Origin of the sequence: Halomonas tibetensis (assembly GCF_042643535.1) — a bacterium.
GTDB lineage: Bacteria > Pseudomonadota > Gammaproteobacteria > Pseudomonadales > Halomonadaceae > Halomonas > Halomonas tibetensis.
In genome coordinates this window covers 1-113,628 of record NZ_JBHRSQ010000008.1, presented here as the reverse complement: position 1 = coordinate 113,628, position 113,628 = coordinate 1, and the positions used below count along the sequence as shown (strand labels likewise).

Annotated in this window: 104 protein-coding genes, 1 other RNA gene and 1 pseudogene (1 of these 106 only partly in view); 60 read left to right on the top strand and 46 right to left on the bottom strand. The window is 64.2% G+C overall.

Annotated features, from left to right (window positions below):
• The 4 genes from ACFODV_RS05585 to ACFODV_RS05570 all read left to right on the top strand — a co-directional run.
• Positions 1-357: the end of a hypothetical protein gene (locus ACFODV_RS05585; RefSeq protein WP_379755910.1), read on the top strand. It extends 1,509 nt beyond the left edge of the window; the window shows 357 of its 1,866 coding nt (coding positions 1,510-1,866); the start codon falls outside the window, past its left edge; it ends in the stop codon at positions 355-357.
• An 81-nt stretch (positions 358-438) separates the two neighbouring features.
• A complete protein-coding gene (locus ACFODV_RS05580; protein WP_379755907.1) occupies positions 439-1,743 on the top strand; it encodes an ATP-grasp domain-containing protein in 1,305 nt (434 codons plus the stop codon).
• A gap of 169 nt (positions 1,744-1,912) precedes the next feature.
• Positions 1,913-2,935 carry a hypothetical protein gene (locus tag ACFODV_RS05575; RefSeq protein ID WP_379755904.1) on the top strand — a complete coding sequence of 341 codons (1,023 nt, stop codon included), beginning with the start codon at positions 1,913-1,915 and terminating at the stop codon, positions 2,933-2,935.
• Positions 2,936-3,069: 134 nt separating this feature from the next.
• Positions 3,070-3,492, top strand: coding sequence for a hypothetical protein (locus ACFODV_RS05570; RefSeq protein ID WP_379755901.1), 423 nt, complete (start codon positions 3,070-3,072; stop codon positions 3,490-3,492).
• Positions 3,493-3,514: 22 nt separating this feature from the next.
• Here the strand turns inward: ACFODV_RS05570 and ACFODV_RS05565 are convergent, their stop codons facing one another.
• The 7 genes from ACFODV_RS05565 to ACFODV_RS05535 form a co-directional block, all read right to left on the bottom strand.
• Complete coding sequence (locus ACFODV_RS05565; RefSeq protein ID WP_379755898.1) at positions 3,515-3,874, bottom strand: hypothetical protein; 360 nt, start codon at positions 3,872-3,874, stop codon at positions 3,515-3,517.
• A 110-nt stretch (positions 3,875-3,984) separates the two neighbouring features.
• On the bottom strand, positions 3,985-4,845 hold the full coding sequence (locus tag ACFODV_RS05560; RefSeq protein WP_379755894.1) for a diguanylate cyclase domain-containing protein: 861 nt from the start codon (positions 4,843-4,845) through the stop codon (positions 3,985-3,987).
• 169 nt (positions 4,846-5,014) lie between these two features.
• Positions 5,015-5,980: a zinc-binding metallopeptidase family protein gene (locus ACFODV_RS05555; RefSeq protein ID WP_379755891.1), complete on the bottom strand. Its 966-nt coding sequence runs from the start codon at positions 5,978-5,980 to the stop codon at positions 5,015-5,017.
• 217 nt (positions 5,981-6,197) lie between these two features.
• Positions 6,198-8,009 carry an acyl-CoA dehydrogenase C-terminal domain-containing protein gene (locus ACFODV_RS05550; RefSeq protein WP_379755888.1) on the bottom strand — a complete coding sequence of 604 codons (1,812 nt, stop codon included), beginning with the start codon at positions 8,007-8,009 and terminating at the stop codon, positions 6,198-6,200.
• Between the two features lie 144 nt (positions 8,010-8,153).
• Positions 8,154-8,921: an SDR family NAD(P)-dependent oxidoreductase gene (locus ACFODV_RS05545; RefSeq protein WP_379755885.1), complete on the bottom strand. Its 768-nt coding sequence runs from the start codon at positions 8,919-8,921 to the stop codon at positions 8,154-8,156.
• Positions 8,922-8,940: 19 nt separating this feature from the next.
• Positions 8,941-10,605, bottom strand: a complete 1,665-nt coding sequence (locus ACFODV_RS05540; RefSeq protein ID WP_379755882.1) for an AMP-binding protein — start codon at positions 10,603-10,605, stop codon at positions 8,941-8,943.
• Positions 10,606-10,859: 254 nt separating this feature from the next.
• Entirely contained in the window at positions 10,860-11,429 is a 570-nt protein-coding gene (locus ACFODV_RS05535; protein WP_379755879.1) for a TetR/AcrR family transcriptional regulator, read from the bottom strand.
• A gap of 144 nt (positions 11,430-11,573) precedes the next feature.
• Between ACFODV_RS05535 and ACFODV_RS05530 the strand changes: the two genes are divergently transcribed.
• The 13 genes from ACFODV_RS05530 to ACFODV_RS05470 all read left to right on the top strand — a co-directional run bounded on the left by ACFODV_RS05530 (position 11,574) and on the right by ACFODV_RS05470 (position 22,465).
• On the top strand, positions 11,574-12,761 hold the full coding sequence (locus ACFODV_RS05530) for an acetyl-CoA C-acyltransferase (protein WP_379755876.1): 1,188 nt from the start codon (positions 11,574-11,576) through the stop codon (positions 12,759-12,761).
• Entirely contained in the window at positions 12,761-13,537 is a 777-nt protein-coding gene (locus ACFODV_RS05525; protein WP_379755873.1) for an alpha/beta fold hydrolase, read from the top strand. The genes ACFODV_RS05530 and ACFODV_RS05525 overlap by 1 nt, the downstream gene beginning before the upstream one ends.
• Positions 13,538-13,675: 138 nt before the next feature.
• Complete coding sequence (locus ACFODV_RS05520) at positions 13,676-14,326, top strand: NADPH-dependent FMN reductase (RefSeq protein ID WP_379755870.1); 651 nt, start codon at positions 13,676-13,678, stop codon at positions 14,324-14,326.
• 167 nt (positions 14,327-14,493) lie between these two features.
• Entirely contained in the window at positions 14,494-14,988 is a 495-nt protein-coding gene (locus ACFODV_RS05515) for an arsenate reductase ArsC (RefSeq protein WP_379755867.1), read from the top strand.
• Positions 14,989-14,999: 11 nt separating this feature from the next.
• Positions 15,000-15,710 carry an arsenical resistance protein ArsH gene (gene arsH, locus ACFODV_RS05510; protein WP_379756284.1) on the top strand — a complete coding sequence of 237 codons (711 nt, stop codon included), beginning with the start codon at positions 15,000-15,002 and terminating at the stop codon, positions 15,708-15,710.
• 13 nt (positions 15,711-15,723) lie between these two features.
• Positions 15,724-16,824: an ACR3 family arsenite efflux transporter gene (gene arsB / locus ACFODV_RS05505; protein WP_379755864.1), complete on the top strand. Its 1,101-nt coding sequence runs from the start codon at positions 15,724-15,726 to the stop codon at positions 16,822-16,824.
• Between the two features lie 3 nt (positions 16,825-16,827).
• The gene (locus ACFODV_RS05500) at positions 16,828-17,121 is read left to right on the top strand and encodes a CC/Se motif family (seleno)protein (protein ID WP_379755861.1); all 294 of its coding nucleotides are present in this window, start codon (positions 16,828-16,830) and stop codon (positions 17,119-17,121) included.
• A 4-nt stretch (positions 17,122-17,125) separates the two neighbouring features.
• Complete coding sequence (locus ACFODV_RS05495) at positions 17,126-17,932, top strand: universal stress protein (RefSeq protein ID WP_379755858.1); 807 nt, start codon at positions 17,126-17,128, stop codon at positions 17,930-17,932.
• 42 nt (positions 17,933-17,974) lie between these two features.
• Positions 17,975-19,174, top strand: coding sequence for an MFS transporter (locus tag ACFODV_RS05490; RefSeq protein ID WP_379756281.1), 1,200 nt, complete (start codon positions 17,975-17,977; stop codon positions 19,172-19,174).
• A gap of 111 nt (positions 19,175-19,285) precedes the next feature.
• Complete coding sequence (locus ACFODV_RS05485; RefSeq protein WP_379755855.1) at positions 19,286-20,470, top strand: thiolase family protein; 1,185 nt, start codon at positions 19,286-19,288, stop codon at positions 20,468-20,470.
• Positions 20,471-20,564: 94 nt separating this feature from the next.
• Complete coding sequence (locus tag ACFODV_RS05480) at positions 20,565-21,116, top strand: RNA polymerase sigma factor (RefSeq protein ID WP_379755852.1); 552 nt, start codon at positions 20,565-20,567, stop codon at positions 21,114-21,116.
• An 89-nt stretch (positions 21,117-21,205) separates the two neighbouring features.
• A complete protein-coding gene (locus tag ACFODV_RS05475; RefSeq protein ID WP_379755849.1) occupies positions 21,206-22,216 on the top strand; it encodes a permease in 1,011 nt (336 codons plus the stop codon).
• Between the two features lie 12 nt (positions 22,217-22,228).
• Complete coding sequence (locus tag ACFODV_RS05470) at positions 22,229-22,465, top strand: thioredoxin family protein (protein WP_379755846.1); 237 nt, start codon at positions 22,229-22,231, stop codon at positions 22,463-22,465.
• Positions 22,466-22,522: 57 nt separating this feature from the next.
• Here the strand turns inward: ACFODV_RS05470 and ACFODV_RS05465 are convergent, their stop codons facing one another.
• Positions 22,523-22,963, bottom strand: a complete 441-nt coding sequence (locus ACFODV_RS05465; protein ID WP_379755843.1) for a hypothetical protein — start codon at positions 22,961-22,963, stop codon at positions 22,523-22,525.
• Positions 22,964-23,166: 203 nt separating this feature from the next.
• Here ACFODV_RS05465 and ACFODV_RS05460 point away from each other — a divergent pair, with 203 nt between their 5' ends.
• From ACFODV_RS05460 to ACFODV_RS05420, 9 genes are all read left to right on the top strand, one after another.
• Complete coding sequence (locus ACFODV_RS05460) at positions 23,167-24,216, top strand: 4Fe-4S dicluster domain-containing protein (protein ID WP_379755840.1); 1,050 nt, start codon at positions 23,167-23,169, stop codon at positions 24,214-24,216.
• A gap of 102 nt (positions 24,217-24,318) precedes the next feature.
• Complete coding sequence (locus ACFODV_RS05455; RefSeq protein WP_379755837.1) at positions 24,319-26,802, top strand: molybdopterin-dependent oxidoreductase; 2,484 nt, start codon at positions 24,319-24,321, stop codon at positions 26,800-26,802.
• A 41-nt stretch (positions 26,803-26,843) separates the two neighbouring features.
• Complete coding sequence (locus ACFODV_RS05450) at positions 26,844-27,605, top strand: 4Fe-4S dicluster domain-containing protein (RefSeq protein WP_379755833.1); 762 nt, start codon at positions 26,844-26,846, stop codon at positions 27,603-27,605.
• Positions 27,602-28,846: an NrfD/PsrC family molybdoenzyme membrane anchor subunit gene (gene nrfD, locus ACFODV_RS05445; RefSeq protein WP_379755830.1), complete on the top strand. Its 1,245-nt coding sequence runs from the start codon at positions 27,602-27,604 to the stop codon at positions 28,844-28,846. The genes ACFODV_RS05450 and nrfD overlap by 4 nt, the downstream gene beginning before the upstream one ends.
• Positions 28,847-28,892: 46 nt before the next feature.
• Positions 28,893-29,816: a molecular chaperone TorD family protein gene (locus tag ACFODV_RS05440; RefSeq protein WP_379755827.1), complete on the top strand. Its 924-nt coding sequence runs from the start codon at positions 28,893-28,895 to the stop codon at positions 29,814-29,816.
• Between the two features lie 68 nt (positions 29,817-29,884).
• Positions 29,885-30,343, top strand: coding sequence for a hypothetical protein (locus ACFODV_RS05435; protein ID WP_379755824.1), 459 nt, complete (start codon positions 29,885-29,887; stop codon positions 30,341-30,343).
• Between the two features lie 14 nt (positions 30,344-30,357).
• Complete coding sequence (locus ACFODV_RS05430; protein ID WP_379755821.1) at positions 30,358-30,849, top strand: FKBP-type peptidyl-prolyl cis-trans isomerase; 492 nt, start codon at positions 30,358-30,360, stop codon at positions 30,847-30,849.
• 83 nt (positions 30,850-30,932) lie between these two features.
• A complete protein-coding gene (locus ACFODV_RS05425; RefSeq protein WP_379755818.1) occupies positions 30,933-31,745 on the top strand; it encodes a class II glutamine amidotransferase in 813 nt (270 codons plus the stop codon).
• The gene (locus ACFODV_RS05420; RefSeq protein ID WP_379755815.1) at positions 31,742-32,653 is read left to right on the top strand and encodes a cation diffusion facilitator family transporter; all 912 of its coding nucleotides are present in this window, start codon (positions 31,742-31,744) and stop codon (positions 32,651-32,653) included. The genes ACFODV_RS05425 and ACFODV_RS05420 overlap by 4 nt, the downstream gene beginning before the upstream one ends.
• A gap of 6 nt (positions 32,654-32,659) precedes the next feature.
• Here ACFODV_RS05420 and ACFODV_RS05415 read toward each other — a convergent pair whose 3' ends face one another.
• From ACFODV_RS05415 to ACFODV_RS05375, 9 genes are all read right to left on the bottom strand, one after another.
• Positions 32,660-32,974: a chaperone modulator CbpM gene (locus ACFODV_RS05415; RefSeq protein ID WP_379755812.1), complete on the bottom strand. Its 315-nt coding sequence runs from the start codon at positions 32,972-32,974 to the stop codon at positions 32,660-32,662.
• Positions 32,975-32,977: 3 nt separating this feature from the next.
• A complete protein-coding gene (locus ACFODV_RS05410) occupies positions 32,978-33,919 on the bottom strand; it encodes a DnaJ C-terminal domain-containing protein (RefSeq protein WP_379755809.1) in 942 nt (313 codons plus the stop codon).
• A 187-nt stretch (positions 33,920-34,106) separates the two neighbouring features.
• Positions 34,107-34,460 carry a metalloregulator ArsR/SmtB family transcription factor gene (locus ACFODV_RS05405; RefSeq protein ID WP_379755806.1) on the bottom strand — a complete coding sequence of 118 codons (354 nt, stop codon included), beginning with the start codon at positions 34,458-34,460 and terminating at the stop codon, positions 34,107-34,109.
• 87 nt (positions 34,461-34,547) lie between these two features.
• Complete coding sequence (locus ACFODV_RS05400; protein WP_379755802.1) at positions 34,548-35,702, bottom strand: MFS transporter; 1,155 nt, start codon at positions 35,700-35,702, stop codon at positions 34,548-34,550.
• A 95-nt stretch (positions 35,703-35,797) separates the two neighbouring features.
• A complete protein-coding gene (gene pstB / locus ACFODV_RS05395; RefSeq protein ID WP_379756278.1) occupies positions 35,798-36,607 on the bottom strand; it encodes a phosphate ABC transporter ATP-binding protein PstB in 810 nt (269 codons plus the stop codon).
• 86 nt (positions 36,608-36,693) lie between these two features.
• Entirely contained in the window at positions 36,694-38,370 is a 1,677-nt protein-coding gene (pstA, locus tag ACFODV_RS05390; RefSeq protein ID WP_379755799.1) for a phosphate ABC transporter permease PstA, read from the bottom strand.
• A 15-nt stretch (positions 38,371-38,385) separates the two neighbouring features.
• On the bottom strand, positions 38,386-40,677 hold the full coding sequence (locus tag ACFODV_RS05385; protein ID WP_379755796.1) for an ABC transporter permease subunit: 2,292 nt from the start codon (positions 40,675-40,677) through the stop codon (positions 38,386-38,388).
• A 132-nt stretch (positions 40,678-40,809) separates the two neighbouring features.
• Positions 40,810-41,766 (bottom strand): PstS family phosphate ABC transporter substrate-binding protein, encoded by a 957-nt coding sequence (locus ACFODV_RS05380; protein ID WP_379755793.1) that lies wholly within the window; start codon positions 41,764-41,766, stop codon positions 40,810-40,812.
• 176 nt (positions 41,767-41,942) lie between these two features.
• The gene (locus ACFODV_RS05375; RefSeq protein ID WP_379755790.1) at positions 41,943-43,127 is read right to left on the bottom strand and encodes a Bcr/CflA family multidrug efflux MFS transporter; all 1,185 of its coding nucleotides are present in this window, start codon (positions 43,125-43,127) and stop codon (positions 41,943-41,945) included.
• A 140-nt stretch (positions 43,128-43,267) separates the two neighbouring features.
• On the opposite strand from ACFODV_RS05375, the gene tal reads away from it, so the two are divergent.
• Positions 43,268-44,206, top strand: a complete 939-nt coding sequence (tal, locus tag ACFODV_RS05370; protein ID WP_379755787.1) for a transaldolase — start codon at positions 43,268-43,270, stop codon at positions 44,204-44,206.
• A gap of 72 nt (positions 44,207-44,278) precedes the next feature.
• Here tal and ACFODV_RS05365 read toward each other — a convergent pair whose 3' ends face one another.
• The 9 genes from ACFODV_RS05365 to ACFODV_RS05325 form a co-directional block, all read right to left on the bottom strand.
• Entirely contained in the window at positions 44,279-44,794 is a 516-nt protein-coding gene (locus ACFODV_RS05365; protein ID WP_379755784.1) for an STAS domain-containing protein, read from the bottom strand.
• Positions 44,781-45,968 carry a PP2C family protein-serine/threonine phosphatase gene (locus ACFODV_RS05360; RefSeq protein ID WP_379755781.1) on the bottom strand — a complete coding sequence of 396 codons (1,188 nt, stop codon included), beginning with the start codon at positions 45,966-45,968 and terminating at the stop codon, positions 44,781-44,783. Before ACFODV_RS05360 ends, ACFODV_RS05365 begins: the two co-directional genes overlap by 14 nt.
• Positions 45,969-45,979: 11 nt before the next feature.
• Positions 45,980-46,765, bottom strand: a complete 786-nt coding sequence (locus ACFODV_RS05355; RefSeq protein ID WP_379755778.1) for an MlaA family lipoprotein — start codon at positions 46,763-46,765, stop codon at positions 45,980-45,982.
• Positions 46,766-46,808: 43 nt separating this feature from the next.
• Positions 46,809-47,921: a beta-ketoacyl-ACP synthase III gene (locus tag ACFODV_RS05350; protein WP_379755775.1), complete on the bottom strand. Its 1,113-nt coding sequence runs from the start codon at positions 47,919-47,921 to the stop codon at positions 46,809-46,811.
• Between the two features lie 66 nt (positions 47,922-47,987).
• On the bottom strand, positions 47,988-52,028 hold the full coding sequence (hrpA, locus tag ACFODV_RS05345; RefSeq protein ID WP_379756275.1) for an ATP-dependent RNA helicase HrpA: 4,041 nt from the start codon (positions 52,026-52,028) through the stop codon (positions 47,988-47,990).
• A gap of 150 nt (positions 52,029-52,178) precedes the next feature.
• A complete protein-coding gene (locus ACFODV_RS05340) occupies positions 52,179-53,867 on the bottom strand; it encodes an AMP-binding protein (protein ID WP_379755771.1) in 1,689 nt (562 codons plus the stop codon).
• A 221-nt stretch (positions 53,868-54,088) separates the two neighbouring features.
• Positions 54,089-54,886, bottom strand: coding sequence for a class II glutamine amidotransferase (locus tag ACFODV_RS05335; protein ID WP_379755768.1), 798 nt, complete (start codon positions 54,884-54,886; stop codon positions 54,089-54,091).
• Positions 54,879-56,483: a vWA domain-containing protein gene (locus tag ACFODV_RS05330; protein ID WP_379755765.1), complete on the bottom strand. Its 1,605-nt coding sequence runs from the start codon at positions 56,481-56,483 to the stop codon at positions 54,879-54,881. The genes ACFODV_RS05335 and ACFODV_RS05330 overlap by 8 nt, the downstream gene beginning before the upstream one ends.
• 10 nt (positions 56,484-56,493) lie before the next feature.
• The gene (locus ACFODV_RS05325; protein ID WP_379755762.1) at positions 56,494-56,925 is read right to left on the bottom strand and encodes a hypothetical protein; all 432 of its coding nucleotides are present in this window, start codon (positions 56,923-56,925) and stop codon (positions 56,494-56,496) included.
• A gap of 45 nt (positions 56,926-56,970) precedes the next feature.
• Between ACFODV_RS05325 and ACFODV_RS05320 the strand changes: the two genes are divergently transcribed.
• Complete coding sequence (locus tag ACFODV_RS05320) at positions 56,971-59,061, top strand: S9 family peptidase (RefSeq protein WP_379755759.1); 2,091 nt, start codon at positions 56,971-56,973, stop codon at positions 59,059-59,061.
• Between the two features lie 19 nt (positions 59,062-59,080).
• Here ACFODV_RS05320 and ACFODV_RS05315 read toward each other — a convergent pair whose 3' ends face one another.
• The 6 genes from ACFODV_RS05315 to dnaX form a co-directional block, all read right to left on the bottom strand.
• The gene (locus ACFODV_RS05315; RefSeq protein WP_379755756.1) at positions 59,081-59,527 is read right to left on the bottom strand and encodes a YcgN family cysteine cluster protein; all 447 of its coding nucleotides are present in this window, start codon (positions 59,525-59,527) and stop codon (positions 59,081-59,083) included.
• A complete protein-coding gene (locus tag ACFODV_RS05310) occupies positions 59,527-59,838 on the bottom strand; it encodes a YcgL domain-containing protein (protein ID WP_379755753.1) in 312 nt (103 codons plus the stop codon). The genes ACFODV_RS05315 and ACFODV_RS05310 overlap by 1 nt, the downstream gene beginning before the upstream one ends.
• A complete protein-coding gene (rnd, locus tag ACFODV_RS05305; RefSeq protein WP_379755750.1) occupies positions 59,835-60,962 on the bottom strand; it encodes a ribonuclease D in 1,128 nt (375 codons plus the stop codon). The genes ACFODV_RS05310 and rnd overlap by 4 nt, the downstream gene beginning before the upstream one ends.
• A 54-nt stretch (positions 60,963-61,016) precedes the next feature.
• Positions 61,017-61,622: a recombination mediator RecR gene (recR, locus tag ACFODV_RS05300; RefSeq protein ID WP_379755747.1), complete on the bottom strand. Its 606-nt coding sequence runs from the start codon at positions 61,620-61,622 to the stop codon at positions 61,017-61,019.
• Entirely contained in the window at positions 61,622-61,948 is a 327-nt protein-coding gene (locus tag ACFODV_RS05295; protein WP_379755744.1) for a YbaB/EbfC family nucleoid-associated protein, read from the bottom strand. The genes recR and ACFODV_RS05295 overlap by 1 nt, the downstream gene beginning before the upstream one ends.
• Positions 61,949-62,090: 142 nt before the next feature.
• A complete protein-coding gene (dnaX, locus tag ACFODV_RS05290; RefSeq protein WP_379755741.1) occupies positions 62,091-64,028 on the bottom strand; it encodes a DNA polymerase III subunit gamma/tau in 1,938 nt (645 codons plus the stop codon).
• Positions 64,029-64,256: 228 nt separating this feature from the next.
• On the opposite strand from dnaX, the gene ACFODV_RS05285 reads away from it, so the two are divergent.
• On the top strand, positions 64,257-65,234 hold the full coding sequence (locus ACFODV_RS05285) for a DNA-binding protein (protein ID WP_379755738.1): 978 nt from the start codon (positions 64,257-64,259) through the stop codon (positions 65,232-65,234).
• Positions 65,235-65,289: 55 nt separating this feature from the next.
• Here the strand turns inward: ACFODV_RS05285 and ACFODV_RS05280 are convergent, their stop codons facing one another.
• The gene (locus tag ACFODV_RS05280) at positions 65,290-66,201 is read right to left on the bottom strand and encodes a LysR family transcriptional regulator (RefSeq protein ID WP_379755735.1); all 912 of its coding nucleotides are present in this window, start codon (positions 66,199-66,201) and stop codon (positions 65,290-65,292) included.
• A 112-nt stretch (positions 66,202-66,313) separates the two neighbouring features.
• Between ACFODV_RS05280 and ACFODV_RS05275 the strand changes: the two genes are divergently transcribed.
• From ACFODV_RS05275 to ACFODV_RS05225, 11 genes are all read left to right on the top strand, one after another.
• Positions 66,314-67,690 carry an aminotransferase family protein gene (locus tag ACFODV_RS05275; protein WP_379755732.1) on the top strand — a complete coding sequence of 459 codons (1,377 nt, stop codon included), beginning with the start codon at positions 66,314-66,316 and terminating at the stop codon, positions 67,688-67,690.
• A complete protein-coding gene (locus ACFODV_RS05270; RefSeq protein ID WP_379755729.1) occupies positions 67,687-68,388 on the top strand; it encodes a CoA transferase subunit A in 702 nt (233 codons plus the stop codon). The genes ACFODV_RS05275 and ACFODV_RS05270 overlap by 4 nt, the downstream gene beginning before the upstream one ends.
• Positions 68,378-69,031, top strand: a complete 654-nt coding sequence (locus ACFODV_RS05265) for a 3-oxoacid CoA-transferase subunit B (protein ID WP_379755726.1) — start codon at positions 68,378-68,380, stop codon at positions 69,029-69,031. Before ACFODV_RS05270 ends, ACFODV_RS05265 begins: the two co-directional genes overlap by 11 nt.
• The gene (locus ACFODV_RS05260) at positions 69,031-70,314 is read left to right on the top strand and encodes an ArgE/DapE family deacylase (protein WP_379755723.1); all 1,284 of its coding nucleotides are present in this window, start codon (positions 69,031-69,033) and stop codon (positions 70,312-70,314) included. Before ACFODV_RS05265 ends, ACFODV_RS05260 begins: the two co-directional genes overlap by 1 nt.
• Positions 70,311-71,501 (top strand): acetyl-CoA C-acyltransferase, encoded by a 1,191-nt coding sequence (locus tag ACFODV_RS05255; protein ID WP_379755720.1) that lies wholly within the window; start codon positions 70,311-70,313, stop codon positions 71,499-71,501. The genes ACFODV_RS05260 and ACFODV_RS05255 overlap by 4 nt, the downstream gene beginning before the upstream one ends.
• A 140-nt stretch (positions 71,502-71,641) precedes the next feature.
• The gene (locus ACFODV_RS05250; RefSeq protein WP_379755717.1) at positions 71,642-72,445 is read left to right on the top strand and encodes a transporter substrate-binding domain-containing protein; all 804 of its coding nucleotides are present in this window, start codon (positions 71,642-71,644) and stop codon (positions 72,443-72,445) included.
• 78 nt (positions 72,446-72,523) lie between these two features.
• Positions 72,524-73,180 carry an amino acid ABC transporter permease gene (locus tag ACFODV_RS05245; RefSeq protein WP_379755714.1) on the top strand — a complete coding sequence of 219 codons (657 nt, stop codon included), beginning with the start codon at positions 72,524-72,526 and terminating at the stop codon, positions 73,178-73,180.
• A gap of 45 nt (positions 73,181-73,225) precedes the next feature.
• Entirely contained in the window at positions 73,226-73,879 is a 654-nt protein-coding gene (locus ACFODV_RS05240) for an amino acid ABC transporter permease (protein WP_379755711.1), read from the top strand.
• A 12-nt stretch (positions 73,880-73,891) separates the two neighbouring features.
• Positions 73,892-74,671, top strand: a complete 780-nt coding sequence (locus ACFODV_RS05235; RefSeq protein ID WP_449271883.1) for an amino acid ABC transporter ATP-binding protein — start codon at positions 73,892-73,894, stop codon at positions 74,669-74,671.
• Positions 74,672-74,802: 131 nt separating this feature from the next.
• Positions 74,803-75,555: a DUF1538 family protein gene (locus tag ACFODV_RS05230; RefSeq protein ID WP_379755708.1), complete on the top strand. Its 753-nt coding sequence runs from the start codon at positions 74,803-74,805 to the stop codon at positions 75,553-75,555.
• On the top strand, positions 75,552-76,310 hold the full coding sequence (locus ACFODV_RS05225; protein WP_379755705.1) for a DUF1538 family protein: 759 nt from the start codon (positions 75,552-75,554) through the stop codon (positions 76,308-76,310). Before ACFODV_RS05230 ends, ACFODV_RS05225 begins: the two co-directional genes overlap by 4 nt.
• Before the next feature lie 82 nt (positions 76,311-76,392).
• Here ACFODV_RS05225 and ffs read toward each other — a convergent pair.
• An RNA gene (gene ffs, locus ACFODV_RS05220) (signal recognition particle sRNA small type) lies at positions 76,393-76,489 on the bottom strand.
• Between the two features lie 246 nt (positions 76,490-76,735).
• Here ffs and ACFODV_RS05215 point away from each other — a divergent pair.
• The 4 genes from ACFODV_RS05215 to ACFODV_RS05200 all read left to right on the top strand — a co-directional run bounded on the left by ACFODV_RS05215 (position 76,736) and on the right by ACFODV_RS05200 (position 81,280).
• On the top strand, positions 76,736-77,959 hold the full coding sequence (locus tag ACFODV_RS05215; RefSeq protein ID WP_379755702.1) for an ATP-grasp domain-containing protein: 1,224 nt from the start codon (positions 76,736-76,738) through the stop codon (positions 77,957-77,959).
• A gap of 72 nt (positions 77,960-78,031) precedes the next feature.
• The gene (locus ACFODV_RS05210) at positions 78,032-80,053 is read left to right on the top strand and encodes a hypothetical protein (RefSeq protein ID WP_379755699.1); all 2,022 of its coding nucleotides are present in this window, start codon (positions 78,032-78,034) and stop codon (positions 80,051-80,053) included.
• An 88-nt stretch (positions 80,054-80,141) separates the two neighbouring features.
• Positions 80,142-80,489, top strand: a complete 348-nt coding sequence (locus ACFODV_RS05205; protein ID WP_379755696.1) for a P-II family nitrogen regulator — start codon at positions 80,142-80,144, stop codon at positions 80,487-80,489.
• A 14-nt stretch (positions 80,490-80,503) separates the two neighbouring features.
• A complete protein-coding gene (locus ACFODV_RS05200) occupies positions 80,504-81,280 on the top strand; it encodes a TlyA family RNA methyltransferase (protein ID WP_379755693.1) in 777 nt (258 codons plus the stop codon).
• Positions 81,281-81,292: 12 nt separating this feature from the next.
• Here the strand turns inward: ACFODV_RS05200 and mscK are convergent, their stop codons facing one another.
• Complete coding sequence (gene mscK / locus ACFODV_RS05195) at positions 81,293-84,703, bottom strand: mechanosensitive channel MscK (RefSeq protein ID WP_379755690.1); 3,411 nt, start codon at positions 84,701-84,703, stop codon at positions 81,293-81,295.
• Between the two features lie 185 nt (positions 84,704-84,888).
• Here mscK and ACFODV_RS05190 point away from each other — a divergent pair, with 185 nt between their 5' ends.
• The 4 genes from ACFODV_RS05190 (at position 84,889) to ACFODV_RS05175 (ending at position 87,129) form a co-directional block, all read left to right on the top strand.
• Positions 84,889-85,974, top strand: a complete 1,086-nt coding sequence (locus ACFODV_RS05190) for a phospholipase A (protein ID WP_379755687.1) — start codon at positions 84,889-84,891, stop codon at positions 85,972-85,974.
• Between the two features lie 105 nt (positions 85,975-86,079).
• Positions 86,080-86,412, top strand: a complete 333-nt coding sequence (locus ACFODV_RS05185; protein WP_379755684.1) for a DUF883 family protein — start codon at positions 86,080-86,082, stop codon at positions 86,410-86,412.
• Entirely contained in the window at positions 86,412-86,819 is a 408-nt protein-coding gene (locus ACFODV_RS05180) for a phage holin family protein (protein WP_379755681.1), read from the top strand. The genes ACFODV_RS05185 and ACFODV_RS05180 overlap by 1 nt, the downstream gene beginning before the upstream one ends.
• Positions 86,809-87,129, top strand: a complete 321-nt coding sequence (locus ACFODV_RS05175) for a YqjK family protein (RefSeq protein ID WP_379755678.1) — start codon at positions 86,809-86,811, stop codon at positions 87,127-87,129. The genes ACFODV_RS05180 and ACFODV_RS05175 overlap by 11 nt, the downstream gene beginning before the upstream one ends.
• Positions 87,130-87,133: 4 nt before the next feature.
• Here ACFODV_RS05175 and ACFODV_RS05170 read toward each other — a convergent pair whose 3' ends face one another.
• Together ACFODV_RS05170 and ACFODV_RS05165 are read right to left on the bottom strand one after the other, a co-directional pair.
• Complete coding sequence (locus ACFODV_RS05170) at positions 87,134-87,631, bottom strand: barstar family protein (RefSeq protein ID WP_379755675.1); 498 nt, start codon at positions 87,629-87,631, stop codon at positions 87,134-87,136.
• A complete protein-coding gene (locus ACFODV_RS05165; RefSeq protein WP_379755672.1) occupies positions 87,628-88,011 on the bottom strand; it encodes a ribonuclease domain-containing protein in 384 nt (127 codons plus the stop codon). Before ACFODV_RS05165 ends, ACFODV_RS05170 begins: the two co-directional genes overlap by 4 nt.
• A gap of 153 nt (positions 88,012-88,164) precedes the next feature.
• Here ACFODV_RS05165 and ACFODV_RS05160 point away from each other — a divergent pair, with 153 nt between their 5' ends.
• A complete protein-coding gene (locus tag ACFODV_RS05160; RefSeq protein ID WP_379755669.1) occupies positions 88,165-88,620 on the top strand; it encodes a CopD family protein in 456 nt (151 codons plus the stop codon).
• Between the two features lie 148 nt (positions 88,621-88,768).
• Positions 88,769-89,503, top strand: coding sequence for a ParA family protein (locus ACFODV_RS05155; RefSeq protein ID WP_379755666.1), 735 nt, complete (start codon positions 88,769-88,771; stop codon positions 89,501-89,503).
• A 29-nt stretch (positions 89,504-89,532) separates the two neighbouring features.
• Here ACFODV_RS05155 and ACFODV_RS05150 read toward each other — a convergent pair whose 3' ends face one another.
• A complete protein-coding gene (locus tag ACFODV_RS05150) occupies positions 89,533-90,723 on the bottom strand; it encodes a BaiN/RdsA family NAD(P)/FAD-dependent oxidoreductase (protein ID WP_379755663.1) in 1,191 nt (396 codons plus the stop codon).
• A 300-nt stretch (positions 90,724-91,023) separates the two neighbouring features.
• Between ACFODV_RS05150 and ACFODV_RS05145 the strand changes: the two genes are divergently transcribed.
• The 3 genes from ACFODV_RS05145 to ACFODV_RS05135 all read left to right on the top strand — a co-directional run bounded on the left by ACFODV_RS05145 (position 91,024) and on the right by ACFODV_RS05135 (position 95,965).
• Positions 91,024-92,145, top strand: coding sequence for an efflux RND transporter periplasmic adaptor subunit (locus ACFODV_RS05145; RefSeq protein ID WP_379755660.1), 1,122 nt, complete (start codon positions 91,024-91,026; stop codon positions 92,143-92,145).
• Positions 92,145-95,258: an efflux RND transporter permease subunit gene (locus tag ACFODV_RS05140; RefSeq protein ID WP_379755658.1), complete on the top strand. Its 3,114-nt coding sequence runs from the start codon at positions 92,145-92,147 to the stop codon at positions 95,256-95,258. The genes ACFODV_RS05145 and ACFODV_RS05140 overlap by 1 nt, the downstream gene beginning before the upstream one ends.
• Before the next feature lie 413 nt (positions 95,259-95,671).
• A complete protein-coding gene (locus tag ACFODV_RS05135; RefSeq protein WP_379755655.1) occupies positions 95,672-95,965 on the top strand; it encodes a hypothetical protein in 294 nt (97 codons plus the stop codon).
• A 64-nt stretch (positions 95,966-96,029) separates the two neighbouring features.
• Here ACFODV_RS05135 and ACFODV_RS05130 read toward each other — a convergent pair whose 3' ends face one another.
• The 5 genes and pseudogenes from ACFODV_RS05130 to ACFODV_RS05110 all read right to left on the bottom strand — a co-directional run bounded on the left by ACFODV_RS05130 (position 96,030) and on the right by ACFODV_RS05110 (position 100,684).
• The gene (locus ACFODV_RS05130) at positions 96,030-97,262 is read right to left on the bottom strand and encodes an ABC transporter permease (RefSeq protein ID WP_379755653.1); all 1,233 of its coding nucleotides are present in this window, start codon (positions 97,260-97,262) and stop codon (positions 96,030-96,032) included.
• On the bottom strand, positions 97,259-97,969 hold the full coding sequence (locus ACFODV_RS05125; RefSeq protein WP_379755650.1) for an ABC transporter ATP-binding protein: 711 nt from the start codon (positions 97,967-97,969) through the stop codon (positions 97,259-97,261). The genes ACFODV_RS05130 and ACFODV_RS05125 overlap by 4 nt, the downstream gene beginning before the upstream one ends.
• A gap of 3 nt (positions 97,970-97,972) precedes the next feature.
• On the bottom strand, positions 97,973-99,238 hold the full coding sequence (locus tag ACFODV_RS05120) for an efflux RND transporter periplasmic adaptor subunit (protein WP_379755647.1): 1,266 nt from the start codon (positions 99,236-99,238) through the stop codon (positions 97,973-97,975).
• Positions 99,239-99,549: 311 nt separating this feature from the next.
• Positions 99,550-99,975: a DUF3617 domain-containing protein gene (locus tag ACFODV_RS05115; protein WP_379755644.1), complete on the bottom strand. Its 426-nt coding sequence runs from the start codon at positions 99,973-99,975 to the stop codon at positions 99,550-99,552.
• A 148-nt stretch (positions 99,976-100,123) separates the two neighbouring features.
• Positions 100,124-100,684: pseudogene (locus ACFODV_RS05110) on the bottom strand (flavin reductase family protein).
• A 356-nt stretch (positions 100,685-101,040) separates the two neighbouring features.
• Here ACFODV_RS05110 and ACFODV_RS05105 point away from each other — a divergent pair.
• Positions 101,041-101,988: an N-acetylmuramidase domain-containing protein gene (locus ACFODV_RS05105; protein ID WP_379755641.1), complete on the top strand. Its 948-nt coding sequence runs from the start codon at positions 101,041-101,043 to the stop codon at positions 101,986-101,988.
• Between the two features lie 24 nt (positions 101,989-102,012).
• Here the strand turns inward: ACFODV_RS05105 and ACFODV_RS05100 are convergent, their stop codons facing one another.
• Positions 102,013-102,795 (bottom strand): EAL domain-containing protein, encoded by a 783-nt coding sequence (locus tag ACFODV_RS05100; protein WP_379755638.1) that lies wholly within the window; start codon positions 102,793-102,795, stop codon positions 102,013-102,015.
• Between the two features lie 75 nt (positions 102,796-102,870).
• The gene (locus ACFODV_RS05095; RefSeq protein WP_379755635.1) at positions 102,871-106,476 is read right to left on the bottom strand and encodes an EAL domain-containing protein; all 3,606 of its coding nucleotides are present in this window, start codon (positions 106,474-106,476) and stop codon (positions 102,871-102,873) included.
• Positions 106,477-106,944: 468 nt separating this feature from the next.
• Between ACFODV_RS05095 and ACFODV_RS05090 the strand changes: the two genes are divergently transcribed.
• Genes ACFODV_RS05090 through darG form a run of 5 tightly spaced genes read left to right on the top strand, consistent with a single transcriptional unit; the run spans position 106,945 to position 112,725 of the window.
• Positions 106,945-109,368 carry a type I restriction-modification system subunit M gene (locus ACFODV_RS05090; protein ID WP_379755632.1) on the top strand — a complete coding sequence of 808 codons (2,424 nt, stop codon included), beginning with the start codon at positions 106,945-106,947 and terminating at the stop codon, positions 109,366-109,368.
• The gene (locus ACFODV_RS05085; protein WP_379755629.1) at positions 109,361-110,677 is read left to right on the top strand and encodes a restriction endonuclease subunit S; all 1,317 of its coding nucleotides are present in this window, start codon (positions 109,361-109,363) and stop codon (positions 110,675-110,677) included. Before ACFODV_RS05090 ends, ACFODV_RS05085 begins: the two co-directional genes overlap by 8 nt.
• A 46-nt stretch (positions 110,678-110,723) precedes the next feature.
• On the top strand, positions 110,724-111,005 hold the full coding sequence (locus ACFODV_RS05080) for a GmrSD restriction endonuclease domain-containing protein (protein WP_379755627.1): 282 nt from the start codon (positions 110,724-110,726) through the stop codon (positions 111,003-111,005).
• Positions 110,978-111,634: a type II toxin-antitoxin system toxin DNA ADP-ribosyl transferase DarT gene (gene darT / locus ACFODV_RS05075; RefSeq protein WP_379755624.1), complete on the top strand. Its 657-nt coding sequence runs from the start codon at positions 110,978-110,980 to the stop codon at positions 111,632-111,634. The genes ACFODV_RS05080 and darT overlap by 28 nt, the downstream gene beginning before the upstream one ends.
• Entirely contained in the window at positions 111,631-112,725 is a 1,095-nt protein-coding gene (darG, locus tag ACFODV_RS05070) for a type II toxin-antitoxin system antitoxin DNA ADP-ribosyl glycohydrolase DarG (RefSeq protein ID WP_379755621.1), read from the top strand. Before darT ends, darG begins: the two co-directional genes overlap by 4 nt.
• A 112-nt stretch (positions 112,726-112,837) precedes the next feature.
• Here darG and ACFODV_RS05065 read toward each other — a convergent pair whose 3' ends face one another.
• Positions 112,838-113,002 carry a hypothetical protein gene (locus ACFODV_RS05065; RefSeq protein ID WP_379755618.1) on the bottom strand — a complete coding sequence of 55 codons (165 nt, stop codon included), beginning with the start codon at positions 113,000-113,002 and terminating at the stop codon, positions 112,838-112,840.
• An 85-nt stretch (positions 113,003-113,087) separates the two neighbouring features.
• On the opposite strand from ACFODV_RS05065, the gene ACFODV_RS05060 reads away from it, so the two are divergent.
• Positions 113,088-113,628, top strand: a 541-nt coding sequence (locus tag ACFODV_RS05060) for a type I restriction endonuclease (RefSeq protein WP_379755615.1), incomplete at its 3' end; no start/stop codon positions are given.

Genomic DNA, 113,628 nt, shown 5'->3' with positions numbered 1-113,628 from the left:
CCGGTAATAAATCCGCAGCCTGCGGGGATTGCCGTGACCGATAGCGCCACACGTTTTCTAGGCTGGCATGCCATCACGATCCAGCGTCTTGCGCTCGATCCCAGCCAGGTCATGCGAGTGTATTTCTTCAACCCCAACAACGACAGCGGACAGGATTGGGGGCAGGACATCGTCACCTCGACCCAAGGTAATGGCGAACTCTATGGCGAAGCCTCGCTTCCGGTTGCCCAATTTGCATCTCGTCTGTATGTCTTTCATTATGACCCTTTAGAAAAGGGTGAGACGACCATTATTCCAAGCGATGAAGTGGATAGGGCCATGACGTTGGCCCGTAATAGCTGGGCATCGGGGCGCTAACCCAGATACCCGGTAGTCACGCTCGACAAGATCGCTCGAAACCGAGCGACAGCATCCTGCCCCAGGCAGAAGGAGAACAATATGTCCGTATCAGAAACTCCGGTAACCAATGACGTTTCAAGCTGGACCGATCCGACATTAGATTCGGTTCGAGGTACTGAAACGCCCAAGGACCCCAACAAGGGCTACATCGCCCTGCTGGGCTGGAGTGTCAATGCCATCAAGGCCGCGCAGAAATTTGATCGGCGCTACGTGGTAGTGGCGCCCGAATGGGCCGGCGATTTCTGTGAAGCCAACAACATCCCCTACATCTCCTGGGATTTTGTGCGCCTGAATGACCGTTCCATGGAAATTGCCGAACGGCTCAAGGCAGAAGGCGTCGACGTGGCCATCCCGCTGTTTGAGGAAACCGTCGAATGGTCAGGCGCGATCAACTCAGTGCTAATGGACAATCCGCGCATGTACGGGCAGTCCATCCTGTTCCGCGACAAGGCGCTGATGAAGCGACGCGCACAGCTGGGCGGCATCCGCGTGGGCATCTTCGAAGAGGCACACGAGAAAGAAGACATCATCCGCTTCATGAAACGCGTCAACCAGACGCTGCTGAAGCTTGACGGCGACCCGGATGACCCGATTCACGTCAAGGCCTTCGATAAGGCTGGCTGTCTCGGACACCGTATGATTCGCAAGATCGAAGAGATCGATGCCATCCCGGACGAAGAGTATCCTTTGCTGATGGAAAGCCACCTCGACGGCTGGGAATTTGCCGTCGAGGCCTGGATCCATGACGGCAAGATCAAGTTCCTCAATATCTCCGAGTATGTGACTCTGGGCTATTCGGTGTTCGTCCCCGCTACAAGGGAACTCGAGAGCTGGCGCAACGCCATTACCAAGCAGATCGAGAAGCTGATCAAGACGTTCGACATCCAGTTCGGTCTGATCCATCCCGAGTACTTCGTGGCGTCAGACGGTGAGATGTACTTTGGCGAGGTTGCCTATCGCCCACCCGGCTTCAAGGCTTTCGAGCTGATCGAGCGCGCCTACGGATTCAGTGCCTACCAGGCCTCTATGCTGGTCTTCGATCCCAAGAGCACCCAGGAAGAGGTCGATGCCTTCTTCCCCCGCGAAGTGGTTGATGCGAAAGGCTATGCGGGCTGTTTCGGCGTATATCCGAGGCGTCGTGTCGTCAGCAAACTGGAGATGCCCAAGGAAACCATCGAGCACCCGTACTTCGAATCCCACGAGCTGGTCGCACCGGCCGAAGAAACGGTTCCGGATCGTTCGGCCTTCGGCACGCACTGGGGTCTGTTGTTCTTCTTCGGTGACGACCCGATCGTCATGCGGGACCTGCTCAAGGCACAAGAGGACCTGGACTTCTACGTCTAGCCACTCGTTCAGCGCCGACACGTGTCCACGCTGACATGACCGGGGGCAGGGCTTATGCCCTGCCCTTTTCATGTTTACCCACTGTGACACTCAATACGACAAGACGTTGACGACGTCGACCGCTTTCGCGGATAGACTCATGGCCAAGGTACACAATAGGTAACCACGGATGAGAAAGGTCCTGATAGCTTTGGCCGCCTGCGCCGCCCTGAGCGCCAACGCCGACACCCTCCCGGATACCGCTGGCGGCGAGCTAAATGACGGCTCAGTCCCGGAAAGCGATAGCGATTTTCCCCTCTGGGCCAACGAGCAGATTGACCCCATGCATGACAGCGTGTCGCGCTGGGTCGAAACCACCTCGCGCAGACTCGACGCCTTCTTCGGCACCACCGACGCCCTGACCATCGAGAACGACTCCTACCTGCGTATCAGCCAGGGCTCGCGCTGGAAGGAAGGCGAGGACTTTAGGCAGGACGTTGGCGTCCGGTTTCGTCTTGATATGCCCACCACCGAAAAGCGCCTGCGACTGATCATCGAAAGCGAACCGGAGGAAACTCAAGGCACCCTGGCCGAGCAGGACAACCAGCTGGTGGATGATCGTATCAGCGGTGTGGAGAGCCTGCGTATCGGTCTGAATCGTCTGGGAAGCCGCGACAAGAGCGAGCGCTGGAATACCCAGGTCGGCGCCGGTGTTCGCGTTCGGTTGCCTCCGGACCCTTACGCGCGCGTGATTACTCAGCGCCTGTGGACCCTCGACGACGGCCCTTGGCAACTGGAAAGTGACAACCGCATCTCCTGGTTCAACAGGGATGGCTACTCTGCCCGCACCCGCTGGGACCTTGGCCGACCGGTGGGTGATGATCGCCATCTTCGCTTCATCACCAACGTGCAGTGGCGGGAGGAGGTCGACCGGCTGGAATTCAGCGAGACGCTAGAACTTAACCAGCGCATCGATCGACGCCAGGCAATCCGTTACAGCGCCGTCATGCTGGGCGAGAGTGGCTCCAGCCCCAGCATCGAGGACACTTACCTGCAGACACGATACCGGCGCAACCTGCACCGCGGCATTCTCTTTCTGGACGTGGCACCTACCCTGCATTTTCCCCGGGAGCACAACCGCGACCCGCGCTGGGCGCTGGACCTGCGGCTGGAGATGTACTTCCGCCGCAAGATCGATCGCGTGCGCCTATAATTCTTGCATAATGATCAGGAGACGAGATGCCTGATGCGCTCGAAAAATCGAGCCAACGTAACGCCATTGACCGTCTGATGGAAACTCGTCACAATTGATAAGAGTTATCACTTGCATCACGTCACGAGCCGATCATGAACACAGCGCACATGAGCACAGAGCGCCCCAAGGCCTACTACACCGCCGTCTTCCTGCAGGTCTCCTTTCGCGCCATCAAGCAATCGATGGCCGGCAAGGCCAGTGACGGCCTTCCCTGCTGGCTCGATACCCGTATGCTCGGCATGCTCGCGCGCGAGCTCAAGGCATGTGTCGACCAGACGCCCCACCCCACTGCTGCCCACGAGGCTCTGGAGACCGCAAGCGAAGAGTGCGATCAGCTCCTGGCCCGCTGCCCTGGGGACCTGGACAGCACCCTGTGCCATCGCCAACTGGACGCCATTCTAGAGGCCCTAAAGCGGGCCATTGAGGCGCTGACCAATGCACCAGCCCCTGCCGATGAATCTCGCTGGCAGAGCGCCTCACGCTATCTCGTTCAAGGCTGGAAACGCCTTTCTTGAGCACATGTCGGCATCGCCGCCGCTACTCCCCCGCCAACACCCGATAGCCCAGGGCCTCCAATGTGCATTGCTGCGACAGGGTCAGTCCGGAGGCAAGATCGCCCCTATCCTCCGGATGCCCCTGCAGTATCGCCATGCCAGTTCCGTCATGAGCGTACAACAACCGCTCACCGCATCGCCGGCATCCCCAGGCATCGCCGCCCTCATCATCCGCTGAAACATCGAGTTCGTCGGCACCCTGGCCAATCTGAATGGCTGCCAGCGGCCAGAAGGCCACCGGCTCGTCCCCGGTATCCAGGCCGAGGGCAAGGGGTGAACCGCCTACCAGCAGCGATAATGCGCCACAGTCGCAGGCGATTAGTCCATAGGGTCCGTTACTCATGGAGCACTCCCGGTCAAGAGGTGGTCAGTGTCGGTGCGCCATCCACCCTAGCGGTCAAGGTCAACCATGCCTAAGCGCCAGAATACCATCGTGGCGGCGAATCAGGCTCGTCAGCTCGATGCAGAACGGCGTCTCTTTATCCGGTACATATCGCTATCCGCATGGCTCAAGAGCGTATCGGCATCTTCTCCGTCTGCGGGATAGCGGGCCACGCCGATACTGCAGGAAGGGACGATCTCCACCAAATCAGGGCCCAACGGTTCGGCCAGAACCGCAAGAATCTGCTCCACCTTGGCGGATAGGGCATCCGGCGAGTGAATGTCCGTCAACAGAACGGTGAATTCATCACCTCCCATCCGAGCCACCGTGTCTGTCTCGCGAACGCAGCCTTCCAGCCGGCGTGCCACCGAGCAGATCACACGATCACCCATCGCATGGCCATGGACATCGTTGATCAACTTGAAATCATTGAGGTCCAGAAACAACAGAGCCAGACCACACTGATGTCGGTGAGCCGCATGCATGGCCGACGCCAGTCGGTCATAGAACAGCGAGCGGTTGGTCAGTCCTGTCAGGGGATCATGGTGGGCGAGGTAACGCAGCTCTTCTTCGGCCTGCCTCAGAGCCGACACGTCCCGCGCGACACCGATCCGAACCCCCTCCTCCTCGACCCAGCGGGCCGACCACAGGATGTGTACAACGCCACCATCCTTGCGGATATAGCGATTACGGAAATCGGTATGAGGCTGACCATTCATGACTCGAGTAATGGAAACCAGGGAGGCCGCAAGGTCATCAGGATGCATGTAGTCGGTAATGGTCGTCCCCGTCAGTTCATCAGCACGATAACCCAGCATTGCCTCACAGGCATCACTCACACAAACGATACGGTTGTCCCTATCGACCACGAAGACCGTGTCCAATATCAGGTTGATCAGCTTGGGATAGAGCGCTTGCAGGTCAACGGGCATAGGTCAGGAGATTCCGATTCACGTGGACTGATTGGTGTCCGCCCATGCTGGAAGACGGTAACCATCCTGCGAATTTTTCTGCAGGTCTGCCGACAATGCCATAGGCCTTGGGCATGTCGCTTGCCGCTTCGCGGCTAGCATCACCTGCGAAGTATGTTGATTGAGAGAGTTAAAGTCCCTGGGCACCCCTGCGCAACCAGTCGTGCATGAAGATAAGCTTGCGACGCACCTGGTCGGAAATCACAAAGGGATACAGGTCCGGCAATCCCATGGCGCGATTGATGTGGTTGACCGCCATGACCTGATGTGCTGCCACGTTAATCAAGTTCTCGGCATCGGCCTCCATATAGGGATCCCACCCAAGGTGCGGAAGATCGGCAGAAGACAGGCCTGCTGCAACGAAGCTGTCGGCGATATCCGTGAGATGAAGCAGGTGGGAAGCGGTTTCGGCCCAGTCCTCATGGGGGTGAGCGGACGCATAGGTGCTGACAAACCTCAAGCGCCAGTCCGGCGGCGGCCCATCATGGTAGTGACGCGTGAGCGCGGTAGGATAGTCCTGCCGCTCGTCGCCGAACATCTCTCGGAAGGCGTCGAGAAAATCCTCCCGCAGGCTGAGGCGCCACCAGAGCATGTGCGCGATCTCATGGCGCATGTGACCGATCATAGTGCGGTAGGGCTCTTCCAGCGCCTCGCGACGCGTCGTGCTAAGGACCGGGTCCGCCTCTGCCACGCTGATCGTCACAACGCCACCGACATGCCCCATGGGGACAGGGGTGTGGCCCTCGGCCAGCATGTGAAACACGGGACGAGCGCCGGGGTCCTCGGGCCGAAACCAGTTCCAGCGGCCCAGGTTATCCAGCACCCACCGCTTCGCCGCCTCGGTCTTGTTCCAATGGGGGATGGCATTCGGGATAGAGGTATCCGGGGCCAGCTCGGTCATGGCACAGGCACGGCAGAAGTCGCCCTCTTTGGGAGCGATCCAGTTACAGCCGATCACGTCGCGATTCGCACAGAACGGCGGCATGGTGATGAACGCCCTGGCCTGAGGGTCATAGGCAACCGGCGTGCCGGTGGCAGTCGCAAGGTTGTCGAACCACAGAGACCCGTAGCCGACGGGATTGGCGAAGACTCGCATGGGCATTAGCTCCTGGTAAACGGTGGAAGGCAGTGCCATCGGTAAAGATAGCGGCTGAAGGCTGCGTTCTAAGTATCAGCTTATCATTGGAGCGCCAGAAGCCCAGACACCTATTGCTCCCAGTCGCAAAACGTCAGAAACGCGATCGCCAGGGTCAGGTCGAAGCTGCCCCAGAAGACGTTGCCGGCCAGGCCGTCTCGATCGCGAAGGGAGTGGATCAAATCTCGAAGCCCAAACCGAAGTCCTCGGCGCTGATCGCCATCAGCGATTCGGCGCCGGCTTCGATGGCCTGCTTGTGGGCGCGGGTGCGCGGCACCAGGCGCTGATAATAGAAGCGCGCGGTGTCGAGCTTGGCACGGTAGAAGGCGGCTTCATCGGTCCCTTCGGTCAGGGCGGCGCGGGCCTGTTTCGCCGCACGGGCGAACAGATAGGCCAGGGTCACGTAGCCGGCGTACATCAGATAGTCGACGCTTGCCGCGCCCACCTCTTCGCGATCGCTCATGGCCTTCATGCCAATGCTCATGGTCAGCTCCCCCCACTCCTGGTTGAGCTTGGCCAGCGGGCGCACAAACTCGGCGAGTTCCGGGTTCCCTTCCTCGGCCTGACAGAACCTGTGGATCTCCCGAGTAAAGACCTTAAGGCTTTCGCCCTGGCTCATCAGCACCTTCCGGCCCAGCAGGTCGAGGGCCTGGATACCAGTAGTGCCTTCGTAAAGGCGGGTGATGCGCGCATCGCGCACCAGCTGCTCCATGCCCCACTCCTGGATAAAACCATGGCCGCCAAACACCTGAACGCCCTCGTTGGTCGCCTCGAAACCCACCTCGGTGAGGAACGCCTTGACGATGGGCGTCAGCAGACCCAGCAGAGTATCGGCCTTGTCCTTCTCGGCGGCGTCAGTCCCGTGCTCGACGATATCGATCATCTGCGCAGTGTAGAGCACCAGCATCCGGCCGCCCTCCGCGAAGGCCTTCTGGGTCAGCAGCATGCGGCGCACGTCCGGGTGCACGATGATGGGGTCGGCGACCTTCTCGGGCGCCTTGGCACCGGATAGCGCGCGCATCTGCAGACGATCGCGCGCATAGGCCAAGGCGTTCTGAAAGCTGGCCTCGATGAGGCCCAGACCCTGGATGCCAACGCCGATACGCGCGGCGTTCATCATGGTGAACATGCAGGCCAGGCCCTTGTTGGGCGCGCCTACCAGGAAGCCTTTCGACGCGTCGAAGTTCATCACGCAGGTGGCGTTGCCGTGGATCCCCATCTTGTGCTCGAGGGAGCCGCACGCCACGCCGTTGCGCTCACCGGGCTCGCCCGATTCGTTGGGCATGAACTTTGGCACCACAAACAGCGAGATGCCCTTCGAGCCCTCCGGCGCGTCTGGCAGCTTGGCCAGTACCAGGTGGACGATGTTATCGGCGAGGTCATGATCGCCGGCGGAGATAAAGATCTTGGTACCGGTGATCTCGAAGGCGCCGTCATCGGTGGGCACGGCACGGGTCTTGATCAGACCCAGATCCGTGCCACAGTGCGGCTCGGTGAGACACATGGTACCGGTCCAGGTGCCCTCGACCAGCTTGGTCAGATAGGTGGTCTTCTGCTCGTCGGTGCCATGGTGGCGCAGGGCGTCGGCGGCGCCGTGGGAGAGCCCCGGATACATGCCCCAGGCCAGGTTGGTGGAGCAGATCATCTCGTTGAGCACCATGGCCAGGGAGTGCGGCAGGCCCTGGCCGCCGTGCTCGGGGTCGGCGGCCAGGCTCGGCCATCCGCCCTCCACGAACTGAGCATAGGCGGCCTTGAAGCCCCTGGGGGCCTTCACGTCACCGCCCTCCAGCAGGCAGCCCTCACGATCACCGCTCTGGTTCAGCGGCAGCAGCACTTCGCGGGCGAAGCGCGCCCCCTCCTCCAGGATGGCGCCGACAACGTCGGGGCTGGCGTCCTCACCGCCGGGCAGGCGAGTGTAGTGGGTCGGATAGTCCAGCATCTCGTCCATGACGAAACGGATATCGCGCAGGGGGGCCTGATAGTCGGGCATCTCAACTCTCCATTTTCTTGGCTGCCGGTTCCACAGCCGGGCGCCGCCACATGAGGACGCAAAAGCGGCGGCGGCCGATTTCAAACATGCGTTTGAAATTAGCCGCCGCCGCGCGGAGAGTCAAGCGATCGTTTGATTTTCGATCTACTGCATGCGAATCCCGCCATCGAGGCGAATCACCTCGCCGTTGAGCATGGCGTTGGTGATGATCTGTTCGGCGAGTCGAGCGAATTCGTCGGGCTTGCCGAGCCGCTTGGGGAAAGGCACCGCGGCAGCCAGGGCCTGGGCGGCCTCGTCGGGGATCTCGCTCATCATCGGCGTCTCGAACACGCCGGGGGCGATGGCCATCACCCGCACACCGTGGCGAGAGAGTTCGCGTGCCGCCGGCAGGCTCATGCCCACCACGCCAGCCTTGGAAGCGCTGTAGGCGCACTGACCGACCTGGCCATCGAAGGCGGCGACGGAGGCGGTGTTGATGATCACGCCGCGCTCGCCATCCTCGCCTGGCGCGTTCTTCGCCATGGCCGCAGCGGCCAGGCGCATGACGTTGAAGGTACCCACCAGATTGATGTTGATGGTACGCAGGTAGGCGTCAAGGTCGGCAGGATTGCCCTCGCGGTCGACCAGCTTGGCCACGCTGACCACGCCGGCGCAGTGCACGACTCCCGCAAGACCCCGGCCATCGCCGAGGGCGATGGCGGCGTCCACGGCGGCCTGGATATCGTCACCCGAGGTGACGTCGCCGCGCACCGCCCGGGCGGCATCGCCCAGGCGCTCAGCGTGGGCCTCTACGGCATCGCTCAGGTCGCAGAGCACCACCCTGCCCCCCCCGGCCACCAGGCGCTCGGCGGTGGCCGCCCCCAGCCCGGAGGCAGCACCGGTAATCAGAAAGGTATTGTCCTTCACTTGCATGTTGGTTTCCTCGGGGTCGTCATTTCACCGGCGCCTTGTCGACGGCATCGGCACGCAGCTTGAAGCGCTGGATCTTGCCGCTCGGCGTCTTGGGCAGTTCCTCGACGAACTCGATCACCCGCGGGAAGGCGTGGGTGGAGAGCCGCTCGCGGACCTGCTTGCGAATCTCGTCGGCCAGCTCGTCGCTTGCTTCGAAGCCCTCGCGCAGTACCACGTAGGACTTGATGATCTCGCCGCGGATCTCGTCGGGCTGGCCCACGGCGGCGGACTCGGCCACCGCCGGGTGGGTCATCACGCTATTTTCCACGTCGGTCGGGCCCACCCGGTAGCCGGAGGTGGTAATGATATCGTCGTCGCGGCCGGCGAACTGGAAAGTGCCGTCCTCATTCTTGATGACCACATCGCCGGTCAAGTAGTAGCCTTCGGCGAAGGGGTGCTTCTCCTGCCAGGTGTAGCCTGGGAAGAAGTGCGCCGGGGAGTTCTCGATGTCCACGGCCAGCACGCCGGGCTCACCCGGGGGGAGCTCGTTGTACTCGGCGTCGAGGATCGCCAGACGGTAACCGGGCATGGGTACGCCCATGGCGCCGACGTGCTTGGGATGATCGAGGGCATGGTGGTTATTGCAGGTCATGCCGGTTTCGGTCTGGCCGTAGTGGTCCATGACCGAACAGCCCAGGGAGCGCTCCACCCAGGTCACCACCTCGGTATTGAGCGGCTCACCGGCGGAGCTGGCCGCGCGCAGTTCCAGGGTTTCGTGGGCGTTGTCGAACAGCCCCGAAGCCTTCATCAGACGGTAGGCGGTGGGCGCGGCGGCAAAGTTGGTGATGCGGTGGCGTTTCATGAACGCCAGGGCCCCCTCGGCGCTGAAGCCCGCCTCACAGAAGTGGGTGGTCACGCCCAGCAGCAGCGGTCCCGCGATAGCGTAGTAGAGGCCGTAGGCCCAGCCGGGGTCGGCCATGTTCCAGAAGAGATCGGTCTCGCGAAGGTCAACGGCCAATTCCATATAGAGAGCAAAGGCGGTCATGGCGGACAGCGGCACCGCCACCCCCTTGGGCTTGCCCACGGTGCCGGAGGTGAACATCTGCAGGAAGGGCGCATCGCGGGAGAGGCGCGGCGGGGTAGCCTGGATCGGCGAATGGGCCAGCGCATCGGCCCAGTCCTGATCGTCACCGTGCTCGGCGGTCGGACCGCCCACGGCCAACACCGGCGGGCACTGGGTCAGGCCATCGAACTTGAAGCGGTTGGCGTGATCGGTGATCACCAGCTTGGTGTCGGCGCGCCCCAGGCGATAGTCCACGGCGTCCGGGCCGAAGGCGGTGAACAGCGGCTGATAGACGGCACCGATGCGCCAGGTGGCCAGCACCGCCACCAGCAGCTGCGGTGAGCGCGGCAGCATGCAGGCGATGCGGTCACCCACGCCCAGGCCGCGCTCGGCGAACCAGCCGGCCAGCTTGGCGCTCTCGGCCTCAAGTTCGGCGTATGTCAGGGTGTTGACCTCGCCCTGGACGTCCTCCTGGACCAGCGCCAGCACCTCGCCTCGACCGGCACGCAGGTGACGGCCGCAGGTAGATTCGAAGGCGTTGGCCTTGCCGTCGCGGTGATCGTCCAGGCGGGCGATCATGTCGTCAATGGAAAAGGTCTCGAGGTAGGCACGATACTCGGGAAGGCTCGCTTGCGTGCTCATGGCAGTCCTCATCTGGCAGATTGTGGTTGTTGTCGGCTTTCTTGTGATTGTTGTCGGCTCTCTGGATAGATTCAGTTAACGTAAGCGTCAACCTATCAAGCGCTAGGTCCAAGCTAGCGATTCCTCGCGAACAGGGCAAGGCCGGGATCAGAACAAGCGACTAGACCATGGTAGAGCAAGCCACCAAAAGGCAGCTCGGTCAGGATGCAAAAAGAGCCGTTTTGACAGGCGACCAAGGATGTCGTGGAGGAAAGTCAGGCGGGACGGCGGGTAATCATGGCGACCAGTTCGTCGGCCAGGTCGTCGGGGGTACGCGGCCCTTCGGGGTCGTACCAGCGCACCGTCCAGTTAAGCGCCCCCATCACGAAGCGCGACACCAGGAAGCGATCACCGTGGATCAGTCCATCGGCCAGAGCCTCGTCGATCACCTGCTCCCACAGCGTCTCGTAGGCGTCCCGCAGGTGGCTAAGATGGGCACGGGCCTCGGGATCGAGCCGGCGCCACTCATAGAGGGCAACCACATGAGCGTTGCGGTCGGTGAGCAGGGTTTCCAGATGGGCGCGTGCCATGGCGTGCAGTCGAGCGTCCGCGCTGGTGTCGCAACGCGCCAGGGCGTCACGAGCCATCACCAGAGCATTCTGGGTTCCCTCTTCGATCACCGCCGCGAGAATTTCCTGCTTGTCGCGAAAATGATGGAACAGGCTGCCGGACTTTATGCCCATCTCCTGGGCCAGCATGCGGACGGTGGTGCGGTCGAAGCCCTCCTGAACGAACAGCTGGGCGGCTTGCCGGGTCAACTCCTTGCGGCGCGGAGATTCATTCATTACATTCATCGACGTTTACACTAGCGCTTGCTTGGTTGACCCTGAGAAAAGCACAGCCCCGCGAACGGGTCAACGCGCCGCGGGCCAACCGACAATCACAATGCGGCCCCGCGAGGGCCATAACGCCACATCGGGAGAACCGCCATGAGTCAGTCCAACGATATTTTCTTCCTCTCCGCCGCCCGCACCCCCATGGGGGGCATGCTGGGCAGCCTTGCCAGCATGACCGCTCCGCAGCTTGGCGCGGTAGCCATTCGCGCCGCCATCGAGCGCGCCGGTATCGAGGCCTCCGCCATCGATGAGGGGATTCTGGGCTGCGTGCTGCCCGGCGGCGTCAAGCAGGGCCCGGCTCGCCAGGCCATGCGCCAGGCCGGCATCCCCGACGCCATCGGCGCCACCACCATCAACAAGCTGTGCGGCTCCGGCATGAAGGCCACCATGCTGGCCCACGACCTGATCCGCGCCGGCAGCGCCGAGGTGATGCTCGCCGGCGGCATGGAATCCATGTCAAACGCCCCCCACGTGCTGACCAAGGCGCGCACCGGCTACCGGCTCGGCCACGGCGAGCTAAAGGACCATATGTTCCTGGACGGTCTGGAAGACGCCGAGACCGGCAAGCTGATGGGCGTCTTCGCACAGGACGTCGCCAGTGCCCGCGACTACAGCCGCGAACGCCTTGACGATTTCGCCATTGCCTCGCTGGAGCGCGCCATGGCGGCCACCAACGACGGCCACCTCAGCGCCGAGATGGCACCGGTCACCGTCACCACCCGCCAGGGTGAGAGCGTGGTGGATCACGACGAGCAGCCCTTCCAGGCCAAGCTGGACAAGATACGTTCGCTGCGACCCGCCTTTGCCAAGGAGGGCACCATCACCGCGGCCAACTCGAGCTCCATCTCCGACGGCGCCTCGGCGCTGATACTCGCGAGCGCGTCCGCCGCCGAACGCCTGGGTGCCAAGCCATTGGCCCGCATGCTGGGCCACAGCACGCACTCTCAGCATCCCAGCGAGTTCACCATCGCCCCGGTGGGCGCCATCGACAAGCTGATGAAGACGCTTGGCTGGAGCGTGGACGACGTGGATCTCTTCGAGATCAACGAAGCCTTCGCGGTGGTCACCCTGCTGGCCATGGACGGGCTCGACATCCCCCACGACAAGGTCAACGTCTTCGGCGGCGCCTGTGCCCAGGGCCATCCCATCGGCTCCACCGGCTCGCGGATCATCGCCACCCTGATCCATGCTCTGCGCACCCGGGGCGGCAAGCGCGGCATCGCCAGCCTGTGCATCGGTGGCGGCGAGGCCACCGCAGTGGCCGTCGAACTGGTCGATTGATGGAGGCCTTTACCCTCGACACTCCGGCGGGCGGCATCCATGTCGCCCGCTGGCGGCCGGCACGGGCAGCGGACCTGCATGAACCCATCGTGCTGCTCCACGACTCGCTGGGCTGCGTGGCGCTGTGGCGCGACTTTCCCGAGCAATTGGCCAAGGCCACCGGTCGCGAAGTCATCGCCTATGACCGCCTGGGTTTCGGCCATTCCACGCCCTACCCCGGGACGCTGCCCCCCACCTTCGTCGCCGATGAGGCCCGGAGCACCTTCGTCGCGCTGCGTGAAGGACTGGGGCTCACGCGATTCGTGCTGCTCGGACACAGCGTGGGCGGCAGCATGGCCATCGAGACGGCGGGACAGCACGCCGATGCCTGCCAGGCGCTGATCACGGTGGCGGCTCAAGCGTTCATCGAGACGCGCACTCTGGCAGGCATCCGCGAAGCGGAGCGGGCCTTCGGCGACCCCGAGCAGATGGCGCGACTGGCCCGCTATCATGGCGACAAGGCCGAGTGGGTGCTGCGCGCCTGGGTCGACACCTGGCATTCCGAGGCCTTTCGCGACTGGCACCTGAACGATGCCCTGCCCCGAGTGGGCTGTCCCACCCTGGCCATTCACGGCGAGCGGGACGAATTCGGCTCCACGGACCAGGCCCGTCGCATCGCCGAGCTCACCGCAGGCCCCGCCGAGGCGCGGATTCTTGCCTGCGGCCACGTGCCTCACCGCGAGTGCCCCGAAGAGCTCGCCGCCATTGTCGCAGGCTTCCTGGCCGAGCCGGCCTAGCGGCGGCTGCTTTCCCATCCTGTATACCCAGGGGCCCCCGAGGCCCCTGCCACTGTTCAGTTTGCTTGTGCGACGCTGCTCACGCCCTGCCCGTGTCTGCTAGGCTGATCTTCCTGTTACCCCACCAAGGAGATCCCCATGGCTCACTTCCTGGTCTTCCTGGGCACGGCCCGAGACAGCACCCCACCCGCACCCGCTCGCCTCGGCCTGCGGGTGGCCCGTGCCTGCGTGCAGCTGCTCGAGGCGGATGGCGCCACCGTGGAGCTGATCGACCCGCTGGACATCGAGCTCGGCGGCGTCTTCAAGCCACACTTCGCCTATGCAACATCCCGGGTCCCCGAGGCATTGGATAGCCTGGCCGGAAAGATCGAGGCCGCCGACGGCTACGTGATGGTCAGCCCAGAGTACAACCACTCCATGAGCCCGGCGCTCTCGCACCTGCTGAATCACTTCGGCAGCTCCCTGTTCGCCTTCAAGCCCAGCGCCATCGTCACCTACTCCGCCGGTCAGTGGGGCGGCGCCCGGGCAGCGGTGGCCATGCGCACCTTCCTCTCGGAACTCGGCTGCCTGCCGGTCTCGGCGATGATCCACGTGCCTAGGGCCCAGGAGGCCCTCGATGAGGACGGCGGTTTCCAGGACGACCCGGACCGCTGGGTCGGCTACTTCGGCCGCACCCTGGGCCAGCTCGGCTGGTGGGCCGAGGCCGCCGCGAGCCATCGCGAGAAACGTGACCCGACCGAGGTCTCACCGGCCTTCCAGCGCGCCCCGGACCAACGCAGCGCACCCTGAGGGGGCTGCTCGCTTTGTGAGGCGACGCCCCCCCGGTCCAGCGTATTCGTGGCAATCAGCAAACGGGGTATGACATTGAGCATATATGATTATCCATATATTATAGATGTCATCAGAGCGCCATCCCCGACACCCCTCTTTCGATGGAGAGGCTCGACGGAGAGACCATGAACGTTTTGTTTCTTTGCACCGGAAACTCCTGCCGCTCCATCTACGCCGAGGCCGTGTTCAACTACCTGACCGAGACCCGGCACCATGCCTGGAGCGCGGGCAGCCATGCGACCGGCGAGGTCAACCCGCTGACGCTGATCTGGCTGGAGAGTGAAGGCATTCCCACCCGGGGTCTCGCCAGCAAGTCCTGGGATGACCTCGATGTACAACCCGACGTGGTCATCACCGTCTGCGATAACGCCGCCGGCGAGGCCTGCCCGCTCTTTCTTGGCCGGGCCGTTCGCGCCCATTGGGGCGTGCCCGACCCCTCGAACGCCGAGGGCAGCGAAGCCGAAATCGAGGCCGCCTTCGCCAGCACCTTTACCGCCCTGCGACAGCGCGTCAAGGCCATGCTTACCCTGCCGCTGAATGACCTCTCATCCGACGAACTAAGCAGCGCTCTGGAGAAGATCCACCATCGCCTGTCGCAGGAAGAAGGAGAGACGCCTTGACGACCCAACCTCTGGACGACCTGCCCAATATCGACCGCGACCTGTTCTGTGTGCCCGACGCCTCGAGCCTTGGCATCCCTGCGGACGGCGAGCATGCCCCGCGTATCCTGCTGCTTTACGGCTCGCTGCGCCGCCGCTCCTTCAGCCGCCTGTCCGTGGAGGAAGCGGGGCGACTGTTGCGAGCCATGGGTGCCGAGACGCGCATCTTCGACCCGCGCGGCCTTCCTCTGCCTGACGCCGAGGAAGCGACCCACCCCAAGGTCGCCGAGCTGCGCGAGCTGGCCGAGTGGTCCGAAGGCATGGTGTGGTGTTCGCCGGAGCGTCACGGTGCCATGACCGGCATCATGAAGGCCCAGATTGACTGGATCCCCCTGGCGTTGGGCGCGGTGCGCCCCACCCAGGGCAAGACCCTGGCGGTCATGCAGGTGAGCGGTGGCTCCCAGTCGTTCAATACCGTCAACCAGCTGCGCGTGCTGGGTCGCTGGATGCGCATGGCCACCATCCCCAACCAGTCATCGGTGCCCAAGGCCTTCATGGAGTTCGACGATAACGACCGCATGAAACCATCGCCCTTCTATGACCGTATCGTCGACGTCATGGAGGAACTGATGAAATTCACGCTGCTGGTGCGCGGTCGCTGCGAGGCGCTCACCGATCGCTACTCGGAACGCAAGGAGTCGGCGCAGCAGCTTTCAGCTCGCGTCAACCAGCGCACCCTCTGACAGGAGTCTTATCATGACCAGACAGCAGGACACTCAGTCACCCAGCGTCTCCGAGGGCATGGGGTTGTTCGAACGTTTCCTTTCACTCTGGGTGGCACTGGCCATCGTCGCCGGCATCCTGCTCGGCCAGTTTGCGCCGGCGATACCCGATGCGCTGTCGCGCTTCGAATACGCCCAGGTATCGATCCCCGTGGCGATCCTGATCTGGGCGATGATCTTTCCTATGATGCTGCAGATCGACTTCACCTCGATACTCGGCGTGCGCCGCCAGCCCAAGGGGCTGATCATCACCACCTCGGTGAACTGGCTGATCAAGCCCTTCACCATGTTCGCCATCGCCTGGTTCTTCCTGATGGTGGTGTTCGCTCCGCTGATTCCCGCGGAGCGCGCCAGTGAGTACCTGGCCGGGGCCATCCTGCTGGGCGCCGCGCCCTGTACCGCCATGGTCTTCGTGTGGAGCTACCTGACCCGCGGTGACGCCGCCTATACGCTGGTACAGGTGGCGGTCAACGACCTGATCATGCTGTTCGCCTTCGCGCCCATCGTGATCTTGCTTCTTGGCGTCTCCAATATCCAGGTGCCCTATGACACGGTGGCGCTGTCGGTGGTTCTCTACATTGTCATTCCGCTGGTAGCGGGCTATCTAACCCGCCGTACCCTGATTGCCCGTCACGGCATCGAGTGGTTCGACAACGTTTTCATGAAAAAGGTGGCACCGATCACTCCCATCGGGTTGATCCTCACCCTGATACTGCTGTTCGCCTTCCAGGGCGAAGTGATCCTCGAGGCACCGCTGCACATCGTGCTGATCGCCATCCCGCTGATCATCCAGACCTTCCTGATCTTCTTCATCGCCTACGGCTGGGCAAAGGCGTGGAAGGTGCCTCATAACGTTGCCGCCCCAGGGGCGATGATCGGCGCCAGCAATTTCTTCGAACTGGCCGTCGCCGCCGCCATCGCCCTGTTCGGGCTGCAGTCCGGCGCGGCGCTGGCCACGGTGGTGGGCGTACTGGTGGAGGTGCCGCTGATGCTGGCACTGGTGCGCATCGCCAACAAGACCCGGCACCACTTCCCGACGGCCGACGCGCCGGCTGCCGCCGAGGCGAAGGGCTGAGCCATGACCATTGAGGTCACCGCCCGGGCCCGCGCGTGGCTGAAAAAGAAAGGCGGTGTGGCCACCGTGCGCCTCTCGACCCGTCACGGCTGCTGCGGCGGCAGCGCCGATATCGCTGTGGCCGAGGCGCGCAGGCCGGATGAACCCGAACGCTACACCCGCCTCGAACTCGAGGGAGTGACCCTGCATATCGACCCAACGCTTATCGACCAGGGCCTGAGGATCAACGTCGAGGGCTTCCTGGGCCTCAAGCATCTCTTCGTGGAGGGCGCTTCCCCTTCTCGTTCCAAGGAGTGACACCATGTTCAAGCACATCCTGGTCGCCGTGGATTTCTCACCCGCCTTGCCGCTGTTGCAGGAGCGGTTGAAGACTCTAACCGCCTGGGGCACCGAGCGGGTGACGCTGATCTACGTGCTCAGCTCGCGCTATCCAGCCACGCCCGAGGAAACCCACCGTCCTCACTACCTGGCGAAGCTTTCTGAGCTTGCCGGCGATCTCGCCGCCCCGGGGCTGACCATCGACACTGAGGTGCGCAGCGGCGAACCCGGTGCCGTATTGACCGAGGCCGCCGACGAACTGGGCGCCGACCTGCTGTTGATTGGCTGTCGTGGCCACAACCGCCTGCACGAGTTCTTCCTCGGCAGCACGGCACTGGATGCCGCCCGCCTGACCCGGAAACCGCTGTGGCTGGAACCGGTGGCCGAGGCGCTGACCGGCGCCGACTATCGGCTGATGATGCTGGCCACCGATGGCTCCGACGCAGTGGCAGGCGCCGAGGCGCAGGCCGTGACGCTCGCCTCGCGCTTCCAGCGCCGCCTTGCGGTGACCGCGAGCTGTGCCTCCGAGGGCTGCTGCGAGCGGGAAATCGCAGATGCCCACCGCCACCTGGACAGCATCGCTGAACGCATCGAGGACCTCGAGACCCGAGTACTGGACGGCGACCCGCGCCGCGCCATCATCGAAGAGGCCAAGCGCGAAAAAGCCGACCTGATCGTTATCGGCAAGCGCGGGCGCAATCGCATCCAGGAATTTCTGCTCGGCAGCACCGCCGAGGCCATCGCCCGCGATGCCCACTGCCCCGTGCTGGTGGTGCCTCAAGGGACCTGACGCCATCCGCTGCGCCTGGAGTCTCATATTGCCTTGCCAACGATGACCTCTCTGATCCGACGCGTACCGCTGGCTGTCATCGTACTCGCCCAGCTCTGCGGCACCTCGCTGTGGTTTTCTGTCAACGGCGTTGGGCTCTCGCTGTCGCGGGACCTCGGCTTCACCGAAGCCGACCTGGGGCGGCTGACCCTCACCGTCCAGGCGGGCTTCATCGCCGGCACCCTGTTCATTGCCACCACCGGCCTGGCCGATCGTTTCCGCGCCAGCCATATTTTCGCCGCCTCCTGCCTGGCCGGCGCCCTGGCCAATGCCGGCTTCGTGCTGGCCGCCGACCAGATGCCCCTGGCAGTGACGCTTCGCCTACTGACCGGGCTGTGCCTGGCCGGCATCTACCCGCTGGGCATGAAGCTGGTCATCGGCTGGGTACCCCGACATACCGGTGCGGCGCTGGCCTGGCTGGTGGGCATGTTGACGCTGGGCACCGCCCTGCCCCATCTGCTGCGTGGCTCTACCCTGGGGCTGCCCTGGGAATGGCCGCTGCTGGGGGCTTCACTGCTGGCACTACTGGGCGGCGCCCTGATCCTGGCTCTCGGCGATGGACCGCACCTGCCACCTTACAGCGGCAGAACGCGGCTGCTCGACGGTCTGGCCGCCCTGCGTGAACGGCGCTTCCGTGCCGTAGCCGGCGGCTACTTCGGCCACTGCTGGGAGCTTTATGCCCTCTGGACGCTAGCCCCCTTCCTGGTCGCCCGGGAAGTGACGCGGCTCGACGCCACCGAGGCCTGGATTCCCTGGCTTTCGTTTTCCGTCATCGCCCTGGGCCTGGCCGGCTGCGTGGGCGGCGGCAGCCTGAGCCGTCGGTTCGGCAGCCTGTGGGTAGCACGTCGAGCCCTGGCCGCCTCGGGCCTGATCTGCCTGGCCTACCCGCTGATGACCTGGCTGCCGCCGGGGCTGCTGCTGAGCCTACTGGCACTGTGGGGGCTGACCGTGATCGCCGACTCGCCGCAATTCTCGGCTCTGGCCGCGGCCAGCGCACCGCGCGAACGAGTGGGCGCAACCCTTGCAGTGATGAACGCCGTGGGCTTCGCCCTGACCATCCCGGCCATCTCGCTTACCACAGCGCTTTGGGAAGTGCAGGGTGTCTGGGTGCTGTGGTGGCTGCTGCCGGGGCCGATTCTCGGCCTGTGGGTGTTGCGCCCCCTCTCGATACGCGATCCCGCATCCCAGGGCAGCACACCTTGAAAAGGCCCTTCACTGTGGGTTAGGGGGCATGTCACGGTGGGAATGTCCCGGGTGTGCTATACCGAGAGTCACGTCTTGAGAATCATCCCCTTAACGATACGAGGAAACACCATGTCATCACGTGACGTCGTCATCTGCCATCCCGTTCGCACCGCCATCGGCACCTACGGCGGCAGCCTTAAGGACACCCCCGCCACAGACTTGGGAGCGCGGGTCATTCAGGAAACCCTGACGCGATCCGGCCTGGCGGCCGACAAGGTGCAGTCGCTGATCATGGGTCACGTCATCCAGGCCGGCTGTCGCATGAACTCCGCCCGTCAGGCCGGCATCGGCGGTGGCCTGCCGGTGGAGGTGCCGGCGCTCACCATCAACCGGGTCTGCGGCTCCGGTGCCCAGGCCGTGATCAACGCTGCTCTGGAGATCTGGAGCGGCATGGCCGACTGCGCCATCGCCGGCGGCATGGAAAACATGGACCGCGCACCCTATGTGCTCCCCCAGGGCCGCTGGGGCGCTCGCATGGGCGACGTCACCATGCACGACACCATGCTCTTCGACGGCCTCAACGACGCCTTCAGCGGCAAGCACGCCGGCTGGCACACCGAGGATCTTGCCACCCGCTACAGCATCTCCCGGGATGACCAGGACGCCTGGGCGCTGCGCTCCCAGCTGAATTTCTCGAAGGCCCAGGAGGCAGGCCACTTCGACGCCGAGATCGCCGGCGTGGAGCTCACCAGCCGCAAGGGCACCACGACGTTTGCCCGCGACGAGCACAACCGCGGCGACACCACCGCGGAGTCCCTGGCCAGGCTAAAGCCGGCCTTCCGCAAGGAGGGCACCATCACCGCCGGTAACGCCCCGGGGCTCAACAGCGGTGCGGCGGCGATGATCGTCGCCGAGCGGGACTGGGCCGAGAAGCAGGGTCTCACCCCCATGGCTCGCCTCGTGTCCTTTGGCGTTTGCGCCGTGGACCCCGACTATTTCGGCATCGGCCCGGTGCCGGCGGTCAAGCAGGCGCTTGAGCGCGCGGGCTGGTCGGTTGGCGACCTTGATCGGGTAGAGATCAACGAGGCCTTCGCCGCCATCGCCCTGGCCTGTCAGCGCGAACTCGGCCTGCCGGAAGAGATTGTCAACGTGGAGGGCGGCGCCATCGCCCACGGCCACCCCATCGGCGCCAGCGGCGCGGTGTTGACCACCCGCCTACTGCATGCCATGCAGCGTAACGGCGAACGCCGCGGCATCGTCACCCTGTGTATCGGTGGCGGACAGGGCATCGCCCTGGCGCTGGAAATCCTATAGAGAAACCCTCTCGATAGGCCGCTGGTGCGCTTCTCCACATCGAGGACGTGCCAACGGCCCCCACCGACAACTTGCACCCAAGCACAGAGTCAACATGACGGCCAAGCAGAACATCCATCCCTGTATCGAATCCGCCTGGCAAGCCCACCGAGATGAGCTCCGGGGTTTTCTGATCAGGCACAGCGGCGATCGCGATGCCGCTGACGACCTGCTCCAGGGGGTCTATACCCAGGCGTTGGCCCACCGCGCCCGCTTCTGCCAACTGGACTCTCCCCGTGCCTGGCTTTTCCGCGTTGCCCGACATCAATGGATCGATCAGCAACGACGCGCAAGACGCTGGACAGGTGAAGAACCACCCGATGTGGTCACAGAGCCAAAGGCGGATTCTCCGGTCGAAAGCCTTGTCGACTGCATCAACCGTGCGCTGCCCGACTGCGCTCCGGCAGATGCCGACATCATCGAGCGGTGCGACCTGGAAGGAATGCGACAGGCCGACTACGCGACACGCCACGGTCTGACGCTTCCGGCCACCAAAACGCGGCTGCGTCGGGCCAGACAGCGGTTGCGTGAGCGGCTGATCGAGCAGTGTGACATCATCTTTGATGAGCAAGGACGCGTCTGTTGCCACCGGGCTCATCAAGGATAAGCCAAGTATTCCACATCTAAGGTGCATCCTTTTGCCTGGTGCTGCGTCTTCTTGTGTGACACCACCAATCACACAGGGGGAGGATGACAATGCTGGAGGTCTTTACCTGGCTGGCCGACTGGCTGGTCTACGGGATCGCCGGACTGGATCCCGAAAGCAAGCTTGGCACCTCGCTGCACTTCTTCGTCGAGGACACCACCAAGATCTTCGCGCTGCTGGTGGTGATGATCTATATCATCGCCCTGATGCGCGCCTCGCTGAACCTGGAGCGTGTCCGACACTATATTCACCAGAAACCTCGCCTGGCGGGCTATGGTCTGGGTTCCGGCTTTGGCGCCATCACCCCCTTCTGCTCCTGCTCGAGTATTCCGCTGTTTCTGGGTTTCACCAGCGCCGGGATTCCGTTGGGCATCACCATGGCCTTCCTGTTCACCTCGCCGATCATCAACGAGGTGGCGGTTATCATGCTGTGGAGCCTGCTGGGCTGGGAATTCACTCTGGTCTACATCGCCATCGGCATGGGGGTGGGCATCGGCGGTGGCATGATCCTCGATGCCCTCAAGAGCGAGCGCTGGCTGAAGGATTTCGCCGCCAAGGCCTACCAGCAGGCCGCCGAGGCGCCCCAGGGTGACGAGCCCGCCCCCGAGGCACCCTCACTCACCCTGAAGGACCGCCACGAATTTGCCCGGGACGAACTCAAGGAGATCGTCGGGCGAATCTGGAAGTGGGTGATCATTGGTGTCGGACTGGGCGCCGGACTGCATGGCTTCGTGCCGGACGGCTGGTTCGCCGACAACCTGGGTAGCGGCCAATGGTGGAACGTACCCGTTGCCGTGCTGGCCGGTCTTCCGCTCTACTCCAACGCCACCGGCGTCATCCCGGTAATGGAAAGCCTGATTCTCAAGGGCCTGCCGGTGGGCACCACCCTGGCCTTCTGCATGAGCACCGTGGCGGCCAGCTTCCCCGAGTTCATCATGCTCAAGCAGGTCATGCAGTGGCGCCTGCTGGTCATCATCTTCGTCATCCTGCTGGTCAACTTCATGATCGTAGGCTGGCTGATCAACCTGCTGAGCCCCTGGCTGTTCAGCGGATTTCACTGAAGGAGCTTAATTATGAAGAAGATCGAAGTACTGGGTACCGGCTGCAAGAAGTGCGTTACCACCGCCGAGCAGATAGAGTCCGTAGCGAGCGAACTGGGTATCGACGTCGAAGTGGAAAAGGTGACAGACCCGGCTGCCATCATGGGTTACAAGGTCATGTCGACCCCAGCCGTGGCCATCGATGGCAAGCTCTTTCATAGCGGCAGCGTGCCGGACCGCGGCAAGATCGAGACGATGCTTAAGGGCTAGTCACTCCTCCCCATGGTGGTGAGTCGGACAACCGGCAACAGCAACACCGTGGGGTTATCACTCCCTGCCAGAGCCCTCCGCCCCAAACGCCTCGCTGAGCGAGCCCTGGTAGCGCCAACCCTCTGGTACACGCAACTCATGGCTTTGACTGCCGGTCATCCGGCAGATCGCCACGCTAGGCGGCGTCCCGCCGATGCCGATATTTACCGTTTCAAAGGTCAGCCAGTCGCAGGGGGTGATCAGCCCCCGCTTCTGATCGGCGAAGGCGATATCCTCGACATTGCCTTCCCAGTCGAAGCTCAGCCCCAGTGATACCAAGCGCTCCACCAGCCGACGCACCTCAGCCGGGTCGAACAGACTGATGCTGACCAGCTCATCATCTGAACAGACGCCCTGCTCGGGCAGGCTATCACCCAGCGCCTCCCAGCCTCCTGAAATGCGTGGCGCCACCGCCGCCGCCCGCACGATTACTGCCGTTGCTTCCACCAGTACGGCCATCCATCACACTCCCATTGTCAGCTCCGTCATTGAGGCTACTCACTGCATCGCACGGAGAAAATTGATCCAGGACAAGTTGCTGGCTTAGGCCTGCCACACTTACGACTAATCGATATGGCAAGGCGTCGAACTCTCTGCCATGCTTCCCGCTAAATATATGGCAATACGCATATAACCATAACAATGATGGCGGGCAAACCTTCATGCCGCACCGTGACACCCATTCCCACCGTACGCCAAGCCCTCTCGCTCCCTGGAGCACATCGCTTGGCTGGGTAGCTTCTCGCTGCCTGCAGGCCCCGCCCCATCCGCTGACCTGTACGCGGTGCCTCGACGCCTGCCCGGTGGATGCCCTCGCCTTCCATCAACACGGCGACGGCGTTTCATTGTTGGCCAGCGACGCCTGCCACGGCTGCGGCCAGTGCGTCCCGGCCTGCCCCAGCGAGGCCCTGGTCAGCGCCGAGGTCGACGCCCTGATAGCGAAGCAGGTGGAGGGGGAGTCACTGCGCCTGGGCTGTCATCGTGTGACGGAAGGCAGCAATCAGCACCGTCTGCACTGTCTTCGCGCTCTGGGCCCCGACCTGCTGGCCTGGCTGGCGGCACGAGCGGCCCCCGAGGGTGTAGCGCTCGACCTTCCCCACGGCTGCCGCGACTGCCCCGCCGCGCTTACGGACACCCAGGACGACTGGCGGAGTGCAGCCGAGGCGCTTGCCACGATCATCGATACCCCGGCCCGCAGCGATTTTCGCGCCGCCCGCGCCGCGGTAAGCCGCCGCGACCTCCTGCGCGGCCGCCCGGCCCCTCGGTTTCCGCCCATCGCCGCCGATGACGCCGCCCCGAAGGCACGGCGGCTGCAGCGCCAGAAAGCGGCCGCCGAGGCGCTGGGTGATACCCGAGCCGCCCCGGCACTGCCCGGGCTGAGCCTGACTACCGATGCCTGCCTGGCCCACGGCGTCTGCGCGAGGGTCTGCCCCACCGAGGCCCTGCATGAAACCCAGGGCGGTGAGTTGGGCTTTGACCCGCAGGCCTGCCTCGGCTGCGGCCACTGCCTGACCGCCTGCCCGGAGGGCGCCCTGGCCAGCGTCGAATCGATGGGCAAGGAAGCCGTGACGCTACGCAAATCCCGGCGCATCGATTGCTTCCAATGCGGTCGCCCCTTCACCCCAAACGACTTCGAAGGCGCTTCCACCTGCCCGGCCTGCCGGCGAGAGGCGGCGCTGATGCAGGAAAGCTTTGATGACCTATTCGGTTAACCCGAGCCCAGGCGCCCGGCGATCGACGACGACCGGTGGCGACCCGCAACCGCGATTCCAGAACGACTCGCAAAACAAGACGAGCATCCCGAGGGAGATCCGATGAAACTGTTCCAGACCCTGATCAACCGGCGCCGCTTCCTGCAGTCGTCGGCCGCCGTTGGCGCCGCCGGCGCCGTAACGGCGGGCTTCACCGGCCTGCCCGGCCTGTCGCTTGCACCGGAAGCGCGCGCCCAGACAGCTCGTGGCGAGACGACGATCACCAAGAACGTCTGTGCCCAGTGCCCGGCGCGCTGCGGCATCGACGTCTACACCACCGACGGCCGGGTACACGCCATCTACGGCGACACCGGCAACCCCATCGCCAACGGCAAGCTGTGTCCCAAGGGGCACCTGGGCAGCTACTTCCTCTACGATCCGGATCGTTTCAAGGGGCCCATGAAGCGCACCAACCCGAACAAGGGGCGCGACGAGGATCCCGGTTTCGTGCCGATCTCCTGGGACGAGGCGCTGGACACCGTGGCCGAGCGACTGAACGACCTGCGCCGCCGCGGCGAATCGCACCGCTTCTCGATGTTCTATGGTCGCGGCTGGGGCGCCTCCGACGCCGGCATGCAGGGAACCTTCGGCCAACTCTACGGCACGCCCAATGCCGCCATCGGCCACTCTTCGATGTGCGCCGACGGCTCAAAGAAAGCCAAGCACGCCACAGATGGAAACAACTCCTACAGCTCCTATGACTACCGCAACACCAATTATCTGTTGATCATCGGGGCGAGTTTCCTCGAGGCCTTCCGCCCCTACAACAACGTGATGCAGATGTGGGGGGAAATGCGCTCCAAGAGCCCCAAGACGCGGGTCACCACGGTGGACGTGCGCATGAACCCGACCATGGCCGCCTCGGATCGCGCTCTCTACATCAAGCCTGGCACCGACGGCGCCTTCGCCCTGGCCATCGCCCACGTCATCCTCACCGAGGGGCTGTGGGATCGCGAATTCGTCGGCGATTTCATCAACCCCAACCTGGGCTTCGTTGAGGGCCGGCGCATCTCCACCGGCAACTTCACCGAAAAATGGGTGCACGGCTTGGCCGACTGGTGGAACGAAGAGCTCAAGGACCGCACCCCGGAGTGGGCCGAAGAGGTCACCGGCATCAAGGCGGCCGATATCCGCCGTACCGCCATGGAATTCGGCAGCACCCGCCCGGCGGTGGCCCTGTTCGAGCGTGGCGCGACCGGCCACAGCAACGGCACCTACAACGGCATGGCAATCCACAGCCTCAACGCCCTGGTGGGCTCGCTGTTCGCCGAAGGCGGCCTGGGCTATCAGGTCGGCCCCTCCTACGGCGCGCTGCCCGCCAGTGCCGACGACTACCTCGACGACTACGCCCGCAACGGCGACTGGCGCAACCAGCCGCGTATCGACATGAAGGGCACCGAGCGCTGGCCCATGGTCGGCAACATGATGCAGGAGTGCGCCCCCAACCACCTGGCGGGGGACCCCTACAAGCTCGACACCGCCATGTTCTTTTACACCAACCCGATCTGGTCGGCACCCAACCCGAAAGTCTGGGAGGAGGCGCTCAAGGACGTCTTCGTAATCGATACATCGCCCTTCCCCGGCGAGACGGCCATGTACGCCGATATCGTGCTGCCCGACAGCACCTACCTGGAGCGTCTGCAGGACATTCCCACCTACCCCTTCGAGGGGTGGCCCATGGCGGCGCTGCGGGTGCCGGCGGTGGAGCCGATCCACGACACCAAGATGTACGGCGACGTGATCATCGAACTGGGCAAGCGCATCGAGGGCCCCACCGCCGACTACTACCAGGCGCTGGGCAACATCGAGAATGTGGTTCGCCATTTGGCGGCGGGCTTCGCCGATGACCCGGGCGACAACGGCGTGAACGACTTCGAAAGCTGGAAGGAGAAAGGCGTCTGGTACAAGAAGCCCTACAAGTGGCGCCAGATCCGCGGCGAGTTCTACGAGTGGGACGGCCAGCGCTACGCCCGCCAGATGAGCGAGGAGGAGGTCCAGCATAATCTGTTCAAGACGCCATCTGGCAAGTTCGAGGTGCGCTCCGGTTACCTGGAACAGCACGCCGAGTATATCGAAAGCGAGATGGGCATTCCCCGCGACCGAGTCGGCCTGGTGCAGTGGGTCGAACCGGTGCACACCGGCGGCGATGGCGACCTTTACTTCGTGACGCCCAAGACGCCACTGCACGCCGAAGGACGCGGCGCCAACGTTCCCCACCAGATGGCCGTTCACCAGCCCATCGTCGGCGGCCGCAACACCGTCTACCTGGAGGTTCACCCGCAGACCGCGAAGGACCGCGGCATCCGCAACGGTGACTGGGTCAGGATCACCTCCGATCTCGGCAGCATCGAGGCGGAGTGCCGTTTCGTGGCCTCGCACCGTCCCGACACCCTGGTGCTGCCCTTCGAGTATGGCCACTGGGCGCAAGGGCGCTGGGCCAAGGGCCGCGGTCCGGGCAACTCCAGCGAGATCACCGCCAACGCGTCGGATCCGATCTCCGGGCTCGCCAGCTACTACACCGGCAAGGTCAGGCTGGAACGCGCCTAACCCTGAACCCCTGACCAAACAAGGCTTTGAGGATAACGACTATGGCAAAGTGGGGAATGGTCATCGACCTGGACAAGTGCACCGGCTGCCAGGCCTGCACCACCGCCTGCTCGATGGAAAACAACACCCTGCCCGGAGAAAGCTGGCAGGACGTGCTCTTCTACAACGCAGGCGAGTACCCAAGCGGCCAGATGAAGTGGCTGCCGCGGCCCTGCATGCAGTGCGAAAACCCCTCCTGCGTGCATGTCTGCCCGACCCGGGCCACCTACAAGGACCCGGACGCCGGTGGCATCGTCTTCGTCGACTGGAACAAATGCATCGGCTGCAAGTACTGCATGATCGCCTGCCCCTACGGCGTACGCTTCTATGCCGACGAGAAGCCGCTGATCGAACCCGATGTGCGTGAAGTCTTCCCGAGCGACAACGGCCAGCTATGGAGCCCGCCCTACCAGAATCCAGAGGAGGACTGGCGGCGAGGCATCGGCATCCAGCCGCCTGGCGTGGTCTCCAAATGCACCTTCTGCTATCACAAGGTCAAGCATGCCCCCGAAGGGATCGCCGACCTCGACGAGGACAATCCCGCGGTCAAGGAGTACGTCCCGGCCTGCGTGCGTACCTGTGCGCCCAAGGCACGCTACTTCGGCGACCTGGACAACCCCGAGAGCCAGGTCAACCAGCTGATCGGTGACAAGCACGGAGTTCGCCTCAAGGACCATACTGGTAACAAACCGCAGGTCTACTACCTGGGTGCCGGCGCCGGCGTGCCCGCCTTCACCCCCGCCGACAGGGAGAATGACGCATGACGACCCGCACTCAAAACAACGCCATCCAGGGCCCGCTGGGCTGGGGGCTGCTGGTGATCGCCGCCGCGGTAATGCTGGTAAGCCTGGGCTACGCCTTCTCCCAACTGATGACCAGCGGCCATGCCTCTTTCAATACCAGTTCTACTCTGCCCTGGGGGCAACCCATCGCCACCTACCTCTACTTTGCCCTGGCCTCGTCGGGGCTGGGGCTGATCGCCTCGCTGCCGCTGGTCTTCGGCTTCAAGCAGTTCTATCCGGTGGCCAAGCGCTGCATCTTCCTGGCTTTCATCGTACTGATCTCGGGAATGGCCGTACTGGCCCTGGAGTTGGGCAACGTCTTTCGCATGCTGTGGGCCATCCCGCTGAACCTGCAGGTGCAGTCGGCGATGTTCTGGATGGGTGTCTTCTACGCCCTGGATCTACTCTTCCTGCTGTGGAAATTCAGCAAGCTGCAGGGCGGCGAGTGGGACAGCAAGACCGCCAAACAGGTGGGGATCGCGTCGTTCATCGGAGTGCTGCTGGCCAGCGGTAACCTGGCGCTGATCTTCGGCATGATGAGCATGCGCCCCTTCTGGTTCGATGCCCTGCTGCCGATCTACTTCTACTTCACCGGCGTAACCAGCGGCGTGGCCGCCCTGGTGTTCTTCACCTATCTGGCTCACGGCTTCCAGCGTGATCGTATGAATTCTGCCCTGCAGGCCCTGCTGACCGGCGCCATGCCCAAGCTGTTCGCCGCGCTGATCGGCGGTACCCTGCTGTTCATCACGGTACGTGCCATCACCGGGCTCTACAGCAACAACCCGGAAGTCAACCTGGTATGGACCGACTACCTGTTCGCCTCGCCGCTCTACAACGCCTCCCTGCTCTTGGGGCTGTTGCTGCCCTTCGTGGTGATGCTCAGCGCCTCTCTGCGCAACCGCGTGGGCGTCCAGTTGCTGGTGTCGTGTCTGGTGTTTCTGGGGCTGTTTGCCGAGCGTTTCTACTTCGTGGTCGGCGGTCAGGTAATACCACTGTTCAAGGGCACCTGGGAGCCAGGCCTGATCAGCTACACACCCTCCGTTACCGAGTGGTCGCTGACCCTCTTCGGCTGGTCGCTGTGCTTCGTGTTCTACCTGCTCGGCGAGAAATTCCTGAGCTTAGGGGACATGCCACGCCAGATGGCTGAAGAGCCGGTCGGCNCGCTGCGGCGGCCGGCGCCAAAGCGGGCACCGCCTGATTCAACCACCCTCGTCGCATCCTGAAGGAGAAGGGGCGGCCTGCCAATCGGCAGGCCGCCCTGTCAGCACTATGACACCACATCCGCAACTGCCCGATCTGCTGTCGGCCGCAGAGCTTAGCCTCTGCCTCTCCCGGGCCTTCCTCGCTCCCCAAGCGGGAGTGACCCTGGCGGAGGCACAGGGACCGCTGCTCGAAGACCTGCGCAGCCTGGCAGAGACGCTGCCGGCGCTCGATATCGAGAGGCTCGCGGCGCTCTCCCAGGCACTGGCGGCACTACCCGATACGCAGCGGCTACTCCTAGGCTACAGCCGGCTATTTCTGACGCCACCGGCCCCGGCGCCGCTCAACCTTGGCGCCTATCTGGACGGCGGCCTGATGGCCCGTAGCGTGCCCACCATGGAAGCGCTCTATCTCCGCCACGGCCTGGAGCGCGACCCAGCGTTCCGCGATCTGCCCGACCACCTCTCACTGCATCTGCAGTGGCTGGCCTGGGTCTACAGCGAGGCCATGGAGGCCCACGAGGCCGGGACAGACGCCACCCCCGCGCTGACCGACGCCGCGAGCATGCTGCACGATCTCACTCTACCCGCCCTGGCCGGGGTTCGCCGCAAGGTGGTACAGGCGGCAAGGGACGAGAACACCCTGCCCTGGCGCCTTTTGGTGGAATTGACCCATGACCAACTGACCCACGACCTGGCACGCCTGGAGGCTGCCCTGCCTTCCCTCGCCTCCAGGGCGGTTCCTCCCCCGGAGCGGCCCAACATCAATGCCGTGGAGACCTTCGAGGCCAGTGAGGCTCCGCGAGAGACGCTGACCTGCCGCTCCTGTGGTGAAGCTTTCGAGAGCGACCCAGTGATGGCGGAAATGCGCCAGCGACTGTCCGCCGCCGGCGTCAGCGCCGACCACCTGGCGGTCTGCCCGAGATGCCGCGACGGTCAGGACGGCCCGACCGCCCTGAGACCTCCCGGCGCAGGCCTGAAGGCGTGGCATTAAGGCGCCTTCCTGGTCTTACAGCGGCAATTGTGATGGCATTGTCGATATCATCTCCGGTCCCAGCCGGCATGAATATCGAGCAGTTGATTGAGGAGCCGCCGTCGCTAAGCGAAGAGGAGCTTGCCGCCAGACGAGATCGGATCGCCAGAGACATGCAGGCCGCCCGGGAGCGCGCCGAGGCCGCGGCCGCGGTGCAAGCCGCCCAGCGGCAGGCAAGTCTCGCGCATGAGGCCGTTCGCCCCGCGGGTGAGCGTCTGATCGAGCGGCGCTGCCATGGCTGTCACACGCCGGAGACCTTCGAGAGTGACAACCTCACACCCCTGGGATGGCGTTTGACGCTCTGGCGCATGGAGTGGTGGCATGGTGTCGCCCTCGAGCCTGGGGAATACCGCCAGCTTCACGAAGCGCTGGTCGAACGCTCCCCCGCCTCCCGGGGTCGCGCCCTGGGCGAAGTCGCGCTCATCATTAGCTTCCCTTTGCTGCTGGTCCTGCTGACTCTTTGGCGACGTCGACGCCCCCACTCTTGAACCATGAGGATCCCATGACTCGAATCTCCCCCCTGTGCGAGGTCACCGCCGAGTACGTGCTGACCGACGAGGATGACGAACGTCTGGCGGCCTCGACTCCCGAAGCACCACTGCGCTACGTACATGGCACGGGCCAGATGCTGCCGGCGCTTGAGGCAGCGCTGGAGGGCCGCCGGGCTGGCGACGCACTCAGCGTGACATTGACGCCGGAACAAGCCTATGGCCCACATCGGCCGGAACTGGTCTTCGAGGCAATACGCGACAACCTGCCCCCGGGCCAGGAGATTCGCGTCGGGATGAAGCTGACGCCGGGCGGCCAGCGGGGCAAGTTCTCGCTCAAGGTGGTCGGTCTTACCGAGCGCGGCGCCATGCTGGACGGCAACCATCCCCTGGCCGGCAGGACCGTGACCTGGGAGATCCGGATCCAGGAGGTCCAGCCGGGCAGGCGACCACCACAGGGGGATCTGGACTACCAGCCGATCCGCTGGGTCAGCCTCGATGAGTGACAGCCCTGAGCAGCTTCTCGACAGTCGTCACCCATACGACAGAGATTTCTGCCAGCACAGGTTGATAGGGGAAGAATCCCAGGGTGTGTGAGCTACTCGCCCTTTCATGCCGCCACCCGACGAGGCTAACGTCATCGCTGACGGCGTTGGCTTCCCATGCGCAGGGGACAAGCCGTAATCGAGATGGCTGGGGGCTGGCCTTCTACCAGGGTCGGGATCTTGACCTCTACCGAGGCACCGAGGCTGCAAACAGCAGTGCCATGGTCCGGTGGCTCGAGGCTCACGGCCCGTTGACTCGACTGTCCCTGGGCTACATCCGGCATGCCACCCAGGGAACAGTCGAACTCGCCAATACCGGCCCCTTCATTCGCGAACTCAACGGAAGGGTTCACTGTTTTACCCACAACGGCAATCTAGCTCGCTTGTTCCATGATGCCGAGGCACCGGCAGGACACTATCAACCGGTAGGCGCCACCGATTCCGAGGTCGCCTTCTGCCATCTGCTGTCGGGCTTGGAGAGGCTGAGCGCCCCGCTCCATGTCCTGCCCTCTCTTGACGCTCGGCTAGAAGCAGTCGCAGAGGTCGCCGGCACATTGCGCCACTTTGGACCGGCCAACTTCCTCTATGCTGACGGTGACACCCTTTTTGCTCACGCCGATCGACGCCTTCAGCCATCGACGGGGCTGGTCACCCCGCCCGGGCTCTATTGGTTAGCCTGTCCGAGTCAGTCATCCAGCGACCTGCTGGAGCCACCTCATTCGCCGCAAGCCGACCAGACCCAGCATGCCATCCTGGTGTCCAGCGTACCCCTATCGGACGAGGACTGGCGGCCACTACCCCAGGGCAGAATCCTCGCGGTGCGTGACGGCGAGCTGGTCGCGGAGATGCAGATATGACCTCCACCCACGACAACGACCACGACCACGGCCCGGTCAGTTTCGGCAAGGCGTTTGCCATAGGCATTACGCTCAATGTGGCCTTCGTGCTCGTCGAGGCCTTCTACGGTTGGAAGACCGGCTCACTGGCCCTGCTGGCCGATGCTGGTCACAACTTGAGCGACGTGGGAGGCTTGCTGCTGGCATGGGCGGCCTTCGGCGCCGCTCGCCTCAAGCCGAATGCTCGTCACACCTATGGGTGGAAGCGTGGCTCGATCCTGGCCAGCTTCACCAACGCTATCCTGCTGCTGGTGGCCATGGGCATCCTGGCCTGGGAAGCCGTACAGCGGCTGCAGACGCCGTCAAGCATCGATGCAGGCACGGTCATGGTGGTCGCGGGGATCGGTGTGGTCATCAATGCCGTGACGGCCTGGTTGTTTCTTGCCGGAAGCAAGCAAGACCTGAACATTCGCGGTGCCTTCCTCCACATGGCCGCCGATGCCCTGGTCTCGTTGGGCGTCGTGGTGGCCGGTGGCCTCTATCTCTGGAAAGGCTGGAGCTGGATCGATCCGGTGGTCAGCCTGCTGATCGCACTGGTGATCGTGGTAGGAACCTGGTCGTTGTTTAACCGATCCCTGCACCTGTTGTTCGATGGCGTCCCGGACGATATCGATATGGAAGCGGTTGATCAACGCCTGCGGGCGCTTCCCGGCGTGGTTGACGTCCACGACCTGCACGTCTGGGCGATGAGTACCTCGGAAAACGCGCTCACAGCGCACCTGGTCATCGATACAGACCATCTCGCCCGAGACGCCCTCCTCGAGCAGGCCACCCTGATGCTGCATGAGCGTTTCGAGATACGCCATAGCGTGCTGCAACAGGAATCCAGGGAGTACGCGGCCCATTGCCCAATGGGAGAGCGGTGCTAGTGAGCACTAGTCAGCAGTCAGCCCCGCGGCCCGCAACCGCTCCCACAGGCGCTGGTTCTCCTCGATCAAGTCTGTCGCCAGGGCGGCGAGCTCGGGCGCTGCCTCGAAGTCACGCTCCAGCCGATACAGCCGTCGAGCACGGGTCAGGTCACGACTGGTGAAGCGCCAGCTCGCCACATAGGGCGACCCATCGGCCAGTAAACCGCTTTCGATGCGCTCGACCACCCAATCGGTTTCCACCGAGCAGGCACGCGCCAGATCCTCGAGGGTGAGGGTCGCCTCGTCGATCAGTTCGCCGCTGACCATGTGTTGATACGCCATGGCCTAGGCCCCCTTCCGTTGGCGAGGATCGAAAGCGAGTTCCTGCGCCATGGTCTCATAGAGTTCCCGCGCCCTGTCGGTATGGGCCGGGGGCAGCACCACCTCGAGTTCCACATATAGATCACCCGGATCTGCCCCGGGGATGCCTCGCCCCTTCAGGCGCAATCGGCGACCGGTCTGTGACCCGGCGGGCACCTTGAGCTTCACCACCCCCGAGGGGGTCGCGGTTTCGATACTGGCCCCCAGGGCAGCCTCCCAGGGCGTCACCGGCACCGTTTGATACACATCCCGACCCTCGACCCGATAGCGCAAATCCGGCGAAAAATGGATCTCCAGATACAGGTCACCCGCCGGGCCGCCGCCAATGCCAGAACTGCCCTGCCCCGTCAAGCGGACATGCTGGCCCTCTTTGACGCCCTTGGGGATTCGCACGCTCAGGGTGTGTTCTCTTGAAACCACGCGGCCCTGCTCATCGACCTGAGGCACCTGCAAGGTAATCCCACGAGTCGCCCCCTGGAAGGCGTCCGCCAGGTCGATGATGACCTTGGCGTGACGATCCTCGCCACGCATCTGATAGCCGCGGCCCCCTCGCCCTGCCCGGCCGCCCTGGCCGAACAGGTTGGCGAAGAAGTCGCTGAACTCGCCGAGATCGGCCTCTTCGAAGCCGCGCCCGCTGAATTCGAAGCCCGCGTCCCAGTCCGGTGGCGGCTGGAAATCCTGACCCGATCGATACTGCTGGGCCAACTGGTCATAGGCGAGCCGCTTCTCAGGATCGGACAGCACCGCTTTGGCCTCGTTGATCTCCTGCATGCGCTGTTCGGCGTCGGACTCCTTGCTGACATCGGGATGAAACTTGCGCGCCAGCTTGCGGTAGGCCTTCTTGATGTCCTCGGCCGTCGCGGACTTCGTCACGCCGAGCACCTGGTAGTAATCCTTGAATTCCACGTGTGAACGCTCCGGCAGAAGGCATGGCCATCCAGGCGCGCGGAGAAACGAGAGCCGCTCCTGAAACGCCCCAGCAGTTTGCTTATAGGCTAGTCGAAAATAGCCGTGGGAGGTGGCGAGGGAAGTGGCGGTTTTGGGGGGGGCAGAGCGAGCGATGAGACTGGAGACACGTAAGGCCAACCGGGCCTCAGCACATGGCCAGCCGCCGCTCGGGGCGGTTGCCCATGTCGGCCAGGCGCAACTGCAGCCCGGCCAGGCGCTCGGCCTGACCCTTCTCGGCTGCCATCAGCATCTCGATGACCCAGTCCGGCGCCGTATCGGCAATGCGGTAGTAGACCCACTGGCCCTCGCGGCGATCGCTGAGCAGGCCGCAGGTGCGCAGCTGCGCCAGATGACGCGACACCTTGGGCTGTGACTCCTGCAGCGCGTGGGTCATCTCGCAGACGCAAAGCTCTCCCTCGCGAAGAATCAGCAAGGTCAGGGTCAGGCGGGTCTCATCGCCCAGGCATTTGAGCAGTCGGGCGGGTTCGAGCAGGGTCAAGGGGTCCCCCTTCGAGGGCAGGAAAAAGAGTCCTATCCTACGCCAAAGCCCGTCGAGTCGACAGCGACCAGCGTTCGCCGCAATGCCTCAGGCCGGCCGGCGGATCACCAACAACGCTAGACAGGCCCCCAGCATCAGCCCCGACGTCAGCCATAGCGCAACTGCCCCGTTCGCCTCCAGCAGCAGGCCGAAGAGCAGTGGGGCTGCCGCCTGGGCGAGCCGGGCCGGGGCAATGATCCACCCCTGGCGACGACCGAACCCCTGGGGCCCGAACAGCGTCAGAGGCAAGGTGCCCGAGGCGATGGTCATCATGCCGTTGCCGGCCCCGTGCAGCAGGGCGAAGCCCGCCGCCGGCATGCCGAACATGGCCAGCAGGGCGGCCCCCAGCGGATGCAGGACCGTGGCCAGGCGCGCCGAATGCAGCGGGTGGAAGTGGCGCAGCAGGGCGAATTCTCCTAGACGAGCCGCCACCTGCGCGGGCCCCACCAGGGCGGCTGCGGCCACCGCCACCGACAGCGTGACGCCGGTCTCCTGGAGCAACCGCGGCAGGTGGGCCGCCATGGCCGTTGAGACGAACCAGCCGGCCGCAAATACATAGGCCAGCAGCCCCATGGCCAGTCGCGGCCGCCGCGGGGGTGGCGGATCATCGCTATGGGCCACCAGCGCTTCGATGGGGCCTGCTTTGGGCAGCCGCCAGTTGAGCGGAAGTCCGAGAAACAGGTGCAGCCCGACCCACACGAGGCAGGCGGCGCGCCAGCCCAGTTCGGCATCCAACCAGGTCGTGAGTGGCCAGCCAATGGTGCTGGCGAAACCGGCCAGCAGGGTGACGCCGGTGATCGACGCCCGGGCCTGACGCCCCAGCAGCCGCCCCAGGGTCGCAAAGGCGGCATCATAGAGCCCCATGGCCATCCCAATACCGGTGACCACCCAGGCGAGCAGCAGGCTCGCAGTGCCCTGGGCCAGGCTCATCAGCACGAGGCCCGTGGCCAGCACCAGGTTGGAAGACACCAGCATGTCGCGCCCGCCGCGCCGGTCGATGCAGCGCCCCACGAAGGGCCCGAGGACCGCCGAGACCACCAGGGCCAACGAGAAGGCGGCGAAGACTCTCACGCTCGGGATGCCCAGTTCGGCCGCCATGGGCACGGCCAGAATCGCCGGCAGGTAGTAGCTGGAGGCCCAGGCCACGGTCTGGGTGACCCCCAGCCTGAGCGTCAATGTGAGGTGGGGATGGCGGCCGAACACGCAACGACGTCCTCTGTCATGTCTACCGGACCAGTATCAGTAAAGGCAGACCGGGACAGTTCCCGTCCCGGCCGCTCAACGGTCTCTCGAGGGCCTTACCCGTAGCGGCCGGTGATGTAATCCTCGGTCTGCTTCTTTGCGGGTTCGGTGAAGATCTTGTCGGTCTCATCGTACTCCACCAGGTCACCCAGATACATGAAGGCGGTGTAATCGGAGACCCGGGCCGCCTGCTGCATGTTGTGGGTCACGATCAGAATGGTGTACTTGTCCTTGAGCTCATTGATCAGCTCCTCGATCTTCAGCGTGGAGATGGGATCCAGCGCCGAGGCCGGCTCATCGAGCAGGATTACCTCGGGCTCGATGGCAATGGCCCTTGCGATCACCAGACGCTGCTGCTGGCCGCCGGACAAGCCGAAGGCGTTGTCGCCCAGGCGGTCCTTGACCTCGTCCCACAGCGCGGCGCCGCGCAGCGAGCGTTCCACCACCTCATCGAGGACGGCCTTGTTGTTGACGCCCTGCAGGCGCAGCCCATAGGCCACGTTCTCATAGATCGACTTGGGAAAGGGGTTGGGCTTCTGGAACACCATGCCTACCTTGCGACGCAGCTCGGCTACGTCGACACCGCGGGCGTAGATGTCGTCGCCGTCGAGCAGGATCTTGCCCTCGACCCGGCATATGTCCACCAAGTCGTTCATGCGATTGAAACAGCGCAGCAGGGTCGACTTGCCACAGCCGGACGGCCCGATGAAGGCGGTGACCTTGTTACGCGGGATGTCCAAGTTGATGCCTTTGAGCGCCTGCTCCTTGCCGTAGTAGAGGTTGAGGTCGCGCACCTGGAAGGTGACGCCCTTCATTCCCGAGGGAGTCTTGGCAGGGCTGGCGACGGGACGGGGAGCGGTAGTCATTGAGGTCATGGTCTAGTGTCTCGTGTCTCGTGTTCTGGTGATCGGCGGCCTTGACCGCCGATCGTTATCCGGAGAATCGCCGTCCATCAGTCCGAGGCGGCGCGGTAGCGCTCGCGCAGCCGATTACGAATGCTAATGGCGGTCAGGTTGAGGACGATGATCAGGATCACCAGCACCAGTGCCGTGGCATAGACCAGCGGGCGGGCAGCCTCGACGTTGGGGCTCTGGAAGCCAACGTCATAGATATGGAAGCCCAGGTGCATGATCTGCCGCTCCAGATGAATGAACGGAAAGGTAGAATCCACCGGCAGGGTCGGCGCCAGCTTGACCACCCCCACCAGCATCAGCGGCGCCACCTCGCCCGCGGCCCGAGCAATGGCCAGGATCATGCCGGTCATCATCGCCGGCGTGGCCAGCGGCACCACCACCTTCCAGAGCGTCTCGGACTTGGTCGCCCCCAGCGCCAGGGAGCCATGGCGCACCGATGAGGGAATCCGCGACAGGCCTTCCTCGGTGGAGACGATCACCACCGGCAGGGTCAGCAGCGCCAGCGTCAGCGAGGCCCAGATCAACGCCGGCGACCCGAAGGTGGGAGATGGCAGCCGCTCCGAGTAGAACAGCTGGTCGATGGACCCCCCCATGGTGTAGATGAAGAAGCCCAGGCCAAAGACCCCGTAGACGATGGAGGGCACCCCGGCGAGGTTGTAGACCGAGATACGGATCAGGCGCAACAGTGGCCCCTGCTTGGCATACTCGCGCAGGTAAATAGCAGCCAGTACGCCGAAGGGGCTGACGATCATCGACATCAGCAGCACCATGGTCACGGTGCCGAAGATCGCCGGAAAGATGCCGCCGGCCGTATTGGCCTCGCGGGGCTCGCCGCTGACGAAGGCCCAGAACTGCTGTAGATACTCCACCACCTTGTCGGTCAGGGTCAGGCTGTTGGGCTTCACGGCCCGCACGATGTCGCCGACGCGAATCTGCACCTCCTGGCCGCCAGTGACCGTGGCCACCAGGGTGTCGCGATAGAGCTCCCGGCGCAGGATGTCGATCTCACTGCTCAGGACCTGAAACTCCTGATCCAGAATGGCCTGCCGATCCTGGATCTGACTCAACTGCGCCTGAAGCGCTGCGGGCTCGATATCGGGATCACGCTGCAGAGCCCGCTCACGCAGGCGCAGCTCCTCCATTTCCGAACTGATCACCCCAACGTCGTTACGCTCGACTCGGTTAAGCTCCCCATAGAGGATGTTGGCGCGAGCGACCCGTGACTGCACCGTGTCCCACAGCCCCTCTCCTTCGGCGACCACCTCGCCGTCCTCCAGCACCCGCAGCGGATAACCGTAGAAGTCGCCCCATTCGCGGCGCTCCAGACGCATGGCGTCGGGTGGAGCCTGCCACTCCGTCATCTGCAGATCGGCGTACCAGGCAAAATCATTGCCGGTCACGTCGCGGTTTCCCTGCTTGATCAGGTGCCGGGTCACCAGTTCACCGTCGCCTAGCTCGGGGGGCACCGCGATTCCCGCATCTCGGGCCACCGGGACCGGGATGGTCTCGGCACGTACGTGCTCCCCCATCACCATCTGGCCAAGGCCCAGTTCGGGGTCGCCGACCTGGAACTCGACAATCTCTGTGGGGTAGAAGTGGCTGAGGCCGCGCACCGCGATCAGACCGATCAGCCCAACTACCATGATGACCGAAATCGCCACCGCGCCGGCATTCAACCACACCCAGGGGGCACCGCTTTTCCACCAAAGTTTCATCAGAGTCTCCCGGTATCAGAGGTTGCCGTAGCGATTACGCAGTCGCTGACGAATGATCTCGGCCAGCGTATTGACCAGGAAGGTCATGCCCAGCAGAACCAGGGCGGCCAGGAACAGGACCCGGAAGTGGCTGGAACCCACCGCGGCTTCCGTCATTTCCACCGCGATATTGGCCGACAGGGTGCGCATGCCCTCGAAGATATTGAAGTTCATGATCGGGCTGTTGCCGGTGGCCATCAGCACGATCATGGTCTCACCCACCGCGCGGCCGAAGCCCATCATCACCGCGGAGAACATGCCAACGCTGGCGGTAGGCAGTACTACACCAACCACGGTCTGCCAACGGGTGGCGCCCAGCGCCAGGGAGCCCTGGGTGAGGTGATTGGGCACGGTGAAAACCGCATCCTCGGCGATGGAGAAGATGGTCGGGATCACCGCGAAGCCCATAGCGATACCTACCACCAAGGCGTTGCGCTGGTCGTAGGTGAAGCCGTTGTCGGTCAGCCACTGGCGCATGCTGCCATCGAAGAACATGATCTCCACGTAGGGGCTCGCCGTGACGCAGGCCCAGCCGACGAAAATGATGATCGGCATCAGCAGCACCGCCTCCCAGCCGTCAGGCACCCGGGTGCGCAGCCGCTCGGGCAGGCGACTCCAGAGGTAGGCGAAGACCAGCATGGCAATGGGCATCAGGATCAGGATGCTGAACACCGCCGGCAGTCGATTCTCGACGAAGGGGGCGAGCCACAACCCGGCCAGGAAGCCGAGGATGACCGTGGGCAGCGCCTCCATCACCTCGATGGTGGGCTTCACCTTGCCGCGCAGCTTCGGCGACATGAAGTAGGCGGTATAGATGGCCCCCATCAGCGCCAGCGGCGTGGCAAACAGCATCGCGTAGAAGGCCGCCTTCAGGGTGCCCAGGGTCAGGGGCATCAGGCTCATCTTGGGTTCATACTCGTCGCCGCCGGCCGTGGACTGCCACACATAGCGTGGCTGGCTGCTGCCCTCGTACCAGACCTTCTGCCACAGGGAGGAAAAGGAGATACCGGGATGCGCATTATTGACGCTGGCCACCTGGAGCTGATGGTTCTCGTCGGCAAACAGCGCCAACGAGTTGACCGGCGAGATGGCGATACGCGTCAGGGGACCTTCGGTCATCGGCGCATCGAAGACGTCAGCCCCCGCCGTGGAGTGATGAATGCCCAGGTTGCCCAGCTCGTCACCCACCAGGAAGCCTCGTCGCATGTGCTCCACTGCAATATGGGTGATCGGGGCGTCATAGCGGGCGAAATCACGAATATGAGTCAGGTCGTACTGGTTCTGGGCATCTCGCACCGGGAAGTATTGGCGCACCTGGCCATCGGAGGTGCCGGCAATGACCGATACCGTCCCATTGAGATAGGTCATCTCCGACACGTAGCCGCTGTCCGTGACCTGAACGGCCCCGAGGTAGCGGGGATTGCTGAGGTTGCCAATGTTGTAGTGATGGATGTAACCGGCGTCGTCAGAGACGTAGAGGTGACGGTAGCGATTGTCGATCAGGATCTGCCGGGCGCGGCCCTCGAAGCCGGGCAGCTCGGCCGTGGTCTGCTCCACGGTCACCGCACCGGTCATGATGTTCTCCTGGCGATCGAAAGAGGTCACCATCAGGGTGCCGTCCTCGAGTTCAGCAGCGGCATAGGTACCGCGGTCGCTGACCTGCAGACCCAGCACATTAATGGCACGTCCCTCATCGTCCAGTATCAGGGGCTCCTCGCCGAAGGGAAACTTAAGCTCAGGCTCGATATGTCGAAGGCTGCCGGTGGGATAGGTGATCGCGTAGTCAACCTGGCCGAGGCTTATGGCGCCGTTGTCGTAGCCGTAGGCGAAGGCTCCCGTGGTGGCGAAGGCGGTCGCGAAAACTGAGCGCGTTGCGCCATCGGGCCGAGGCATCTCGAACGACGAACGCAAGGCCCCTCCATCCAGGTCGAAGAAGGTGATGCGCCCCGTGTCGGTGAAGCTCGCCCCCAGGGTGTCGTAGCGGTCGATGGTCAGGTGCTCGAGTGACTCGCCGTCTTCCAGCCCGGGAATGGCATAGGTCTGCTCAGTCGAAACCTGTGCCGACTTGAAGAGCGGCATGACCTCGGAGAACAGGTAGACGAAGATCATCCCGAGAGCGATCACGACCCCGATGCCGGCGGCGCCGATGCCATAGCGCGAGAAGTTGTCCTTCAGCGTGCGCTTGCGCCGCAGACGCTCGCGCTGCTCAGGGGTGGGCAGTAGCGACCTGCCTTGACCCGACGTGGGGAGTTGGGACATTTCATTCATGGCGGATAAGCAATCCCGTCAGGTGGAAAGATATGGAGAGGGTAAGCAGGGTCCGTGACAGCTATGTGACAGCTCCAGAAATAAGAAAGGGGCGCCTGAGCGCCCCCGGGTAACGCCTTTACTATTTGCTGATCAGTCGATACCCAGCTCGCCGCGCACGCGGCTGGCCACGGTCTCGGGCAGCGGGATATAGCCGTCGCGGGCGGTCACTTCCTGGCCCTGCTTGGAGAGCACCATGCGCAGGAACTCGACCTGCTGCGGAGCCAGATCCTCGTTGGGGTGCTTGTTCACGTAGACGAACAGGAAGCGGGCCAGCGGGTAGTTCTCGTTATCCACCTCGAAGGCCTCCTCGCCCTCGTCACGGGCCACCGGTACGGCGCGGACCTGAGAGGTGATATAGCCAATGCCGGAGTAGCCGATGCCGTTGATCGACTCGCTGACGCCCTGTACCACCGAGGCGGAACCCGGCTGCTCGTTGATGGAGTCCTTGAAGTCGCCGCCGCAAAGGGCATTCTCGGCGAAGAAGCCATAGGTGCCGGAGACGGCGTTACGGCTGTAGAGGGTCATGTCACGGTTTGCCCAGCTGCCTTCCAGGCCCAGCTGGCCCCAGCGGGTAATGTCTTCCGGGTAACCGCAGCGGCGGGTGCCGGAGAAGATAGCATCGACCTGAGGCACGGTGATGCTTTCCAGGGGGTTGTCCTGGTTGACGTAGATGGCCAGGGCGTCGATGGCCACCGGCACCATGGTCGGCGGGTAGCCGTGACGGTCCTCGAAGGACTGCACTTCAGAGGTACGCATCTCGCGGCTCATCGGGCCAAACTGGGCGGTACCTTCGGTCAGGGCGGTGGGGGCGGTGCTCGAACCCGCGCCCTGGATCTGAATATTGATGTTCGGATATAAGCCCGCGAACTCCTCGGCCCAGAGAGTCATCAGGTTGTTTAGGGTGTCGGAACCGATGCTGGTCATATTGCCGGAAATGCCGCTCACAGACTCGTAGTCGGGCAGGTTAGGGTCGACGCGTTCCGCCATGACGGCGGTGCTGACGAATGAGGCACCGATAACGGCGGCAGCGATAAGCTTGAGTTTCATCTTGGTCTCCAGGTGTCGTGCGCCGCTTGTCGCAGCGTTGAGGACACGATCCGCTATCCGCGAATCGATGGGAACGAATATAGGGAGACCGCGTGACACTTCGGTGACATGACGCGAGAGGTTGATGAATTTTGTGTGACAGCGCTCCCGGAGCTCACCGTCAGAGCAGCCGCGCCTCAGGCATCGCCGGCGCGGCCCGCCAGCAGACGCAGACCCAGGTTGCCGATCAGCGCGGCGCCGAGCATGGTGGCCACCATGGGCCATGCGCTGTCCACCTCGAAGGCGCCGACCAGCACCCCAGCGAGCGCCCCGCAGGAAAACTGGATGCTGCCCTGCAGTGCCGCCGCAGTGGCGCTCATGTGGTGGAAATAATCGAGCAGCGCCGAGATGGCGTTGGGCGCCACCAGGCCGATGGTGCCGGCAAACACCATGATCAGCGGCACCATGGTCCACAGCGACTCCAGGCCGCTGGCCACCACCAGCACCAGGCCAACGGCCGCTCCCAGCTGGATAGCCAGCCCCAGGCGCAGATTCTGCTGGGGGCTGCGCCGTCTCAGCAGGCGGATGTTGAGACGGTTGGAAGCCGCCATGGCCAACACGTTGACCCCAAATACCAGGGGATAGAGGCCCGGCGAAAGGCCATAGTGCTCCAGGTAGAGAAAGGGCGAGGCGGTGATGAAGGCGAACAGCCCCGCAAACGACATGGAAGCGGCGCACACATAGCCCATGGCCTGGCGGTGGCGCAACACGCTGGCGTAGTTGGCCAGCACCTGGCGCGGCGAGGCCGTAGGCGACCCCGGGGCTCGGGTCTCCGGCAGGCGGGTGCCGAGCAGCCACATCAGAAAGGCGGCATACACCGCCAGGAAGATGAAGATCAGCCACCACTCGCCCAGATAGAGAAGGCCGCTGCCCACCACCGGCGCCACCAGCGGGGCCAGCAGCATGATGATCGCCATGGTCGACATGACTTTTGCCGCCTCGCGTCCGCTGAAGCAGTCGCGAACGATCGCCGCCGAATTGACCACCGTGGCGCCCCCACCCAGGGCCTGAACGAAACGCCAGGCCAATAGCTCGGGCAGCGAGCTAACGGTGGTGATGGCAAGGCTTGCCAGCAAGAAGGCCACCAGGCCGCCCAGCAGCACCGGCTTGCGGCCGATGCGATCCGAGAGCGGGCCGAACAGCAGCTGGCCCAGGGCGAAACCGGCCAGAAAGGCGGAGAGCGAAAGCTCGGTATGGTGGATGCTGGCGCCCACGGCATCGGCCAGGGCCGCCATGGCGGGCAGGTAGGCGTCAATGGCGAAGGGCGCCAGGGCGGTGTTAGCGGCCACCAGCAGCGCCACGCGTTTCGCACTTAGCGTCAAGGCAGCTCCTTCGAAACAGAACAGAACTTTAATAGGCCGCTAATAATAATAGCGCATCGCAGCCAGTCTGTCCGGCGTCTGTTCCCTGTCACGTGGGCTTGCTAGAGTATCAGCCTCTTTTCCATCAGGAACCTCGCCCCATGGCCGACGATCTGCTTTCACAACTCCGGCAAATGACCACCGTGGTCGCCGACACTGGCGACATAGACGCTATCCGTCGCTTCGAACCTACCGACGCCACCACCAACCCCTCGCTGATCCTGCAGGCTGCCCAGTTGGAAGGGCGCCGCGAGCGGCTGGCCGAGATCGCCCGCCAGGCCGCCGATATCGACGACGCCCTGGACGCCGTGGCCGTGGAGATCGGCAGTGAGATCAGCTCCCTGGTGCCGGGCTATGTCTCCACCGAGGTGAGCGCCCGGCTCTCCTTCGACACCGACGCCACCCTCGCGCGGGCCCGCTCGCTGATCGAGCGCTACGGCCGCCACGGTGTCGGAGCGGAGCGCATCCTGATCAAGGTCGCCGCCACCTGGGAAGGCATCCGCGCCGCTCAGCAGCTCGAACGTGAAGGCATCCACACCAACCTGACCCTGCTGTTCGGCTTTGCCCAGGCACAGGCCTGCGCCGACGCCGGCGTGACCCTGGTCTCGCCCTTCGTGGGACGCATCCTCGACTGGCACAAGGCCCAGGCACCGGATGCCGACTTCAGCGGCGACAACGACCCGGGGGTCCGGTCGGTCAAGCGCATCTATGAGCACTACAAGGGCCATGGCTACGACACCATCGTGATGGGGGCGAGCTTTCGTAACGCCGGCGAAATCCTGGCGCTGGCCGGCTGCGACCGGCTGACCATCTCTCCTGCCCTCCTCGGCGAGTTGGCCGACACCAGCGGCCCTCTGGCGCGCCGACTCTCTTCGCAGGATGCCGAGACCCGGGCCCCGGAGCCGCTGCATGAGGCCGATTACCGCTGGGAGATGAACGAGGACGCCATGGCCACGGACAAGCTGGCCGAAGGCATTCGCAAGTTCATGGGGGATCAGCGCAAGCTGGAAGCACTGCTGGGAGAGCTGCGCCAGGCGTAACCAATCACGGGGAGGAGACCCCCATCATCCAGAACGGATGCCGGCTGATGCCCTCGGCCTCCATTCGCGGAATCAATGATGATGGGGGTGAGGGTCGACCTCCTGGGCCTCGAGCATCTCTACCAGCGGCTGAAACTCCTCCCGGTTATGCTCGTTCATGCGCATCAGGATGCGATGGGCCTCGAGAATGCGTTGGCGGGTATTCTCCACGTCGCAGGGGATCTCCGGCAGGTCGCACAGCTCACAGACTTCGGTAATGGGCGCCTCCACCTGGGTGAAATAGCGGGCAAAACCCATCACATCCAGCATGCGCTGGATGTCGGGGTTGTCGGCGATGATCGTGGGGCGCTCGGCCAGCCGCCCTTCCACGGCCATGGCCACCTTGGCCAGGAAACCCAGCGCCGTGGAGTCCACGTTGGAGGCGTCGCGCAAGTCGATGATCAGGCTGACAAGCCCAGGGGTCTCGGCGAGCTGCTGGGCCTGACGGTCCAGGGTCGCGGAGAGGGTCAGGCGTACATCGCCACACAGTTTGAGGACGAAAACACCGGCATCGAATGCCGCCTTGATGCGTCCTTCATGAATCAACATTGCCAAATCCGCTCAACATCATGATGGTCAGGTCGTCGGGCAGGGCCTCGATTCCCGTATCCAGGCTGGCATGATCACCGCTGGCCAGATGGCCAAGCGCCAGGCTGGTCCGCAGGTCGTCCAGCGTCTCGCTGGCCAGCACCCGCTGCTCGAGTTCCTTGAGCCGCGTGTCGAGCGTTTCGCCCGGCAGGCATTCCAATACTCCATCCGAACACAACCACAGTCGGAAGTTCTCGGGTAGCGAACACCCCAGAATAGGGTACTCGGCGCCGGGAAACAGCCCCACTGGCATACCCACGCCGGAAAGGGGATGCACCTCGCCATCCGACACCATCAGGGGCATGGGCAGCTGCGCGCCCAGCGAATAGTGCAGATAGCGGCGCTCGAGGTCAATGACCCCGACGAACAGGGTGGCATGCTTGCCGATGCCGGTTTCCAGCAGCTCGCGGTTGAGATCAGACAGCCAGCGGGGTGGCAGGGCCTCTGGTGCAATCCCGTCCCACTCCCCCTGCCAGCGGTTAGCCAGGTACTTGAGCAGCACGGTGACGAAGGCCGACGAGGCGCCATGACCGGAGACATCGGCAAAGTAGAACAGCAGGTGGCGCTCATCCAGGCGCTGGAAATCCAGGAAGTCGCCGGACAGGTAGAGCCAGGGGGCAAACCAGTAGTCGCAGGTCACGCCGGCCGCCGTCTGGGGCCTTGGCGGCAGCAGCTTGCGCTGGATCTGCCCACCGGCCTGCTGGTCAAGGCGAAGCATCGCCAGGTGGGTCTCCAGGCTCTCGTTGAGCTCTTCAAGCCGCATCTGATCCTCGCGCCTCGCCTCCTCCAGCCGCCGCAGCTCGATCACCTTGCGAATCATGCGCCGCAGCAGCTGTCCGTGGCGCAGCGGCTCGACGATGTAGTCCACCAGCCCGGCATCGACCGCGGAGAGCAACCCGGGGGACTGGCGGCTATCGCTGACCACCAGCGTCGGCAGGCGCTCACAAAGGGGTGCCCACTGCTCATCGGACAGCGCACGGACGTGGGCTACGACCAGCGACACCTCTGGCGGCAACTCATCAGGACTTTCAGCGGCGATCACCGCCAGGCCGTCGCGGGCGATGGTCTCGGCCAGAGCATCACGCGCAGGGCCCGGGGCATCGATCACACCGATCAGCTGCTTGGGACGATCCATGGAAAGGGGCCTCAGTCTGAGAAGGCGTCGTCGAAGTCGGCGTCGTCGAAGTCCGAATCATCGAAATCGAAGTCATCCGCGGCGAAAGGGTCAGCGCCCATCTCACCGTCGTTGATCTCGAAGCGGCGACGCTGCAGCCAGGCATCGCGGATAAAGCTGTAGCGGTCGCCGCTGATCAGCTCCTCCTGGTCGAGTAGCCCGGCGCGCATGTCCACGATCCTCAACACCGTCAACGCAACCTCCAACTCGGCATCGTTAAAGTAGTAGAGGGGATAGGTCTCCGCATCGACAGGCAGGCCGCCGGTATCCCGCAGCGTGCTCGGTCCCAGCAGGGGCAGCACCAAATAACGAGACTCTTCCCAGCCCCAGACCGCCATGGTCTGTCCGAAGTCCTCGTCGCGGCCGGTGATCTCCATGTGGGTGGCGAAATCCCACAGGCCACCGATGCCCACCGTGGTATTGATCACGAAACGCGACAGGGCAATGCCCGCATTGGCCGGCTTGCCCTGCAGCAGGCTGTTGATCGCCGTGCGCGGCTCGCCCAGGTTGGAGAAGAAGTTGCCCACACCTGTCTGAACCGGCTGCGGCGTTACTGCCCGGTAGCCGCGTGCGGCCGGTTTCAGCACGGCCCGATCCACGGCATCGTTGAAGACGAAGACGCGGCGATTGAAGCCCTCCCAGGGATCATCGGGATGGCGCTCTTCCACTGCTGCCGTGCTGGCACAGCCGGCCAGAAGCGCCACTGCCAGCAGACCCGCCGCCGCCTTGCCATGCTTGCCTTTCTTGCTGACTACCATCGGTCTCTCCCTGCGGCTTTTTTTGCGAGTTATTTCCTGGGTGTCAGACACGCCTCACCACCACGCTGCCGGCACTGTAGCCGGCCCCGAAGGAGCAGATCACTCCCAGCGCTCCCGGCGCCAGGCCATCGCGGTGCAGATGGAAGGCGATGATCGATCCGGCGGAACTGGTGTTGGCAAAGCGGTCGAGGATCACCGGTGCCTCCTGCTCGCTGGGGTCGCGGCCGAGCACTCGGCGGGCGATCAAGTCATTCATATGACGATTGGCCTGATGCAGCCACATGCGCGACAGATCATCACCGGTATGGTCAAGGCTCGCAAGGTGATCATTGATCAGCGCTGCCACCAGCGGGCATACCTCCTTGAACACCCGACGACCCTCCTGGACAAATAGCTTATCCAAGGCCTGGGGGTCCGAATCCGTCACCCGGTTGAGGAAGCCGGCATTGTTGCGAATGGCGTTGGAGAAGCGGGTCACCAGGCGGGTGCCGAGGATCTCGAAGCGCGCATCAACGGTAGCCAGATCGTCGCGCTCCAGCACGATGGCGGTGCAGGCATCACCGAAGATGAAGTGGCTGTCGCGGTCGCGGAAGTTGAGATGCGCCGAGCAGATTTCCGGATTAACCACCAGGGCACGGGTTGCGCTCCCGGCACGGATGGCATTGGCGGCGGTCTCGATGGCAAACGTGGCCGAGCTACAGGCCACATTCATGTCGAAGGCGTAGCCGCCTGCGCCAAGCAGGGCCTGCAGCTCCACCGCTATCGCCGGGTAAGGACGCTCCAGGTTGGAACAGCCGACGATCACCAGGTCGATAGTCTCTGCGGCCACACCGGCGTGCTCCAGTGCCTGGCGCGCCGCTATGGCGCCCATCTCGCACTGAAGGGAGGGCTCGTCGTTGCTTCGCTCGCGCAGCCGTGGACGCATCCGTTCGGGGTCCAGGATGCCCTCGGCATCTAGCACATGGCGACTGTGGATGCCCGACGCCTTGACAATGAACTCGCTGCTGGAGTGAGTCAGGCGTTCTTCGATACCGGCCTCGGCGCGGCGCACATTCTCGGCATCTACCCAGGCATTGAACGAGGCCACCAGGGCATCATTGTCGATGATGTGGTCCGGCGCGAAGAGCCCTGTGCCGGTGATCACAACGTTGGTCATGGATAACTCCCTTGTCGCGGCCCTGGGCCGCCCAGGCCGCTTGCGGCGGCCGCTGTTCATCTGGGCTCAGGGGCGCCCGGTGATCTCCGCCCAGCGCTTCTCGAGCCGCTTGGGGGAAACCGCAAATTGAGTGCCCAGCTGCTGGGCAAAGAGTGACACGCGCAGCTCCTCGATCCACCAGCGAAACTCCGCCAGCGCCGGCGGCGCCATGCCCCCGCGCTGCTCGCTCTCGAGGCGAGCCTCGAGGCGCGACTCGAGAGCCTGAATCTCCTGCATGTGCATCTGGTCGCGCAGGCGCTCACGTGGCGCCTTCTCCAGGCGAATCTGCGCCGCCTCCATATAGCGCGGGTACTCGTCGAGCCACTCGCCGGCCTCGCTCACAAAACCGGGGTGTACCAGACGTGCCATCTGGACCTTGAGATCACTGTATACCAGCGCTAGCGCCAGGTTCAGGTTGCCCTTCAACGCCTTGGCAACCGCCAGATGGCCCTTGAGCGCGGCCTCCAGAGTGCCTACCAGCGCCTCGGCAAGGGGCATGAGCTCACCGTGGGTGGCCGTCAGGCGCGTCTCCAACTCGACGGCCGAGCGCGGCAGCGGGTCCGCTGCCACCACCCGGGTAAACACCGCCCGCACCACGTCATCGGTCAGCTGACGCTTGCTGCCCACCTTGGCGAACAACAGCGCGCAGGTGCCGAGCCCCTTTAGGCGTTCGATCTCGCGCACCTGACCGGGCAAACGGCGCATGGCCAGGCGAACGATGCCCTCGCGATGGGCTTCGCGGGCTTTGTCGGGATGGTCGAAAAGCTCGACCCGGAAAGCCTCGCCCTCTGGCACCAGTGCCGGGAAGGCCTCCACGCGAATACCCGCCTGGGTGGTGACCCGGGACTCGGGCAGCGCCTCACCGGGGAGCCCCTCTACCGGCGCTTCCAGACGCGCCTCGGCGGCCAGCGACCGGGCACCCTCCCCCGCCGCCGCCTCGAAACGCCGTTCCATCTCACGGATATCACGCCCTTGCCCCAGCACGCGGCCGTCATGATCCACTACGTTGAGGTTCATCACCAGGTGGGGCTCGAGTTGGTCCCACTGCCAATCATCTGGGTGAACACGCACGCCGGTCTTGCGGCGCAGGAACTCGCTCAGCGCTTCGGTGAGCGGCACGTCATCAGGAACGATCGCTTCCAGAGCGGCATCCACCCAGTCGGGAATCGGCACCACTTGACGACGAAGCGCCTTGGGCAGCGACTTCATCAGCGCAATGCACTTCTCGCGCAGCAGACCCGGCACCAACCACTCGAGGCGTGCCAGGGGCAGCTGAGGCAGCATGGCGGCGGGCACGGTAAGCGTCACGCCATCGTCGATCGCACCTGGCTCGAAGTGGTAGTTCAGCGGATAGCGCACGCCGTTCAGAGTCAGCACGTCAGGATAGTCGGCCTGGGTGATCTCGCTGGCCTCCCGAGCCAGCAGCGCGGAGCGATCGAACTTGAGCACCTCGGGGTTCTTGGCCTCGGCTTGCTTGCGCCAGGCTTCGAAACCCTTGCCGTTGTAGATGCCTTCTGGAAGGCGCTCGTCGTAAAAGGCGAACAGCGTCTCTTCGTCCACCAGAATATCGCGTCGCCGGGCGCGATCCTCCAGACCCTCGACCTCCTCGATCAGCGAGCGGTTATGGGCGAAGAAGTCGCCTCGGGTCCTGAACTCACCCTCCACCAGGGCCCGGCGGATAAACAGCTCGCGGGACTCGGCCGGCGCAATGGGCCCGTAGTGCACCCGGCGCCCGCTGACGATGGGCAGGCCGAACAGGGTCACCTGCTCCTTGGCCACCACCTGAGCGCGCTTCATCTCCCAGTGGGGATCCGCATAGTTGCGCTTGACCAGATGCCCGGCCTGGGGCTCGATCCACTGAGGGTCGATCTTCGCCACGGTGCGGGCAAACAGCTTCGTGGTTTCCACCAGTTCAAAGGCCATCAGCCACTTGGGGGACTTCTTCGCTAGCCCCGAGCCCGGATGAATCACAAACTTGCGGTTGCGCGCGCCGAGATATTCGCGGTTCTCGATCGCCAGGCCCAGGTGTGAGAGCAGTCCAGGCAGCAGTGCTCGGTGCAGCGTCGCGGCGTTCTGCCGCCGCGCCTGGACACGCTGTTCGTGCTCGCCCTCGCCCTTGGCCACCTCTTTTTCATCCAGAACCGGGCGCGGGGCCGGCGGAGGCACCTCGATGTCCATGTCGCGAAGCAGCTGGCGCAGCTGGCGGAACGTATCATGCCATTCGCGCACGCGCAGGTAGTTGATGTAACGCTCCTTGCACCAGCGCCGAAGCTGGTTACCGGTGAGCGTCTCGCGTGCCGCCTCGATGCCGTCCCACAGGTTGAGCAGGGCCACGAAGTCGGAGTCGGGGTCCTGCCAGCGGCGATGGGCCTGATCGGCGGCCTGGCGCTTCTCCGCCGGCCGATCGCGAGGGTCCTGAACCGCCAGACCAGCCACCACAATCAGCACGTCGCGCAGCCCTCCCTGTTCGGCACCGGACAGCACCATGCGCGCCAGGCGCGGATCGATGGGCAGGCGTGCCAGCTTGCGGCCGACGGGGCTAATCACGCCCTGCTCGTCCACCGCCCCCAGTTCGAAGAGCAGCCGAAAGCCGTCGGTGATGAAACGCGAATCGGGCGGGTCGACAAAGGGAAAGGCCTCGATGTCGCCAAGCTTCAGCGACAGCATGGAAAGAATCACCGAGGCCAGATTGGTGCGGCGAATCTCGGGGTCGGTAAAAGCGGGCCGGGCGAGGAAATCCTCCTCGTCATAAAGACGGATGCATACCCCTTCAGCCACTCGACCGCAGCGGCCCATGCGCTGGTTGGCGCTGGCCTGGCTGACCGGCTCTACCGGCAGGCGTTGAATCTTGGTGCGGTAGCTGTAACGGCTGATGCGCACCAATCCAGGATCGATCACATAGCGAATGCCCGGCACGGTGAGCGATGTCTCGGCGACGTTGGTGGCCAGCACGATCCTACGCCCGGCGTGGGGGGCGAAGACCCGGTTCTGCTCGGCGTTGGAGAGCCGCGCGTAGAGCGGCAGGATCTCAGTGCCGCGCAGGTCGGCGCGACGCAGGGTATCGGCGGTCTCGCGGATTTCGCGCTCGCCGGGCAGAAACACCAGGATGTCTCGAGGGCCGTGGAGCCAGCGCTTGTCGCGCTCGATCAGTTCGACCTCCTCTACCGCATGCAGAATGCCCTCCTGCAGGGTGCGGTCCTCTTCATCTTCGGCCTCGCGCACCAGCGGGCGATAGTGCAGCTCCACCGGATAGGTGCGGCCGGAGACCTCCACCACCGGGGCCGGGTGTTCGGGCTGGTCGCCCTGGGCGGGCCGGGCGAAGTGGGCAGCAAAGCGCTCCACGTCGATGGTGGCCGAGGTGATGATTACCTTGAGCTCGGGGCGGCGAGGCAGCAGCCGCTTGAGGTAACCCAGCAGGAAATCGATGTTGAGACTGCGTTCGTGGGCCTCGTCGATGATGATGACTTCATAGCGGCGCAGGTCGGGGTCGTGGCGAGTCTCGGCCAGCAGGATGCCGTCAGTCATCAGCTTGACCAGGGTGTGCTCGCTGCTCTGGTCGGTGAAGCGCACCTGGTACCCAACCTGCTCCCCCAGGGGGGTCTCGAGTTCCTCGGCCAGGCGCGTGGCCACCGAACGCGCTGCCAGCCGTCGCGGCTGGGTATGGCCGATCAACCCACGGCGCCCCAGTCCCAGTTCCAGGCAGATCTTGGGAAGCTGGGTGGTCTTGCCGGAGCCGGTCTCGCCCGCCACCACCACCACCTGATGGTCCCGCAGCGTCGCCAGGATCTCCTCGCGACGCTCCGCCACGGGAAGCTCGGCGGGATAGTTCAGGGTTACCGGTCGCGACCCACGACGCTCCACCACCTCCCTGGAGCGGGTGACTGCCTGGGTCGCTTCGTCCAGGCCACGATCCGCCGGCTTACCCTCCTTCACCCGGCGCGCCAGGCCGTGCAGCCGTTTGTCGAGTGACGGACGGTCACGCAGCAGCACACCGTCGAGCGCCTGGCGCAGGGCGCTGAGGCGGTCGGCATCGGTCTGGGAGGCGGCAGGAGAAACGTCGGTGGTCACGTCGGACACGGTGGCTCCGCGGGTGGGTGGTAACAAGACAAACTGCCCGTATCAGCGAACCGATACGGGCAGATCATTGTAACGCCGCCGCCTGGGCGACGCCTAATCCAAGCGATTGAGGCTGGCTATGGTCTGGCAAGACACCCCCTATCAGGACCCGGTATCAGCCTTGGCCTTCTCGCGCTCCTCGTCGCGCAGCTGGCGGCGCATCACCTTACCCACGTTGGTCTTCGGAAGCTCATCGCGCAGCTCCACGTACTTGGGCACCTTGTAGCCGGTCATCTCCTTCTTGCACCAGGCACGCAGCTCGTCGGGGTCAAGGTCATCGGTGCGAGGCACCACGAACAGCTTGATCGCCTCGCCGCTGTTCTCGTCGTCCACCCCCACCGCCGCGGACTCGAGCACGCCCGGGTGAGTGGCGACGACGTCCTCCACCTCGTTGGGATACACATTGAAACCCGAGACCAGAATCATGTCCTTTTTGCGGTCCACGATGCGGATGTAGCCATCTTCCTGAAGCACCGCGATATCGCCGGTGTGGAACCACCCCTCGTCGTCCATCACCTTGACGGTCTCATCGTCGCGGTTCCAGTAGCCCTTCATCACCTGGGGCCCCTGAACGCAGAGCTCGCCCGGTTCGCCCAAAGGAAGGTCGTTCCCGTCGGCATCCACCGCCTTGACCCGGGTGCCGGCTACCGGCTTGCCGATGCTGCCCAGCTGGATGGCGTCCACCGGGTTGAAACTCACTACCGGGGAGGTCTCGGTGAGCCCATAACCCTCGGCAATCTCACAGCCAGTGACCTCCTGCCAGCGCTTCGCGGCCGACTTGGTCAGCGCCATGCCGCCCGAGATGGTCAAGTGCAGCTTTGAAAAGTCCAGCGCACGAAAATCCTCACGGTTGCAAAGGGCGTTGAACAGGGTATTCAGCCCGATGAAAGCGGTGAACTTGAGCTTCTTGAGTTCCTTGACGAAATTGGGCAAATCGCGCGGGTTGGTGATCAGAACGGAGTGGTTGCCGGTTTCCATCAGGAACAGGCAGTTCACTGTAAAGGTGTAGATGTGATAGACGGGCAGCGGCGCGATCACCACTTCCTCGCCGTTGTTGAGGCCGGGGCCAATGGCCTGCCCAGCCTGCAACATGTTGGCCACCAGATTGCGATGGGTCAGCATGGTGCCCTTGGCCATACCGGTAGTGCCGCCGGTGTACTGCAGCGCGGCGATGTCGTCGAGCTCGCGCACCACTTCAATGTGCTGGCAGGCAGCGCCCTTCTTGAGCGCCTGCCGGAAGGGGATATGCCCGGGCAGACGAAACGGCGGCACCATCTTCTTGACGTGCTTGACCACCAGGTTGATCAGTTGCCGCTTAGGGAAGCCATGCAGGTCGCCCAGCTGAGTGATCAGCACGTGCTGGATGTCGGTACGGTCGAGGATCTTCTCGAGCTTATCTGCCATGTTGGCCAGGATCACGATGGCCTTGGCACCGGAATCCTTGAACTGGTGGGCCATTTCCCGCTCGGTATAGAGCGGGTTGGTATTAACCACGACCAGTCCGGCGCGAATGGCGCCGAACACCGCCACCGGAAACTGCAGGACGTTGGGCAGCTGGATAGCAATGCGATCGCCCGGTTGCAGCGTCGTCTCCTGCTGAATCCAGGCGGCGAAGTCGCCGGAGAGACGGTCAAGGTCGGCGAAGGTCAGCGTCTGCCCCATGCAGCTGAAGGCCGGTTTGTCGGCATAGCGCTTGACCGCCGCGTGGAAGATATCGGTAACCGAACCATACTCTTCCATTCCCTTGAGCTCGGGGCCGGACAGGATCGGGGCGTTGGCATGCTCACTCATCACGTGTCTCCGCTGTCTCGCCGATAGGCCATCGACGCTTCTTGTTTTTACGGGGCTCTACCTTAAACCGGCCGGATCAGACTGTAAAACGATCGATTGAAACATAAGATTCAAACAGTGAATTGAAATCGCCTGCTCTGTGCCCCAGGTACGAACTTCTGAAACGAGCCCTTACGCCTTCAGCCTGTACCAACCCTGCCACGAAGACCAACCGTCAGATTTCACGCTTGGCGGCGACCGAAACGCGCCTCGATCATGCCGTCGCGCCACACCAGCAGCTCACCGGGGCACATGCGCTCCCAGGCCTCATTATCGGTGAGTGGCTCGGTGGCGATCACCGAGACGATGTCGTGGGTCGTGGTGTGTTCGGCGAAGTTCACGGTGAGCTCGGCATCCGACAGACTTGCGCGCCCAAAGGGAGCTCGCCGGGTGATATGGGCCAGCTTGGTGGAGCAGAAAGTGTAGAGGTAGTCGCCGTCGGCCAGCAGCAGGTTGAAGACCCCGAGTCCGCGCAGACGCTCACAGAGCTGGTGAAGCAGCCGCCACAGCCCCTGGCGCAACGCATCGTTTTCGGGACGCTCCGGGAAACAGCGGCGCAGCTCGCCCAGCAACCAGCAGAAGGCGTGCTCGCTATCGGTATCACCGACCGGGCGGTAGAAGCCGAGCGGCAGGCCCTGCCAGCCCTCGAGCTGGCCGTTGTGGGCATAGCACCAGGGGCTTCCCCACATCTCGCGTACGAAGGGATGGGTGTTGGCCAGGCGCACCTGGCCCACGTTGGCCTGGCGAATATGGCTGATGACGATGTTCGACTTGATCGGATAGTCGGTGATCAGCCGTGCGATGGGGGAATGAACCGAGGGGTGGGGGTCGCGGAACTCGCGATAGCCGCCCTCTTCATAGAAAGCAATTCCCCAGCCGTCTCGATGCGGGCCTGTGCCGCCGCCTCGATGCAGAAAGCCGGTGAAACTGAAACAGATATCGGTGGGCACGTTGGCGCTCATGCCCAATAGTTCACACATGCGGATCCTCCCGGTGAATGCGCCTGCGCGGCACGCGCCGATGCCGCCATAACAGCAGACTGAGAAGCGTCAATATGACCAGACCCGCCACCGCCCAGTGCCGCGGGTCGCCGGCGAAGGCCGCACCGCGGCGCTCGAGCCAGGGCCGGCTATCGCGCCAAAGAGCGGCGGCATAGGCAGGCAGGTCATGGATGAAGTCGATGAAGCGATCGGCGGCGCTATCGGGCATCGCCTCACCGTCGCTGCCGGTGGCGAGGTCCGTGTGGAACCGCTCGCCCAGGGAGCGCAGACCCGCCTGCCCGTCAAGCCCCTGGCCTTGCTCGGCTCCGGGCAGAAGGCTCAGCAGCGGCTGCACATTGATCGCCAGGTAGCGCTGACGAACGATGCCCTGTCCCTCGGCATGCAGGCGCAGACGGGCGGCACCGGAGAGCTCAGGGACCGTCAACTCTCCGACGAAGCGCTCCCCCTGACGCTGAAGCTGCACTTCCATCTGGACGGTGCCGTCGGCGTCCAGCAGGTCGACACTGATGGCGAGATCCTCCGGCGCCGCCGACCAGGGCTCTGCGCCGCGGGCCAGCCAGGCCACCAGCGGAAGCGTCAGCTCCGGGTGAACAACTGCCGGCAGGGGGGTGAGCTGCAGGCTTACCGCTCCTCGCACTCCGATACGGCTATCGCCGCTGATCTCGCCCTCCAGGCGCCACTTGCCGGAAGCGGGATCGGGCACCCTGAGCAGATCAAAGCGGGGGTCCATCTGCCAATTCGCGCCGGGCGGTGGGTTCCGCGCGTCGTAACGAGTCCCGTCCGGCGCCACCAGCATCAGGGGACGGGCGTCGGGATCATGAAAGAGCAGCGCTGAGAAGGCCTCGACACCGGGCTCGATGGAGAAGCGCCCTTCGACCAGGGGCACGCGGTCGGCGGGAAAGATACGTTCGACGATATCCGCAAAGGCGCTCAGAAGGCTCTCCGGCGATGTTATCAGCGCCGGCAGGCCGCCGGTGGACCGGGAGAGACGCTCGACCAGGGCCAGGTCGGCCGCATCGGAAAAGGCGATGGCATGCACGACCACGCCCCGGGCCGCCAGCGCCGGTGCCAATTCCTCGAGAAGCGTGCGCCGCGAGGCGTCATCCACCTCTGGCTTGGCGCCCCGTGCCGGAGGCAGGTCGATCACCCCATCGGTGAGCAGTACCAGATGGCGCCAGCCGTTGGCCGGTGCCTCGGCGGCCTTGCGCAAGGCCGCCTCGATGTCCGTGTACCGCTGGTACTCCACCAGGGCCGGGCGCAGGGCAGTGGCATCTGCGCGCCGGCCTGCATCGACCTCACCGAGGGGAAGCGGGCTGTCCACTCGCTCACCGAATGTCCAGACGCCTGCTGCGGTACCGTCTGGCAGCAGCAATACCAGCAGTTCAAGGGCGCTGGCGGCGAGCTGATCGGGATCGTTGGTGCGCATGCTGCCGGAGACATCGACAATCACCCGCACGTCAGGGCTCTCATCGACCGATTGGGCCACTGCGGAACCTGCCACCAGACAGAGCAGACCTGCCAGCAGTAAGCCGGCCTGGCCTCGCCCTCTCTCACTGACCCTCCACGACCAGGCCATGCCCGGCTCCTTAGCCGATTATCGGCTCCCGACGCCCGCCGCCACGTCGGGCGGGAGGGGCGTCGTCTTCGTTGTCATCCATATCGACATAGTCGTCTCGCCCGCGACCGCGCCATGCCAAGAGCAGCCCGAAGGCCACCCCCCCCGCCGCACCGGCCGCCGTCAGCATCATCGCCGGCAACATCAGGCCGTTGTCGCCCTCGAGAAACCCGACCAGAGCCACCACCACCGCCGGGGCCAGGCCGGTGTAGAATTCCCCTTCTTCCAGCAGCGGCATCCGGAAACGCGTCGGCACCCACATCACGCCGGCCACCAGCCAGGTAATCGGCAGCCGCAGCAGCCGCGGCAGGAAGGCCAGACCCAGGTAGCCCGTCAGCAGCACCACCAGCGACAGGACAACATAGACCAGCCATAGTAGGGTCATCGAATCTGTAATTGGCATCGCCACCTCTCTTTTCACAGTCCTGAGTATGGTACATCCCCCACCATGAAAGCACAGCCGCCGCATCACCCCGACAACCCGGCCTCCGCCTCACCGGTTGCCCGCTTCCATCGTCCGGAAGATCCCGAGTGGCACTGGCTGGAGAACCGCGAGGAGCCAGGGGTCACGACCTTTCTCGAGGCGGCCAACGCCGAATTCTCCACCTGGTTTGCCCCGCTGGACGATCTGGTGGAGCGTCTCTACCACGGCCACCTGGCACGCCGGGAGCTTGCCGTGCACGGGCTGCGCACCCCTTTGGACCACTACACCTACTGGAGCGAGACCGCCGCCGAGGCCGACTATCCGGTGTGGTGGCGTCATCCCAACGGCAAGCCGGACCGTGCCGTCCCCTTCCTGAACATGGAGAAACGGGCCGCCGACCACGACTTCCTGGAACTGGGCGACATGGCGCTCTCGCCGGACGAGCGTTGGCTGGCCTGGAGCGAGGATACCCGCGGCGATGAGATGTTCGACCTCTTCCTGGCGCGCCTCCCCGATGGGGAACCCGAGCGCCTGCTGGAGGGCATCGGCCCTGAGCTCACCTGGGCGGAGGATAACACCACCCTGTTCTTTACTCGCTACGATGCCACCCAGCGCCCCGAGAGCATCTGGCGTCTGGTGTTGAACGAGGGGGTGGCGGGGGAACCCGAGCTGGTACTGCGCGAAGAGGACCCTGAATTCTGGCTAGGGCTCGGCAAGACACGCTCCCGAGAATGGCTGGTGCTGGAGAGCGCCTCAAAGGACACCAGCGAGAGCTACCTGATTCCGGCGATGGCGCCGGCCACCGCCCCACGCTGCTTCCGACCCAGGGAAAGCGGCGTTGAGCTCTCTCTGGACCATCGCCCGGGCCACTTCTACCTGCTGCACAACCGCGGTGCGACTCACTTTCGTCTCGATATGATCGACGAGGCGCGCGTCGAAGAGGCTGCCGACGCCGACCAGTGGCAGCCGCTGATTCCCCACCGGGAAGAGGACACCCTGGAGGGCGTTGACGCCTTCGCCTGGGGTCTGGTGATCACTGAACGCGACCATGAAGAGGCTCAGGTTTGGCTGCGTGTCATCGAGTTCGATGAGGAACATGGCATCACTCGGGACGAGCGCCTGCCGCTGCCGGAGACGCCCTGCAGCCTGGCGCTGGGCGATGCGCCCCACTTCGACCAGCGCCGCCTGCGACTACGCGAGGAGTCCTTCGTGCTGCCGGTGAGCTGGATCGAACACGACCTGGACAGCGGCGAGCGCACCCTTCTCAAGCAGCAACCAATCCACGGCGACCTCAAGCCAGAGGCCCTGGTCTGCGAGCGGCTATGGGCGACCTCCCACGACGGCGCGCGCATCCCGGTCTCGGTGGTGATGCGCGCCAACCTGGTTGGCCACCCCCTGCCGACGCTGCTCTACGGCTACGGCGCCTACGGCGAGGTGCTAGATCCCTGGTTTTCCGTGGCCCGCCTGGAGTTGCTGGCCCGCGGCGTAGCCTTTGCGGTGGCCCATGTGCGTGGCGGCGGCGATCGCGGCGAACCCTGGTACCTGGCCGGTAAACTGGAGCACAAGGCCAACAGTTTTCGCGACTTTCTCGCCGCCCGGGACTGCCTGGTGGAGCACGGCATCAGCGACGGCGAGCGCATTGCCGCCTACGGCGCCAGCGCCGGCGGCCTGCTGGTGGGCGCCAGTCTCAACCTGGCCCCGGAGGCCTTCAGTGCGGCGGTGCTCGACGTGCCCTTCGTGGATGTGCTGCGCACCATGGAGAACCCCGATCTGCCTCTGACCACCGCCGAGTACACCGAGTGGGGTAACCCGGACGAACCCGACACCCGCAAGCGGATTCGCGACTATTCGCCGCTGGACAATCTGGCTGCCGCCCCGTATCCGACCATGTTCCTGCAGGGTAGCTGGCACGACACCCGGGTACCCTATTGGGAGCCGGCCAAGCTCTATGCGCGGCTGACGGAGCTCGGCACCGCGCGGGGCCCTGTGCTGCTGCGGACCGACATGGCCGCCGGCCATGGCGGCGCCTCAGGACGCTTCAAGGCATGGCACGACGGCGCCCGTCAGGACGCCTATATCCTCTGGGCGCTGGGCGTGGAAAACCGCGAGGCATAGCTTTCATCAGTCACTCCCATCAATCGATGGGAATGACCGCGATGATATGGTCCTCGTAGTGCTCCTCCGGCACTCCACGACTCGTAACGGCGAAATTCCGCACGCTGACACCTTTGCGGTGCACTTTTTCAGGATCGCCCGAGAGCAGCGGATGCCAACGCGCCAGCTTGCGGCCCTCCGCTACCCGACGATAGGCACATGACTTGGGCAGCCAGCGGAACTGGTCGATCAGGGCCGGGGTGAGCCGGGTGCAGTCCGGCACCCGAGAGAGCCGGTGCTCGTAGTCGCTACAGCGGCAGCTGTGGATATCCAGCAGTTCGCAGGCCAGATTGAGCACCGCCAGCTCGCCGCTTTCGTCATCCTGGAATTTGAGCAGGCAACACTGGCCGCAACCGTCGCACAGCGCCTCCCACTCCTCGGCGGTGAGCTCCTCGAGGGGGTACTGCTCCCAGAATCGTTCTCTCACTAGTAGCGGGCCTCGGTGGGGGTGCGATAGAGGTCGAGCAGGTACTCCTCCTTGGCAGGGGGCATCTGCAGGTAAAAGCCCTTCTCGCGAATCGCCGCCATGATATCGGCCGCTTGGGCGCGGCCCATCCGCTTCTCAGGGGTAAGAATCAGTGTGATCGCCGCTTTCGGCTTGCCGAAACGCTCGAGCAGCGGTTCGGGCACCCGAATGAGCCCCTCGCGCTTGTCCACGTAGAGATACATCTCGTCCATGCGGGGGCTCTTGAACACCTCGCAGAGCAGCTTGTCGCCGCGCATCCGATCGTCGCTCATCGGGGCTGTTCCTCCAACGCCTTCATGAGGCTCTCATTCAGCTGTTCACCGCGCCAGCCTGACGGCAGCGGCAGCGTTTGGTCTTCCAGGTGGGCGGTCACCAGGGCTTCCAGGTCGCGGCGGCGCAGCAACACCTCCGGGGCCAGACTCTGGGCCTCGGCCTCGGCGTTGACCACTTTCTTCAGCGCCTTCATTACCCGCTTGAACTCTGGCGCCATGGGCGACGGCAGCGCTGGAGGAAGCTCGGCCTCGTCCAGGTGGCGTGCCTCGGCCACCAGCGCCAGCAGGGTGTCGCCATCTCGCTTGATGAGGCTCGGCTTGACGTCTTCGATGCGGGCTAGTTCGAAGCGGTTCTCGGGCAGCGCCTCGGCGATGGCGTAAAGCACCCGGTCGTGAACCAGCCAGCCCCGTGGGAGGTTGCGGGCCCGGGTCTCTCCTTCTCGCCAGGTGGTCAAGCGGCGGTAGGCTTCGACCTGGCGCGGCGTCAGGCGCCACAGCTGACGTTGGCGCTGGTACCACTGGCCATCGGCCGCCTCGCTGCGGCCGGCCTGGGCAACCAGATCGGCGCAGTCCGCCTCCAGCCAGGCAAGACGGCCGTGACGTTGGAGCGACTCGCGCTGCAGCTGCCACACCTCGACCAGGTAGATAACGTCCAGCGCCGCATAGGCCTGCTGGGTCTCGGAGAGCGGGCGCGCCAGCCAGTCGGATCGGGTCTCGTCCTTGGGCAGGGTGTGGCCGGTCCAGTGTTCCACCAGTTTCTGGTAGCCCATGGACGGGGTTTCGCCCAGCAGACCCTGGGCCAGCTGGGTATCCACCAGGGGTGCCGGCGTCACACCGGCCCAGCCGGCGAAAACCTCGAGATCCTCGCTGGCGGCGTGGACCAGCTTCAGAGGCCCCTCGGCCAGAAGCCGACGGAAGGCATCGGTACAGGCCACCGCCTGGGGATCGACCAGCCAGGCCGGGCCGCCAGTGGAGAACTGGATCAGCGCCGGCACCGGGTAGAAAGTGTTCTCGCGGAAGAATTCGGTGTCTAGCGCGATAACATCGGCGCCGGCCACCTCGGCACAGGCGGCGTCCAAGGCCTCGGGAGTATCGATCCAACGTATTTCGGGGGTCAGGGGCATGAGGGTTCCGGCAGGTCGGGAATCGTCAAAGACAAGAAGCATCGGAGACAGGAGTCAGTCGCCTCGGAATGGCAGGCGACCGTTGAAGGCGCGGCTCAGAGTGCCGCCGTCCACGTATTCAAGCTCGCCGCCCATGGGCACGCCGTAAGCAAGGCGCGACAGACGCACCCCATGGGGAGCGAACTGGGCGGCGATATAATGGGCGGTGGCCTCGCCCTCTACGGTGGGGTTGGTGGCCAGGATCATCTCCTCGATGCCCCCCTCGGCTACCCGAGTCTCGAGCTGGTCGAGGCCGATATCCTCGGGGCCGATGCCATCCAGAGGCGAGAGATGGCCATGCAGCACGAAGTAGCGTCCTTGAAAGCCGCCGGCATCCTCGATGGCGAGCTGGTCGGCGGGGGACTCCACCACGCAGAGAAGGGCATCATCGCGCCGCGCACTTGTGCACAGCCGGCAGACCTCCTCCTCGGTGAGAGTGCGGCAGCGCCGACAGTAGCCGACTCGCTCGATGGCCTCCTCGAGCACGCCGGCCAGGCGTCGGCCGCCGTCACGGTCGCGCTCGAGCAGGTGCATGGCCATGCGCTGGGCGGTCTTGGGCCCGACGCCTGGCAACACCCGCAGCGATTCCATGAGTTTCTCGACAAGGGGGGAAAAACTCATCAGAAGGGCATCTTGAAACCGGGCGGCAGGTTCAGTCCGGCAGTCGCCTCCTCCATCTTGGCCTTGGAGTTGGCCTCCACCTTACGCACGGCGTCGTTTACCGCGGCGGCCAGCAGGTCCTCGAGCAGCTCCTTGTCCTCTTCCATGACGCTGGGGTCGATGTCGACCTTGCTGACGTCGTGACGGCCGTTCATGGTCACCTTGACCATGCCCGCACCGGCCTCGCCGTGAACCTCTGCGCGGGCGACCTCCTCCTGGACCTGCTGCATCTTCTCCTGCATCTCCTGGGCCTGCTTCATGATGTTGCCCATTCCACCCTTGAACATGGTGAGTCCTCTCTTTATTTCAGTAAGGTTTACGATTTGCGAATCAGTACGACTTGAATGCGTGTGACTATGACGCCGCGGCGCTCTCGCCGTTCAGGAATACGCGCCTTCGGAAATGCGCGCCGATAAGGCGCCCCGCCGTTCAGGAAGGCGCCCCGGCGTCGGCGGGCTTGACCGTGGATTCGATCAGCCGTGCCCCGAAGGCCTGCTGGAGCTTCTGGATATTGGGATCGCGCTGCAGGGCGGCAACGGCCTGGGCGTGGCGCTCGGCCGCCAGCCGTTCGGCCTGCTGGCGCGGAGTCTCGACCTCTTCGGGCAGAGTCCCCTCCTCCACCACGAGGCGACGCGTCACGCCGTGCTCGGTCAGGGCATTGCGCATGCGTTCGAGATGGATATCGGCGCGCATGGCGGAGAGCGACGGATCGAGGCGCATCCGAAGCACCTCGCCGTCATCCTGCTCCACCACGCAGTTGGCCGCCAGGTTGCGGGTCAGCCCGCCCAGGCCCAGCGACTCGAAGCAGGCCAGCCACTCGGCATGGCCGAAGAAGCCTTGCCTGCCAGGGGCCGGCATCGCTGGCTCTGGCTCTGGCTCTGGCTCTGGCTCTGGCTCTGGCTCTGGCTCTGGCGCCGCAGGGGGCGGCTCGGTGGGCGCCGAGACATCGGCACCGGGCGATTCGACGGCCGGTTCGCCTATCGGCTCAGGCAGTGATTCCCAGGGCGGAGGCGCCTCATGTCTCGGATCCACGCGTCGCGTCGGCTCCGGTTCCTCTGCCGAGGGCTCGGGACTGGAGGCAATCTGGCGATCAGGCCGAGGCTCAGGGGCGAGCGCCGCGTCCATGGCGGCGGAGGGTGCCCCGGACGAAGGGGCCGCCGAAGGAGCACCGGAAGCGCCAGGGGCGGCCTGCGGCACATGGGACGTCGGTGCGCCCTGCCCCGAGTCGCGCAGCGGCAGCGGCGTCGTGGGGGGCTTCGGCACGCCCTGGGGGCGGAAGGCCAGCATACGCAGCAGCGTCATTTCCAGGGCGGTGCGCAGGTCAGGGGCATGTTCCATGTCGCCACGCCCCTGGATGCCAATCTGATAGTAAAGCTGCACATCCTCGGCGGTGAAGCGTGCTGCAAGCGCAAGCAGCGCGTCGCGATCGCCGTGGCCGTTGTCCAGGGCATCCGGCACCATCTGAGCGATGGCCAGGCGATGCAGCACCGCGGTGAGCTCGTCGAGCACTCCGGCGAAGTCGGGAGCACGCTCGGCAAGTGCTGCCAACTCGGACAGCACCCGGGCAGCATCCACGTCAGCCAGGGCCTCGACCAGCGCCAGCACGTAGCGCTGGTCGAGGGTGCCTAGCATGGCGCTTACGTCGGCGTGCTCCACTCGCCCCTGACCAAAGGCAATGGCCTGGTCGGTGAGGCTCATGGCGTCACGCATGGAGCCTTCGGCGGCGCGACCCAGCAGCCACAATGCGCTTTCTTCAAAGGGAACCGACTCGGCCTCGAGCACCTTGGCCAGGTGGCCGACGATGCGCTCCGGCGGCATGTGCTTGAGCGTAAATTGCAGACAGCGTGACAGCACCGTGGCGGGCAGCTTCTGCGGGTCGGTCGTGGCCAGCAGGAACTTCACGTGGGGCGGTGGCTCTTCCAGGGTCTTGAGCAAGGCATTGAAGCTGCTGGTAGAGAGCATGTGTACCTCATCGATGAGATACACCTTGTAGCGACCCTGGGTCGGCGCGTACTGCACATTGTCGAGTAGCTCGCGGGTATCCTCCACCTTGGTGCGTGACGCGGCGTCCACTTCGATCAGGTCGACGAAGCGCCCCTCGTCGATGGACACGCAGCTGGCGCATTCCCCGCAAGGAGTCGAGGTAATGCCTTCGTCCCCGTATCCTTTGGACGTGCAGTTGAGGCACTTGGCGAGGATGCGCGCCAGAGTGGTCTTGCCAACCCCGCGGGTACCGGTAAACAGGTAGGCATGGTGAAGGCGCCCCTGATCCAGAGCGTTGACCAGCGCACGCTGGACGTGCTCCTGGCCCACCAGCTCGTGGAAGGTACGCGGCCGCCACTTGCGGGCCAGAACCTGATAGCTCATGCAGCGCGGAATCCTTGCGGTGGTCAAATGTCGGCGACGTGCCGGCGCCCGGAAATGGATCGGCGCCCGAAGCCCGACTGAGTGGTACATTCTAGCGACTGGGGCCGGCCGCGGAAAGCAACGCGGGTCGTGCACCGCCCAAAGCTCACCTCGGCCTCTGCGCCAACCGCCGGCTGTGGTAGTCTCGCCGGGATGACACCGCAGCGCGCCTCGAACAGGGATGAGACCATGAGCCGACAGCCTTCCTTACCGCCCACGGCGGGGATTTCCTATGAGCAGGTCGCCGCCGCCGCCGAGAACCTTGAGGGCCGCGGGGCAGAGCCCACCCTGCAGCGAGTATGCGAGCACCTGGGTGCCGGCTCGCCCAACCGCATCCAACGCCACCTGAGCGCCTGGCGTGCCGCGCGGCCAGCGCCGGAACCTCCCACGCCCCGGTTGCCGGAGTCACTTATCGGCGCGCTGGAGGAGGAACTCGCACGACACGCCAGCGCCGCTCTCGCACGGGGCGAGAAGCTAGCCGAAGAGGCCCGCAGCGACGCCGCCAGTCTGGCCGAGCTTGGCGAAACCATGGAGCAACGCCTGACCGAACTGGAGACCCGAGCAACCACGGCGGAAAGCGCCGCCGAGCAGGCCATGGCTCGTCGCGATGAACTTCAGACCGGTTTCAATGAGCTGCGCGAGAGTCTAGAGCGTGAACAGCGCGAATCGCGCACGCATCGCGAGGCGCTGCTGCAGACACGTCAACAGGTAGAGATGCTGCGCGAGCAGCTTGAGGAGGCCGTGCAGGCTCGGCTGGCCGCCGAGCGCCAGACGCGGGACGCCGATGCCGAACGCATCAAGGCGGAACGCAATCAGGCCGTGGCCGATACCCAGCGCGACAGCGCCCTGGTCACGGTGCGCGAGAAGACCGAACAGCATGCCGAACTGCAAAAGGAGCTGCAGGCCGAACGTGCCCGACAGCGCCAGGAGATCGCCGAACTGCGCAACGAGCAGAAGCAGCGCGCGGATGCCATGGAGAGAGCCCGCCACGAAGCCCTGAAGCAGGCCCAGGAAGCGGCCCAGCGGGCTTCCAAGGCCGAGATTCGCGCAGAGGCACTTCAGGCCACCCAGGCCGCCCTCAAGTCACGCATGGACGCCATGCAGGTTCAGCAGCGCCAGCGCAGCCTGCGCCCCACGGGAGGGCGCCCCAGCGGCGAGCGCGACTGATCGCCCTCGCAACGGGCATTGCCTATAACCTCCTCCAGCCCCTGTCATCTGAGTCTCAGTCCCGATAATCGGCCATCAGCGCCTTGCCCCTGTCACGCAAGAAGGCCAGTACACGGGACTGTTTCCATTCGCCGCGATAGACCAGTCCGAAGCCGAACGTCATGGCCGGGAAAAACGGACGCACCACCACTTCGTCTCGAGACGAGAGTTGGTCCCGGGCAGTCACCGGGTTCATCACCGTGATCCCCACACCGTTGGCCACCAGCGCCGAGATGGTTCCGATGTTGGCTTCGGTCTTGCCGGCGATCTGAATGCCGTGGCGGGCGATGAGTTCAAGCAGCGGATTGGTGCTGATGCTCGGCTGGTTGCTGATCACCAGGTGCTGATCGCACAGGTCCTCGATGTCGATACGCGCCTTGTCCGCCAGGGGGTGGGCCGTCGGCAGCAGGCAGACCGCCTCGGTGGTCAACCAGGGTTCCACCTCCAGCACCCGCGAGGCCACCGGCAGGGTGACAAAGCCGATATCGGCGTGGCTCGACTCCACGGCCAGCTGCACCTCATTGCTGGACATCATGTCCAGACTCACGCTGAAGCGAGGATTTTCCTCCAGCAGCGCCGCCACCAGGCTCGGCACGAAGCCGAAGGAGAGGCCGGGAATCGAGGCGATTCGCAGCCGCGACGTCCCGAACTCCTTGAGTGCCAGCACGCTGTGACGCAGCTCTTCGATATTGCCCATCAGCCGCAGGATCTCGTCGTAGAGCTCACGGGCCTCCGGCGTAGCCACCAGGCGGTTCTTCTCGCGCAGGTAGAGCTGGATCCCGAGGTTCTCCTCCAGTTGGGCCAACGAACGGCTGACCCCTGACTGGGTGATGCCCAGGGTCCGCGCCGCCTGGGATGCACTGCCCGCCTCAAACAGCGTCTTGAAGATCGCCAGCGCCTTGAGCGAGTGGATGGTCACATCTGCCATGACTTAAACTCACTGAATCCGATAAAAACATCATATATTGAAATATGTTGCCATCGCTACCTAGACTGAATCGAGCCTTCCTTCATCACCACAACGACAATCGGAATCCTCGATGACCGACTCACCGCTGTTCTACCAGGCTGGCCCCACCCTGCCGGAAGTCAGCCATGCCGATGGCGTCACCCTGTGGGATACCCGGGGCAAGGCCTATCTGGACGGCTGCTCGGGCGCCATCTCCTGCAACCTCGGTCACGGCAGGCAGGACATCCGCAATGCCATGCTGGCCCAGCTAGACCGCGTCGCCTTCACCTATCGCACTCAATTCGAGAATGCCCCCGCCCTGGCCCTGGGCCGCGCCCTGGTCGAGCTGACCGACGGCGCCCTGGAAAAGGTATTCTTCGTCTGCAGCGGCTCAGAGGCCGTGGAGTCGGCTCTCAAGCTGGCACGGCAGTACGTGGTCGCCACCGACGAGCCGCAGCGACGCCGCTTCGTTTCCCTGCGCCCCTCCTACCATGGCAGCACCCTGGGGGCGCTTGGCGTCACCGGCTATCACCCCCTGGAGGCGCCCTTCACCGAGCTCACCCACGCTTCGCTCAAGGTGGCGGGCCCCGACTTCTATCGCCACCAGGATGCCGACGACGACGCCCATGTCGACCGGGTGCTGGCCGAGACCCGGACGGCCATTGAGGCTGCCGGTCCCGAGTCGATCATCGCCTTCATATTGGAGCCGGTGGGCGGTGCAAGCACCGGCGCCCGGCTGCTCGGCGAGCGCTATCTGAAGGGTATCCGCGCGCTGTGCGACGACGTCGGCTGCCTGCTGATCCTCGACGAGGTGCTCACCGGCCTGGGCCGCACCGGCACCTGGTTCGCCTGGCAGCACTACGGCGTCATCCCCGATCTTCTGGTCACCGCCAAGGGGTTGGGCGCCGGCTATTACCCGGTGGGGGCACTGCTCGCCCGGGACGACATCGTCTCCAAGGTGATGGCCAACGGCGGCTTCCAGCACGGCCACACCTACGCCGGCAACCCGCTGGCCTGTGCCACCGGCCTCGCTGTGATCGAGGCAATCCGCCGCGAGCGGCTGCTGGACAACACCCGGGCGCGAGGCGAGCAGCTTGAGGCCGGTCTGCGAACGCTGGCCGAACGCTACCCCTGGGTCGGCCACGTGCGCGGCCTCGGCCTGCTGTGGGGCGTCGAACTGGTCGCCGACCCTGCGACCCGCCAGCCCTTCCCCGCCGGGCAGAACCGTTTCGCCCAGATCACCGCCCTGGCCAAGGAGGAGGGGCTGCTGATCTATCCCCGACGCACCCTGGACGGCGTGGCCGGCGACCATTTCCTGGTCACCCCGCCGCTGACCATCCGCGCCCAGGAGGTGGGGACGCTGCTCGAGCGACTGGGGCGCGCCATGGCCCGCTTCGACCAGGCGCTGGCCGACGAAGCCGGCACCGCTGCCTTCACCTCCCAGCCGAAGGAGGCCCCGACATCATGACGCTGCTCACCCAGAAGGTCCGCGATCTTGAGGCGGCAGTGGCCGCCATTCCGCAGGGGGCGACGATCATGGTCGGCGGCTTCGGCTCGCCTGGCACCCCCTTCGCCCTGCTCGACGCCCTGCTGGCAAGTGGCCAGGACGAGCTTACCCTGATCAAGAACGATGCCAACGAACCGGGCATCGGCATCGGCAGGCTGATCGAGGCCGGACGCGTCCGGCGGCTGATCACTTCGCACCTGGGGCTCAACCGCACGGCCATCGAGGCGATGAATGCCGGGCGGCTCGAGGTGAGTTTTCATCCCCAGGGCCTGCTCGCCGAGAAGATCCGCTGCGCCGGCGCCGGCCACGGCGGCTTTCTCACCGACATCGGCCAGGGCACCGAGATCGCCGAGAGCCGCCGGGAGATCGAGATCGACGGCCGCACCTGGGGCATCGAGCCCGCCCTGCACGCCGATTTTGCCCTGGTGCACGCCGAGCGGGCCGACCGCTACGGCAACCTGATCTACCGCGCCACCGCCAGCAACTTCAACCCGCTGATGGCCATGGCCGCCGAGCAGGTGATCGCCCAGGCCTACCGCCTCGACGCACCGGGCGAGCTACCCATCGATGCCATCCACACCCCCTGCGCCTTCGTCAGCCAGGTAGTGCAGGTCGACCGTGTCACCAGCGAACAGGGAGTGCGCCGCCATGAGCTCTGACACCCAGCGCATCCTGACCCGAGCCGCCCGGGAGGTGATCCCCGGCCAGATCGTCAATCTCGGCATCGGCCTGCCGACCCGACTCTTCCACTACCTGCCCGACGAAATGGAAGTGCTGGTGCACTCCGAGAACGGCGTGCTGGGCTGCCGCCCGCGCCGCGACGGCGAGGCGCCGGACCACGACATGATCGACTCCGGCGGGGCCTACATCACCACCCGCCCCGGAGCCAGCGTCTTCGACAGCGCCACCTCCTTCGCCATGATTCGGCGCAGCCGGGTTGACCTTACCTTCATGGGCGCCTTCGAGGTCGACGCCGCTGGCAACCTGGCCAACTGGAAGATCCCCGGAAAGTTCTCGCCCGGCATCGGCGGCGCCATGGAACTGGCCCAGAAGGTCAAGCGGCTGGTGGTGCTCTGCTCCCACAACGACAAGCACGGCAACCCCAAGATCCTCGAGCGCTGTCGCCTGCCGCTCACCGCCAGCGGCTGCGTGTCGCGCATCATCACCGACAAAGCGGTGATGGACGTGACCCCGGAGGGGCTTAGCGTGGTAGACATCGCCGAGGGCCTCGACCCGTTGAGCCTGCGCGCGGCCACCGAGGCGACGCTGATCATCGACGAGTCACGACTGGGGAGATTCTGATGCTGGACGCCACAGAGAAGCGCATCGTTGCCGCCTGCGAAGGGCTCATGGACGACACCCTGGCGCTGACCTGCGACCTGGTGCGCGGCTACAGCGTGCTGGGCCAGGAGCATGGGGCGCTGGACACCATGGAGGCCTGGTTCGAACGGCTCGACTTGCCGGCGACCCGGGTGCCGCTGGATGCCCCGGGGTTTGCCGAGCACCCTCACCGAGTGCCCACCGAATGGGACAGCGCCGGTCGCTACAACCTGGTCTCGCGGCTCAATCCCGATGCCAGCGGTCCGCACCTGGTGTTCAACGGCCATCTGGACGTCGTGCCCGCCGAGCCCGTCGACATGTGGACCCGCACGCCCTGGGAACCCTGGGAACAGGACGGCTGGCTCTACGGCCGTGGTGCCGGCGACATGAAGGCCGGCATCGCCGCCATGGTCATGGCGGTGCAGGCGGTGCGCCAGGCCGGCGTGACCATCGATTTCCCGCTGACGTTGCAGACGGTGATCGAGGAAGAGTGCACCGGGAACGGCGCTCTGGCCTGCCTGCATCAGGGCTTTAGCGGCGATTTCGTGCTGATCCCCGAGCCCTTCGGCGCCCAAATCTACAGCGGACAGGTGGGCGTGCTGTGGTTCCGCATGCAGATCGAGGGCCTGCCGGCTCACGTGCTCGACACCGCCGCGGGCCGCAACGCCATCGAGACCCTGCAGCTCTATCTGCCGGCGCTCAAGGCGCTGGAGGAGGAGATCAACGCCCTGCCCCGCCCAGCGCCCTATGTCGACCATCCCCATCCCTTCAATCTCAGCATCGGGCGGGTGGAGGGCGGCAACTGGGCCTCCAGCGTGCCGGCCCACGCCATCCTCGAGGGGCGCGTCGGCTTTCCGCCGGGTATGACGCCTGACGAGGCCATGGGGCGGGTGCGCGAGACCCTTGCCGCCCGCCATGCCGAGCTCGACGATGCTACGCCGGCGCCCCGGGTCAGTTTCCATGGCTTCCGCTCGGAGGGGCACCTGGTCGACCTCGATACTCCGGGCATCCGGCTGCTTTCCGAGTGCCACGAGGCACTGCTTGGCAAGCCGCCGGCTTACTACCTTTCCACCTGCACCACCGACCTGCGCGCCTTCTACGTCTCGGGCGAGATCAACGGCACCTGCTACGGCCCGGTCGCCCAGCGCATCCATGGGGTTGATGAGTGCGTGGAGATCGACTCCATCCGACACGTGCTGACTACCTACGCGCTGTTCATCCACCGCTGGGGGCGCCTGGCCGACCCCAAGGAGCCGACCCCATGAGAGACGTCTATCTCGCCGACTACGCCCGCAGCGCTTTCACTCGAGCGCACCCCCGCAAGCCGGAGGTGGACGGCTGGGCCGACACGCGAAGCGATGTGCTGCTGGCTGCCGTGATCGACGCCCTGCTCGAGCGAGGCGACCTCGACGGCGCCGCCGTGGAGGATCTCAGCATCGGCTGCGCCCTGCCGGTCAAGGAGCAGTGGAGCTTCGGTGGGCGCTACCCACTGTGGCTTGCCGAGCGCCTGGGCGAGCGGGGCCGCGCCTGTGCCAGCCGCCAGATCGATCAGCAGTGCGGCTCGGGGCTGGCCGCCCTGCGCAGCACCGCCCGCGAGATACAGGCGGGTGCCATCGAGGTCGGCATCGCCGGCGGCGTCGAGAACATGACCCGGGTGCCCATGGGCCCGGCGCTGTTCAAGGAGGGCGTGCTGACCAGCCCGGCCGCGCTGCAAGAGGTCGACTGGCTGGCGCTGGGGGTGGCCCTGAACATGGGCGTGACCGCCGAGCGCCTGGCCGAAGCCGCGGACATTGGGCGCGAGGCCATGGATGCCTTCGCCCTGGCCTCGCACCGACGAGCCGCCGCGGCCGATACCGAGGGACGCTTCAACGGCGAGCGCCTGATGCTGGCCAATGCTGCCGGCGAGCGCATCGTACGAGACGCTAATATTCGCGCCGACACCACGGCTGAGCGTCTGGCTGGACTCGACCCGGTGTTCCAGGAGGGCGGCAGAGTGACCGCCGGCAACAGCTCTCCGCTCACCTCCGGGGCCGCCGCCGCCCTGCTGATGTCCGAGGAGGCCCTGACGCGCCATGGCGCCACGCCCCTCGCCCGAGTGGTGGGCATCGCCGACTGCGGCGTCGCCCCGGAGCGGATGGGCGCCGGGGCGGCGGCGGCCATTCAGCGCGTGCTGGACCAGGCCGGGCTGGGCATCGCCGACATCGACGCCTGGGAGATCAACGAGGCCTTCGCCGCGGTGCCGCTACACGCCATGGGCGAGCTGGCGCTGGACCCCGAGCGTGTCAATGTCTGGGGCGGCGCCCTGGCGCTGGGTCACCCTCTCGGCGCCACAGGGATTCGCCTTGCCGGAACCCTGGCACGAATTCTGCAAGTAAAAAACAAGCGCTACGGCTGTGCGGCCGCCTGCATCGGCGGCGGCCAGGGCATCGCCCTGCTGCTCGAAAGCGCATGACCCGCGCAGGCAGAATGTCCTGCACCTCGTTTCCATGAGCCATCATCAGGAGGTAACCGCCAGAACCGAGAACGTCACCCAACTCCACTGAACAATACAACTCCACTGAACAATACAATCCACAACAAGCAGGCATCGACATGAAAAATCATAATACGTCTTTCCATCGCCCCTTCATCAGCGCCCTGGCGCTGCTTGGCGCCATTTCTCTGGCCAGCTTGCCGGCCCAGGCCCGGGATCTTCCCGAGATCCAGGATGACGTCTTCCAGGTCGCCAATTCCGGCGCCTACCCGCCCTTCAGCTACGTAGACACGGCCGGCAACCTGATCGGTTTCGATGTGGATATTGCCGAAGCCCTGGCAGACAAGATGGGGGTCGAGGTGAACATCCAGACGTCGCCCTGGAACGGCATCGTCGCCGCCCTGGCCGGCGGGCGTTTCGACGCCTGCATCTGCAGCATGAGCGTCACCGAAGAGCGCGAGAAGGCCGTCGACTTCACCGACCCCTACTACCGCTCGGGGCTCTCCATCTGGGTGCGGGAAGAGACCGATGACGTCAGCAGCATCGATGACTTCGAAGGCAAGCGAGTGGGTTCCACCCTCGGCGAGACCGGCAATCAGTGGGCCACCGAGAACGCCGAGGGAAGGTGGCGCAACCAGACCTTCCAGGGCCTTCCCGACATGCTCAACGGTCTCACTACCGGGCGCGTCGACGTGATGATCGCCGATGATATTCCCGTCTATGTGGCCATTGGGGAAGGAGATATCGCCATCAAGCAGATCGATGTCGGCGAGCTGCCCAGCTGGCCCGCTGCCATTGCCATCCAGAAGAATACGCCGCAGCTCAAGGCAGCGCTCAATACGGCGTTGACCGAGATCCGTGAGGACGGCACCTACCAGGCCATCGTCGACAAGTGGATCGGTGAAGGCGTCGAGTTCAATTAGATGATCCCTCGACAGCAGGGCGCGAGCCCTGCTGCTTCCGCACCCTCCTGACAACACGACAACAGGATAGAAGGGATCATGGACATCAATCTGATGATCGAGATCGCGCCGCTGCTGGTGAAGGCGGCCTGGATCACCGTGGACATCTCCGCGCGTGCCCTGTTCTTCGGTTTCTTTATCGCCTCGGCGCTGGTGGCCCTGCGCACCTCGCGAATACCACCGGCTCGCTGGCTGGCCCGCGCCTATATCAGCGTGGTGCGCGGCACGCCCTATTTCGTACAGCTGTTGCTGGTCTTCTACGGCGGGCCCGCCATTGGTCTGCGCCTGGACCCCTTCACCTGCGGTGTTGTCGTCGGCGCCTTCAACATCGGGGCTTACATGAGCGAAGCCATGCGCGGCGCCATCGAGTCGGTGGACAGCGGCCAGAGCGAGGCGTCGCGCTCCCTGGGCTTCGGTCGCCTGGCCACCCTGCAGCACATCATTCTGCCCCAGGCGGCTGCCCTGATGATCCGCTCGGTAGGGGTGCTGGCCATCATTCTGGTCAAGAACTCCTCGCTGGTATCGATCATCTCGGTGGTCGAGTTGACCTATCAGGCCCAGCGGCTGATCGGCTCCACCTACAAGCCCCTGGAAGTCTTCATGCTCAGCGCCCTGATGTACATCGTCATCATCTATGCGGTCATGGGCATCGTGGAGTTCCTCTATCGACGGGCCACTCGCTACACCTTCCTGTAACACTTGCCGGGCGCATTGCCGGGCCACAACTACCAGGATAGCCCCATGGAATTCGACTTCAGCCCCGTCATTGACTATTGGCCCACCCTGCTGAAGGGCGTCGGCGTCACCCTGCTGATCGGCGTGGCCGTCGCTGTGATGTCGATAATCGGCGGCCAAATCGTGGCAGTCATCACGCTGTATACCCGCAAGATGGTGAACTGGCCGCTGCGCTTCTTCATCTGGCTGTTCATGACCACACCGCTGCTGCTGCAGCTGTACTTCCTCTATTTCGGCATCGGCGAATGGATACTCATACCGGCGATCGTGGTGGGGGTTCTGGGCCTGGGCTTTCACTACATGGCCTATAACGCCGATATCTTCATCGCCACCATCAAGTCTGTCTCCAGCGGCCAGTACGAAGCATCGCGCTCACTGGGTTTCGGCCACCTCCGAACGCTCCTCTATATCATTCTCCCCCAGGCCTTCTATCGCGCCCTGCCCCAGCTGAGCAACAACATGATCATCATGGTCAAGGATATCTCGGTGCTGTCGGCTATCGGCATCGGCGAAATGGTCTATGCCTCGCAGTACGCCATCAGCGTGACCTTCCGCCCCTTCGAGTTCTACATCACCATCGCCGTCATCTACTACCTGATCAATCTGATGATGGAAGCCGGCCAGACGTGGATCGAGCGTCGCGCCGCCTACCGCAGCTAACGAGGACCCCGCATGACACAAACAACAGAGACCCCGATGGTCGAGCTCAAGGGGATCAAGAAACGCTTCGGTGACCTGGAAGTGCTCAAGGGCATCGATCTCAGCGTAGATCGCGGCAAGATCATCTCCATCATCGGTCCGTCAGGCTCGGGCAAGAGCACCCTGCTGCGCTCCGTCAACAACCTGGAGGTGATCGACGAGGGCACCATTACGCTGGATGGCGTTCAGGTCAATCGGCCCGACCTGAAGGGCCTGGCCTACGAGAAGCACATCAACCATATCCGCCAGAACATGGGCATGGTGTTCCAGCACTTCAATCTGTTTCCTCATCTTTCGACACTGGAAAACGTGACGCTGGCGCCCAGAAAGCTCAAGGGAATGAACGCCAGTGACGCTCGAGATCTGGGCATGGAGCTGCTTGAGCGCGTGGGCCTCGCAGACAAGGCACTGGTCTATCCGAGCGCGCTTTCCGGGGGCCAGAAACAGCGGGTGGCTATCGCCCGAGCCCTGGCCATGCGCCCCAAGGTCATGCTCTTCGACGAGGCCACCTCGGCGCTCGACCCCGAACTGGTCGAGGAGGTCAACCTCGTCATGAAGGGTTTGGCCGAGGAGCATATGACCATGCTGATCGTCACCCACGAGATGACCTTTGCTCGCGACGTTTCCGACTGGGCGATGTTCATGGATGGCGGCGTGGTGGTCGAGGCCAACACCCCCGACCACCTGTTCAGCCATCCCGATCAGGAACGCACCCAGCACTTCCTGCGCAAACACCTGGGGGCTCAGGCCTGACGAGGTGCCAATCCCTGCAGCAGCGAATCGCCGTCGACCTACTCGCCCCGCAATGCCGGATGGTGGCAGACTGAAGGTTGCGTGGCGTAGTGATGGGAGATGGGCATGGTCCTGGCGAGATGGGGCATCACATGGACCTGTTGACGGCTCTGCTGCGCCAGACCCGCGACAGCCTGCGCGACCTGGCCCCGGTGGTCCTGGTGGTGGCCTTCTTCCAGCTGGTGGTGATTCGTCAGCCCCTGCCGGAGGAACTGAGTCTCCTAGACCTCCTGGGCGGGCTCGTCATGGTGGTCGCAGGGCTGACCCTGTTCATCCAGGGCCTGCAGCTGGGTCTTTTTCCAGCCGGTGAGCATCTCGCCAGGGAGTTTGCCCGCAAGGGCAGCGCCGCCTGGCTGCTGCTGTTCGCCTTCGCCCTGGGCCTCGGCACCACGGTGGCGGAACCCGCGCTGATCGCCGTGGCCGGCAAGGCCGCCACCGTGGTCGCCGACGCCGGGCTGATCGAGTCTTCCGAGTCCAGCCGGGCGCGCTTCGCCTTTCAACTGAGGATGGTAGTGGCCGTGTCAGTCGGCAGCGCCGTGATGCTTGGGGTACTGCGCATACTCAAGGGCTGGCCCCTGCACCTGATGATCATCGCCGGCTATGCCCTGGTCATGGGGCTTACTTTGCTGGCCCCGGCCGAGATCATCGGCATTGCCTATGATTCAGGCGGGGTCACCACCTCCACCATCACGGTACCGCTGGTAACGGCACTCGGCATTGGGCTCGCCACTGCGATCCAGGGACGCAACCCCATGCTGGATGGTTTCGGGCTGATCGCCTTCGCTTCGGTGATGCCGATCATCTTCGTCTTACTGTTTGGCATTCTGCGGGGAGGCCTCACTTGAACGAGTTGCTTGCCGTGCTGCGAAGCACCCTGCTGGATATCCTGCCCATCGCCGCGATTCTCTTCGGTTTCCAGTACCTGGTGATCCGGCGACCGCTACGGCGACTCAAGCAGGTGCTGGCCGGTTTCGTTCTGGTGCTACTCGGTTTGACGCTCTTCCTGGTAGGGCTCGAGACGGCGCTATTCCCCATGGGCAGCCTGATGGCCGAGCAGCTTACCTCCCGCCAATTCCTGCCGGCCGTGGTCACCGAGGCGCAGCGACACTGGCTCGACTACTACTGGGTCTACCTGTTCGCTTTCGCCATCGGCGCCAGCACCACCATCGCCGAACCGGCCCTGATCGCGGTGTCACTCAAGGCGGGCGAGATCTCGGGTGGCACCATCGATCCGCTGATGCTGAGGATTGCCGTGGCGCTGGGCATGGCCTTTGGTATCAGCCTTGGCGCTCTGCGGATCGTGCTGGGGCTCCCCCTGCACTGGCTGGTGATGGGGGCCTATCTGCTGGTGATCCTGCAGACCCTGCGTTCACCGCGCAGCATCATCCCGCTGGCCTACGATTCGGGAGGGGTCACCACCTCGACGATTACGGTACCGATCATCGCGGCCCTGGGACTCGGGCTTGCCGATGCCATCCCGGGACGCGACCCGGTGCTGGATGGCTTCGGCATGATCGCACTGGCCTGCCTGTTCCCGATCATCACAGTGATGGGCTATGCCCAGATCGCAGAGTGGTGGGAACGACGCCCGCCTCGCTGAGAGGGGACCTCTGAATGGCTCGAACAGGAATAGAAGACACGCGAATGAAATGACAGGAATGCAGGACCACAAATGGAGGCGGCCCCGACAGCCACATCCCGGCACACGCGACCACCACTACCGTTGCTCCCTTCCGGGCCTGGCGGGGTTTGTGGCTTAGCATTGCGGGAGGACCGACGGGGCCACCATAACGCGACATCTAAGATTTCGACGTCAACTCGACAGAGGGAGCGTTGTCAATCAACGCCTTGCCAAGTGCGAGCGCACTATAGCAATGCAGGGCTCGGCCGGCAAGGGGCGTTTGCCTCGGGGGCCAGGGTGAACCTGACCAAACGTTGCTGTATTTTGGAAGTCATCTGTTTTTCCCCGAGAACGTCCATTGGTCGGCTCGGGATTCTGTCCATTTCCACATCGGGAGACACTCCATGACAAAGGATCCGAACAAGGGTTACATCGCTCTGCTTGGCTGGAGCCTGAACGCCATCGAAGCCGCCGAGAACTTCGACCGTCGCTACGTGGTGGTCGCCCCGGACTGGGCCGAGGAGTACTGCCAGAAGCACGACATCCCCTATGTGTCCTGGAACTTTGAACGCCTGAACGACCGCTCCATGGAGATCGCCGAGACCCTCAAGGAGCTGGGCGTCGACGTGGCGATTCCGATGTTCGAGGAGACCGTGGAGTGGGCAGGCGCCATCAACTCGGTGCTACTCGACAACCCCCGTTTATATGGCCAGTCGCTGCTGCTGCGCGACAAGGCGCTGATGAAGCGTCGCGCTCAGCTTGGCGGTATTCGCGTAGGCATCTTCGAGGAGGCCCATGACAAAGAGGACGTCGTTCGTTTTCTCAAGCGGGTCAACCAGACCCTCCTCAAGCTCGACGGCGACCCCAACGATCCCATCCACCTCAAGGCCTTCGACAAGGCTGGCTGCCTGGGCCACAGAATGATCCGCACCCCGGACGAGGTCGACTCTATCCCGGACGAGGAATTCCCGGTGCTGATGGAATCTCACCTGGACGGCTGGGAATTCGCCGTGGAAGCGTGGATCCACAATGGCAAGATCGCCTTTCTCAATATCTCCGAGTACGTGACCCTGGGCTACTCGGTGTTCGTGCCGGCCTCGCCGGAGCTGGAATATTATCGGCCGCAGATCACCGAGCAGATCGAGAAGCTGATCAAGACCTTCGACATCGAGTTCGGCCTGATCCATCCGGAGTACTTCGTCACCAGTGACGGCGAGATGTACTTCGGCGAAGTGGCCTATCGTCCGCCGGGATTCAAGGTTTTCGAGCTGCTCGAGCGGGTCTATGGCTTCAACGCCTACCAGGCCTCCATGTTGGTCTTCGATCCCAAGACCACCTCGGAAGAGGTCGAGGCGTTCTTCCCGCAGGAAGTGGTGGACGCCGACGGCTTTGCCGGCTGCTTCGGGGTCTATCCGCGCCGCCGCGTGGTCAACAAGTTGGAGATCCCCGAAGAGGTCGAGGACGACCCCTACTTCGAGTCCCACGAGCTCACCGCGCCGATGGAAGAAACCGTCACCAAGCGGACCGCCTTCGGCACCCATTGGGGCCTGATATACTTCAAGGGCGAGGAGGCGGCGCGCATGAAGGAATTGCTCAAGCATATGGAAGAGCTTGATTTCTATGTCTGATACAGGCGTCATGGAGAGATGACATCCTGACGACAAGGAATCGGCGTGACCACGCACCGACACACGCAAGACATGAGTGCAACGCCTGCGGCCGACGACAAGCTCGTCGGCCTTTGCCAGAAACTGGACCAGGCGATCAGCCTGCTGGCTAACGCCCCGAAGTTTGCAAGGCCCGGTAAGCTTCCACGAGTGCTCGACACCGCCCGCCGGGTGCTGTTGCAAGAAGGCGGTGCCGCCGCCATCGAAGCTCGTGCCCAGTCCTTTGAAAAGGCCGGGGTCTTCTCGGGCTCCGACTGGCAGACTCCCCAATTCCTGGTACCCTCGTTGACGACCCACTCCCTCAAGAGCGCCGACCCCAATCTGGTGGCGATCGAGGCGCTGAGCGAGCTGCGCCTTCTGGCCGTTGCAAAGGGGGAGTATCTGCATGATCAGATCTCGGCCGAGCAGGCCCACCACTACCTGACCCAGGTGATGGCGATCAATTTGTGGCTGCTGTTCGGCGCGCCCAGCGAGGCTGAGCGCGAGACACAGGGCCGCCTGGCCCAGCTTCCCCGTAATCTGTTCCAGCATCTGGCCGAGCGCATCGGCTACGAGCACATCATCGACCGACTGATCGACGAAATCTGGCGCATCCTGCATCAGCGCCCCATCCAGGTTGAACCGGTCAAGGCAATGATTACCCAGATCGCCATCTGCCAGGCCAATCCGGAGATCGATCTGGGTATCAGCGGCCAGGGCGCCGACCGCCTGGTCAGCTCACTGTTCGGCCCGACTCGGGCCTGCCGTGAGGATCCGGGTCTTGACATCTATCGTGAACGGCTTTCGAGCATGGACGGCGCCGCGCTCCAGGGAGAGGCCACCGGCTTCGCCCGGGCCATGCACGACACCGGCCTGGTGTCGGCCTACCACCCGGTGCTGCTGCGTCACCTGCTGGATCACAGCGATCACCTGGTGGCCGAGGCGCTCGGGCTCTCGGCCACCGGCCGCGATTGCCTGCTCTGCTACCGTGAGCTGGTGTCGGCGCTGATCCGCGGCGGCGTACACCCGGCCACTCCCCAAGCGGTCTTCGGCCTGGCGCTGATGCTGGAGCGCGGCATCCTCTACCAGCCGCCGGTCGCCCCGGCCATGTGGCGCCAGATGAGCCTGACGCTGACAGAATGGTCCCAGGCGCGGCTCAATCTGGCCTTTGGCGAGGCGGTTTCACCCAGAGCACGGCTGCTCGAAGGAGTGCTCTGCATGCTCGGTCAGCCGCTGGGCGTGGGACAGGGCAACAACCCTACCTGCCAGTCGGCCCGGGCCCTCTCCATGTGGGCCTACAATGATCCCGACTATCTGCTGCAGATGGTGGCGTGGGCAGCCCGCGACGACGAGATCATCATGCATTTCGAAGGCCAACCGATCTCCTCGATGGAGAGCAGCGGCGGCGTGGCCCAGAGTCTGCCCATGGACCTCGATCCGGTATCGCTGATCGTTGTCCCCCACCTGGATCGTATCTACGCCGAGATGGGGCGGCGTTGCATTGGCCGCGAGGGCGACCCCCACCGCTGGGTCAACCCCGAGTTCCACGGCTGGTGGTCCGGCCGGGGCTTTCGCATCAACGTTGACGTGGCCACGGGCCAGCTTCACGAGTTAGACACCTTCCTGCGCCACTTCTATGCCAGCTACCACCCCTACTACAACGGCAATCAGCCGCTGATTCACCCTCAGCCGGCTGGCATTGCAGTGACCGACAGCGCCGCTCGCTTCATCGGCTGGCACGCCATCACCGTGCTGCGCGTATCACTGGATCCTTCCGATGTGATGCGGGTTTATTTCTTCAACCCCAACAATGACAGCGGTCAGGACTGGGGCGACGATATCAAGGTCAGCACCGCCGACCACGGCGAGCGCGCTGGCGAGGCCTCACTGCCTTTCGATCAGTTCGCCTCGCGTCTCTACATCTTCCACTACGACCCGCTGGAGCGTGGCGAGTTGGCCCAGGTCACTCAGGAGGAGCTCGATGTGGTGATCGGCCACATCCACCGCAGCTGGGGAGCGGACAGAGTCCCGCCCACCGACCTGCAAGCGGACTCGGGTCCCGGTGGCACGCCTTGATGCCGATCAGGAACTTCACGACAGGCTCTGCCAGAATGTGCAGCACGAAGCCCCGGTCTCGACAACTTGGCGATAGAGGGAGATGAACATGGACTTCAAGCTGCTGATGGTCTTTGTCGATCAGGACAGGACCGACAAGGTGCTGGACGCCGCCAGAAAGGCGGGCGCCACCGGCGCCACCATCATCAACAACGCCCAGGGCCAGGGGCTCAAGCCCCACCTGACCTTCTTCGGACTGGAGTTCATGGCCTCTCGTAGCGTGATACTGATCCTTGTCGAGTCGAACCGTGCCGATGCCGTCCTTGACGCCGCGGCAGAGGCCGGTGGCCTCGACGATTCTCTGGACACCGGAGTCGCTCTGGAACTGGACGTCAACCGTGCCCTTGGGCTCGGCGAGCACATCAAGGCGCTCCAGGCCTCCCCTTCCCGATCCTGAGCTAGAACTCCCCCATGCCGCGACTCGACCAGCTGCTCGTCACCCAGGGCCTGGCCCGTTCACGCACCCGCGCCCAGCGGCTGATCCGCCATGGGCGGGTGAGCCTGGCTGATGGAGGCAAGATACTCACCAAACCCGGCGAGAAGCTGTCGGAGGACACTCGCCTGGCGGTGGAGGCGGATCCCGAAGAGCGCTATGTGTCCCGGGCGGGGCTCAAGCTAGAGGCGCTGATCGAGGCGCTGGGGCTCGACCTGACGGGCAGGCTGGTCCTCGACGTGGGCCAGTCCACCGGCGGCTTCACCGACTGCGCCCTGGCCCACAGCGCTCGCCACGTGATCGGCGTGGAGGTGGGCCACGCCCAGCTCGATTCAAGCCTGCGCCGGGACTCCCGAGTGACCTGCCTGGAAGGGCTTAACGCCCGGGCCATGGCCGGTGACCCGCGACTGAGTGAGGCTCTTGCCGCACAGGGCGCTGCAGGGCCATGTCTTGCGGTCATGGATGTTTCCTTTATCTCTCAGACTCTGATTCTGCCAGAGCTCGCCGGCCTTCTACCGCCGGGTGGCGAGCTCGTAAGCCTGGTCAAGCCTCAATTCGAAGTGGGCCCCGGCGGGGTCAATGCCCGGGGCCTGGTCAACGATTCCGCCCGCTACGTTGATGTGGAAGCGAAAATTCGCGCCTGCTGCCTCGGCGTGGGACTGTCGATCCACCACTGGCGGGAAAGCCCATTGCTTGGCGGCGACGGCAACCGCGAGTTTCTGCTCTATGCCGTGCGGGAGGCCCCACCGGCCTGAGCCCGCCTCATGTCAGCGCCCATCACCTCCCCCGCCACTGTCGCCAGGGTCTACGTCACCCGGATCGCCCCCTGCCCCGGGAGGCGGATTCGCCACAGCGGGCTCGCTCGAAGGCACCACATGCTGCACCCGAGCTGCCTGTCCGTCGGCGCGATGCAGCCAGACGTCGAGCTGGTTAAAGGCGATATCGATGTTATGGTCGGCGAACAACTCTCCTACCCGGCAGTTGATCTCGTCGGTGGCATAGAGGCGATCGCCCAGGGAGTTGACGAAGATCCGCAGTTCGAAGTTGAGGGTGCTCTCGCCGTAGACCATGAAGAACACCTGGGGCTCGGGGTCGGCCAGCACCCGGGCGTTCTCGTCGGCGGCCTGGCGCAGCAGACGATGCACCAGCCGATGGTCCGACCCGTAGGCCACGCCGAAGGTCAGTACCACCCGGGTGACCGTGTCCGACAGTGACCAGTTGATCAGCTGGTCGGTGACAAAGGTCTTGTTGGGGATGATGATCTCCTTGCGGTCGAAGTCGGTCACCGTCGTGGCACGAATGCGGATCTTGCTCACCGTGCCGGTCAGGTTGCCCAGGGTCACGGTATCGCCGATGCGCACCGGACGCTCAAAGAGGATGATCAGGCCCGACACGAAATTGGCAAAGATTTCCTGCAGGCCAAAGCCCAGCCCCACGCTCAGCGCGGCGACCAGCCATTGCAGCTTGTCCCAGGAGACGCCGAGCGTGCCCAGAGACGAGACCAGGCCGGTGCCCACAATGGTGTAGGAGAGCAGCGAGGTAATGGCGTAGGCGCTGCCCTGCTTCATCTCCAGACGCGACAGTACCATTACCTCGAGAAGGCCCGGCAGGTTTCGGGCCATCATCAGCGTCAGTCCGATGATCAGCAGCGCGGTGAAGATATCGGCCACCGACAGGGTGCTGCCGACCAGGTCGCCGCCCTCCATTTCGTCAGTCTCCCAGATCGCCACCTGATCCAGATAACCCAGCACCGTCAGCAGGTCCGACCAGACCAGGTAGAGCAGGAACGCGAAGCCGATCAGCAGGATCAGCTTGGAGAGGCGCAGCGACTGCTGGTTGATCTGCTCCATGTCCAGCGGCGGCTCCTCCACTACCTCCAGCCCCCCGTCGGCCGACTCCTGGGCATGGGCACGGCGTCTGGCCAGGGCCCGCTTGAAGGCCAGCCGGCGTGCCGCCACCGCCAGGCCACGCACCACCGAGGCCTCCACCAGGATCCATAGCCCCAGCAGGTAGAGGGTGATCACGAAGCGCCCCACCAGGCTCAGCGCCGTGTATTCATAGCCGGCCACGATCAGCCCGACCAGCACCAGGGGGACAGCGGCCATGGCCAGCCCCAGCACCAGGCGAAACAGCCGCACGCCGAAGAAAGGCGCATGGGCCAGGATCAGCCGGGCCTGCAGAAAGCTCATCACCAGCAAACCCGTGACCAGCAAGCCCAGAGCTACCGGGCGATGGTTAAGTCCGAAGTCGGTATCTCGTGCCAGGGTGGCGATCACCAGTACCGGCACCAGGGCCAGTCCCAGCCAGCCGAGCAGCCAACGCAGACGTGCGGCGTAGTCCGCCGGCCAGTAAAAGTGCTTTGTGGCTACGCCGTCCAGGACCAGCAGGCGTCGGCCCCAGGCAATCACCGCCCAGGCCAGCGAGAGCTGCAAGGCGGCCAGGCCCAGGCCGTGAGAGATCCCCTCGCCGCCCGCCAGCAATACGCTGCCAGCGGCCGCCAGGATCAGGGGCCCGGGAATCGCCAGTGGGACATTCAACAACACTGCCCGGGGCGTATGCAGTTGGGTATCGCTGCGCAGACGCCCAACCTGCTCATGCAGCGTCGCCAGGCGGGCTTTGATACGCCGGCGACTCCACATCAGTCCGATCGCCACCAGTAACAGGGGCACGCTCACCAGAGCACCGGCGTCGGGCAGGCGCCAGTGCACCGGCAGCACCTGCCGCCACTCCCCCTCCTGCCACTCAAGCACAAGATTATTGGGCAGCTGGCGCGCCCAGGCCAGATCGAGCGGCCGGGTGTTAGCGACCCAGAAGAGCTGCTCGTCGATGGTCGCGCGCAGCTCGCGCGACATCTCGAGCAGCTGCTGCTGGTTGAGCTGCATCTCGATGGCCGAACTCAGCAGGGTGCCATAGGTCTGCTCAAGGCGGTCCACCAGCTCGCGGCGAGACTGGTAGAGACGCTGAAGGGAATCGACCAGAGCATCGCTGACATCGACACCGGCTTCTTCCAGGCGCTGTTTGGCCAGGCGCTCACCCTGGCGCAGCTGATCGCGTTGGCGTACCAGGTCGAATTGGCGCAGGCGCAGATCGGCGATCTCATCCTGGAGGTTACGTCGCGGTGCCACCTGGGGCAGCGAGCGGCGCTGCTCGCGAAGAATCCGCGACAGTAGAATGCTGCCGCGGATCGCCTCGATCTGTTCGTTGAGGCTGCGCTGCAACTGTCGGACGTGATCGAGCTGGCTACGCACCACCAGGCTCTCGCGCACCAGCGCATTGCTTCGGTCGCTCGTTCTCAGCAGCTCAAGGCTGAGATCGCGATTAACCTGCTGGGCACGCTCGAGAACCGGGTGCCCGGCCTCGAGCAGCGGGTCGTCCCGGACGGCATCGGCAATGGCTTGCTCAGAGGCCAGGCGCCGCTTGCGCTCGATGACGTTCTGCAGCAGAGAGAGTTCCGACTCTTGCCGAGCGATCTGTTGGGTCATGAGGTCGCGGCGCTGCTGGTCGAGCTCGCGCAGGCGAGTGTTAGTACTCAGCTCACGCTGATGAAACAGCAGGGTGAGCTCGGCCAGACGACGCTCCACCCGCTGCTGCCAGAGCCGGGGATCATCGCTGGGAAGCTCACGGTTCTCGAGCTCATCCTGAGCGCGACGCGCCCTCTCCACCGCCTGCATGGCCTCGGAGATCGCATGCTGGGCGCGCTCAGGCAGGGTCTGGGCCGAAAGCAATTGGGCGTTGACTTCGGCCAGACGATCCTGCAGCCGCTGAAGCTCGATCACCGACTCCTGCTGGCGCTGCTCCAACTCATCCAGGGACAGGTCGTCCAGGCCGGTGGCCGACATGTCCAGGGCCGCCTCCTCCTCTGCCCGCAGCTCTCGCTCAAGGCGCAGCAGTTCCGAAGGGGCCCGCTCGACACGTGCTTCAAGGGCCTCCATACGCTTTTCTTGCTCTTCCAGAGAGGCCAGGGAGGACAGCGTCTCTTCCAGCAGCTCTATCTCGCCAAGCTGAGCAGCACTGGGGGTCTCGTCCTCCTCGGGAGCCAGAGCATCGAGCCGCAACGCTACGTCGGCGCGCTCCGGCAGGTCTACCTCAGCAAGAACCGGCTGCAGAACGGCTACCAACAGCAGGACCAAAAGCACCAGGGCAGGCCATCCCCATCGACTCGCTCCCTCCCTGCTCATGGGGCTTACGCCCGCACCTATCGCCACGGCCTACCTCGCTTGCAAGACATATTGATCAGGGGTAATTCTCTTCCCCTGGAACGGGCATGGCAATCACCTTCCCCGTCAAGGTCCCACGCTGTTGACTTGACCGCCGGGCGTGGTAGAACAACTGTCTGAATCCTCATTGTCCTACGGATCTCCCCATGTCCTCGCTGAACCGCTCTGCCATTCTCGCCGGCGCAAGCCTGGCACTGCTGCTGCTCGCAGGAGTAGCCCAGGCTGAGACCCAGCAGCTTCGGCAGTTGGGTGTTAACACATCCGGAGCCGGCGTCGGAGAGAACGCCGCAGACCGCGACGCCATTCAGGCCCGCATCCAGGCGCTCAACGAGGAGCTCGAGTCGTTGCAAAGCGAGCTTCAGGGGCTGCCCGGAGACGACGTTATTCCGTCCGAAACGGTCCCAACAGACGAGGTCGCGGCCCTGCAGGCCCGAGAGCGTCGCGAGCTTGAACTCGAATCCCGCCGCAATCCCTTTTCCATTACCACCTATCGGCGCAACTACCTTTTCCCCGCCAGCTATACGAACAGTCCCAACCGAGAAGCCTTCCAGGACATTTCCTCAGAAAACGGCCCTGACAACATCGAGGTGAAGTTCCAGTTCAGCGCCAAGGTCAACCTCGTCGAGGGGCTGTTCGGCGACACCGGCGACCTCTACTTCGCCTATACCCAGCGCAGCTGGTGGCAGGCATATAACACCGACTCATCCTCGCCCTTCCGCGAGACCAACTATGAGCCGGAAATCTTCATGAATTTCGACAACGCCTGGCGGGCCCTGGGCTGGACCAACGTGCGCAACCGCCTGGCGCTGAACCATACCTCCAACGGTCGCTCCGCTCCGCTCTCGCGCAGCTGGAACCGAGTCTACCTCGAGAGCATCTTCCAGCGCGGCGACTGGGCCTTCAGCCTGGCCCCTCACTGGCGCATCCCGGAGTCGGAGAGCGAGGACGACAACCCCGACATCGAACGCTATATGGGCTATGGCGATGTCACCGTCGCCCGGCGATTCGGCGAGAACGAGCTCAGCCTGCTTTGGCGGGGCAATCCCAGCGCGGGCAATATGGGCACCCAGGTGGACTATTCCTGGCCGCTGTTCAACGGCAACGTCCGCGGCCACGTGCAGTACTACTACGGCCATGGCGAGAGCATGATCGACTACAATCATCGCAATCATCGTCTGAGCCTGGGCTTCAGCCTAAATCCCTTGTTCAGCGGCGGCAGCATGACCCGTTGATGCTGATCCCGATCAAGCTGACGTCGGTACAGGTCGCCGCAGCCGTGGCAACCGCTACGTCGACTGCTATGATGAGCCTGTCATTCATCGTCAGAGGAAGACCCGATGGCTAACCGTACTCACCATAATCACGAATCCACCCAGCAGCTAAAGGAAGATTTGCACCATCTCACCCAGACCGTCGAAGAGCTGGTCAACGCCACGGCTGATGACTCCCGAAGCAACATCAAGGAGCTGCGCGTTCGCGCCGAGAAACGCCTGAAGGAGACTCGGGATCGCCTCGAAGACCGCGGCGAGCGCCTCTATGGCGAGGCCCGCGACTCCGTCGAGCATCAGGTCGACGCTGTCGATCGCTACGTCCACGACAACACCTGGACCAGCATCGGCATCGGCGCCGCCTTGGGCATTGTCGTCGGCATGCTGATCGGGCGTCGCTGATGCCGGAAAGCCAGGGACCGGCACAGCGCCTGTTCACCGCCGCCCGGCGTCTGCTGGGCAGCCTGTTGGCCACCGGCGAGACACGCTTGCGTCTTGCCGTTGTGGAACTCGAGGAGGAGCGAGTCCGGCTGGTGGGCCTGCTGCTGATTGTGGGGCTCAGCCTCATTCTATTGATGCTAGGCATCGGGGTGCTTACCACCCTGGTCATCGTCGCCTTCTGGGACAGCTACCGGCTCACCGCCATCGGCGTCAGCGCCGGAGTGCTGCTCGGTGGGGGGCTGTTGCTGGCGCTGCGGGCGCTGCAACTGGCCAAGCGGCGCACATTGCTGGCCAGCACGTTGAAGCACCTGGCTACCGACCGCGAGTTGGTGGAGCAGGACCGCCGGGAGGAACGTCATGAACGCTGATTCCAGATCTCGGCTGCCGGCACACCATGAAGCATCGGCGCTCTCACGTGCCGAACGCAAGGCACAGCTGGAAGCCAGGATAGAGCAGCAGCGCATCGATATCCTGGTGGAGGCAAGTCGCTACCGCGAGGCAGGACGTCCTATCGACGAGGGCTGGGGAATGCTGGTGCGTTTCAAAGTGCCGCTCCTGGCTCTGGGAGGTGCGCTGCTGTTGGAAAGCGCCCGTCACCCCAATACTGTACTGCGAGTCGTCAAGCGGCTGGCAGCCGGCGGCCTGCTGCTGAGACGCGCTCGTCGCATGCTACCCTGATTCCCTACCCCGTCTCACCCAGCGCCGTATCCGATAGAGACGGCAACGCCGCAAGCCACGCCGGCACCTCGCCGGCAAAGTCGTCCTCTTCGCCGCACACTCCATCCTCGACCATCAGGATTGCCAAGGACTTACCCCGGGCCGCCCAGTGATGGCTGGCATCGCTCATCAGCTCCAGAAAAATGGCCATGGCCTCGCCGTCGGCCGGGGCCGCGGGCACCAGAATCACTCGCGCCTTGCCAGCCTTCCATTCGAGCTCCGTCAGACAGTCCCAGGCCGCATCCCAGTTGCGGCCGAAGTGGGCGGGAAAGGCCAGGCTTGCCGCCAGGGCATCCAGCAGCGTTTCACTGTTCCAGCGCCGGGGCACGGGCAGACAGTGCCAGCAAAGGCCTTCGGCCTCTCCAATGTCCGTGGCTCCTGAGGCCCCCAGACGATAGATGCCGCTGTGGGCGGGGTTGGCCAGGAAGCGCGCCAGCGCCTCTCCGGAGGATCGCAAGGTCATCGGCGATCCTCCAGCACTCGGAATGAAGCGTAGTGATCATCGGTATAGTAGAAGATTTCCGGCGGATTGCCGCCGGTGACGATGCGCCGCGCGCCGCGATGTGACAACCCCGGAGTCTCGACAGTGTACTCGCGGTAGTAGCCCCGGGGACGCTGGGGCAACAGCCGCTCACGATTATGAAAGGTCGTGCCATCCTGAGTGTGCGGGAAGGGCCCACCCCGCTCGATCAACCGCAGCGTCTCATCCACCTGAATCTGGCCCGAGAGGCGCTGTTCAACGGGGGCAGGTTCCCCGGTTCCAGATCCGAACCAGGACCCCAGCTCCTGGAACTGAGAGAGGCCAGCCAAGGCCAGCAAGGCAACCAGCAGTATCTTCTTCATGTTCCTCTCGATGGGTGACGATCAGGAGCTAATCATCATGCCGCGAGACGTCAACGCAAACCAGCCGCGGATGACGCTGACCGCTGGATCGCGCTATGGTGCGAGGGCGGCGCTACGCTCACCCGTCGACTCGGATAACGCAAGGAAACTGCCATGCCCATCGCCATTGCCCTACACGTGCTCGCCTCCGTTATCTGGGTGGGCGGGATGTTCTTCGCCTGGATGGTGCTGCGACCAGTGGCGGCCGGTCTGCTGGAACCGCCGGCTCGCCTGGCGCTGTGGCGCGGCGTCTTCGCCGGCTTCTTCCCCTGGGTATGGGCGTCCGTAGGGGTGCTGCTGGTCACCGGGCTGTGGATGCTGTTCGCAGTGTTCGGTGGCATGGCCGGAGCGCGCTGGCATATCCACCTGATGCTGCTGTTGGGCTTGGCGATGATGGCGATTTTCCTGCACCTCTGGTTTGCCCCCTATCGCCGGCTATGCCGCGCGGTGGATGCCGCCGACTGGCCCGAGGGCGGTCGCCAGCTCGGCCAGATTCGTCGGATGATCGGGCTGAACCTGATTCTCGGCCTGGTCACCGTCGCCATCGCCAGCGGCGGACGCTATATGTAAGGGCTGCGTCATCGGCAGGATCGTCCCCGGAGCAGTCGACTGTCAGAAAAATGTCATCTTATGGGTTCGTGAAACTGCTAATGTACCGCAGCAACGTGCCTGCCTGAAGGCAACGCGGTAAACGGGGAAGAATGAGGGGAGGCACGCCATGCGAATGTTGGCGCTCTACAGCATCAAGGGCGGGGTCGGCAAGACCGCCTCCGCGGTAAATCTGGCCGCAGAGGCCGCCGCGGCTGGATGGCGAGTTCTGCTGTGGGACCTCGACCCCCAAGCGGCCACCACGTTTTATCTTCGCGCCAAACCGAAGGTTCGTGGCGGTGTAGAACGGCTGGTAAAGGGTGATGCCGCCTTCCACAAGGTGATCCGCGCAACAGAGATCGAGCGCCTCGACCTGCTGCCCGCCGCACTGGCCTCACGGGATCTCGATCACTTGCTGGCCGCCCAGCGCGAGAACCAGCTGCGACGCATCCTCAAGCCGATTCGCGACGACTACGATCTGGTCATCCTGGACTGCCCACCCAGTCTCTCGACCCTTTCAGAGAGCGTTTTTGCCAGCGTCGATGCCCTGCTGGTGCCCATCGTGCCCACGGTGCTTTCGGTGCGCACCCTGGAACAGCTGCGCGACTTCCTGGATGAGCGCGACATCCCCTGCCAGGTATGGCCCTTCGTGACCCTGGCGGACCGACGCCGCACCCTGCACAGAGACACCATTACCGCCCTGCCGGAACGCTGGCCCCTGAGACTCTCAACGTCCATTCCCAGCGCCAGCGTAGTCGAGCGCATGGGGGTGGAGCGCGCCCCGCTGCGCCATTTTGCTTCTGCAACGCCAGCGGCCAAAGCCTACCGGGCGCTGTGGCAGGAGATCGCCCAGCGCCTTGCATAGCGCCCGTAAATAACCGCTCGATGGAACCCTCAGACCGCCCCGCCGCAGGCCACCCCGCTGGCCCAGGCCCACTGGAAGTTATGCCCGCCCAACTCGCCGGTAACGTCGAGCACCTCGCCGATGAATCGTAGCTGGGGCAACCCCTCCACCGCGAAGGTCTTCGACGACACCGCCCGGGTGTCGATGCCGCCCATCGTCACTTCGGCGGTGCGCCAACCCTCGGTGCCCGCTGGCTTGATTCGCCAGTCACCGAGATAAGCCGCCCAGGCGGCCAGCTCGGCGTTTCCCCGTTCGGCCAGCACGCCATCGCCGCCGTGCCACTCGACCAGCCCCTGGGCCAGACGCCTGGGCAGCTGCTCGGCCAGCCAGCTTGAGAGCTGGCGCCTGGGCGTCTCCCGCCGGGCGGCGCACAGCGCCTCAAAGGCATCCACGCCCGGCAGCAGATCGATGGCCAGCTCGTCACCCGGCTCCCAGAAACTGGAAATTTGCAGCATCCCCGGCCCCGACAGGCCGCGGTGGGTGAAGAGCAGGGGTTCGCGGTAGTGGCCGCGGGGCTCGCCAGCGCGCAGCGTTCGCACGGAGACCTCACAGGCCACACCGGCTAGAGCCTCGGCCCGCGCCTTCCACTGGGAGGTCAGGGTGAAGGGCACCAGCGCCGGGCGCGTCTCGGTCACGGAGAGCCCGAACTGACGGGCAAGATCAAAGCCAAAGCCGGTGGCGCCCATGCTGGGAATAGAGAGCCCTCCGGTAGCTACCACCAGGGCACCACAGTCGATGGCCCCAGACGAGGTCAATAACCGCATGCCCTCGCCGTGGCGCTCGATGCGCTCGACAGAGGTCTTGAGACGCAGCTCCACTCCGGCCCACTCGCACTCGGTGAGCAGCACCCGCACGATCTCCTTGGCGGAGTCCGCGCAGAACAGCTGCCCTGGGGTCTTCTCCACGTAATCGACGCCGTGTCGCTCCACCAGCTCGACGAAGTGCTCCGGGCGGTAGCGCTTCAGCGCCGAGATACAGAAGTGCGGATTATCCGAAAAGAAATTGGCCGGCGAGGAATTCAGATGGGTGAAGTTACAGCGCCCACCGCCGGACATCAGGATCTTGCGCCCGGCCTTGTTGGCATGGTCGATCACCAGTACCCGCCGCCCGGCGTAACCCGCCGTCAGGGCGCACATCAACCCTGCGGCACCCGCGCCGATGATCACCGCATCATAGGTCATGGTCACTCTCGGCCAAGTCTCAAGGAACCGCATTCTAGCAGGCCGATAGCATTCTGTGATGAACGCCTCCTTGCCAGACGGATGCGCAATGTTGAGATGCACAGCGATGTTGAGATGCACAGCGATGGAACCTATGTACAATTCTTGTACACTAACAAAATCAAGCTATGCGAAATGAGTACGCGCAAGTGACTGCGCGAAGGTGACTGCGCGAAAGTGAGTCTGCAATTATAACTTGTTGACACAGCGTCGACGGGTATTGCCTCCCCGCCCCTTCTGGCCATACAACCAAGAGCTCCCATGACCGCCTCATCGTCATTTTTTCACCGTCTCTCCTCCCGGGCACTCTTCGCCCTGCCGGCGCTGCTCATTGTTCTGCATGTCGTTTCGACCACTGCCTTGGCTCAGCAAACAACGCCGGTGATCGGTGCCCGGGTTAGCCTGGAGCCCTGGTCAGATCCTCTGGAGGCACTTGGCACTTTGCGCGCCGATGAGAGCGTGACGCTGTCTGCCACCGTCACCGACACCGTTGTCGAGGTCAATTTCCGCGATGGTCAGGTCGTCGAGGCGGGCCGACTGCTGGTGCGCCTGCAGGATGACGAGCAGCAGGCTCAGCTGCGCGCCGCCCAGGCTCAGCGTGACGAGCGCCGCGCCACGGTGAACCGCCTGGCCCAGCTGCAGACCCGCAATCTCGCCCCCCGAGCCGACGTGGAAGATGCCCAGGCTCGGCTGCGCCAGGTAGAGGCGGATATCCAGGGGCTGGAGGCCCGGCTGGCCGACTACCGTATCCTGGCCCCCTTCGGGGGTGTGATGGGCTTTCGCAACGTCAGCGTCGGTGCCCTCGTCTCCCCGGGCACGGAACTGGTGACCCTGGACAAGCTGGACATCATGAAACTCGACTTCACCCTGCCCGAGCTCGCCCTGGGCCAAGTGGCGCCCGGCCTGCCGTTGACCGCGGTCAGTGGCGCTTTTCCCGACACCACCTTCGCCGGAGAGATCGCCACCATCGGCGCCCGCGTGGACCCGGTCAGCCGCAGCGTCACGGTGCGCGCCGCGCTCGAGAATTCCGATCACCGCCTGCGCCCCGGCATGCTGATGCGGGTGGTGGTCGAGCGCGCGCCACGCGAGACCCTGGTGATGCCCGAGTCGGCCCTGATCCCCCAGGGGCAACGCCAGTTCGTGCTGGTACTGGACGAGTCCGACCAGTACCGGGTCGAGCGTCGCCAGGTGGTCATCGGTGCCCGCCGCAAGGGCGAGGTGGAAGTGCTCGAGGGACTCGAGGCCGGCGAGCTGGTGGTGGCGCACGGCACCGAACGGGTCCGCGACGGCCAGTCGACCCGCCTGCTGGGGATCATCGACGACGACACCAGCATCCCCGAGCTGCTCAGCCGCGGGCGTGACGCTGCAGAGGCGAACGGCTGATGCGCCTCTCCGACATCTCCGTCCAGCGGCCAGTCCTGGCGGTGGTGCTGGCGGCCCTGATCGTGGCCTTCGGGCTGCTGGCCCTTCAGCGCCTGCCGCTGCAGGAGTACCCCTCCATCGACCCGCCGGTGGTCGGCATCGACACCCGCTACCCCGGTGCCTCCGCCAGCGTGGTCGAGACGCGCATCACCCAGGTGCTGGAGGATCGCATCTCCGGCGTCTCCGGGATCGAGGTGATCTCCTCCTCCAGCGAGGACGGCCGCTCCAGCATCAGCGTGGAGTTCGGCCTGGACATGGACATCGACGCGGCCGCCAACGATATCCGCGACCGCATCTCGGGCTCCCTGGACAACCTGCCCGAGGAAGCGGACCCGCCGGAAGTGCAGAAGGCCGATACCAGCTCCGACGTAGTGATCTGGTTGTCGCTGTCCGGCGAGGGCTTCTCCATGGCCGAGCTCACCGACTACGCCAACCGCTTCCTGGTGGACCGCTTCTCGGTGCTGCCCGGCGTCTCCCAGGTCAGGATCGGCGGAGGGCGCGAGTACGCCATGCGGGTGTGGCTGAATGCCAATGCCCTGGCAGCTCGCGATCTCACCGCCGGCGACGTGGAAAACGCCCTGCGCGCCGAAAACGTCGAGCTGCCTGGCGGGGCCATCGAGTCCCGAGAGCGCCAGTTCATCGTGCGCCTGCCACGCAACTTCGCTACTCCCGCCGACTTCCGATCCCTGGTGCTCGACCAGGGCCACGACGGCTACCTGGTTCGCCTGGGCGATGTGGCCCGGGTGGAGATCGGCGCCGTGGAAGAGCGCACCATCTTCCGCGGCAACGGGACGCCCATGGTGGGACTGGGCATGATGAAGCAGTCCACCGCCAATGTGCTGGAGATCTCCAAGGGGGTTCAGGCCGAGATGGTGAGGGTGCAGGACAGCCTGCCCGAGGGCATGTCACTGTCGCTGAACTTCGACTCTTCGGTATTCGTCTCAGGGGCCATCTCCCAGGTGGTGCAGACCCTGTTCATCGCCATGGGCCTGGTGGTCGTGGCGATTTTCCTGTTCCTCGGCAACCTGCGCACCACCCTGATCCCGGCGGTCACGGTGCCCATCGCCCTGATCGGCACCTTCGCCGCCCTGGCGGTGATGGGCTTCACCATCAACCTCCTTACCCTGCTGGCGCTGGTGCTGGCCATCGGGCTGATCGTCGACGACGCCATCGTGGTGCTGGAGAACATCCACCGACGCATGCACGACCACGGCGAAACCCCGTTGGTGGCGGCCTTCCGAGGCACCCGCCAGATCGCCTTCGCGGTGATCGCCACGACTCTGGTGTTGATCGCGGTGTTCCTGCCGCTGAGTTTCCTGCAGGGCGACATTGGCCGGCTGTTCTCCGAATTCGCTCTGACCCTGGCCGCGGCCGTGGCCATCTCCAGCCTGCTGGCGCTGACCCTGACGCCGATGATGGCCTCCAAGATACTCAAGGCGGACATGCACGAGGGCCGCCTGGCCCACGGCGTACAGTGGGTGCTGGAACACTCGCGCTGCGTCTATCGCCGCCTGCTCGAGCGGGTCCTCAGGCTGCGTCTGCTGGTCCTGGCCCTGTTCCTGGGCATCATCGGCGGCATGGTATGGCTCAACGGCGAGCTGCCCGAGGAATACACTCCCAGGGAGGATCGCGGCAACTTCTGGGTGCTGGTCAACGGACCGCCGGGCGCCACCTATGACTACATGCTCGACTACATGGACGAGATCGAGGCCCGGCTGCTGCCCATGGTGGAGGCCGGGGAAATCGACCGTGTGGTGGTTCGCGCGCCGCGCGGCTGGGGGAACATCGAGAACTTCAACAGCGGCTTCGTGATCGTCAACCTGGCCGACTGGGGCAGCCGGCGTTCGGCCTGGGCGATCATGGATGAGGTCCGCCAGACGGTCGGCGACCTGCCCGGCGTGCGAGCCTTCCCGGTGATGCGCCAGGGCTTCGGGTCCAGCGTCCAGAAACCCGTGCAGTTCGTGCTGGGGGGCGGCACCTATGAGCAGCTGGCCGAGTGGCGCGACACCCTGATGGCGCACATCCGTGATGACAACCCGCGTCTGACAGGGCTGGACAGCGACTACGAGGAGAATCAGCCTCAGCTGCGCGTGGACATCGACTACACCCGCGCCTCCGCCCTGGGGGTCACCGTCACCGAGATCGGCCGTACCCTCGAGACGCTGATGGGCGGACGCAGCGTGACTCGCTACGTGGACGACGGCGAGGAGTACGACGTGATCATCGAGGGGGAACCCGGGGCCCGGCCCAGCCCTTCCGACCTGGAGAGCATCCGGGTCCGCTCGCAGCGCAGCGGCGAGCTGATCCCCCTGAGCAACCTGGTGACCCTCCAGGACTTCGCCGGACCCAGCACCCTCAACCGCTTCAACCGCGTTCGCGCCATCACCCTGCAGGCCGACCTGGAAAGCGGCTATTCACTCGGCGAGGCGCTGGCGTACCTGGAGGCCACGGTGGACGAGATCCTGCCGCCCGAGGCCCAGACCGACCTCAAGGGCGCCTCTCGGGACTACCAGGAGGCCAGCGGCGCCACCGGCTTCCTGCTTGGGCTGGGCATCCTGGTGGTCTTCCTGGTACTGGCCGGGCAGTTCGAGAGCTTCGTGCACCCTTTCGTGATCATGCTCACCGTGCCCCTGGCAATCTTTGGTGCCCTGCTGGGGCTCTATTTCACCGGCCAGTCACTGAACATCTACAGCCAGGTAGGGCTGGTGATGCTGGTGGGGCTCGCCGCCAAGAACGGCATCTTGATCGTGGAGTTCGCCAACCAGCTGCGCGACCAGGGCATGGCCTTCCACGAGGCGCTGGTAGAAGCCGCGGTGACGCGGCTGCGCCCAATCGTGATGACTGCGGTGACCACCATGGCCGGTGCGGTGCCGCTGATCGTCTCCAGCGGCGCCGGTGCCGAGACCCGACTGGTAATCGGCACCGTGATCCTCTGTGGCCTCGCCGCAGCCACCCTCTTCACGCTCTTCGTGGTCCCGGTCGCCTACGACCTGCTCGCGCGGCGCACCGGTTCGCCCGGCGACGTCAAACGACGCCTTGAGGAAGAGATGGTGACGAGTAAAATCCGCTACTGAGGCGCGGGCTCTGAGTATGGATTCAGGTTGACACACTGGGGAGTCCGGCATCTCTTGTCTGAAGCGCACCTTCGGGTGAGGCGATGCGCAAGGGAGCGGCCGCCACCAGTTCTGGCTTCCGCTTTTCCATCACGACTCCCCTTTCCCGGGTCCGACACATTATGTAGTCAATCTCCTACATTGCCTGTCGGCGATCTCTTACATTGCCTGGCGGCGATTGCCTACAGCACTACTAGAACTTCGGGGCAATTCTGATAGAGCATGATTTCATGTGCAGGCGGGGGACAGTGTAACGCATTGCTGGTTGTCATCTGCTTGCGGGAGCCGAGCTGATGGTATTCTGCTTGGCAGCATCGAGCGAGACGCCGTGTCTCGCACGCAAACAAGAAAGACTAGCTAGAAGGAGAGGCATCATGACACGTATTCCACTTCTTATCGCAGCCGCCGCCATAGTCGGCTTCGGTTTCGCAGGTCAAGCTTCGGCCGATAGCGGGCTGGACAGCCCGACGCTCCAAAACGAGAATCCATCAAGCTGCCTCGGAGCGGAGCGTGCCAGCCGAAATTCAGCAGGCGGCGATCGTGAAAAGGGCGGTTTTGGCCCGGAGCAGGCAGATTTTGTGCAGACACAGGACAGTTACGGCCAGTTCCTGCAAAGTTGGAAAGAGAGCTGTGATTATACGCCAGGGGATCAGGCAGACCCGAGCTAAGACTTAATAACTACATTCACTTGCGGCTACCGGGGTGATCCGGCAGCCGCTATTGTTTCTGTAGCTACTCAACCCTCAGCGCTGCGACCGGCTCCATCCGTGAGGCCTTGCGCGCCGGGTACCAGCCGAAGAACACCCCCACCGCCGCCGAAAAACCGATGGCGACGGCCACGGCAGCCGGGCCGATAAACACCGGCCAGCCGGCGAGGTCTCCGATCACCACGGCCGCGCCGACACCCATCGCCATGCCGATCAGCCCGCCGAACAGGCACAGGGTTATCGCCTCCATCAGGAACTGGTTGCGGATATCGCGGCGGCGCGCGCCGACCGCCAGGCGCAAGCCAATCTCGCGGGTGCGCTCGCTCACCGACACCAGCATGATGTTCATGATCGAGATGCCACCGACCAGCAGCGACACCGAGGCGACCGCGGCAAGCAACCAGGCAAACGTGCGCGTCGAGGCGTGCTGCAGCGCCATGGCCTCGGCCGGATCGGCGACCCTGAAGTCGTTGGGCGTGCCGGGCGCCAGGCGATGGCGCTGGCGCAGCAGCGCCTCGATGTTGGCCGCCGCCGCGCCGATCGCGTCGTCCGAGGCGGCCTTGGCCAGGATATAGGCGACGGCGTCGCGGTTGACCGAACTTGCGCTGCCTATGAGGCGCAGTTTGGCGGTGGAGATGGGCACGAAAACGATGTCGTCCTGGTCGCGGCCCGCGCCCGACTGACCCTTCTCGGCTAGCACCCCGATCACCTGGAACGGCGTATTGAGGATGCGGATCTCGCCGCCGACCGGATCGGCCTGGCCGAACAGTTCCGTCGCCACGGTGCGCCCGATCAGGGCGACACGGCCGGCGCTCGCTTCCTCTGCCGGCGCGAAATAGCGCCCGGTGGCCAGCGGCCATTCGCGGATCACGAACATGTCCGCGGTGGTGCCGTTGACGGTGGTGTTCCAGTTGCGGTTGGCCTGCACGATCTGGGCATTGCCGCGCACCGAGGGCGCTGCGGCGCGCACCAGCGGCAACTCTGCGATCGCCGCGGCGTCGGCCTCGCTCAGCGTATGGCGGGCGCCGGCGGCGGTGCGCGCGCCGCCCTCGCTGGCCGCGCCGGGCTGGATCATCAGCACGTTGGCGCCCAGCGTGCGGATCTGCTCGGCGATCTGGGTCTGGGCGCCCGCGCCCACCGCCACCATGGTGATGACCGAGGCGACACCGACGATGATGCCGAGCATGGTGAGAAAACTGCGCATCCGATTGGCGCGCAGCGCCCGTCGGGCGATCCTGAAGCTTTCCCACCAGGTCATGAGGCGAACTCCGCGGCGTTGTCACGGGCCGGCGGCGCCGAATCGTCCCGTATGGCGCCATCCTGCAGCCGGACGATCCGCCGGGCATGGCGCGCCACCGCCTCGTCGTGGGTGATCATGATGACGGTTCGCCCTTGCGCGTTGAGCGTCTCGAACAGCGCCAAGGTGTCGGCGCCGGTGCGGCTGTCCAGCGCGCCCGTGGGCTCGTCGGCGAGGATCAGCGCGGGGTCGCCGACCAGCGCGCGCGCAATCGCCACCCGCTGCTGCTCGCCGCCCGACAGTTCGCCCGGCCCGTGGCCGCTGCGCTCCGCCAGCCCCACCGCGGCAAGCGCGGCGCGGGCACGCCGGTCGCGTTCCTTGCGCCGGACGCCGGCATAGACCAGGGGCATCTCGACATTCTCCAGCGCCGTGTGGCGGGCCAGCAGGTTATACGACTGGAACACGAAGCCGATGTCGTGGTTGCGGATCGCCGCCAGCCGGTCGGGGGACAGTTGGGTGACGTCCTCGCCCTTGAACACCAGGCGCCCGGCACTCGGCCGGTCGAGAAGCCCGATAAGGTTCATCAGCGTCGATTTGCCCGACCCGGACGGCCCCATGATGGCCACATATTCTCCAGGGCAGATGGCGAAGGAAGCGTCGGCCAGCGCGGTGACCGCCGTTTCGCCACGGCCATAGCGGCGGGTCAGGTTTTCGGCGACAAGCAGCACGGGTCAGAACCCGAAGCGGATGCCGAACAGCCCCGCCGGTTCGGTGTCGATGACCTCGCCGACGATCACCTCGTCGCCCTCGGCGAACCCGCCCGCCAGGATCGCGGCATGGGCGCCGTCGTTGACCCCAATGCCGATGGTCAGCGGCTCGAGGCTTCCTTCCGGCCCAAGGCGCCACACAGTCGCGGGAACGCCCTGTACGGGTTCATCGGAGGTGTTCTGCGGGGCTGACGCCTTGACGAGATCCTCCGAGGGCACAAAGCGCAGCGCCGCCATGGGCATCTTGAGCACCGGGCTGGCTTCTTCAACGGTGATGCGCACGGTCGCCGTCATGCCCGGCAAGAGCAGGCTGCGGACGTTCCCGGTCGCCAGAACGACGGTGTAGGTGACCACGTTCTGCATCACCTGCGGCGCCTTGCGAACGCCTGTCACTGCGGCCTCGAAGGCCTCGCCTGGGTAGGCGTCGACACTGAACCCGGCGGGCTGGCCGACCTCGATGCTGCCGATATCGGCCTCGTCGACACGGGCGTGGATCTCCATCTGCTGCAGGTCGCCGGCGATCGTGAACAGCGTCGGCGCCTCGAGGCTGGCGGCCACCGTCTGGCCGTCGCTGACATTGCGGCCCACCACGACCCCGTCGATGGGGGAGCGGATCGTGGTGCGCTCCAGGTCGATCTCAGTGGAGCGCTCGATGGCCTTCTTCTGCGGCACGGCGGCCCTGGCGTTCGTCAGCTCGGCTTCGGCGCGCTGCAGATCGACCCGGGCGCCCTCGACAGCGTGCTCATGGGCCGCGGCGATCGCTTCGGTCTCGCGCAGGCTGGCGGCCGCCTGGTCGCGCTCGGTTTGCGCCTCCTCGAGCTGAACGGCGGACGTTGTGCCGCGCTGGACCAGGGTTTCGGCCCGCTTGAGCGCAGTCTGCGCCGCCCCGAGCCGTACACGGGCATTGTCGTGGCGCGCCTGGAGCACCGCGCGCTGGGCTTCGGCATCGCGCAGATCGACGTTTGCCCGCTGCAGCCGGGCCTGGTGGATGTCGACGTTGGCTTGCGCCATGGCACTGGCCGCCACGGCTTCCGCAAGCCGGGCCTCGAAGGACTTGGTATCGAGTTGAACCAGCGGCTGCCCCTTCATCACCTCGTCGTTGAAATCGGCGAACAGCCCGGCGATCTGGCCGGACAGCTGAGTTCCGACCTCCACCGTCACCAACGCCTGCAAGGTGCCTGTGGTCGTCACCGTCCTCCGCACAGTTCCTCGCTCGACCGGTGCGGTCATGAATTGCTGCGAAACCGCAGCGGAACCGACGGGCAGCCATCCCACGAGGCGGAGAGCACCTGGTCGATCAAACCAAGCGTAGCCAAGGCTACCAAGAGCCGTAACTAGCCCTACAACCAGAAGGAATCTTCTCATGATCCGATTATTGTGGGTAACTCCCCAGCAAAGCAAGTTGCTTCAGTCCATGGCAAGTTCCCTCAAACATGCCATAAGGCGGTCTGGCCCATCGCAGTTGCAGAACGCTCAATTTTCTTAGCGAACAGTTTCGGAAATTGTTGAGACGGCGGTACAAGACGGATGACCAGCCCGGCTCAGCAGTCGCTGAGTCGCTCACCTTCGACAACGGTATCCATCTGCATTTCGCCCATGGGCGATTGCACCTGGACGTTAACACTTCCCTCGACGCGCTCGCCCAGGAAGTCCATGCGCCCGTTGATGTTCGCCTCACCACCCTCTTCACGGCAGATCATCTGGTAGTCGATGCCATCAGCGGAGACGTTATGCTCGAGAAGCTCGCAGCCCTCCTCCACCTCGAGGAACTGGAAGTCGGAATCTTCCAGATCACCCTGGGCGATGCACTCCTGGTGGCTATCGGTCTGGTCGGGAATCGGTACCTCGCCGGTGACGGAAGTCGTGCTGGTGAACTCCCAGAGCCCCGGCACGATATTCGGGGTGTCGGCTGCAGCGGTCAGAGGCAAGGCCAACGCGGCGGCGATGAACAGAGAACGTAACGACATGGGGTGTCTCCAAACGGTGAATGGTATGCCTCTCCTTTGGCATCCGCTCAGCTTACCGCCAATCCTGACTCCTGCCCAATGCCCGTCAAGGCAGGGCGCCGACCGGGCATCTCGGGTGACAACCTGCATTGGAGACTCAGCTAACGGCCTACAGCATCTCCGGCAGGAACTGCTCGCGCCGATCGATGATCTCGCCGGCGACTATAAACACCCCGTCGCCGGTGTAGTGGAGCGTCTCGGGGTAAGACGGTGCGGTCGCCGCTCTGGCCGCCAACACTTCCCAGATAAAAAAGTCGTAACGGTCGACCATGCCATCGTCAACCAGGCGACATTCGAAGTGGGCGTGACATTCGGCAATCAGCGGGGCGCCCACCCGCTCGGCTGGCTGGGCGGTAAGCCCGAAGTGGGCAAACTTGTCGACCTCGGCGCCGCTGGTGTTGCCACAACCAATCACCTAGTCGGTAAGAGTCAGGGTCGGCAGGTTGATCACGCATTCGCCACTTCGGCGGACCAGCTCATGAGTGCGAGTGCCAGAAGAAATAATACAGCCGATCAGCGACGGCGAAAAAGCCATAACGGTATGCCAACCCAGAGTCATGACGTTGCGGCGGCCCGCCCAGGCGGAAGAGACCAGCACGATAGGGCCAGGCTCCAGGTAGCGACGCACCCGTTCCAATGGCACAGACTGCTTCGATAATGGCTCGCTCATCCCACATCCTCCGTCGACCTCCAACATTGGCCATTCATAGAAGCGTCCGTCGCGCCAGGCAACTGGCAATCGGCGGACGGGCATGATCAAAGGTGGTCAAACCTGACCATTGAGTCAATGTTCGATAGCCTCAGGCACCAAGCCGTCACAATGAAGTGCTCTATCGACGTTCAGACCAGGCGACAAACGCTGCTCAAGCCGGCCAGAAGAGCTTGATGATGAGAGAGAAAAATACATTTAAAATCATAAATTTGAAGCCCTACTTCACGACCAGCTGGCAGTTGCCCCAGCGCCGCACTATCGTTAAGTCAACGGGTCCGCCAATCGGTTGTTACGAACCATAAAGGGGGTGTGGCATGAGCGACTCTAACGACGAGGTGGATTTCCTGCCGCAGCAGGATCGCATTCTGCGCCAAGGAGATACCGGGGATGAGGTGTTGGAACTCCAGCGGCGGTTGAGCGCTGCTGGCTTCCCACTGACGCTGGATGGCCAGTTCGGTCCAGCTACGGAGCGCGCCTTACGGTCCTTCCAGAACAGAGCGGGGCTGGTGATGGATGGCCTGGCAGGACCCAAGACCGATCACATGCTTCGCCAGTTGGAAACCGCTCAAGGGCGTCACCTGTCCCCTGCCGCGGGAGAGACACATCATCCGCCATTGGCCGGTGACGAAGGCAATAGTGAGCCACCTGCCAGCGAGCACCGGCTGCTGGGCCAGCAAGATCTCGTCTGGGCCGCAGGAGAGCTGAAGGTGCCGGTAGCGGCAATCATGGCGGTGAACGAGGTGGAGTCGCGGGGCAGCGGCTTTTTTTCCAATGGCAGGCCCGCCATTCTTTTCGAGCGCCACATCATGGCGCGTCGACTACGGCAGCATGGTATCGATCCCGCTCCTCACATCGCCAGCGAACCCGATCTGGTCTACACTTCCGCGGGTGGCTACCGGGGGGGCATTCGAGAATATGAGCGACTGGAACGGGCTCAGCGGATTCACCACGACAGCGCGCTGGAATCGGCTTCGTGGGGTCTTTTTCAGATCATGGGGTTTCACTGGCAGCATCTGGATTACGACAGCGTTCGGCACTATGCAGAGTGCATGCACCGGAGTGAAGGGGAGCATCTCGCCGCGTTCGTGCGCTTCATCCAGAAGGACTCTGTGCTTCTCTCGTCGCTGCGCCATCAGCAGTGGGCCAGGTTTGCACGACGCTACAACGGTCCCGCCTACGCCAGAAACCGCTACGACGTGAAGATGGCCCAGGCTTTCGAGAACCATTCCAGGGGGCTGAGGGAGTCTGACCTGCTGGCCTGATTCGACTGAGCGTCTCCGCCAGGCTCACTCCCGCATGGCGCGCTGCAGCTCACGGAGTCGTGGCTCCAGATCTTCCGCCAGGGCGGCAATCGCCGGCCTGGCGTAGTAGAAACCCTGCTGACGGGTGATACCCACTCGTGCCAGCCAGAGAGCTTCCTCACGGGTTTCCACCCCTTCGGCAATCAGCTCGAGCCCCAGCTCACTGCCCAGGCCATGCACCGCCCGAAGCAAAGCCTGACGGCGCCTGTCCTGGTCACAGCCCATCACCAGCTGACGATCGATCTTGAGCTTGTCTGGCTCGAGTTCGGTCAGCAGGTCAAGGTTGGCATAGCCATTGCCAAAATCATCGAGCGCCGTGGTAAAGCCCATCATACGGTAGCTATCGATGATCCGTTTTAGGTGCCCCTGATCGGTCACCCTCTCGGTCTCGGTAAACTCAAAGACGAGCCTGTCGGTGGGCCATCCTACCCGCCGGGAAACATCCAAGGTTGCCTGAATGCATGCCGCAGGCTCATAGACGGCATTGGGCAAGAAGTTGATGGAGAGGCGTTCCTGCATGTCGAGGGCGCTGGCCATCTCGATCGCCCGGACCCGACAGGCCTGATCGAATCGATAGAGCAGCTCGCCGGTGACCTGGGAGAGCACGCTCCAGGCGGATTCGCCGTTAGGCCCGCGCACCAGGGCCTCATAGGTGGTGATCCGGGCAGACGCCAGGTCAATGATTGGCTGAAAGGCCATGGTGAACTCGAAGGGCAAGTCGCCCTCACAGCGACCACAGTGGCCATCCACCCGAGCACATTGTTTCATCTTTTCCCCGCTAGTCTCTTATCTCTCGATGCCTGCTGTCTTCCCGGCACCCAGTGGTTTCTACTGTGTGGTAACTCAAACCGGCTGACGCGCGACGATAAATCGCAAAAGGGCCTCGAGCGGCATCGGCCGAGCCAGCAGAAAACCCTGGAAGATATCGCATCCCCAGGCTTCCAGCTGTCGACGTTGTTCTTCGGTCTCGACGCCCTCGGCCACCACCTCGAGTCCCAGATGGCCGGCCATCGAGATCATCCCCTGCACGATGGCAGCATCATGGGGATTGGTGGTGACCTCGTTGATGAAACTGCGATCGATCTTCACCTTGCTGATGGGCAGGTGGCGCAGATAGCTGAGGCTGGAGTAGCCGGTGCCGAAATCGTCGATGGACACGCCAATGTGCATGGCACGCAGCGAGTGAAGGATATCAATGGCCGACTCGGTATTATCCATGAGGATGCCCTCGGTCAACTCCAGTTCGAGTTGATCTGCCGGCAACCCTGACTGCTGAAGCACCTGGCGCAAGGTAGGCAGGAAGCTCGGTCGATGGAACTGCAGTGGCGACAGATTGACCGCCACCCTCACCTTGCCGGCACCCTGGAGGCCCAGCGCGACCATGTCCGCGCAGGCGCGATCCAGTACCCAGCGACTCAGCGGGATGATTTGTCCGGTGGATTCCGCCAGGGGAATGAACACCTCGGGAGAGACATAGCCTCGCTGTGGGTGATGCCAGCGCAGCAGGGCCTCGACGCCGGCCAGACTGCCATCGCGGGACATCAAGGGCTGGTAATGCAGCTCCATCTTGCCAGACGCGATAGCCTCCTGCAGGTCGTTACGCAGCGTGACCCGCTCCCCCAGCTGCTCGTTGATCTCTTGGGTATACCAGTGATAGGCGTTGCGTCCCTGCTGCTTGGCCTTGTACATGGCCATATCGGCCTGCTGGATCAGCTCACGCGACTCCACCATGGTCGGATCGCTGAGTGCGATACCCACGCTGCAGGTCAGGTAAAGCTCATGGCCTTCGATCAGATACGGCCGCGAGATTTCCACCATCAGGCGCTCCACCAGAGCCAGCACCTGCTCTTCCTGAGTGACATCGGTCATCAACAGTACGAACTCGTCGCCGCCCATGCGCGCCAGGGTATCGCCAGGCCGTACCGAAGCCTCCAGCCGCCTGGCCACCTCGCACAGGACATCGTCACCTACCGCATGGCCCAGGGTGTCGTTGATCGGTTTGAAGTCATCGAGATCGACAAACAAAACTGCCAGCCGCTCAGGACGACGGGCAGTGAGCGCCACATCATGCTCGAGACGGTCCTCGAAGAGGCTTCGATTCGCCAGCCCCGTCAGGGCATCATGGCTAGCGTGATGGGCCAGCTGAGATTCATAGGTCTTCTGCTCGGAGACATCGTTCTGCATCCCCACGTAGTGGGTGATTCTCTCCTGAGCATCGCGTACCGGGGCGATGTAGAGATCGTTCCAGAACGGCGTGCCGTCCTTGCGATAGTTGAGAAGCGTGACGTGAACGTCTTCACTCCGCGACAGCTGCTGACGAATCCGCTCCACCGAAGCAGGGTCGGTATCCGGCCCCTGCAGAAAGCGACAGTTCCGTCCCAGTACCTCCTCCTTGCTGTAGCCACTTATCCGCAGGAAAGCCGGATTGACGTAGACAATGGGAGCATCCGGTCGGAGGGCGTCGGCAATCGCTACCCCGTTGATACTCCCTTCCACGCTGCGTTCCAGCAGCCGAAGATTGCGGCGGCTGTGATGGCGCTCCAACGCCAGGGCCGCCAGGTCGGCTGCCTTGCTGAGCAGCTGCTGGGATGTGCTATCGGGAGACATCGGCTGTGGCATATAGGTGCCGAAGGTGCCAAGCACCCGTCCATCGCTGCCCAGGATCGGCACGGACCAGCAGGCACGCAGCCCATGAGACAGCGCCAGCTCACGGTAGTCGCTCCAGCGAGCATCCTCTGCCAGATCCTCGCAGATCACCGTCTCGCCAAGATAGGCGGCGCTGCCGCAGGCGCCGATGCCCGGGCCAATCTCCAGCGTTGTGACTGCCTCGCGATAGGCGTTGGGCAGACGGTCACCGGCCACCAGATCCAGGTGAGTGCCCTCATCGTTGACCAGCATGATCGAGCAGAGCGAAGTCGGCACCTGCTGCTCCAGCATGCGGCAGATGGCCGAGAGAATGTCCTCCAGGGGCTCCTCCTGGACGATGCGGGTCTGCACGGACTGCTGTGCCTCAAGCTGCTGCCTGACGTCACTCAAGGCCCGAGTTCGGCCCAGCAGCTGACCGGCCAGCGCGATGCTGAACACCAGAAGACCACTCAGCACCAGCCCGCCAGTGGCGACACCGACCGGCATCAGACCCGTCAACAGCCAGTCGTGTTGGGTACCAGGATAGGCCTCCAGGGTCAGCATTGGCCCGCCGGGCAGGCCAATGTGTCGCCGATGCAGCAGATGGTTGACGAAGACACCCTCGGGCTCTCCCTGGGGGAGACCCGGCTGTCGTAGTTCCAGCATCGGCTCGCCGCGGCGCAGGATGACGACGCGGTAGTACCCGAGCTGCAGACGCAGCTCGCGTGATAGCAGTTCGGAGAGATCGAACAGGCTCAGCAGCAGCTGGCCGCTAACTGGAACATCGATGGCCATCAGAGCCAGGCCCGTGACCTCAGGCTCGGCAAGGGACAGGCGCGGCTGGCCAAGATCGAGGCCCAGCCAATCGTTCACCTGGGGCATGTGCACCTGCGCGGCCAGAAAGGCCTCGCCGGCCCGGTCGACCCCGTCCAGCCAGGCCCAGCCGGCACCATCCCGATACAGGCCAACCGCCTTCAGACTGGTAGCATCGCGGAGGTAACTCTCAAGATCACGTTCAAGCACCATCGGATCGATGGCGCCACCCCCGGCATCCAGGCGGGCGGCCATCCGCCGCATCAGGGTCAACCGCGACACCATCACCTGCTCGGCGTTGAGCTGGATGTTATCCAGCAGGTAGTCTGCCTGACGGTTGAGGGACTCTTCATGCTGCCAGCTCAACACAAACCAGACCATGCTGCTGACTAGGACGCCGGCAAGACCGGTCAACACCGCCAATCGACCCAGCTGCAGAGGCCGGACCCCGCGAAGCGCGGCCACTACCACTCCCAGACCAAGCAGACCCGTCATTACCAGCGCGGACAGATCAGAAGTATCGAAACGAGCCAGGAGCCATGGGCGAAGAGCCGGAATGACCGCCAGCATGGCGATCAGCCCGGCGCCTGACAGCATTACACCCCATGATATCCAGAGCCAACGACAGCGTCCGCCAGGCGTCCCCAGCAACAGGAAAACTGCGACCGGCAGCATCAGCAAGGTTGGCAGGACATCCAACCTCGGCTCGGCGCTGGCCGCCATATAGCCTCCGGGGACCAGCAGCGCATGGGCAAGGGTTTGCAACAGCAAGACGATCAGCAGCCCACCGGCGAGCAGGCGAGCGCCTGTCCAGCCGGCCAGCAGAGCCAACAGCCCCACTCCACTCAGGGCCAGGGCCATGAAGCCGTCGGCGACCAACAGCAGATGAAGCGGGGAATAGATCAGTTTCAACCAGCCCAACAACAACCCGTTGATTCCCACAATAATGAAGGAGGCCGCCAGCAGCAGAAGCAGGCTATCCATCATCAACTGACGGGTGGTCGTTGGCATTAACCCTCCTTGGGTACGCGTGAAACACGTCGGCAAGTCCGCCGCGCGGTACATTCCGGGAATCAAGTCCCCTGTCTGGCTATTAACAGCACCACAGCATTGCCCACATCGTGGCCAGAAATATCATCACGCATGATGCGCGCTGGCGACCTGCCCAGGCAAGGGAGGAGAAAGTGTGAAAGCAAAGGATTGCCGGAGTTCTATCACGACAATGGGATCACTTGAGACATTTTGTCAGTAGGCCGCGTCAACCTGGTATCTTGCCGGCGCTTTCTTGCCAGCGATTCCAGTGACCCTTCTGCCGGGGCTGTGATGGTTCGCCGACGCGTGCTATTCCCCCTCCCCCGCGAGGTAACACAGGCTTCCACCAATCGCGCGTGGCCTTACCGCTCCAAGTTTGATGAGATAGGGCCAGTCACCACGGCCGCATGATGCGGTCGGCTCATCTATCTCAGGGAACCGCAGGTCATGATCCTCACCCTCAACCAGTTGGAACGGCACCTGTTCAAGGCCGCCGACATCCTGCGCGGGCGCATGGACGCCTCGGAGTTCAAGGAGTACATCTTCGGCATGCTCTTCCTGAAGCGCTGCTCGGACGTCTTCGAGCAGCGCCAGGAGGAGGTGCGCGAGCAGCTCAGGCAGGCCGGCAAGGGCGAGATCGACATCGCCAACGTCATCGAGATGCCGAGCTGGTACAAGGCCACCTTCTATGTGCCCGAGCAGGCGCGCTGGTCCTATCTGCTCAAGGAGGCCCACCAGGGCGTCGGCAATGCGCTGAACAAAGCGCTGGCCGGCCTGGAGGAGCACAACCCCAGCCTCGCCGGGGTGCTGGAGCACATCGACTTCACCCGCAAGGTGGGCTCCACCACCCTGCCGGACAAGAAGCTCCGCGACCTGATCACCCACTTCAGCGAGTACCGCCTGCGCAACGAGGACTTCGAGTTCCCCGACCTGCTCGGCGCCGCCTACGAGTACCTGATTCGCGACTTCGCCGACTCCGCCGGCAAGAAGGGCGGCGAGTTCTACACCCCGCGCCCGGTGGTCCGCATGATGGTGCGGCTGATGGACCCCCAGGAGGGCCACAGCGTCTACGATCCCTGCATGGGCTCCGGCGGTATGCTGATCCTCTCCAAGGAGTATCTGGAGGAGCAGGGCGGCGATCCGCGCCGGCTCAACCTCTTCGGCCAGGAGGCCTCCGGCTCGGTATGGGCCATCGCCAAGATGAACATGCTGCTGCACGGCGTCAGCTCCGCCGACCTGCGCAACGACGACACCCTTACCGACCCGCAGCACGTCGAGGGCGGCGAGCTGGTGCGCTTCGACCGCATCCTCACCAATCCGCCCTTCTCCATCGGCTACACGCCGAGCCAGCACTTCCCGGAGCGTTTCCACTACGGCAGCGTGCCGGAGGGCGCCAAGAAGGCCGACCTGATGTTCCTGCAACACATGGTCGCCTGTCTAAAGTCCGACGGCCGCCTGGCCACCGTAATGCCCCACGGGGTGCTCTTCCGCGGCGGTGACGAGAAGCGCATCCGCGCCGGCCTGCTCGAGGACGACCTGGTGGAGGCGGTGATCGGCCTGGCCCCCAACCTCTTCTACGGCACCGGCATCCCGGCCAGCGTCTTGGTGCTGCGCGCCAAGGGCGCCAAGCCCGATGAGCGCAAGGGCAAGGTGCTGTTCATCAATGCCGACCGCGAATACCACGAGGGCCGCGCCCAGAACTACCTGCTGCCGGAACATCTCGAGAAGATCGCCAGCACCTATGAGGCCTTCGCCGACGAGCCCGGCTTCTCCCGGGTGGTGCCGCTCATGGAGCTTCGCGAGAACGACTACAACCTCAACATCCGCCGCTACGCCGACAACACCCCGCCGCCGGAACCCCAGGACGTGCGCGCCCACCTCAAGGGCGGCGTGCCGGTGGCCGAGATCGACGCCAAACGCTCACTCTTCGAGGCCCAGGGCATCGACCCCATGGCGCTCTTTATGCCCAGGGCGAGTGACTTCGACTACGTGGACTTCGCCGAGCAGCTGACCGAGAAGCGCGACCTCAAGCCCGCCATCGAGGCCAACGCCGGCCTGCGGCAGAAGGAAGCCAGCGTGATGGCTGCCTTCGAGGCCTGGTGGGCAGAGCACGGCGCCAGTATCACCTCGCTGACCGGCAACGGCGGTCGCCTCACCCGGCTGCGCGACGAGCTGCTGGGCAGCTTTACCGCGGCGCTGGAGCCCACCGCCATGCTCGACCGCTTCGCGGTGCGTGGCATCATTGCCGGCTTCTGGTTCGACAACAAGAACGAGTTCCGCACCCTGCAGGCCCGCGGCTGCCTGGGCGTGGTGGACGCCTGGCGCACCTCCATCGTCAGCCTGCTGGAAGACGAGCAAAGCAAGGCCAACCCCCTCGACCACCGCCTGGTCCACTTCCTGCTCGAGGAGTACGTCGCCGAGCTCGAGGAACTCGCCGCCCGCAAGGCAGAGCTGGACGCACGCATCAAGGCCGCCGAGGCCAAGCCGGAGGGCGACGACGGCGACGAAACGGAATCGAGCGACGGCGAGGACGACGACGCCCCCACCCCGGCCGAGATCAAGGCCTGGAAGAGCGAACGTACCCAGGTGAAGAAACAACATACCGCCAAGCGCAACAGCTTTGAGCAGCACCTGAACCAAGCCGTGGATGCCCTGGACGAGCCCGCCGCCGCCGCGCTGGTCGGGAACATCCTGCATAACGACCTGAAGGGCATCCTGGAGCGCTATATCCGCCAGCAGCGCCAGCAGGTGATCGCCGCCTTCGAGACCTGGTGGGACAAGTACCGGGTGACGCTGGCCGACATCGAGGCCGAGCGCGATGCCGCCGCCAAAGAACTGCAGCAGTATCTGGAGGGGCTGGGGTATGTCTGAGGCTTATCCGTATCTTCCTGAAGGATGGTACAAACCGAATCTTGATGAACTGGGCAGCATTTGCACAGGAAATACTCCACCTACCAGCGACCAGTCTAACTATGGTGGTGCCCTTCCCTTTGTAGGCCCTTCTGACCTTGGCAGAGGAAGGTGGATCAATAGTTGCTCTGAGAGGCTTACTCGAAAAGGTGAGCTTCTATCAAGGACTGCAGATAAAGATGCTGTGCTAGTTTCTTGCATAGGTATCCTGGGGAAAGTAGGGCAAGCCAGTGAGAGGCTATCTTTCAACCAGCAAATAAATTCCATGCAACCGAACAAGGAGAAGGTTGATGCTGGCTTTCTTTACTATGCATCTAGCCGCCTGCAGGGTGAACTAAACAAGCTGGCTGGGCTGCAGGTCGTTCCAATTGTAAATAAAACTCTTTTTAGCAAGCTGGAAGTTTTAGCTCCAAAAAATCTGGAGGAGCAGCGTTGGATCGCAAACGTCCTCAACACCCTCGACACCCAGATCCAGAAGACCGAGGCGCTGATCGCCAAGCTGGAGAAGGTCAAGGAGGGCCTGCTCCACGACCTGCTGACCCGCGGCATCGACGAGAATGACCAGCTCCGCCCCAGCCCCGAGCAGGCGCCGGAGCGCTACAAGGAGTCGCAGTTGGGGTTGGGGTTGGTTCCGAGAGAGTGGGCGTGCGTTGCAATTGGTGAGACGGCTACCTCTACCACCCTTGGCACTGCAAACAGGGGGGCGGAGTCATCAGCAAAAACTAAACTCATCAAGATGGGTAATCTTAATTGGGGAAACACCCTTTCGCTTATTAACGTCGAGAGCATCTCGGCCAGAAAAGTTCATGGAAGTCTTTTCCTGAGTGATGCAGACCTACTTTTTAACACAAGAAACACCCCTGAGCTGGTTGGAAAAACTTGTTCATGGAAAGGCGATGGAGCTTTCTTTACCTTCGACAACAATATATTGCGCATTCGCTTTTCCGAAAACCTCAATGGCCACTTTGTAGCATCATACATGAGCGGGGATATTGGAAGAAGGCGTATAGGCCGCCTTGCCACAGGAACAACTTCAGTTGCAGCCATATACTGGAGAAGTTTGTCTAGATTAGAAGTACCAATGCCGAGTCCAGATGAGCAACAGTTAATCGTTGATAAAGTCAACTCATCCCAGGACAACATCAATGCTCTAAACGATGACTTGACCTCTCTTCAAAGGCTAAAAGCCGGCCTAATGGATGACCTCCTGACCGGCCGCGTCCGCGTCACCCCGCTTCTCGACCAGGCCCAGATCACCACCCCGGCATAGACCGGGGCTTCCACAACAAAAGAACCTCATCGCACAGGGAACCGCCATGACCACCTTCGACAGCACCAAGCGCTCGCTGCCCGAGCTACTGAAGGACATCACCACCGGCAAGATCCAGCTACCCGACTTCCAGCGCGGCTGGGTGTGGGACGACGATCACGTGCAGAGCCTGCTGGTCAGCATCGCCCGCTCCTTCCCGGTGGGCGCGGTGATGCTGATGGAGACCGGCGGCGAGGTGCGCTTCGAGACTCGCCCGGTGGAAGGTATCGACCCGGATAGTGTGACCAAGGAGCCAGAGACGTGGCGACCGATCTCTCTCGCAGCCTGAACTCTCGGAAGGCGCTGATCTTCAGGATCACGCTTCGAGACAACCTCCCGTGGCTGCTGGCGCATGGCCTCTATTGCCGTTCGGCGGCGGAGCAAGACCCTGGCTTTGTCACCATCGGGAATCGCGACTTGATAGGGCGCAGGGCAACACGAGACGTCCCGACCCCTCCGGGTGGCACTCTTAGCGACTATATCCCCTTCTACTTCACGCCAGCTTCGCCCATGTTGCTCAACATCGTGACCGGCCGCGGCGTGCCCATTCAGCGCAAGGAAGACATCCTGGTGCTGGTCTGCTCACTGCCACGCTTGCAGGAGATAGGTTCGGCCTTTGTCTTCACCGACCGCCACGCCTACCTGCCCATGGCCCGCTTTAGCAGCCGACTGGAGGATCTGGAAGAGTTCGTGCCATGGCCGCTGCTGCAGGCACAGGACTTCAGTCGGGACCGGGAGGACCCTGAGAAGACCGAACGCTATCAGGCAGAGGCCCTGATTTTTCACCATCTCCCGGCCTCTGCACTGCTGGGCATTGGCACGTATACTGACGAGATGCGAGCCGCCGTCGAGGCGCAGGTGGCTGCACACCAGCTTCCATTGAAGGTGGTGAAACGACCCAACTGGTTCTTCCGATGATTGAGTACACCCGTGGCAACCTCCTCGAGGCCGACGTCGAGGCGCTGGTCAACACCGTCAACACCGTCGGCGTGATGGGTAAGGGGATCGCCCTGATGTTCAAGGAGGCCTTCCCCGAGAACTTCGTCGCCTACGAGGTCGCCTGCAAGGGTCAGGAGGTGGTGACCGGCCGCATGTTTGTCACCGAGAGGGATGCCCTCCTGGGGCCGCGCTGGATCATCAACTTCCCCACCAAGCAGCACTGGCGCGCCAGGACGCGCATGGAGTGGATCGAGTCCGGGCTGGAGGACCTCAAGAGGGTGATCCGAGAGCGGGGTATTCGCTCCATCGCCCTGCCGCCGCTGGGCTGCGGCAACGGGGGGCTCGACTGGGATATGGTGCGCCCGCGCTTAGAGGCCGCGCTAGGTGAACTGGATAACGTCCGGGTGCTGGTCTTCGAGCCCACCGCCGAGTATCAGAATGTCGCCAAGCGCTCAGGCGTCGAGAAGCTGACACCGGCGCGGGCGCTGATCGCCGAGCTGGTGCGCCGCTACTGGGTGCTGGGCATTGAGTGTTCGCTGCTGGAGGTCCAGAAGCTCGCCTGGCTGATGGAGCGCCGTATTCTCGACCATGGTCTGAAGAATCCCCTCGTTCTGCACTTCCAGCCCCACCGCTACGGCCCCTATTCCGACCGGCTGCGTCACCTGCTCAATGGCCTGGACGGCAGCTACCTGCATAGCGAGAAGCGCATCAACGATGCCTCGCCCGAGGAAGTGGTGTGGTTAGATGAGTCCCGGCGCGAGCGCCTCAGCGCCTATCTGCGCAGCGCCGAGGCGCGCCCTTATGCCGAGGTGCTTGAGGAGGTCGATGCCCTTATAGACGGTTTCCAGTCACCGCTAGGGATGGAAGTGCTAACTACCCTGGACTGGCTGATCAGCCAGGAGCATGTCGAGCCGACCGTCGAGGCTATCAAGGAAGGCTTGAAGCAATGGCCTGATGACCTCGCTGGTCAGCGCAAGCTGCGGCTCTTCTCGGACCGCCTGATCTCGCTGGCGCTGGAACGTCTTACCGGTGAAGCGATGCAGCCTTACCCACAGGTCGCCGAAAGGTAAGTGCACCACTTCGGACGTCATTCCCGAGAGAGGTCCTTGCCTCCTGTGATGGCCGGTGCCACGGCCTATTAGGCGATGCTGGCTGGCGACTATTCGCCGATGGTGGAGCGGGTCAGGCGAGCGGCAGGGACTTGAAGCGGGACTTGCCGGCGCGAAGCCGGGCTTCGATGCCGCGGCTGGCCTCGCCGGTCTCCACGGCGGTGGAGGAGGCAACGCTCTTAAGGAGGGCGTCACGGCTCACGGTACGGCGCTTCTTGGGGGAGCGGGTTGTGCTCATGCCTTTCTCTCCTTGCTGATATGCTCATTTTACGCGCATACCGCGCCCCCTGCATTAAACACCTACAGCACATTGGAGCCACGGTATGGCAGGTCCCGAGTACACGGATGTCGAGAAGCCCTTCATCGACCAGCTGGTGGGCCAGGGGTGGGAGTTCCTGGCCGGCTCGGTGGACGATCCCGCCGTGACCCACCGCGAGAGCTTCGCTCAGGTGGTGATGGAGCCGCTGCTGCGTGAGCGACTCCGCGCCATCAACCTGCGCGACGGCAAGCCCTGGCTCAATGAAGCGCGCCTGGATCAGGCGGTGTCGGCCATCACCCGGCTGCCGGCGAGCAAGGTGCTGGAGGCCAACAGGCTCGCCACCGAGCTGCTGCTGGGCGGTCTGCCGGTGGAGGGCCTCGAGGGCTGGGACGGCGGCCGTGGCCAGAACCTGCGCTTCATCGACTGGGAAACGCCGGCCAACAACGTCTTCACGGTGGTCAATCAGTTCAAGGTGAAGTGCCCGCCGGGCCATGACGCGTGGAAGGGCCACGTGATCCCGGACCTGGTGCTGTTCGTCAATGGCATCCCGCTGGTGGTGGTCGAGTGCAAGAGCCGCACCGTACCGGAAGGCATCAGCGATGCCG

What these genes read in the sequence shown, in the direction of transcription:
- ACFODV_RS05580 (WP_379755907.1), top strand. Translation starts at nt 439, where the DNA reads ATGTCCGTATCAGAAACTCCGGTAACCAATGACGTTTCAAGCTGGACC.
- ACFODV_RS05575 (WP_379755904.1), top strand. Translation starts at nt 1,913, where the DNA reads ATGAGAAAGGTCCTGATAGCTTTGGCCGCCTGCGCCGCCCTGAGCGCC.
- ACFODV_RS05570 (WP_379755901.1), top strand. Translation starts at nt 3,070, where the DNA reads ATGAACACAGCGCACATGAGCACAGAGCGCCCCAAGGCCTACTACACC.
- ACFODV_RS05565 (WP_379755898.1), bottom strand. Translation starts at nt 3,874, where the DNA reads ATGAGTAACGGACCCTATGGACTAATCGCCTGCGACTGTGGCGCATTA.
- ACFODV_RS05560 (WP_379755894.1), bottom strand. Translation starts at nt 4,845, where the DNA reads ATGCCCGTTGACCTGCAAGCGCTCTATCCCAAGCTGATCAACCTGATA.
- ACFODV_RS05555 (WP_379755891.1), bottom strand. Translation starts at nt 5,980, where the DNA reads ATGCGAGTCTTCGCCAATCCCGTCGGCTACGGGTCTCTGTGGTTCGAC.
- ACFODV_RS05550 (WP_379755888.1), bottom strand. Translation starts at nt 8,009, where the DNA reads ATGCCCGACTATCAGGCCCCCCTGCGCGATATCCGTTTCGTCATGGAC.
- ACFODV_RS05545 (WP_379755885.1), bottom strand. Translation starts at nt 8,921, where the DNA reads ATGCAAGTGAAGGACAATACCTTTCTGATTACCGGTGCTGCCTCCGGG.
- ACFODV_RS05540 (WP_379755882.1), bottom strand. Translation starts at nt 10,605, where the DNA reads ATGAGCACGCAAGCGAGCCTTCCCGAGTATCGTGCCTACCTCGAGACC.
- ACFODV_RS05535 (WP_379755879.1), bottom strand. Translation starts at nt 11,429, where the DNA reads ATGAATGAATCTCCGCGCCGCAAGGAGTTGACCCGGCAAGCCGCCCAG.
- ACFODV_RS05530 (WP_379755876.1), top strand. Translation starts at nt 11,574, where the DNA reads ATGAGTCAGTCCAACGATATTTTCTTCCTCTCCGCCGCCCGCACCCCC.
- ACFODV_RS05525 (WP_379755873.1), top strand. Translation starts at nt 12,761, where the DNA reads ATGGAGGCCTTTACCCTCGACACTCCGGCGGGCGGCATCCATGTCGCC.
- ACFODV_RS05520 (WP_379755870.1), top strand. Translation starts at nt 13,676, where the DNA reads ATGGCTCACTTCCTGGTCTTCCTGGGCACGGCCCGAGACAGCACCCCA.
- ACFODV_RS05515 (WP_379755867.1), top strand. Translation starts at nt 14,494, where the DNA reads ATGAACGTTTTGTTTCTTTGCACCGGAAACTCCTGCCGCTCCATCTAC.
- arsB (WP_379755864.1), top strand. Translation starts at nt 15,724, where the DNA reads ATGACCAGACAGCAGGACACTCAGTCACCCAGCGTCTCCGAGGGCATG.
- ACFODV_RS05500 (WP_379755861.1), top strand. Translation starts at nt 16,828, where the DNA reads ATGACCATTGAGGTCACCGCCCGGGCCCGCGCGTGGCTGAAAAAGAAA.
- ACFODV_RS05495 (WP_379755858.1), top strand. Translation starts at nt 17,126, where the DNA reads ATGTTCAAGCACATCCTGGTCGCCGTGGATTTCTCACCCGCCTTGCCG.
- ACFODV_RS05490 (WP_379756281.1), top strand. Translation starts at nt 17,975, where the DNA reads ATGACCTCTCTGATCCGACGCGTACCGCTGGCTGTCATCGTACTCGCC.
- ACFODV_RS05485 (WP_379755855.1), top strand. Translation starts at nt 19,286, where the DNA reads ATGTCATCACGTGACGTCGTCATCTGCCATCCCGTTCGCACCGCCATC.
- ACFODV_RS05480 (WP_379755852.1), top strand. Translation starts at nt 20,565, where the DNA reads ATGACGGCCAAGCAGAACATCCATCCCTGTATCGAATCCGCCTGGCAA.
- ACFODV_RS05475 (WP_379755849.1), top strand. Translation starts at nt 21,206, where the DNA reads ATGCTGGAGGTCTTTACCTGGCTGGCCGACTGGCTGGTCTACGGGATC.
- ACFODV_RS05470 (WP_379755846.1), top strand. Translation starts at nt 22,229, where the DNA reads ATGAAGAAGATCGAAGTACTGGGTACCGGCTGCAAGAAGTGCGTTACC.
- ACFODV_RS05465 (WP_379755843.1), bottom strand. Translation starts at nt 22,963, where the DNA reads ATGGCCGTACTGGTGGAAGCAACGGCAGTAATCGTGCGGGCGGCGGCG.
- ACFODV_RS05460 (WP_379755840.1), top strand. Translation starts at nt 23,167, where the DNA reads ATGCCGCACCGTGACACCCATTCCCACCGTACGCCAAGCCCTCTCGCT.
- ACFODV_RS05455 (WP_379755837.1), top strand. Translation starts at nt 24,319, where the DNA reads ATGAAACTGTTCCAGACCCTGATCAACCGGCGCCGCTTCCTGCAGTCG.
- ACFODV_RS05450 (WP_379755833.1), top strand. Translation starts at nt 26,844, where the DNA reads ATGGCAAAGTGGGGAATGGTCATCGACCTGGACAAGTGCACCGGCTGC.
- ACFODV_RS05440 (WP_379755827.1), top strand. Translation starts at nt 28,893, where the DNA reads ATGACACCACATCCGCAACTGCCCGATCTGCTGTCGGCCGCAGAGCTT.
- ACFODV_RS05435 (WP_379755824.1), top strand. Translation starts at nt 29,885, where the DNA reads ATGAATATCGAGCAGTTGATTGAGGAGCCGCCGTCGCTAAGCGAAGAG.
- ACFODV_RS05430 (WP_379755821.1), top strand. Translation starts at nt 30,358, where the DNA reads ATGACTCGAATCTCCCCCCTGTGCGAGGTCACCGCCGAGTACGTGCTG.
- ACFODV_RS05420 (WP_379755815.1), top strand. Translation starts at nt 31,742, where the DNA reads ATGACCTCCACCCACGACAACGACCACGACCACGGCCCGGTCAGTTTC.
- ACFODV_RS05415 (WP_379755812.1), bottom strand. Translation starts at nt 32,974, where the DNA reads ATGGCGTATCAACACATGGTCAGCGGCGAACTGATCGACGAGGCGACC.
- pstB (WP_379756278.1), bottom strand. Translation starts at nt 36,607, where the DNA reads ATGACTACCGCTCCCCGTCCCGTCGCCAGCCCTGCCAAGACTCCCTCG.
- pstA (WP_379755799.1), bottom strand. Translation starts at nt 38,370, where the DNA reads ATGAAACTTTGGTGGAAAAGCGGTGCCCCCTGGGTGTGGTTGAATGCC.
- ACFODV_RS05385 (WP_379755796.1), bottom strand. Translation starts at nt 40,677, where the DNA reads ATGAATGAAATGTCCCAACTCCCCACGTCGGGTCAAGGCAGGTCGCTA.
- ACFODV_RS05380 (WP_379755793.1), bottom strand. Translation starts at nt 41,766, where the DNA reads ATGAAACTCAAGCTTATCGCTGCCGCCGTTATCGGTGCCTCATTCGTC.
- tal (WP_379755787.1), top strand. Translation starts at nt 43,268, where the DNA reads ATGGCCGACGATCTGCTTTCACAACTCCGGCAAATGACCACCGTGGTC.
- ACFODV_RS05365 (WP_379755784.1), bottom strand. Translation starts at nt 44,794, where the DNA reads ATGTTGATTCATGAAGGACGCATCAAGGCGGCATTCGATGCCGGTGTT.
- ACFODV_RS05360 (WP_379755781.1), bottom strand. Translation starts at nt 45,968, where the DNA reads ATGGATCGTCCCAAGCAGCTGATCGGTGTGATCGATGCCCCGGGCCCT.
- ACFODV_RS05355 (WP_379755778.1), bottom strand. Translation starts at nt 46,765, where the DNA reads ATGGTAGTCAGCAAGAAAGGCAAGCATGGCAAGGCGGCGGCGGGTCTG.
- ACFODV_RS05350 (WP_379755775.1), bottom strand. Translation starts at nt 47,921, where the DNA reads ATGACCAACGTTGTGATCACCGGCACAGGGCTCTTCGCGCCGGACCAC.
- ACFODV_RS05340 (WP_379755771.1), bottom strand. Translation starts at nt 53,867, where the DNA reads ATGAGTGAGCATGCCAACGCCCCGATCCTGTCCGGCCCCGAGCTCAAG.
- ACFODV_RS05335 (WP_379755768.1), bottom strand. Translation starts at nt 54,886, where the DNA reads ATGTGTGAACTATTGGGCATGAGCGCCAACGTGCCCACCGATATCTGT.
- ACFODV_RS05330 (WP_379755765.1), bottom strand. Translation starts at nt 56,483, where the DNA reads ATGGCCTGGTCGTGGAGGGTCAGTGAGAGAGGGCGAGGCCAGGCCGGC.
- ACFODV_RS05325 (WP_379755762.1), bottom strand. Translation starts at nt 56,925, where the DNA reads ATGCCAATTACAGATTCGATGACCCTACTATGGCTGGTCTATGTTGTC.
- ACFODV_RS05320 (WP_379755759.1), top strand. Translation starts at nt 56,971, where the DNA reads ATGAAAGCACAGCCGCCGCATCACCCCGACAACCCGGCCTCCGCCTCA.
- ACFODV_RS05310 (WP_379755753.1), bottom strand. Translation starts at nt 59,838, where the DNA reads ATGAGCGACGATCGGATGCGCGGCGACAAGCTGCTCTGCGAGGTGTTC.
- rnd (WP_379755750.1), bottom strand. Translation starts at nt 60,962, where the DNA reads ATGCCCCTGACCCCCGAAATACGTTGGATCGATACTCCCGAGGCCTTG.
- recR (WP_379755747.1), bottom strand. Translation starts at nt 61,622, where the DNA reads ATGAGTTTTTCCCCCCTTGTCGAGAAACTCATGGAATCGCTGCGGGTG.
- ACFODV_RS05295 (WP_379755744.1), bottom strand. Translation starts at nt 61,948, where the DNA reads ATGTTCAAGGGTGGAATGGGCAACATCATGAAGCAGGCCCAGGAGATG.
- dnaX (WP_379755741.1), bottom strand. Translation starts at nt 64,028, where the DNA reads ATGAGCTATCAGGTTCTGGCCCGCAAGTGGCGGCCGCGTACCTTCCAC.
- ACFODV_RS05285 (WP_379755738.1), top strand. Translation starts at nt 64,257, where the DNA reads ATGAGCCGACAGCCTTCCTTACCGCCCACGGCGGGGATTTCCTATGAG.
- ACFODV_RS05280 (WP_379755735.1), bottom strand. Translation starts at nt 66,201, where the DNA reads ATGGCAGATGTGACCATCCACTCGCTCAAGGCGCTGGCGATCTTCAAG.
- ACFODV_RS05275 (WP_379755732.1), top strand. Translation starts at nt 66,314, where the DNA reads ATGACCGACTCACCGCTGTTCTACCAGGCTGGCCCCACCCTGCCGGAA.
- ACFODV_RS05270 (WP_379755729.1), top strand. Translation starts at nt 67,687, where the DNA reads ATGACGCTGCTCACCCAGAAGGTCCGCGATCTTGAGGCGGCAGTGGCC.
- ACFODV_RS05265 (WP_379755726.1), top strand. Translation starts at nt 68,378, where the DNA reads ATGAGCTCTGACACCCAGCGCATCCTGACCCGAGCCGCCCGGGAGGTG.
- ACFODV_RS05260 (WP_379755723.1), top strand. Translation starts at nt 69,031, where the DNA reads ATGCTGGACGCCACAGAGAAGCGCATCGTTGCCGCCTGCGAAGGGCTC.
- ACFODV_RS05255 (WP_379755720.1), top strand. Translation starts at nt 70,311, where the DNA reads ATGAGAGACGTCTATCTCGCCGACTACGCCCGCAGCGCTTTCACTCGA.
- ACFODV_RS05250 (WP_379755717.1), top strand. Translation starts at nt 71,642, where the DNA reads ATGAAAAATCATAATACGTCTTTCCATCGCCCCTTCATCAGCGCCCTG.
- ACFODV_RS05245 (WP_379755714.1), top strand. Translation starts at nt 72,524, where the DNA reads ATGGACATCAATCTGATGATCGAGATCGCGCCGCTGCTGGTGAAGGCG.
- ACFODV_RS05240 (WP_379755711.1), top strand. Translation starts at nt 73,226, where the DNA reads ATGGAATTCGACTTCAGCCCCGTCATTGACTATTGGCCCACCCTGCTG.
- ACFODV_RS05235 (WP_449271883.1), top strand. Translation starts at nt 73,892, where the DNA reads ATGACACAAACAACAGAGACCCCGATGGTCGAGCTCAAGGGGATCAAG.
- ACFODV_RS05230 (WP_379755708.1), top strand. Translation starts at nt 74,803, where the DNA reads ATGGACCTGTTGACGGCTCTGCTGCGCCAGACCCGCGACAGCCTGCGC.
- ACFODV_RS05215 (WP_379755702.1), top strand. Translation starts at nt 76,736, where the DNA reads ATGACAAAGGATCCGAACAAGGGTTACATCGCTCTGCTTGGCTGGAGC.
- ACFODV_RS05210 (WP_379755699.1), top strand. Translation starts at nt 78,032, where the DNA reads ATGAGTGCAACGCCTGCGGCCGACGACAAGCTCGTCGGCCTTTGCCAG.
- ACFODV_RS05205 (WP_379755696.1), top strand. Translation starts at nt 80,142, where the DNA reads ATGGACTTCAAGCTGCTGATGGTCTTTGTCGATCAGGACAGGACCGAC.
- ACFODV_RS05200 (WP_379755693.1), top strand. Translation starts at nt 80,504, where the DNA reads ATGCCGCGACTCGACCAGCTGCTCGTCACCCAGGGCCTGGCCCGTTCA.
- mscK (WP_379755690.1), bottom strand. Translation starts at nt 84,703, where the DNA reads ATGAGCAGGGAGGGAGCGAGTCGATGGGGATGGCCTGCCCTGGTGCTT.
- ACFODV_RS05190 (WP_379755687.1), top strand. Translation starts at nt 84,889, where the DNA reads ATGTCCTCGCTGAACCGCTCTGCCATTCTCGCCGGCGCAAGCCTGGCA.
- ACFODV_RS05185 (WP_379755684.1), top strand. Translation starts at nt 86,080, where the DNA reads ATGGCTAACCGTACTCACCATAATCACGAATCCACCCAGCAGCTAAAG.
- ACFODV_RS05180 (WP_379755681.1), top strand. Translation starts at nt 86,412, where the DNA reads ATGCCGGAAAGCCAGGGACCGGCACAGCGCCTGTTCACCGCCGCCCGG.
- ACFODV_RS05175 (WP_379755678.1), top strand. Translation starts at nt 86,809, where the DNA reads ATGAACGCTGATTCCAGATCTCGGCTGCCGGCACACCATGAAGCATCG.
- ACFODV_RS05170 (WP_379755675.1), bottom strand. Translation starts at nt 87,631, where the DNA reads ATGACCTTGCGATCCTCCGGAGAGGCGCTGGCGCGCTTCCTGGCCAAC.
- ACFODV_RS05165 (WP_379755672.1), bottom strand. Translation starts at nt 88,011, where the DNA reads ATGAAGAAGATACTGCTGGTTGCCTTGCTGGCCTTGGCTGGCCTCTCT.
- ACFODV_RS05160 (WP_379755669.1), top strand. Translation starts at nt 88,165, where the DNA reads ATGCCCATCGCCATTGCCCTACACGTGCTCGCCTCCGTTATCTGGGTG.
- ACFODV_RS05155 (WP_379755666.1), top strand. Translation starts at nt 88,769, where the DNA reads ATGCGAATGTTGGCGCTCTACAGCATCAAGGGCGGGGTCGGCAAGACC.
- ACFODV_RS05150 (WP_379755663.1), bottom strand. Translation starts at nt 90,723, where the DNA reads ATGACCTATGATGCGGTGATCATCGGCGCGGGTGCCGCAGGGTTGATG.
- ACFODV_RS05145 (WP_379755660.1), top strand. Translation starts at nt 91,024, where the DNA reads ATGACCGCCTCATCGTCATTTTTTCACCGTCTCTCCTCCCGGGCACTC.
- ACFODV_RS05140 (WP_379755658.1), top strand. Translation starts at nt 92,145, where the DNA reads ATGCGCCTCTCCGACATCTCCGTCCAGCGGCCAGTCCTGGCGGTGGTG.
- ACFODV_RS05135 (WP_379755655.1), top strand. Translation starts at nt 95,672, where the DNA reads ATGACACGTATTCCACTTCTTATCGCAGCCGCCGCCATAGTCGGCTTC.
- ACFODV_RS05130 (WP_379755653.1), bottom strand. Translation starts at nt 97,262, where the DNA reads ATGACCTGGTGGGAAAGCTTCAGGATCGCCCGACGGGCGCTGCGCGCC.
- ACFODV_RS05120 (WP_379755647.1), bottom strand. Translation starts at nt 99,238, where the DNA reads ATGACCGCACCGGTCGAGCGAGGAACTGTGCGGAGGACGGTGACGACC.
- ACFODV_RS05115 (WP_379755644.1), bottom strand. Translation starts at nt 99,975, where the DNA reads ATGTCGTTACGTTCTCTGTTCATCGCCGCCGCGTTGGCCTTGCCTCTG.
- ACFODV_RS05105 (WP_379755641.1), top strand. Translation starts at nt 101,041, where the DNA reads ATGAGCGACTCTAACGACGAGGTGGATTTCCTGCCGCAGCAGGATCGC.
- ACFODV_RS05100 (WP_379755638.1), bottom strand. Translation starts at nt 102,795, where the DNA reads ATGAAACAATGTGCTCGGGTGGATGGCCACTGTGGTCGCTGTGAGGGC.
- ACFODV_RS05095 (WP_379755635.1), bottom strand. Translation starts at nt 106,476, where the DNA reads ATGCCAACGACCACCCGTCAGTTGATGATGGATAGCCTGCTTCTGCTG.
- ACFODV_RS05090 (WP_379755632.1), top strand. Translation starts at nt 106,945, where the DNA reads ATGATCCTCACCCTCAACCAGTTGGAACGGCACCTGTTCAAGGCCGCC.
- ACFODV_RS05085 (WP_379755629.1), top strand. Translation starts at nt 109,361, where the DNA reads ATGTCTGAGGCTTATCCGTATCTTCCTGAAGGATGGTACAAACCGAAT.
- ACFODV_RS05080 (WP_379755627.1), top strand. Translation starts at nt 110,724, where the DNA reads ATGACCACCTTCGACAGCACCAAGCGCTCGCTGCCCGAGCTACTGAAG.
- darG (WP_379755621.1), top strand. Translation starts at nt 111,631, where the DNA reads ATGATTGAGTACACCCGTGGCAACCTCCTCGAGGCCGACGTCGAGGCG.
- ACFODV_RS05065 (WP_379755618.1), bottom strand. Translation starts at nt 113,002, where the DNA reads ATGAGCACAACCCGCTCCCCCAAGAAGCGCCGTACCGTGAGCCGTGAC.